Source organism: Candidatus Falkowbacteria bacterium, assembly GCA_026396835.1.
GTDB lineage: Bacteria > Patescibacteriota > Patescibacteriia > Patescibacteriales > Patescibacteriaceae > Patescibacterium.
The window spans coordinates 228,852-343,759 of the sequence record JAPLWA010000004.1; the positions used below are offsets into that span (position 1 = coordinate 228,852).

General features: G+C 35.2%; 133 protein-coding genes and 1 pseudogene (2 of these 134 cut by a window edge). 73 read left to right on the forward strand and 61 right to left on the reverse strand.

The window, feature by feature from the left end; genetic code table 11:
- From NTY12_02270 to NTY12_02335, 14 genes are all read left to right on the forward strand, one after another.
- Nucleotides 1-83, forward strand: partial view of a GtrA family protein gene (locus NTY12_02270; protein MCX6792825.1) — the 3' portion only. 307 nt of this gene lie to the left of the window's left edge; 83 of the gene's 390 nt are visible here — the last part of the coding sequence; its start codon lies beyond the left edge, outside the window; it ends in the stop codon at nt 81-83.
- A 54-nt stretch (nt 84-137) separates the two neighbouring features.
- The gene (locus NTY12_02275) at nt 138-1,148 is read left to right on the forward strand and encodes a hypothetical protein (protein ID MCX6792826.1); all 1,011 of its coding nucleotides are present in this window, start codon (nt 138-140) and stop codon (nt 1,146-1,148) included.
- A 1-nt stretch (nt 1,149) separates the two neighbouring features.
- Complete coding sequence (locus NTY12_02280) at nt 1,150-2,220, forward strand: hypothetical protein (GenBank protein MCX6792827.1); 1,071 nt, start codon at nt 1,150-1,152, stop codon at nt 2,218-2,220.
- A 9-nt stretch (nt 2,221-2,229) separates the two neighbouring features.
- A complete protein-coding gene (frr, locus tag NTY12_02285; GenBank protein MCX6792828.1) occupies nt 2,230-2,784 on the forward strand; it encodes a ribosome recycling factor in 555 nt (184 codons plus the stop codon).
- Nucleotides 2,785-2,906: 122 nt separating this feature from the next.
- The gene (rseP, locus tag NTY12_02290) at nt 2,907-4,040 is read left to right on the forward strand and encodes an RIP metalloprotease RseP (protein MCX6792829.1); all 1,134 of its coding nucleotides are present in this window, start codon (nt 2,907-2,909) and stop codon (nt 4,038-4,040) included.
- Nucleotide 4,041: 1 nt separating this feature from the next.
- A complete protein-coding gene (gene raiA, locus NTY12_02295) occupies nt 4,042-4,365 on the forward strand; it encodes a ribosome-associated translation inhibitor RaiA (protein MCX6792830.1) in 324 nt (107 codons plus the stop codon).
- Between the two features lie 14 nt (nt 4,366-4,379).
- Nucleotides 4,380-8,474 carry a hypothetical protein gene (locus tag NTY12_02300; GenBank protein ID MCX6792831.1) on the forward strand — a complete coding sequence of 1,365 codons (4,095 nt, stop codon included), beginning with the start codon at nt 4,380-4,382 and terminating at the stop codon, nt 8,472-8,474.
- A 104-nt stretch (nt 8,475-8,578) separates the two neighbouring features.
- Nucleotides 8,579-11,323, forward strand: coding sequence for a preprotein translocase subunit SecA (gene secA, locus NTY12_02305; protein ID MCX6792832.1), 2,745 nt, complete (start codon nt 8,579-8,581; stop codon nt 11,321-11,323).
- Between the two features lie 16 nt (nt 11,324-11,339).
- Nucleotides 11,340-11,753 (forward strand): NUDIX domain-containing protein, encoded by a 414-nt coding sequence (locus tag NTY12_02310; protein MCX6792833.1) that lies wholly within the window; start codon nt 11,340-11,342, stop codon nt 11,751-11,753.
- Between the two features lie 76 nt (nt 11,754-11,829).
- Complete coding sequence (locus NTY12_02315) at nt 11,830-12,486, forward strand: hypothetical protein (protein ID MCX6792834.1); 657 nt, start codon at nt 11,830-11,832, stop codon at nt 12,484-12,486.
- Complete coding sequence (locus tag NTY12_02320) at nt 12,483-12,647, forward strand: hypothetical protein (protein ID MCX6792835.1); 165 nt, start codon at nt 12,483-12,485, stop codon at nt 12,645-12,647. The genes NTY12_02315 and NTY12_02320 overlap by 4 nt, the downstream gene beginning before the upstream one ends.
- A gap of 7 nt (nt 12,648-12,654) precedes the next feature.
- Nucleotides 12,655-13,077, forward strand: a complete 423-nt coding sequence (locus NTY12_02325; GenBank protein MCX6792836.1) for an NUDIX domain-containing protein — start codon at nt 12,655-12,657, stop codon at nt 13,075-13,077.
- A 2-nt stretch (nt 13,078-13,079) separates the two neighbouring features.
- Nucleotides 13,080-13,700 carry an AAA family ATPase gene (locus NTY12_02330; GenBank protein ID MCX6792837.1) on the forward strand — a complete coding sequence of 207 codons (621 nt, stop codon included), beginning with the start codon at nt 13,080-13,082 and terminating at the stop codon, nt 13,698-13,700.
- Entirely contained in the window at nt 13,693-14,976 is a 1,284-nt protein-coding gene (locus tag NTY12_02335; GenBank protein ID MCX6792838.1) for a hypothetical protein, read from the forward strand. The genes NTY12_02330 and NTY12_02335 overlap by 8 nt, the downstream gene beginning before the upstream one ends.
- Nucleotides 14,977-15,019: 43 nt before the next feature.
- On the opposite strand, the gene NTY12_02340 is transcribed toward NTY12_02335, so the two are convergent.
- On the reverse strand, nt 15,020-15,802 hold the full coding sequence (locus NTY12_02340; GenBank protein MCX6792839.1) for a hypothetical protein: 783 nt from the start codon (nt 15,800-15,802) through the stop codon (nt 15,020-15,022).
- 71 nt (nt 15,803-15,873) lie between these two features.
- Here NTY12_02340 and NTY12_02345 point away from each other — a divergent pair, with 71 nt between their 5' ends.
- Nucleotides 15,874-16,338, forward strand: a complete 465-nt coding sequence (locus NTY12_02345; GenBank protein MCX6792840.1) for an 8-oxo-dGTP diphosphatase — start codon at nt 15,874-15,876, stop codon at nt 16,336-16,338.
- 534 nt (nt 16,339-16,872) lie between these two features.
- Here the strand turns inward: NTY12_02345 and NTY12_02350 are convergent.
- Nucleotides 16,873-17,394, reverse strand: a complete 522-nt coding sequence (locus NTY12_02350) for a hypothetical protein (GenBank protein ID MCX6792841.1) — start codon at nt 17,392-17,394, stop codon at nt 16,873-16,875.
- 213 nt (nt 17,395-17,607) lie between these two features.
- On the opposite strand from NTY12_02350, the gene secD reads away from it, so the two are divergent.
- The 10 genes from secD (at nt 17,608) to NTY12_02400 (ending at nt 28,059) form a co-directional block, all read left to right on the forward strand.
- Complete coding sequence (gene secD, locus NTY12_02355) at nt 17,608-19,629, forward strand: protein translocase subunit SecD (GenBank protein MCX6792842.1); 2,022 nt, start codon at nt 17,608-17,610, stop codon at nt 19,627-19,629.
- Between the two features lie 5 nt (nt 19,630-19,634).
- Complete coding sequence (gene secF, locus NTY12_02360; protein ID MCX6792843.1) at nt 19,635-20,552, forward strand: protein translocase subunit SecF; 918 nt, start codon at nt 19,635-19,637, stop codon at nt 20,550-20,552.
- Between the two features lie 17 nt (nt 20,553-20,569).
- Entirely contained in the window at nt 20,570-20,917 is a 348-nt protein-coding gene (locus NTY12_02365) for a hypothetical protein (protein ID MCX6792844.1), read from the forward strand.
- Nucleotides 20,918-20,953: 36 nt separating this feature from the next.
- Nucleotides 20,954-21,628, forward strand: coding sequence for a hypothetical protein (locus NTY12_02370; GenBank protein MCX6792845.1), 675 nt, complete (start codon nt 20,954-20,956; stop codon nt 21,626-21,628).
- A 114-nt stretch (nt 21,629-21,742) separates the two neighbouring features.
- A complete protein-coding gene (locus NTY12_02375; GenBank protein ID MCX6792846.1) occupies nt 21,743-22,984 on the forward strand; it encodes a His/Gly/Thr/Pro-type tRNA ligase C-terminal domain-containing protein in 1,242 nt (413 codons plus the stop codon).
- A gap of 4 nt (nt 22,985-22,988) precedes the next feature.
- Entirely contained in the window at nt 22,989-24,032 is a 1,044-nt protein-coding gene (locus NTY12_02380; protein MCX6792847.1) for a rod shape-determining protein, read from the forward strand.
- 15 nt (nt 24,033-24,047) lie between these two features.
- The gene (gene mreC, locus NTY12_02385) at nt 24,048-24,857 is read left to right on the forward strand and encodes a rod shape-determining protein MreC (protein MCX6792848.1); all 810 of its coding nucleotides are present in this window, start codon (nt 24,048-24,050) and stop codon (nt 24,855-24,857) included.
- Between the two features lie 4 nt (nt 24,858-24,861).
- Nucleotides 24,862-25,377, forward strand: coding sequence for a hypothetical protein (locus NTY12_02390; GenBank protein ID MCX6792849.1), 516 nt, complete (start codon nt 24,862-24,864; stop codon nt 25,375-25,377).
- A gap of 5 nt (nt 25,378-25,382) precedes the next feature.
- Nucleotides 25,383-27,353, forward strand: coding sequence for a penicillin-binding protein 2 (mrdA, locus tag NTY12_02395; protein ID MCX6792850.1), 1,971 nt, complete (start codon nt 25,383-25,385; stop codon nt 27,351-27,353).
- A gap of 4 nt (nt 27,354-27,357) precedes the next feature.
- The gene (locus NTY12_02400) at nt 27,358-28,059 is read left to right on the forward strand and encodes a hypothetical protein (protein MCX6792851.1); all 702 of its coding nucleotides are present in this window, start codon (nt 27,358-27,360) and stop codon (nt 28,057-28,059) included.
- 214 nt (nt 28,060-28,273) lie between these two features.
- Here NTY12_02400 and NTY12_02405 read toward each other — a convergent pair whose 3' ends face one another.
- A complete protein-coding gene (locus NTY12_02405) occupies nt 28,274-29,182 on the reverse strand; it encodes a hypothetical protein (protein MCX6792852.1) in 909 nt (302 codons plus the stop codon).
- A 51-nt stretch (nt 29,183-29,233) separates the two neighbouring features.
- The gene (locus NTY12_02410) at nt 29,234-29,632 is read right to left on the reverse strand and encodes a hypothetical protein (GenBank protein MCX6792853.1); all 399 of its coding nucleotides are present in this window, start codon (nt 29,630-29,632) and stop codon (nt 29,234-29,236) included.
- 746 nt (nt 29,633-30,378) lie between these two features.
- Here NTY12_02410 and NTY12_02415 point away from each other — a divergent pair.
- From NTY12_02415 to miaA, 11 genes are all read left to right on the forward strand, one after another.
- The gene (locus tag NTY12_02415; GenBank protein ID MCX6792854.1) at nt 30,379-31,068 is read left to right on the forward strand and encodes a hypothetical protein; all 690 of its coding nucleotides are present in this window, start codon (nt 30,379-30,381) and stop codon (nt 31,066-31,068) included.
- Between the two features lie 5 nt (nt 31,069-31,073).
- Nucleotides 31,074-31,598, forward strand: a complete 525-nt coding sequence (locus tag NTY12_02420) for a nucleotide exchange factor GrpE (GenBank protein MCX6792855.1) — start codon at nt 31,074-31,076, stop codon at nt 31,596-31,598.
- Between the two features lie 144 nt (nt 31,599-31,742).
- Complete coding sequence (locus NTY12_02425) at nt 31,743-32,123, forward strand: Hsp20/alpha crystallin family protein (GenBank protein MCX6792856.1); 381 nt, start codon at nt 31,743-31,745, stop codon at nt 32,121-32,123.
- A 16-nt stretch (nt 32,124-32,139) separates the two neighbouring features.
- Nucleotides 32,140-34,029: a molecular chaperone DnaK gene (dnaK, locus tag NTY12_02430; GenBank protein MCX6792857.1), complete on the forward strand. Its 1,890-nt coding sequence runs from the start codon at nt 32,140-32,142 to the stop codon at nt 34,027-34,029.
- A 6-nt stretch (nt 34,030-34,035) separates the two neighbouring features.
- The gene (locus NTY12_02435; GenBank protein ID MCX6792858.1) at nt 34,036-34,287 is read left to right on the forward strand and encodes a hypothetical protein; all 252 of its coding nucleotides are present in this window, start codon (nt 34,036-34,038) and stop codon (nt 34,285-34,287) included.
- 136 nt (nt 34,288-34,423) lie between these two features.
- Nucleotides 34,424-34,705: a DUF3467 domain-containing protein gene (locus tag NTY12_02440; GenBank protein MCX6792859.1), complete on the forward strand. Its 282-nt coding sequence runs from the start codon at nt 34,424-34,426 to the stop codon at nt 34,703-34,705.
- 128 nt (nt 34,706-34,833) lie between these two features.
- Nucleotides 34,834-35,913 carry a molecular chaperone DnaJ gene (gene dnaJ / locus NTY12_02445; protein ID MCX6792860.1) on the forward strand — a complete coding sequence of 360 codons (1,080 nt, stop codon included), beginning with the start codon at nt 34,834-34,836 and terminating at the stop codon, nt 35,911-35,913.
- A 143-nt stretch (nt 35,914-36,056) separates the two neighbouring features.
- Nucleotides 36,057-37,088 (forward strand): hypothetical protein, encoded by a 1,032-nt coding sequence (locus NTY12_02450; GenBank protein ID MCX6792861.1) that lies wholly within the window; start codon nt 36,057-36,059, stop codon nt 37,086-37,088.
- 142 nt (nt 37,089-37,230) lie between these two features.
- Nucleotides 37,231-37,572, forward strand: a complete 342-nt coding sequence (locus NTY12_02455) for a hypothetical protein (protein MCX6792862.1) — start codon at nt 37,231-37,233, stop codon at nt 37,570-37,572.
- Nucleotides 37,573-38,171: 599 nt separating this feature from the next.
- The gene (locus NTY12_02460) at nt 38,172-38,606 is read left to right on the forward strand and encodes a hypothetical protein (GenBank protein MCX6792863.1); all 435 of its coding nucleotides are present in this window, start codon (nt 38,172-38,174) and stop codon (nt 38,604-38,606) included.
- A 71-nt stretch (nt 38,607-38,677) separates the two neighbouring features.
- Nucleotides 38,678-39,631 carry a tRNA (adenosine(37)-N6)-dimethylallyltransferase MiaA gene (gene miaA / locus NTY12_02465; GenBank protein MCX6792864.1) on the forward strand — a complete coding sequence of 318 codons (954 nt, stop codon included), beginning with the start codon at nt 38,678-38,680 and terminating at the stop codon, nt 39,629-39,631.
- A gap of 4 nt (nt 39,632-39,635) precedes the next feature.
- On the opposite strand, the gene NTY12_02470 is transcribed toward miaA, so the two are convergent.
- From NTY12_02470 to gatB, 3 genes are all read right to left on the reverse strand, one after another.
- Entirely contained in the window at nt 39,636-40,685 is a 1,050-nt protein-coding gene (locus NTY12_02470) for a prepilin-type N-terminal cleavage/methylation domain-containing protein (GenBank protein MCX6792865.1), read from the reverse strand.
- 3 nt (nt 40,686-40,688) lie between these two features.
- Entirely contained in the window at nt 40,689-41,696 is a 1,008-nt protein-coding gene (locus NTY12_02475; GenBank protein MCX6792866.1) for an NAD(P)-binding domain-containing protein, read from the reverse strand.
- 138 nt (nt 41,697-41,834) lie between these two features.
- Entirely contained in the window at nt 41,835-43,337 is a 1,503-nt protein-coding gene (gatB, locus tag NTY12_02480; GenBank protein MCX6792867.1) for an Asp-tRNA(Asn)/Glu-tRNA(Gln) amidotransferase subunit GatB, read from the reverse strand.
- Between the two features lie 153 nt (nt 43,338-43,490).
- On the opposite strand from gatB, the gene NTY12_02485 reads away from it, so the two are divergent.
- A complete protein-coding gene (locus NTY12_02485; protein MCX6792868.1) occupies nt 43,491-43,673 on the forward strand; it encodes a hypothetical protein in 183 nt (60 codons plus the stop codon).
- A gap of 156 nt (nt 43,674-43,829) precedes the next feature.
- Nucleotides 43,830-44,051 carry a hypothetical protein gene (locus tag NTY12_02490; GenBank protein ID MCX6792869.1) on the forward strand — a complete coding sequence of 74 codons (222 nt, stop codon included), beginning with the start codon at nt 43,830-43,832 and terminating at the stop codon, nt 44,049-44,051.
- Between the two features lie 122 nt (nt 44,052-44,173).
- Here the strand turns inward: NTY12_02490 and NTY12_02495 are convergent, their stop codons facing one another.
- From NTY12_02495 to NTY12_02510, 4 genes are all read right to left on the reverse strand, one after another.
- Nucleotides 44,174-44,839, reverse strand: a complete 666-nt coding sequence (locus tag NTY12_02495) for a deoxynucleoside kinase (GenBank protein MCX6792870.1) — start codon at nt 44,837-44,839, stop codon at nt 44,174-44,176.
- Entirely contained in the window at nt 44,832-45,386 is a 555-nt protein-coding gene (locus NTY12_02500; protein MCX6792871.1) for an AAA family ATPase, read from the reverse strand. Before NTY12_02500 ends, NTY12_02495 begins: the two co-directional genes overlap by 8 nt.
- A 131-nt stretch (nt 45,387-45,517) precedes the next feature.
- Complete coding sequence (locus tag NTY12_02505) at nt 45,518-46,819, reverse strand: FAD-dependent thymidylate synthase (GenBank protein ID MCX6792872.1); 1,302 nt, start codon at nt 46,817-46,819, stop codon at nt 45,518-45,520.
- 1 nt (nt 46,820) lies between these two features.
- On the reverse strand, nt 46,821-47,291 hold the full coding sequence (locus NTY12_02510) for a dCMP deaminase family protein (protein MCX6792873.1): 471 nt from the start codon (nt 47,289-47,291) through the stop codon (nt 46,821-46,823).
- Between the two features lie 96 nt (nt 47,292-47,387).
- Here NTY12_02510 and NTY12_02515 point away from each other — a divergent pair, with 96 nt between their 5' ends.
- Nucleotides 47,388-47,861, forward strand: a complete 474-nt coding sequence (locus NTY12_02515; protein ID MCX6792874.1) for a hypothetical protein — start codon at nt 47,388-47,390, stop codon at nt 47,859-47,861.
- 43 nt (nt 47,862-47,904) lie between these two features.
- Here the strand turns inward: NTY12_02515 and NTY12_02520 are convergent, their stop codons facing one another.
- From NTY12_02520 to secE, 9 genes and pseudogenes are all read right to left on the reverse strand, one after another.
- Complete coding sequence (locus NTY12_02520; protein MCX6792875.1) at nt 47,905-48,978, reverse strand: prepilin-type N-terminal cleavage/methylation domain-containing protein; 1,074 nt, start codon at nt 48,976-48,978, stop codon at nt 47,905-47,907.
- A 7-nt stretch (nt 48,979-48,985) separates the two neighbouring features.
- A complete protein-coding gene (locus tag NTY12_02525) occupies nt 48,986-50,050 on the reverse strand; it encodes a prepilin-type N-terminal cleavage/methylation domain-containing protein (GenBank protein ID MCX6792876.1) in 1,065 nt (354 codons plus the stop codon).
- A gap of 2 nt (nt 50,051-50,052) precedes the next feature.
- Nucleotides 50,053-51,135, reverse strand: a complete 1,083-nt coding sequence (locus tag NTY12_02530) for a hypothetical protein (protein MCX6792877.1) — start codon at nt 51,133-51,135, stop codon at nt 50,053-50,055.
- Nucleotides 51,136-51,201, reverse strand: a pseudogene (locus NTY12_02535) (prepilin-type N-terminal cleavage/methylation domain-containing protein). It abuts the gene before it with no gap.
- Between the two features lie 22 nt (nt 51,202-51,223).
- Nucleotides 51,224-52,348, reverse strand: coding sequence for a prepilin-type N-terminal cleavage/methylation domain-containing protein (locus NTY12_02540; protein MCX6792878.1), 1,125 nt, complete (start codon nt 52,346-52,348; stop codon nt 51,224-51,226).
- A 156-nt stretch (nt 52,349-52,504) separates the two neighbouring features.
- The gene (gene rplA / locus NTY12_02545; GenBank protein ID MCX6792879.1) at nt 52,505-53,236 is read right to left on the reverse strand and encodes a 50S ribosomal protein L1; all 732 of its coding nucleotides are present in this window, start codon (nt 53,234-53,236) and stop codon (nt 52,505-52,507) included.
- A 62-nt stretch (nt 53,237-53,298) separates the two neighbouring features.
- Nucleotides 53,299-53,727, reverse strand: coding sequence for a 50S ribosomal protein L11 (gene rplK / locus NTY12_02550; protein MCX6792880.1), 429 nt, complete (start codon nt 53,725-53,727; stop codon nt 53,299-53,301).
- 83 nt (nt 53,728-53,810) lie between these two features.
- Nucleotides 53,811-54,356, reverse strand: a complete 546-nt coding sequence (gene nusG / locus NTY12_02555; protein ID MCX6792881.1) for a transcription termination/antitermination protein NusG — start codon at nt 54,354-54,356, stop codon at nt 53,811-53,813.
- Between the two features lie 5 nt (nt 54,357-54,361).
- The gene (secE, locus tag NTY12_02560) at nt 54,362-54,547 is read right to left on the reverse strand and encodes a preprotein translocase subunit SecE (protein MCX6792882.1); all 186 of its coding nucleotides are present in this window, start codon (nt 54,545-54,547) and stop codon (nt 54,362-54,364) included.
- A gap of 134 nt (nt 54,548-54,681) precedes the next feature.
- On the opposite strand from secE, the gene NTY12_02565 reads away from it, so the two are divergent.
- The 6 genes from NTY12_02565 to NTY12_02590 all read left to right on the forward strand — a co-directional run bounded on the left by NTY12_02565 (nt 54,682) and on the right by NTY12_02590 (nt 60,475).
- Complete coding sequence (locus NTY12_02565; protein ID MCX6792883.1) at nt 54,682-55,050, forward strand: hypothetical protein; 369 nt, start codon at nt 54,682-54,684, stop codon at nt 55,048-55,050.
- Between the two features lie 9 nt (nt 55,051-55,059).
- On the forward strand, nt 55,060-57,834 hold the full coding sequence (locus NTY12_02570) for an AAA family ATPase (protein MCX6792884.1): 2,775 nt from the start codon (nt 55,060-55,062) through the stop codon (nt 57,832-57,834).
- A gap of 2 nt (nt 57,835-57,836) precedes the next feature.
- A complete protein-coding gene (locus tag NTY12_02575; GenBank protein ID MCX6792885.1) occupies nt 57,837-58,457 on the forward strand; it encodes a GDSL-type esterase/lipase family protein in 621 nt (206 codons plus the stop codon).
- Between the two features lie 6 nt (nt 58,458-58,463).
- A complete protein-coding gene (locus NTY12_02580) occupies nt 58,464-59,492 on the forward strand; it encodes an MraY family glycosyltransferase (GenBank protein ID MCX6792886.1) in 1,029 nt (342 codons plus the stop codon).
- Nucleotides 59,493-59,552: 60 nt separating this feature from the next.
- Complete coding sequence (gene rplU, locus NTY12_02585; protein MCX6792887.1) at nt 59,553-59,861, forward strand: 50S ribosomal protein L21; 309 nt, start codon at nt 59,553-59,555, stop codon at nt 59,859-59,861.
- Between the two features lie 116 nt (nt 59,862-59,977).
- Nucleotides 59,978-60,475, forward strand: a complete 498-nt coding sequence (locus NTY12_02590; protein MCX6792888.1) for an NUDIX domain-containing protein — start codon at nt 59,978-59,980, stop codon at nt 60,473-60,475.
- An 81-nt stretch (nt 60,476-60,556) separates the two neighbouring features.
- Here NTY12_02590 and NTY12_02595 read toward each other — a convergent pair whose 3' ends face one another.
- The 5 genes from NTY12_02595 to dnaB all read right to left on the reverse strand — a co-directional run bounded on the left by NTY12_02595 (nt 60,557) and on the right by dnaB (nt 64,342).
- Entirely contained in the window at nt 60,557-61,210 is a 654-nt protein-coding gene (locus NTY12_02595; protein ID MCX6792889.1) for a hypothetical protein, read from the reverse strand.
- Nucleotides 61,207-61,803, reverse strand: a complete 597-nt coding sequence (gene recR, locus NTY12_02600) for a recombination mediator RecR (protein ID MCX6792890.1) — start codon at nt 61,801-61,803, stop codon at nt 61,207-61,209. Before recR ends, NTY12_02595 begins: the two co-directional genes overlap by 4 nt.
- A 6-nt stretch (nt 61,804-61,809) precedes the next feature.
- Nucleotides 61,810-62,532, reverse strand: a complete 723-nt coding sequence (locus NTY12_02605) for a hypothetical protein (GenBank protein MCX6792891.1) — start codon at nt 62,530-62,532, stop codon at nt 61,810-61,812.
- A 9-nt stretch (nt 62,533-62,541) separates the two neighbouring features.
- Nucleotides 62,542-62,820, reverse strand: a complete 279-nt coding sequence (locus tag NTY12_02610) for a YbaB/EbfC family nucleoid-associated protein (protein ID MCX6792892.1) — start codon at nt 62,818-62,820, stop codon at nt 62,542-62,544.
- Between the two features lie 121 nt (nt 62,821-62,941).
- Nucleotides 62,942-64,342: a replicative DNA helicase gene (dnaB, locus tag NTY12_02615; GenBank protein MCX6792893.1), complete on the reverse strand. Its 1,401-nt coding sequence runs from the start codon at nt 64,340-64,342 to the stop codon at nt 62,942-62,944.
- A 565-nt stretch (nt 64,343-64,907) separates the two neighbouring features.
- Here dnaB and NTY12_02620 point away from each other — a divergent pair.
- From NTY12_02620 to NTY12_02665, 10 genes are all read left to right on the forward strand, one after another.
- The gene (locus tag NTY12_02620; GenBank protein ID MCX6792894.1) at nt 64,908-65,501 is read left to right on the forward strand and encodes a L,D-transpeptidase family protein; all 594 of its coding nucleotides are present in this window, start codon (nt 64,908-64,910) and stop codon (nt 65,499-65,501) included.
- Between the two features lie 6 nt (nt 65,502-65,507).
- Nucleotides 65,508-66,719 (forward strand): cysteine desulfurase family protein, encoded by a 1,212-nt coding sequence (locus tag NTY12_02625; protein ID MCX6792895.1) that lies wholly within the window; start codon nt 65,508-65,510, stop codon nt 66,717-66,719.
- A 34-nt stretch (nt 66,720-66,753) separates the two neighbouring features.
- On the forward strand, nt 66,754-67,170 hold the full coding sequence (locus tag NTY12_02630; protein MCX6792896.1) for a hypothetical protein: 417 nt from the start codon (nt 66,754-66,756) through the stop codon (nt 67,168-67,170).
- Nucleotide 67,171: 1 nt separating this feature from the next.
- On the forward strand, nt 67,172-68,218 hold the full coding sequence (gene mraY / locus NTY12_02635) for a phospho-N-acetylmuramoyl-pentapeptide-transferase (protein MCX6792897.1): 1,047 nt from the start codon (nt 67,172-67,174) through the stop codon (nt 68,216-68,218).
- A 14-nt stretch (nt 68,219-68,232) separates the two neighbouring features.
- On the forward strand, nt 68,233-69,366 hold the full coding sequence (gene ftsW / locus NTY12_02640; protein MCX6792898.1) for a putative lipid II flippase FtsW: 1,134 nt from the start codon (nt 68,233-68,235) through the stop codon (nt 69,364-69,366).
- A 31-nt stretch (nt 69,367-69,397) separates the two neighbouring features.
- On the forward strand, nt 69,398-69,781 hold the full coding sequence (locus NTY12_02645; GenBank protein MCX6792899.1) for a hypothetical protein: 384 nt from the start codon (nt 69,398-69,400) through the stop codon (nt 69,779-69,781).
- A complete protein-coding gene (gltX, locus tag NTY12_02650) occupies nt 69,778-71,256 on the forward strand; it encodes a glutamate--tRNA ligase (protein MCX6792900.1) in 1,479 nt (492 codons plus the stop codon). Before NTY12_02645 ends, gltX begins: the two co-directional genes overlap by 4 nt.
- A gap of 45 nt (nt 71,257-71,301) precedes the next feature.
- Nucleotides 71,302-72,558 carry a peptidoglycan DD-metalloendopeptidase family protein gene (locus NTY12_02655; GenBank protein MCX6792901.1) on the forward strand — a complete coding sequence of 419 codons (1,257 nt, stop codon included), beginning with the start codon at nt 71,302-71,304 and terminating at the stop codon, nt 72,556-72,558.
- A gap of 109 nt (nt 72,559-72,667) precedes the next feature.
- A complete protein-coding gene (locus NTY12_02660; protein MCX6792902.1) occupies nt 72,668-74,407 on the forward strand; it encodes a cation:proton antiporter in 1,740 nt (579 codons plus the stop codon).
- 28 nt (nt 74,408-74,435) lie between these two features.
- Nucleotides 74,436-75,194, forward strand: coding sequence for a C39 family peptidase (locus NTY12_02665; GenBank protein ID MCX6792903.1), 759 nt, complete (start codon nt 74,436-74,438; stop codon nt 75,192-75,194).
- A 50-nt stretch (nt 75,195-75,244) separates the two neighbouring features.
- On the opposite strand, the gene NTY12_02670 is transcribed toward NTY12_02665, so the two are convergent.
- The 3 genes from NTY12_02670 to NTY12_02680 form a co-directional block, all read right to left on the reverse strand.
- The gene (locus NTY12_02670) at nt 75,245-75,607 is read right to left on the reverse strand and encodes a hypothetical protein (protein ID MCX6792904.1); all 363 of its coding nucleotides are present in this window, start codon (nt 75,605-75,607) and stop codon (nt 75,245-75,247) included.
- Nucleotides 75,585-75,860 (reverse strand): hypothetical protein, encoded by a 276-nt coding sequence (locus tag NTY12_02675; protein MCX6792905.1) that lies wholly within the window; start codon nt 75,858-75,860, stop codon nt 75,585-75,587. Before NTY12_02675 ends, NTY12_02670 begins: the two co-directional genes overlap by 23 nt.
- 110 nt (nt 75,861-75,970) lie before the next feature.
- Nucleotides 75,971-76,180, reverse strand: coding sequence for a hypothetical protein (locus tag NTY12_02680; GenBank protein MCX6792906.1), 210 nt, complete (start codon nt 76,178-76,180; stop codon nt 75,971-75,973).
- A gap of 47 nt (nt 76,181-76,227) precedes the next feature.
- Between NTY12_02680 and NTY12_02685 the strand changes: the two genes are divergently transcribed.
- Complete coding sequence (locus tag NTY12_02685; GenBank protein MCX6792907.1) at nt 76,228-76,662, forward strand: hypothetical protein; 435 nt, start codon at nt 76,228-76,230, stop codon at nt 76,660-76,662.
- A gap of 58 nt (nt 76,663-76,720) precedes the next feature.
- Nucleotides 76,721-77,263: a DUF305 domain-containing protein gene (locus NTY12_02690; protein MCX6792908.1), complete on the forward strand. Its 543-nt coding sequence runs from the start codon at nt 76,721-76,723 to the stop codon at nt 77,261-77,263.
- Between the two features lie 114 nt (nt 77,264-77,377).
- Here the strand turns inward: NTY12_02690 and NTY12_02695 are convergent, their stop codons facing one another.
- Nucleotides 77,378-77,869, reverse strand: coding sequence for a hypothetical protein (locus NTY12_02695; protein ID MCX6792909.1), 492 nt, complete (start codon nt 77,867-77,869; stop codon nt 77,378-77,380).
- A gap of 435 nt (nt 77,870-78,304) precedes the next feature.
- Here NTY12_02695 and NTY12_02700 point away from each other — a divergent pair, with 435 nt between their 5' ends.
- The 6 genes from NTY12_02700 (at nt 78,305) to NTY12_02725 (ending at nt 83,258) form a co-directional block, all read left to right on the forward strand.
- Complete coding sequence (locus tag NTY12_02700) at nt 78,305-79,480, forward strand: hypothetical protein (GenBank protein MCX6792910.1); 1,176 nt, start codon at nt 78,305-78,307, stop codon at nt 79,478-79,480.
- Nucleotide 79,481: 1 nt separating this feature from the next.
- The gene (locus NTY12_02705) at nt 79,482-79,649 is read left to right on the forward strand and encodes a helix-turn-helix domain-containing protein (GenBank protein MCX6792911.1); all 168 of its coding nucleotides are present in this window, start codon (nt 79,482-79,484) and stop codon (nt 79,647-79,649) included.
- 4 nt (nt 79,650-79,653) lie between these two features.
- Complete coding sequence (locus NTY12_02710) at nt 79,654-80,175, forward strand: hypothetical protein (GenBank protein MCX6792912.1); 522 nt, start codon at nt 79,654-79,656, stop codon at nt 80,173-80,175.
- A gap of 31 nt (nt 80,176-80,206) precedes the next feature.
- Entirely contained in the window at nt 80,207-80,935 is a 729-nt protein-coding gene (locus NTY12_02715) for a hypothetical protein (protein MCX6792913.1), read from the forward strand.
- Between the two features lie 17 nt (nt 80,936-80,952).
- A complete protein-coding gene (locus NTY12_02720) occupies nt 80,953-82,185 on the forward strand; it encodes a restriction endonuclease (protein ID MCX6792914.1) in 1,233 nt (410 codons plus the stop codon).
- A 92-nt stretch (nt 82,186-82,277) separates the two neighbouring features.
- Entirely contained in the window at nt 82,278-83,258 is a 981-nt protein-coding gene (locus tag NTY12_02725; protein ID MCX6792915.1) for a hypothetical protein, read from the forward strand.
- 36 nt (nt 83,259-83,294) lie between these two features.
- Here the strand turns inward: NTY12_02725 and NTY12_02730 are convergent, their stop codons facing one another.
- A complete protein-coding gene (locus tag NTY12_02730) occupies nt 83,295-83,453 on the reverse strand; it encodes a hypothetical protein (GenBank protein ID MCX6792916.1) in 159 nt (52 codons plus the stop codon).
- 35 nt (nt 83,454-83,488) lie between these two features.
- Complete coding sequence (locus NTY12_02735) at nt 83,489-83,974, reverse strand: hypothetical protein (protein MCX6792917.1); 486 nt, start codon at nt 83,972-83,974, stop codon at nt 83,489-83,491.
- 250 nt (nt 83,975-84,224) lie between these two features.
- Between NTY12_02735 and NTY12_02740 the strand changes: the two genes are divergently transcribed.
- The 7 genes from NTY12_02740 to NTY12_02770 all read left to right on the forward strand — a co-directional run bounded on the left by NTY12_02740 (nt 84,225) and on the right by NTY12_02770 (nt 88,945).
- Complete coding sequence (locus tag NTY12_02740; GenBank protein MCX6792918.1) at nt 84,225-84,929, forward strand: hypothetical protein; 705 nt, start codon at nt 84,225-84,227, stop codon at nt 84,927-84,929.
- 366 nt (nt 84,930-85,295) lie between these two features.
- The gene (locus NTY12_02745; protein MCX6792919.1) at nt 85,296-85,532 is read left to right on the forward strand and encodes a hypothetical protein; all 237 of its coding nucleotides are present in this window, start codon (nt 85,296-85,298) and stop codon (nt 85,530-85,532) included.
- Nucleotides 85,533-85,544: 12 nt separating this feature from the next.
- Nucleotides 85,545-86,741 carry an AAA family ATPase gene (locus NTY12_02750; protein MCX6792920.1) on the forward strand — a complete coding sequence of 399 codons (1,197 nt, stop codon included), beginning with the start codon at nt 85,545-85,547 and terminating at the stop codon, nt 86,739-86,741.
- A gap of 224 nt (nt 86,742-86,965) precedes the next feature.
- The gene (locus tag NTY12_02755) at nt 86,966-87,343 is read left to right on the forward strand and encodes a hypothetical protein (protein MCX6792921.1); all 378 of its coding nucleotides are present in this window, start codon (nt 86,966-86,968) and stop codon (nt 87,341-87,343) included.
- A gap of 4 nt (nt 87,344-87,347) precedes the next feature.
- On the forward strand, nt 87,348-87,581 hold the full coding sequence (locus NTY12_02760; GenBank protein MCX6792922.1) for a hypothetical protein: 234 nt from the start codon (nt 87,348-87,350) through the stop codon (nt 87,579-87,581).
- Nucleotides 87,582-87,631: 50 nt separating this feature from the next.
- Nucleotides 87,632-87,829, forward strand: a complete 198-nt coding sequence (locus NTY12_02765) for a helix-turn-helix domain-containing protein (protein ID MCX6792923.1) — start codon at nt 87,632-87,634, stop codon at nt 87,827-87,829.
- 9 nt (nt 87,830-87,838) lie between these two features.
- Nucleotides 87,839-88,945 (forward strand): site-specific integrase, encoded by a 1,107-nt coding sequence (locus NTY12_02770; GenBank protein MCX6792924.1) that lies wholly within the window; start codon nt 87,839-87,841, stop codon nt 88,943-88,945.
- Here the strand turns inward: NTY12_02770 and NTY12_02775 are convergent.
- Entirely contained in the window at nt 88,942-89,424 is a 483-nt protein-coding gene (locus NTY12_02775; GenBank protein ID MCX6792925.1) for a hypothetical protein, read from the reverse strand. The genes NTY12_02770 and NTY12_02775 overlap by 4 nt on opposite strands.
- Before the next feature lie 580 nt (nt 89,425-90,004).
- Nucleotides 90,005-90,877: a hypothetical protein gene (locus NTY12_02780; protein ID MCX6792926.1), complete on the reverse strand. Its 873-nt coding sequence runs from the start codon at nt 90,875-90,877 to the stop codon at nt 90,005-90,007.
- Between the two features lie 141 nt (nt 90,878-91,018).
- On the opposite strand from NTY12_02780, the gene NTY12_02785 reads away from it, so the two are divergent.
- Both NTY12_02785 and NTY12_02790 read left to right on the forward strand, forming a co-directional pair.
- Nucleotides 91,019-91,174: a hypothetical protein gene (locus NTY12_02785; GenBank protein MCX6792927.1), complete on the forward strand. Its 156-nt coding sequence runs from the start codon at nt 91,019-91,021 to the stop codon at nt 91,172-91,174.
- A 78-nt stretch (nt 91,175-91,252) separates the two neighbouring features.
- On the forward strand, nt 91,253-91,885 hold the full coding sequence (locus tag NTY12_02790) for a VTT domain-containing protein (GenBank protein MCX6792928.1): 633 nt from the start codon (nt 91,253-91,255) through the stop codon (nt 91,883-91,885).
- Here NTY12_02790 and NTY12_02795 read toward each other — a convergent pair whose 3' ends face one another.
- A complete protein-coding gene (locus tag NTY12_02795; protein MCX6792929.1) occupies nt 91,886-92,782 on the reverse strand; it encodes a CAP domain-containing protein in 897 nt (298 codons plus the stop codon). It abuts the gene before it with no gap.
- 44 nt (nt 92,783-92,826) lie between these two features.
- Here NTY12_02795 and NTY12_02800 point away from each other — a divergent pair, with 44 nt between their 5' ends.
- Nucleotides 92,827-93,393 (forward strand): hypothetical protein, encoded by a 567-nt coding sequence (locus NTY12_02800; GenBank protein ID MCX6792930.1) that lies wholly within the window; start codon nt 92,827-92,829, stop codon nt 93,391-93,393.
- Nucleotides 93,394-93,464: 71 nt separating this feature from the next.
- On the opposite strand, the gene NTY12_02805 is transcribed toward NTY12_02800, so the two are convergent.
- The 27 genes from NTY12_02805 to NTY12_02935 all read right to left on the reverse strand — a co-directional run.
- On the reverse strand, nt 93,465-93,770 hold the full coding sequence (locus NTY12_02805; GenBank protein ID MCX6792931.1) for a hypothetical protein: 306 nt from the start codon (nt 93,768-93,770) through the stop codon (nt 93,465-93,467).
- 9 nt (nt 93,771-93,779) lie between these two features.
- Entirely contained in the window at nt 93,780-94,322 is a 543-nt protein-coding gene (locus tag NTY12_02810; protein MCX6792932.1) for a hypothetical protein, read from the reverse strand.
- Between the two features lie 286 nt (nt 94,323-94,608).
- Entirely contained in the window at nt 94,609-95,481 is an 873-nt protein-coding gene (locus NTY12_02815) for a hypothetical protein (GenBank protein ID MCX6792933.1), read from the reverse strand.
- Complete coding sequence (locus NTY12_02820; GenBank protein MCX6792934.1) at nt 95,478-96,230, reverse strand: Mur ligase family protein; 753 nt, start codon at nt 96,228-96,230, stop codon at nt 95,478-95,480. Before NTY12_02820 ends, NTY12_02815 begins: the two co-directional genes overlap by 4 nt.
- 4 nt (nt 96,231-96,234) lie before the next feature.
- Nucleotides 96,235-97,383, reverse strand: coding sequence for a pyridoxal phosphate-dependent aminotransferase (locus NTY12_02825; protein ID MCX6792935.1), 1,149 nt, complete (start codon nt 97,381-97,383; stop codon nt 96,235-96,237).
- A 57-nt stretch (nt 97,384-97,440) separates the two neighbouring features.
- Entirely contained in the window at nt 97,441-98,235 is a 795-nt protein-coding gene (locus NTY12_02830; GenBank protein ID MCX6792936.1) for a hypothetical protein, read from the reverse strand.
- Nucleotides 98,236-98,267: 32 nt separating this feature from the next.
- Complete coding sequence (gene serS, locus NTY12_02835) at nt 98,268-99,533, reverse strand: serine--tRNA ligase (GenBank protein MCX6792937.1); 1,266 nt, start codon at nt 99,531-99,533, stop codon at nt 98,268-98,270.
- A gap of 16 nt (nt 99,534-99,549) precedes the next feature.
- Complete coding sequence (gene lysS / locus NTY12_02840; GenBank protein ID MCX6792938.1) at nt 99,550-101,046, reverse strand: lysine--tRNA ligase; 1,497 nt, start codon at nt 101,044-101,046, stop codon at nt 99,550-99,552.
- A gap of 131 nt (nt 101,047-101,177) precedes the next feature.
- On the reverse strand, nt 101,178-101,636 hold the full coding sequence (gene greA / locus NTY12_02845; protein ID MCX6792939.1) for a transcription elongation factor GreA: 459 nt from the start codon (nt 101,634-101,636) through the stop codon (nt 101,178-101,180).
- 126 nt (nt 101,637-101,762) lie between these two features.
- Nucleotides 101,763-103,244, reverse strand: coding sequence for an O-antigen ligase family protein (locus NTY12_02850; protein ID MCX6792940.1), 1,482 nt, complete (start codon nt 103,242-103,244; stop codon nt 101,763-101,765).
- Complete coding sequence (locus NTY12_02855) at nt 103,231-103,686, reverse strand: DUF192 domain-containing protein (protein MCX6792941.1); 456 nt, start codon at nt 103,684-103,686, stop codon at nt 103,231-103,233. The genes NTY12_02850 and NTY12_02855 overlap by 14 nt, the downstream gene beginning before the upstream one ends.
- Nucleotide 103,687: 1 nt before the next feature.
- Nucleotides 103,688-104,383, reverse strand: coding sequence for a glycosyltransferase family A protein (locus NTY12_02860; GenBank protein ID MCX6792942.1), 696 nt, complete (start codon nt 104,381-104,383; stop codon nt 103,688-103,690).
- A 1-nt stretch (nt 104,384) separates the two neighbouring features.
- A complete protein-coding gene (locus NTY12_02865; protein ID MCX6792943.1) occupies nt 104,385-105,470 on the reverse strand; it encodes a glycosyltransferase family 4 protein in 1,086 nt (361 codons plus the stop codon).
- A gap of 1 nt (nt 105,471) precedes the next feature.
- Nucleotides 105,472-106,920 (reverse strand): flippase, encoded by a 1,449-nt coding sequence (locus NTY12_02870; GenBank protein ID MCX6792944.1) that lies wholly within the window; start codon nt 106,918-106,920, stop codon nt 105,472-105,474.
- A 1-nt stretch (nt 106,921) separates the two neighbouring features.
- Entirely contained in the window at nt 106,922-107,935 is a 1,014-nt protein-coding gene (locus NTY12_02875) for an NAD(P)-binding domain-containing protein (GenBank protein ID MCX6792945.1), read from the reverse strand.
- Between the two features lie 92 nt (nt 107,936-108,027).
- Nucleotides 108,028-108,411 (reverse strand): hypothetical protein, encoded by a 384-nt coding sequence (locus NTY12_02880; protein MCX6792946.1) that lies wholly within the window; start codon nt 108,409-108,411, stop codon nt 108,028-108,030.
- Between the two features lie 195 nt (nt 108,412-108,606).
- Complete coding sequence (rpsI, locus tag NTY12_02885; protein MCX6792947.1) at nt 108,607-109,053, reverse strand: 30S ribosomal protein S9; 447 nt, start codon at nt 109,051-109,053, stop codon at nt 108,607-108,609.
- Between the two features lie 6 nt (nt 109,054-109,059).
- Nucleotides 109,060-109,422: a 50S ribosomal protein L13 gene (gene rplM, locus NTY12_02890; protein ID MCX6792948.1), complete on the reverse strand. Its 363-nt coding sequence runs from the start codon at nt 109,420-109,422 to the stop codon at nt 109,060-109,062.
- A gap of 4 nt (nt 109,423-109,426) precedes the next feature.
- A complete protein-coding gene (gene rplQ, locus NTY12_02895; protein MCX6792949.1) occupies nt 109,427-109,777 on the reverse strand; it encodes a 50S ribosomal protein L17 in 351 nt (116 codons plus the stop codon).
- 6 nt (nt 109,778-109,783) lie between these two features.
- A complete protein-coding gene (gene rpoA, locus NTY12_02900) occupies nt 109,784-110,617 on the reverse strand; it encodes a DNA-directed RNA polymerase subunit alpha (GenBank protein ID MCX6792950.1) in 834 nt (277 codons plus the stop codon).
- A gap of 41 nt (nt 110,618-110,658) precedes the next feature.
- A complete protein-coding gene (rpsD, locus tag NTY12_02905) occupies nt 110,659-111,183 on the reverse strand; it encodes a 30S ribosomal protein S4 (protein ID MCX6792951.1) in 525 nt (174 codons plus the stop codon).
- Nucleotides 111,184-111,195: 12 nt separating this feature from the next.
- Nucleotides 111,196-111,582 (reverse strand): 30S ribosomal protein S11, encoded by a 387-nt coding sequence (gene rpsK, locus NTY12_02910; GenBank protein MCX6792952.1) that lies wholly within the window; start codon nt 111,580-111,582, stop codon nt 111,196-111,198.
- A gap of 247 nt (nt 111,583-111,829) precedes the next feature.
- A complete protein-coding gene (rpsM, locus tag NTY12_02915) occupies nt 111,830-112,222 on the reverse strand; it encodes a 30S ribosomal protein S13 (GenBank protein ID MCX6792953.1) in 393 nt (130 codons plus the stop codon).
- A gap of 2 nt (nt 112,223-112,224) precedes the next feature.
- Complete coding sequence (rpmJ, locus tag NTY12_02920) at nt 112,225-112,338, reverse strand: 50S ribosomal protein L36 (protein MCX6792954.1); 114 nt, start codon at nt 112,336-112,338, stop codon at nt 112,225-112,227.
- 10 nt (nt 112,339-112,348) lie between these two features.
- Nucleotides 112,349-112,573 (reverse strand): translation initiation factor IF-1, encoded by a 225-nt coding sequence (gene infA, locus NTY12_02925; GenBank protein MCX6792955.1) that lies wholly within the window; start codon nt 112,571-112,573, stop codon nt 112,349-112,351.
- Between the two features lie 193 nt (nt 112,574-112,766).
- Entirely contained in the window at nt 112,767-113,666 is a 900-nt protein-coding gene (locus tag NTY12_02930) for a hypothetical protein (GenBank protein MCX6792956.1), read from the reverse strand.
- Nucleotides 113,667-113,690: 24 nt separating this feature from the next.
- On the reverse strand, nt 113,691-114,908 hold the 3' portion of the coding sequence (locus NTY12_02935) for an alanine--tRNA ligase-related protein (GenBank protein ID MCX6792957.1). It continues 639 nt past the right edge of the window; 1,218 of the gene's 1,857 nt are visible here — the last part of the coding sequence; its start codon lies beyond the right edge, outside the window; the stop codon is at nt 113,691-113,693.

A 114,908-nucleotide genomic window follows, 5' to 3' on the forward strand; every position in this document is an offset into this window, starting at 1 on the left:
TACTGGCCCAATTTTTCTCAGGCTTAGTAGTTGGTTTCCTTGGTTTTTTTATAAACGAAAAAGTTACATTTAAGCAAAAATAGTTTTGTTTTATTCCTTAAATTAAGGTTTTTTAGGCTGGCTTTTGACATTTTTCTATGATATACTGTTCTGATATGACAAGAGCAGATTGGCCTATTATTGGCAACAGCGAAGCCATTGATTTCTTAGAATCCTTATTGGCTTTTGAGCGTCTGACACCAGGATCAATCGGTGGAACTTATCTTTTTACTGGACCGAATAGAGTTGGCCGTACATCTTCAGTAGAATATTTTATCCGTCGCTTACTTGGTTCTGATGATAAAACACAAGCTGGCACAATTGATATGTGGCCAGATGTTTTTCGTTTGCGTCGTGCTGAAGATAAAAGAGAAATCGGGGTTGATCAAGCTCGAGAATTTAGTTCTCGTTTAGCCCTGAGTGCTTTTACAGATTCATATCGTGTTGGAATTATTCATGAAGCAGATTTACTTTCGATTGAAGCAGCTAACGCCTTGTTAAAATCTTTAGAAGAAGCACGCGATAAAGTAATCATTTTTTTAATAACTGAACAAGCCGATCGACTTCCTGCAACTGTTATATCTCGTTCACAAAAAATTACTTTTCATCCAGTGGCCAATGATGAGCTTTATGAATGGTTAATTAATGAACACGGTTTAGATAGACCTTTTGCGAAAAATATTGCTCGTTTATCAGATGGCCGTCCAGGTTTAGCTTTGGCTTTAGCACGTGATAAAGAACTTCTTGAATCATATTTAAGTCCAGCTAGAATTTTTATTGGTTCATTTAAGACCCGGCTTTATGAAAAATGGCAAGAGGTTGGAAAATTGTTAGCCGGTCAAAAGGGGACAGCGGCTGTTGAAGTGGCTGAAAAAGTTATTGCTACTTGGCGTGGCATAACGCGAGATATTATAATGACTTTATTGAATCAACCAGAATTAGTGCGCTATGCATTCTTAGAACAAGAGATTCGTCAATGCGCCAATTCACTTGGGCTAGCTGAGGCTAGGGCTTTAGAAGAAAAATTAAAAAAAGCTAAATCTTATTTAGGAGCTAATGTTAATCCTAATATTATTTTAGAAAATATTATTATCAACTTATATGCTTAATATGAAATATTCTAAATATATTTCTTTGTTCATTGTTACTTTGGGTCTGGCTACTTTATCGGGCTGTACCCTTGATCTTGGTTTTGGTAATAAAGCTAAAGGTCCTGATGGAGCTGTGTTCAAAACAACAACCAAAGGCGAAACCTGGCAGCAAAAAGCGCTTATTCCAACAACTTCCGGTACTCCAATTGTAATCAATAGTTTGGATACTAGCGTTTTAGCACTTGATCCAAGTGATCAAAACGCGATTTACTACGGCACAGTAGATAATGGTTTGCTTTATAGCTATAACGGCGCTGACAGTTGGTTCCCAGTCAGTACTTTGGGTAAATTCACAATTAAGGCCTTGGCCGTTGATCCGCAAAATAAATGCGCGATCTACGCCGCAATTGAAAATAAGGTCATGAAGAGCGTTGATTGTAGTCGTACTTGGCAGCAAATATATTATGACAATGATTTAACGGTTTCCGTTGCCAATATTGCCATTGATCACTATGACAGTAAGATTGTTTACATTGCGACTAGTCGCGGCGAGATTATTGCTTCGTCAGATAGTGGTAAAAGCTGGCGTACTTTAAATCGCTTTGAAGACAAAGTTAAAAAAGTAATTATATCACCGGCTGATAGTCGCGTAATTTTGGTTGCTGCCGAAAGAAAAGGTTTGTTTCGTTCTGATGACAAGGGTATAACTTGGAAGAGCTTGAGTGAGTCTTTAAAAGACTTTCCTGATAGTGGTCGTTTCAGAGATTTGTATGTTTCCAAAGCTCAGCCTGGTTTAGTAATTTTTGCAACCAATTATGGTTTATTAAAATCAATTAATTACGGCGACGATTGGACTGCGATAAAATTAATCACACCTGAAAAAGAAGCTGTTATTAATTCCGTCATTGTCAGCGAGCAAAATACTAAAGAAATTTTCTACGTTACTAATACAACATTTTATGGCACAGCTGATGGAGGCGAAAATTGGACAACAAAAAAATTGCCTTCCACCAGAGCTGGCTGGATGTTAATGGCTGATCCAAAAAATATCAATACAATGTATCTTGGTGTTCAGCAACTTAATAATTAATCTATTTATATGAGTATTTTTCTTGATAATTCTAAGGCAAAATTTAAGCAAGCGATTGAATTCTTTGATCGTGAAGCTGCGACTTTGCGTACTGGCCGAGCTAATCCAAACATGTTAGATAATATTCATGTTGAAGCTTATGGTTCTACTATGCCTTTAAACGGCGTCGGTAATATTTCTGTTAGTGATGGACGTAGTATTGTTATTACACCTTGGGATAAAACAGTTTTGAAAGATATTGAAAAGGCTTTAGTCGCCGCCGATTTGGGTGTTGGAGTTGTTAATGAAGGTGACAAAGTTCGCCTAAGTATTCCTGCTTTAACCGAAGAAAATCGTCGTGAGCTAGTAAAGAAATTAAATTCTAAAATGGAAGAAGCGCGAATTGTTATTCGACAATTGCGCGATGAAGTAAAACAAGAAATTGAAGCCGGCTTAGAGGCTAAAGAAGTTTCTGAAGATGATAAGTTTCGTTTTGTTAAAGAATTAGACGAAGCTGTTGTGGCTTATAATGAAGAATTAAAGACCGCTCGAGATCACAAAGAGAAAGAAATAATGACAGTTTAGAAATTTTATAATTTTATAATTTTTAGTTTTTAATTAATTTTTAATGTTCAAATTAAAAAATTCAAAATTTAAACATTAATTATAAAATTACAAAATTAAAAACTATAAAATTAATGTAAACTATGATATTAACAATAATTATTTTCCTAGTCTTATTAAGTATTCTAGTCTTAGCTCACGAATGGGGGCATTTTTTTACTGCCCGTCGTTTTGGCGTTGGTGCTGAAGAATTTGGACTAGGTTTTCCGCCACGCTTGTTTGGCTGGTATAGAAATATGGAAGGCAAAGGTGTTTTCTTTTGGGGTAATAAAGAAGTAACTGATGCGAAAAATACAGTTTATTCTTTTAACTTAATTCCGATTGGTGGTTTTGTAAAAATTAAAGGCGAAAACGGTGAAGATAAAACTGATTCAAGTAGCTTTGGTAATAAAGCAATCTGGAAGCGAGCTGTGATTTTATCAGCTGGTGTATTTATGAACATTGTTTTAGCAGCTGTTATTATTACTATCTGCCTCAGTTTTGGTTTGCCTCAAGCGCTTGATGAAGGAGCTTTACCTAAAGGAGCAATTATTCGTGATCGTCAAATTCAGATTATGCAAGTTGTGGCAAAATCACCGGCCGAGCAAGCTAGCTTAAGGGCGGGGGACGCAATTGTCTCAATTAATAGTCAGACATTTTCTAGCTACAGTGAAGTTCAGGCTTTTGTTGCTGATAAAGCTGGTAAGCCATTAGATTATGTTATTCAGCGTGGCAATGAAAAAATTAATAAAACAATAACCCCACAAATCTTGAGTGAGACTAAAAAGGCTGGTATTGGAATCTCGATTGCTGAAACTGGTGTGGTTCGTTATCCTTGGTATATCGCAATTATTGAAGGTGTAAAATTAACTGGTTTGTTACTTTGGGCAATTATTGTCGGACTTGCTTCTTTGATTGCGCAGTTATTTTCTGGAAAAAGTGTAGCGGCTCAGGTAACCGGTCCAATTGGAATTGCAACTTTAACTGGACAAATGGCACAGCTTGGTTTTGCTTACTTAGCTCAGTTTGCTGCTTTGTTGTCATTGAACCTAGCAGTGATAAACTTTGTTCCTTTTCCAGCATTAGATGGAGGTCGCGTACTATTTCTTATTATTGAAAAAATTAAAGGCTCACCAGTGAAGCAAAAAACTGAAGCAATTATTCATAACCTCGGTTTTTTCCTTTTGATTGCCTTGATTATTTTAGTAACTTACAAAGATATTATTAAATTATTCTAATATGAAAGTAAATATCCGCGCCAACAACCTTAAACTTACACCTGCGATTCATGATTACATTGACGAGAAAATGGCAGCTGTAGAAAAATTTCTTGGTAATATTCAAGTTATAAATTGTGACTTTGAAGTTGAACTAACGACTAAGCATCACCATAAGGGAGATATTTTTCGCGCCGAAGTTAACTTGGAAGTTGCTAAAGATTTATTACGCGTTGAGAAGTTAGAAGCTGATTTGTATAAAGCGATTGATAAAGTTAAAGACCATTTGATTGATGTTATTACTAAACATAAGGAAAAAATGATCTCTACGCGTCGAAGTGTTTAGTGATTTAATTTTTTATGAACCCTTTAGAAAAACAAAGTAATGATGCAAATAAGACCTTGGCTGAGCCGGGTCTTTCTGATCATGAAAAAAAGTCTCAATGGTCAGCCATCCAAGGTGATATTTGGAACTGTAAAAGGGATAAAGGATTGTCTGACAATGAGTCATTAAAAGATTTTATAGATAGGAGTTTGTATAAATATAATCATAATATTATTGTCAATGCATTGATTGACGAAGGTGGGTATGCGTCATTTTATGTGATTTACCATCTAGAAGAATTTAAAGGTTTAGATTACACAGCAATTGCAAATAAGCTTATTGACGAGGGAGGTGGGGAATTTTTTGCTGCACATATTGATAAGTTTAAAGATTTAGATTACGAAGATATTGCGGATAAGCTTATTAAGCTTAATTTAGTGGGTTGTGTTACTGGCTATCTTGGAGCATATCATGGTTTAGACCAGGCGGCTCTGGTTGAAAGACTTATTAAATCAAGATATGCAAAATATGTTGCCAATGATATAGAGAAATTTCAGGACCTAGATCGCGCAGCTATTGCTAACAAGCTTTTAGACAGCGGCTGGACCTGGTGTGTTGCTGATAATCTCGAAAAATTTGAAGGTTTAGATCATTTAGCTATTGCTATTAAACTTATTGATGAAGGCAATGAAGAAACCCTGGCTGAAAATCTTGAAAAATTTCAAGGCTTAGATTATTCAGTCATTGCCAATAAACTTATTGAAAAAGGGAAAGGAGAATATGTTGCTAAATATCTTGAAAAGTTTCAAGGTGTTAATCACTCAGACATCGCGAAGAAGATTATTGAAACTGGCTCAGTATATTATTTTTTAAGCAATTTTAAAAAATTTCATGGATTAAATCACCCAGACATCGCGAAGAAGTTTATTAACATGGGCCTAATACAGGATTTTTTTGATAATTTTGAAGAATTTTATGGTTTGGACCACAATGCGGTGGCCAATCAACTAATTGATGTCGGTCGACCAGACATATTTATAAAAAAAATTGAAAAGTTTCAAGGCTTAGATATTAATGTCGCAAATAAACTTATTGATAAGGGGTATGCTAATTCGGTTGCTGAAAATCTTGCAAAATTTAAGAGTTTAGATGCTGACGTCGCTGATAAACTTATTCAGGCAGGGCAAGGCTCTTTTGTCGCTTCCTCGCTAGGAAGGTTTGAAAATTTAAATCATACAGAAGCTGCCAATAAGATTATTGATGCGGGACAAGGCTACTCTGTTGCTACTAACCTGAAAATATTTAAGGGCTTGAATCATGTTGAAATAGTTAATAAGCTAATTGATGCACATCAAGCTATTGCCATTACGGCGAATTTAGAAAAGTTTGAAGGTTTAAATCACATAGAAATAGCTAACAGACTAATCGATATTGACGAAGCAAAAGCCGTGGCTATTCAGATCAGTAAATTTTATAATTTAAATACGCAGGTCGCTAATAAGCTTGTTGATGCACATGAATCTCATTCTGTTGCTTGTTTTCTTTCACGCTTTGATGGTTTAAATCATTTGGAAATTGCCACCAGAATGTTTGATAAAGGGCAGGGAGATGCGGTTGCAGCCAGTCTTAAGAACTTTCAAGGCCTAGATGAAGATATCGCCAGTAGACTTATTAACATCAATAGAACTCGAGAAGTCGTGGAAAATATTGCCAGTTTTAAGGGTCTAAATGAAGAAATAGCTACTAAATTAATTAAATCAGGCAATTATCAGGTGGTTGATTCTAATCCGGAATATTTTAGTTTATCAGAAAATATTCAAAATATTATTTCTTCTAAACATCTGACTGTTTCAGAGGCAGTTATTTTAAATGAACAGGAAGCTACTAAATTAAGCAACGAACAAGCTAATAAGCCAATTGTTAATGTATTAATAGAAAAAGAACACCCTGCTTGGCAGGATAAGGAAAATGTTTTAAATCCTTTTCAAGAAGGTGCTAGTATTTTTGGCGAAGATAAAATGTTTCAGTATTTAGACCGCATAGGCCTTTCGCGACATGATGGTTTACATCAATTTGCAAAAATTATTGATCTATTTAGAACATCCGGTTTATCCGCGAATGAGTTTTATAATAATATTTTAATGCAAGTAGCTAGCGATGATGGAGAATATTATTCAGGTACGGCACATCATCAATTCAACTCTTTGGCTACTTCAATTTCACTAGATTTTAATGAAACAAAAGAATTAGTTAATAAGTATCAGGATGTTTCTAAGTTACAAGTTCTTTTTAGGGAGTTAAATTCTTTAAAAGAAATCTTTGCTTCTTGGAAAAATTTGAAAAAATTCAAGGAAGTGCAGGAGTTACTAGAAAAAACAGAAATTTTAGATAGATTGGTTGAATTAAAAAAATACCCTGACAAACAAAAATTAAAAGATTATGTTGAAACCCTGGCTTTCCATCCCGCTATTTCCATGGAAAAGGTAATGCTTTTTTGGCAAAATCCAGAAAAGTTTTTAGGTCTAGCAGATTCTCATACACCAGAAGAAGTTCATGATCGAAAGAAGCCGTCGAACTATACTAACTTTCCTAACTTAGACTTATCAGCTAGCAATTTAAGAGATGCCTTGGTTAATGGTGCTTATGATCAAATTCAGTCATTTAAACCATTTTCTGTTGAATATACTTTAAGCGATGGGAAGAAAAGTGAAGAAGGCATAATCTCTTTAATGAACAGAGCTTTGGGTAAACGTAGTGAAAATATTAAAGGTCAAGCTAAAAATCCACCTAAAGTTTTTAAAGAATTAAGCAAGTTTATTTCTAAAGAAGAATTAACTTTGGTTCTATCTGGCAATTTGTCACTATCTGAAGATGATGAAAAAAATATCAAGCAAATAATCTTTAATGAAGATATTGGCTTAATGCAGCCTAAAACTAATCGAGAAGTCTATCGAGCGAAAGTCAACAAAAAATCAGACCCAGATGCAGTTGTAGCTGGTAACGACACTGCTTGTTGTATGCCTTTTGGTAGTGGTAAAAATAACGTTTATACTTTTAATCCTAATTGTGCTTTATTTACTTTACAGAAAAAAGTTGACAATAAAGTTTGGCGAACAATTGCTCAGAGCGTTCTAACAGAAGACGTTAAAGTCAATAAGAATGTTTCGGATATTGTCGATCAGATAGAAAATAATAATAAAAAATTAAATACAGTTATTTCTGAAGATATTCTCTTGCAAGAAAAAAGTTTTATAGCATGCGACAATATAGAAGTTGCGGAAAATTTTAAGAATAAGCAGGAAGAAATTAAGCTGATCTATCAGGACTTTTTTAAAGAGTATTTGAAACAATTTGCTAGCTTGGATAATTTAGAAGATTCTAAGGTGGTTATTGGTAAGGGCTATACTGATGCTCTAACCGATTTGCCTAGTGAAAACAATGAATTTGTGCCACGAGCCCCGGTCGGTTACTCTGATAAATTAGGTGAAGAGGTTTATGTTTTAGATTTAAATAAAGATTTTAGAAATACTAGTCAGATCGCTTCAAAGAAGATTATTGATCAAGAATTGTTAACAACAAAAGTTAAGCCAGATTATTTGCCGAAAGGCGTTGATTATTTGACCTTTAAAGATGCTTTACCGGTAGCCTATATTGAAGGTAAGGCATATGCTCAAAATGAATCACTGATCCAATATCTTCATAACATGGAGAATGCTCTGATTGCTAAAGATGTTAATGACGCAGCTAAGAATCGTCCTAATATGAGCTTGAAATATATTGGTGATGACAAGAAAATTCATGGTTATATTTTAGCGTATGAAGGTCAGAGTGATGAGACCGGTGAAGGAGTGGTTTATGTTTCTGATTTAGCCTCTGATGGCAATGCTCGTGCTGGAGGGTCTTTGATTCTAGGCTTCACTGAAAGCTACAAGCATAATTATTTAGATCAGAATAAATTACATCCAATTTATGCCCAAATGCGTGAAAAAACTTCTTATGCTATTATTCAGAAGCAGCTAGAAAAGCTCTCTAAAGGCACTAATATTAAATTTGAGATAGAAGAATTAGAGGTCTATAGGGTTGGTAATGATACAATGCATGAGGTCATGATTAGAGCCAAAAAAGAGTAGGTCCTAGACTTGCCTTTTGCGCTTATTTAGGTTAAAGTACGTTTTTATGATTAGGCATGTTATCTATACAGATTTCGTTGCTTTTATAGTATTTAATTTTAATAATTATGAGTGTTATTACGAAAATATTTGGCGATCCTAATGCTAAAGTAATCAAATCTTTGGACCCTTTGGTTAAATCAATTAACTCTCTTGAAGAGAAATTTTCGGCTTTATCAGACGAAGAATTGAAAAATTTAACGACTGATTTCCGTCGTCGTCTTGGTGTATCTATTAATGAAGAGGGCCGACCAGTCCAAAGCCTTGACCAAGAAGAAGAAGCTAAGATTTTAGAAGACATTTTACCAGAAGCTTTTGCGGCTGTTCGTGAAGCAGCTCAGCGCGTTAATAAACAGCGTCATTACGATGTCCAGTTGATTGGTGGAATTATTTTACATCTTGGTCGTATTGCTGAAATGAAAACTGGTGAAGGTAAAACTTTAGTGGCGACCTTACCGTTATATCTTAATGCTCTACCAGGTCGCGGCGTTCATCTCGTAACAGTTAACGACTATTTGTCTCAGGTTGGTGCCGGTTGGATGGCTCCGGTTTATCATGCTTTAGGTTTAAGCACGGCCGTTATTATTCATGAGAAAGCTTTGATGTATGATCCGGAATATAATGATGAAAAACAATTTGATGAACGTTTAAGACATTTCCGTGAAGTTGAGCGTCAAGCGGCTTATCGTTGTGATGTTTTATATGGTACTAATAATGAATTTGGTTTTGACTATTTGAAAGACAATATGGTTGATAATTTAGATAGCATGGTTCAGCGCGAACTATACTATTCTATCGTTGACGAAGTTGACTCAATTTTAATCGATGAAGCCAGAACTCCTTTGATTATTTCTGCTCCAGCCGAGGAGTCAACAGATCGTTATTACAAGTTTGCTCAGTTTGTTAATACTTTACAGAAAGATGAGGACTATAACATTGATGAAAAGATGAAGGCCTCAACTTTTACTGAATCAGCCGTTACTAAATTAGAAAGTTGGTTAGGTGTTGATAATATTTATGCTACTGGTGGTATTAGAGATATTCATCATGCTGAACAAGCACTTAAAGCCAAGGCTTTATTTGAGCGTGACAAGGACTACGTTGTGCGCGATGGCGAGATTGTAATCGTCGATGAATTCACTGGCCGACTTATGTTCGGTCGTCGCTATAGCGAAGGTTTGCACCAAGCCATTGAAGCTAAAGAAGGCGTTAAAGTTCAGCGCGAAAGCCGAACTTTGGCTACGGTTACCTTCCAAAATTATTTCCGTATGTATCGCAAATTGTCCGGTATGACAGGAACTGCTATTACTGAAGCCGAAGAATTTTTTAAGATATATAAATTAGACACGGTTTCTATCCCTACTAATAAACCAACTGTTAGACGCGATTTGAATGATTTAATATACTCTGACGAAGATGCTAAATTTAAAGCAGTCGTTAAAGAAATTAAAGCTCGTCATGACAGCGGTCAGCCGGTCTTGGTTGGTACAATTTCAATTGAGAGAAACGAATATTTAGGCGCTTTATTAGAGCGCGAAGGAGTTCAAGCTCAAGTGCTTAATGCTAAGCATCATGAAAAAGAAGCGCCAATTATTGCTCAGGCTGGTACGCCAGGCGCAGTTACAATTGCGACTAACATGGCTGGTCGTGGAGTCGACATTATCTTAGGTGGTACTCCATTCGATAAAGACAAATATGACGCTGTAGTGGCAGCTGGTGGCTTACACGTCATTGGTACAGAAAGACATGAAGCGCGCCGTATTGATAATCAGCTACGTGGTCGTGCTGGACGTCAGGGTGATCCTGGATCTAGTCAATTTTATGTTTCCATGGAAGACGATTTGATGCGTATTTTTGGTGGCGACAGAATGAAAAATATAATGAAGAGTCTGAAATTACCAGAAGACACACCAATTGAAAATAAAGTAATTTCTAAGTCAATTGAGTCAGCTCAGAGACGCGTTGAAGGCAACAACTTTGATATTAGAAAACACTTAGTTGAGTATGATGACGTTATCAACCATCATCGTAAAGCTATCTATGGGCGTCGCCGCGAAATTTTATTAATTAGCGAAGGCAAGAAACAAATTGAGAAAACTTTGCGAGATATTATTCTTGAGATGGTTGAAGTAGAAATTGAACAGATTATTAGTTTCCACACTGCTGCCGAAATGGTTAAGGATTGGGACCTGCGGGAAATTAAAAATAGTGTAGCAACAATTTTCCCAATTGAGGGTGAAATTTCAGCCAAGCTTGATACAATTGCGGCTAACGTTTCTAAGCTAGATAAAATAAAAATCAGAACAGATATTATTGAATATCTAAGTAGCTTGGCTGGAGAAACTTATGACAAGATGCTTAAGCTAGCCAATGAAGCTGGTTTTAAGTGGTCTGATGTTGAGAAGGCTGTTCTCTTGCGCTCAATTGATGAATTATGGATGGAACACTTAGAAATTATGGATTACATGCGTCGCGGCATCGGTCTACGTGGTTATGGACAACGCGATCCATTGGTTGAATATAAAAAAGAAGCTTTCCGCTTGTTTAATGAATTAACTGGTTTAATTCAAAAGCAAGTTGTCTACTCAATTTACAAAATTGGTGGTTTGCAAGAGTTTGCTTTCCCAACTAACAATCTAAATAATATTACTGTTTCTGCACCTGCTAAGACTATGGGTGAAGGAACTTCCAGTACCACCCAAATCTTTACTGAGAATAAGATGAAGGACGCCGAAGGTAACAAAGTTGGTCGTAATGATCTTTGTCCTTGCGGTAGCGGGAAAAAATATAAGAAGTGTCACGGGAATTAGAAAATTTAATTTAGCTATGAAGAATTTAATTACAACTAACATTGTTGCAGGTGTAGTCATTAAGCGAGACGGTAAGTATCTGTTAGTGCAAGAAAGTCGACCTGGTACCGATGTGCATGGACTATGGAATCTTCCAGCAGGAAAGGTAGACGAAGGAGAAACCATAGAACAAGCAGCGATTCGAGAAGCTAAAGAAGAGATTGGATACGATGTTGAGCTAATTCGCAAACTCGGCATATTCCAAGCTCATGTCCAAACTCCTCCTAAACATGCCTTTGAAGCAAAAATTATTGCAGGAGATCTCGCTTGGCCAAAAGATGAAATTCAAGATGCCAGATGGTTCACCTATCAGGAGGTTAATGATATGGAAAATCAGTTACGCGAAGAGTGGGTGTTGGGAGCGATAAACTTAGTAGAAACAAGCAAGTAATCTTTTAATTAACCTCAAAAAAATTAAGAATAATTCAGGCATCTAATCCAAAAAAAGTGTATGTAAATAAATATATATGAATGAGCTTAAGCATTTTGAGCCAATAGAAAAAAATACCTACGAAATAAAAAAGGAAAATATTATACCACTTTATTCATTGCCAGAAGATTTTTCAGAAGATTTGAAGTCATTAGATTGGCCATTGGAAGTTCAAGGAACTGGCAGATTATTAGAAGATAATAAAAACTTTGAAATTCGTTATCCTAAGGGTGATATGTTTTACTCTTGGGCTGTTGTTTTTCATGAATTAGGTCATTTACTACAAGATAAATTAAGTTTAAAAATTAAAATTGAAGAAAACGATCAAACGAAAGCTATCTTAAAAGAAGAAGATGCTTTTGTTCGAGGATTAGGTAGGGTTCAAAAATATTGTCCTGATATTCTTGAGGTGCTTGATGAAAGATTTAATTATTATAAAAAGCAGGGTAAGTTGCCTAGTTTTAACTCATTTACCGAATTATATAAAGATTTTTTTAAGATTATTAAAATTAACGAAACATTAAATGTCTTGAAAGAAGGAGAGAGTGAGCTAGAGGCATTAGAAAAGGTAAATATTCAAAGTTTTTTTAATGACATAGAAGATAATAAAGTTGGGGTTACGATTGACGAAGAAGAGGTGGAGCTGGTGGTTCTTAAAGTTGTTGATAAATTAATAGAAGAGCAAGCTGTATGATAAGCTCGGGCAATAGTCAGAGAACAATAGAAAAATTAAATCATTTTTCTTGTTCGTTTTGCTCAAAGTGGTGGACAGTTGGTGATGCGCCTGAAAATAAAGTAGAATGGTATTGTCCATGGTGTGGTGAAAAAAATGATTTTAAACAGATTGCTAATTAAACTCATTATGGCTTTTTATAATAAAATTGGGCTATTAGTGCTAAGCGATGATAAGTCGAAATTTTTGGTTTGTGAGCCAGGTAACAAATATATAGAGAAAAGTGTAACGCAATTTTTAATGCCTGGTGGTCAAATTGAAGAATCCTCAGATATAGCATGCTTACAAAGAGAAATAAAAGAGGAGTTGGATTCTGAAATAAATGTAGATAGCCTCAAGTTGATTGGTGAATATGTTGATGTTGCCGCTACGCCAGGTCGAGATGTCATGATAAGGCTGTATCTAGGTGAGCTAGTTAGTGAACCAACACCATCATCAGAAATTGGAGCTTTGCATTGGATAGGCAAGGAGGATGTTGAGAACCCTAGAGTATCACCTATAATTAAGAATAAAATAATTCCTGATTTAGTTGAGAGAAAAATTATTAATTAATTATGGAAATATCAACTATAACTAAACCAGGCTTTATTATCGCAATTTGCGGTGGGCCAGGTACTGGTAAATCTACTTTAGTAAATAAGTTAACCGAACATTACGGCGCTACGCCGATTTTTGAAGGTGAAGAATTTCCTGAAAGAGTAAAGGAAAATTTGCGAGATAATAAAAACCAGCTTGAATCAAGAATTTTTTTTAGAAATCTTTTAACTAAAATGCATATTGAGGCAGAACGACTCAAGCAAGCTGGCAAGCTGGTTATCATGGATACTTTTTGGCTGACTAATAATGTTTATACTGAGACTTGGTTGGAACATGATTTTCATAAAGAATTAATGAATGACATGTATGAATTAGACGCTCACTTTCTATCCATGCCTGACTTGATGATAATTTTAGAATCAGACAAAGAACGCATTAAAGAGTTTATGATGAAGCGGGGGAGACTGTTTGAACTAAGTGATAGTGTTTTAGATAGATTTGTTAATGCTGGAAGTGCGCATCGTGATTTTTTTAAACGTCGTCTTAATGCGTATTTTATAGACCGCAGTAAGCTGGACTTTCATAAGCCAAATCATTTTAAGATGGTGACTGACTTAATCGATAAAAAATATGTTTAAAGAAAAAGCCTTTAATAAGCCAAGTGACAGTAATGGAAACACAGACTATATTGTTGATGGCGAAAACGTGGCAGAACGCCGCGAGAAATTAAAGCGAATTATCTCTTCAATCCAATTAGCATACGCTGATTCGATTTATCGTCAGCAGACAGACGAAGAGAAAAAAAGTTTTTCCGATATTTTGGAAGATGTTAACGCCTATGTTGTTATTGAGAAATTAAGAAGCGTGGACAGAATTGAAACAAACGCCAATGGTCTAGTTGAGGAAAGAAAAGAACTAAATCCGTTATTCACTAGAAAGATTGACAATTTATACGAAAGCCAATGTTTAGCTAAAACGATTCATAATATCGATGAACAAATTGATGCTTTACAACCTATTAAAGACTACGTTGAAGATTTAGAAAAACAATCTCGAGCTAAATATCAAAAAGAATGGGCAGAGGATGATCTTAGAAAACAAAAAAATGAAAACGAGGTTGAAAAAGCCGGACTCTTTACATTGCGCAATATCGATGAACATTCAACAAACAAAAATGTAAAGAAATTGAAGGAAGAGCATTTTTCTGATAAAGATGAGTTCATTGAAATAGTTATTCCCGATGTTTTTGCCAGCGGTGAGAAATTTTCAAAAGAATCAATTTTAAATTCATTGCGTGAAACAGCAAATAGTATTATTGATAAGCATCCTAATGTTGCAGCTGTAATTGGAAATTCTTGGCTATTGTCATCTCCGTCAGCTAAAAAGATTATCCCCTTTAAGATTCTTGAAACAGATAATTTTACTAATTGGTCTCAGTTAGTTGATAAGGATGGCAATATACACAAAGAAAGATTTAATGATTTTATCTCTTCAGGTAAGCTGCCTTATAATAGTTTGTTTGGTTATATGCCAAGCGAAGAGTTTGTTAGAAGATTTTCAGATAGAAAAGGCAAGATTAATCTTAAAGAAATAAATCCTGTTTGGGTTGAAGAAAACAAGGATAGAGAGTTCGAACAAAAAGAAGAAGAATCAAAGATCAAAAAAATGTTTAACAAAGACACTATCATATTAGCGGAAAATGTTGATTCAATGTTTGATGATTTCCCTGTTTTCAAAACAAGTTTAGAGGCCGCAGGAATTTATAATCAATTCCTTTCTATATTAAAATCTGGATCCGGGCTTACCATGAACCAAATCAATAAAAAATTCTCAAACGAAATGACGGTTTTAGGGGCTGAGCTCAAAAATCACTTAACTAGTGAGAAATATATAAATAAAGAAATTATTCTCTAAATTTTAAAACCGACTTAAGCTATAAGCTCAAGTCGGTTTTGTGTTAAAGGTACCTGTGACACTGGTTAATTTTGTTTCTGCAAAATTCAAGATTTGCCTGCTTGTTGTTGAATATTTCCTTCGCCTCATCAGTTAAATATTCATGGTCTTCAAGAAAATCTGCTTCCTCGTTGAACAATATCCAGCTTTTTGGTTTTGGTTTATTTTTGTATGATTCATCGATGTATCTTTTGAATGATGCTTCAAAGCTTCTAGTACAAAAACCAAGGTGAGCCAGATCAGCGTCGGCGATTACTTTTTCCAAGTAAGTTCCATTTTTAGCTGTCTGGCAGAACTTTCCATCTTCAAAATATGGACGCGTTGCTAGGATTAGATTCTCAACAAGACATATTTCATGCTCGCTGAAGGCTTTTTTTGCCATCATCATTTCTCTGGTTAATAGAGCGCTAATCAATTCGTTACTGACCAAACTCTCTTCAATGTCATGTCTTTTTAAGATTTCTTTACTAGCCCATGTTGCTCGACCATTTTCATTTTTAGCATTCTGTTCAATGTCATGGCCGTTGCAGGCTAGCCGTAAATATATAAGATCATATTTATGAAGCTTGCCTCTCTTTAAGGCTTCCATATAAATTAGATCGGCTGCAGCCGATACCGTCACGGAGTGATCAAAATTATGAAATTCAAGCGGATACTCGCCAGAACCATAATTATTCATTCCATATTTCTGTAGAATTAACATATTCATCGAATACATTATTTCTCTTGAAGCAATTACCTTATTATCAAGGCTATCACTCTCGTTGCCAATAATTTTTTTCGACATTTCCGCTATGTTTTAATTTAATGTACAATAAAATATAATTAACATAAGGATGATAAATTGTCAATCATAATATGGAAAAAGTAGTCGTTACCATGGCATATATAAGAACAGATAAACAGTTGTTACTCGCACTAAAAAAGCGTGGTTTTGGCCCTGGAAAATTTAATGGTTATGGCGGCAAAATAAATGACGGAGAAACCATTGAACAAGCCGCTATCCGTGAAACTAGAGAAGAGATTATGGTTGAAGTTGATAAGTTAGAAAAAAGAGCTTTGATAAATTTTTCATGGAAGACAAACAAAAACAAAGCAATTGAATGCCATGTCTTTGAAATTATCTCTTATCATGGAGAAATAGGGGAGACTGAAGAAATGAAGCCAGAATGGTTTGATATAAATAAACTACCTTATGAAAAAATGTGGGACGATGATCCTTGCTGGATGCCACATTTTTTAGCTGGTAAAAAATTTAATGCCAGTTTTGTCTTTAACGATGATGATAAAGTTATAGAACATAAGATTATTTTTTTGGAGTAGGATAGTTTGATTTCACCGTGCCCTACCCCCAGCCCCTCCCCGCGCAGAGCGCAGGGAGGGGTGACTTATATTAATGTACACACGTTGTAATTAATTTTTCTGATAAAATACATTTAAAATAATGACACGAGTGTTTAGACTGTCAGTAGTTTACGCCGCGATATTTAGTAAAAATATTTTATTTAGTCACCCCTCCCTATTCGCTTGCGAATGGGGAGGGGTTGGGGGTAGGGTATTTTAAAGTATAAAAAAATCCCTCTTATCTTTTTTATTCAAAAAAGATAAGAGGGAAATTGGATTTTTCGTGTTGGACTGGGACTGCCTCCCGACCTGTAGGATTTCGGTTTAGTAAACTACAACATTTTTTGGGACCTCCTGCCCTCTATAATTTTTTTCTGTGTTTGTCGTTTTTTTGCCTCGGTCAATTCACGAGGCTGCTTGCACATAAAACTTGTCTGCTGTGTTGTGGTTATTTGTTTTTCATGCCCCAGACCTCCTAGTCTGCTGAGTGCAATTTAAATTTAATGAATTGTTTTAGAAATCTAGCATTATGCCTAGTTCAGGACTTAATATTTTTTTGTCCTTTACTCTAGCACCTGTTATGGCTCCGTAAACCTTAAACCCTTCTAAAACCATTTTTGAAACTTTAATATTGATAAGCTGTGATACATTGCTTATAAATAATGAGTTAGTAATTTCAAGACTGTTTCTCTTGAGTTTTACTAAAGCTTCAAGACCTTCGTGTTTGTCTGCTTTGCCGCCAATATTGTCAACGACAAAGAGTTTCGCACTGGCCCACAACTCAGCCTTCCAGTAATTAGTAGAAATTACATCAAGTACCCTGACTCCGAGTTTGATGCTACCACTATTTATTCCTCTGATTCCGCCATAGCTGACATTGAATAAGAAGTTGTTATTGCTACCAATTGATAAGCCGGCCGCACCTCTTATATCTCTTGCGTCAGAGGTTCCAGCTATGCCCATGGACATGTCTATCGGCATTTCTAAATCTTTGGAATTCTGGGACTTTACCTGAGAAACTGTAAATATTGTCAAAAAAACGATAAATACTAACCTAAATTTTCTCAATTCTTCTCTCCTTAGATTTAATGTTAATTTTTATAATATGCTGATTATATCACTTTATTGAATATTTGTCAAGAGTGGCACAAAAACGAGCTTAAAAATTGAGTTTCCCACACTTTTACCCTTGCTTTTTAATGGTCCTTAATCTACAATAGCTAAACAAATATATAATTATAAGAACTTATGTCTGATTCGATATTCTCTAAGATTTTTCTACCTAAGGGTAGAAACAAGGTGTGGTGGGCTTTTTTGTTTGTGCTTATTATAACTATTGCCGCAGGTTTAGTTACCTTTGGTAATTATTATAATCAAGCTCTAAGTAAGTGGAAGATTCCTTTGCCACAAACAAAGGAAGTGCCATTTCGCTTAGGTTTAGATTTACAAGGTGGTTCTCAGTTGGTTTATGATGCTGATGTTTCAGCCGTAGCCGCAAAGGACCAGGCTCAAGCTGTTGAAGGCGCTCGTGACGTTATTGAACGCCGCGTTAACGTTTTCGGCGTTAGTGAACCATTGGTTCAGGTTAATCGAACTGCAGATGGAAAATATCGTATTCTAGTTGAATTAGCTGGTATTACTGATATTCGCGAAGCTGTAAAGAAAATTGGAGAGACTCCGCTTTTAGAATTTAAAGAACAGCGCAAGGACGCTCCAGTCTTAACTGAACAACAGAAGAAAGAAATCGCTGATTTTAATAAGAAAGCAGAAACTAAAGCTCAGGATGTATTAGGTAAACTTTTGTCTGGTGGTGATTTTTCTGCCCTAGCTAAAGCTTTTAGCGAAGACACAACAACTAAAGATAATGGCGGAAGTCTTGATTGGGTTGCCAAAAAAGATAATGCTGACCTAGCTAAAGCAGCGGAAGCTGTTGGTGTTGGAAAAACCAGTAAAGATTTAATAAAAACCTCCGAAGGTTTTGAGCTGCTTAAGGTTGATGACAAGAGAATTAAAGAAGTTAGAGCTTCTCATATTTTGATTTGCTACAAAGGATCTGAACAATGTACTAATGATTTAAGCAAAGAGCAGGCTTACGCCAAGATCAAAGAATTGAAGGCCAAAGCTACACCTAAGAATTTTGCTGATTTAGCTAAAGCTAATTCAACTGAAGCAGCTGCTAAAACAACTGGTGGCGACTTAGATTGGTTTGCTAAGGGTGCAATGGTTGAACCATTTGAAAAAGCTGTTTGGGATCAAAAAGTTGGTACCATTTCTTACGTTGTAGAAACAAAGTTTGGTTATCACATAATTTATAAGACAGATGAGAATCCAGAATATAAAATAAACCATATTCTCATTAAGACAAAATCAGAAGCTGAAGTTCTTGGCACTGATGCTCAATGGAAGAATACTGAATTGACTGGCCGTAATTTAAAGCGAGCTTCAGTTCAATTCAATCAGCAAGACAACACACCTGAAGTAAGTTTAGAATTTGATGACCAGGGTGCAAAGCTATTTGAACAAATTACAGCTCGTAACGTTGGTAAACCAGTCGCTATTTTCCTAGATGGTTATCCAATTAGCGTGCCAAATGTAAATGAAAAAATTACTGGTGGCAAAGCTGTTATTACTGGTAATTTCACAACCACTGAATCAAAAGATTTAGTAAAGCGTCTAAATGCTGGTGCTTTGCCTGTTCCAATTAATTTAGTTAACCAACAAACAATTGGTGCTTCATTAGGTCAAGCTTCAGTTGATAATAGCTTAAAGGCAGGATTTGTTGGTCTTATATTGGTTGCCTTGTTCATGATTATTTATTATCGCTTCCTAGGTTTCTTATCAGTAATTGCCTTGGGCGTTTATGGAATCTTGTCACTAGCTATTTTCAAGCTCTGGCCAGTAACCTTAACTTTGTCTGGTATTGCTGGTTTCATTCTTTCTATAGGTATGGCGGTTGACGCGAATATTCTTATCTTTGAACGCTTGAAAGAAGAATTACGCGCTGGCAGATCATTAAGCTCAGCGATTCAAGAAGGGTTCTCTCGTGCATGGCCATCTATTCGCGATAGTAACTTCACAACTCTTATAACCTGTGTCGTATTGATTGAATCATCAACCAGTGTTATCAAGGGATTTGCTGTTACATTAATGCTTGGTGTTTTATTGTCACTGTTTAGCGCAATTACAGTTACTCGTACTTTCTTACGTTTATTCAGCGAAAAATGGTTTGAAAAACATCGCTGGCTTATTGGCTATAGAAAATCAAATTAACATATATGGTAAATTTCATCTCAAAAAGATCCATTTGGCTTTCACTTTCCACGCTTTTTGTCGTAGCATCTCTTGTTGCTTTGTTTGGCTGGGGCTTTAAGCTTGGTATTGATTTCACAGGCGGCAGTTTACTTGAAGTAAAGTTTAATGGTACACAACCATCAGTTACTGAGGTTGAAAAATCTTTAGAACCATTAAAACTTCAAAGCTTAACCGCTCAACCAGCTGAAAAAGAAGGTATGATTTTAAGATTCCAACAGACTTCAGAAGAAACTCACCAAGCTGCTTTAGAAAATCTTAGAAAATTAGCAAAAGATAAGGGCGCTAAGGAACCAGTTTTGGAAGAACAGCGTTTTGAAGCAGTTGGTCCATCAGTTGGACAAGAATTACAACGCAAAGCAATCTACTCAATCATTTTAGTTTTGCTGGCTATCAGTTTGTATATTGCCTGGGCCTTTAGAAAAGTTTCTCGTCCAGTCGCTTCTTGGAAATATGGCGCAGCTACCTTGGTTGCTTTATTGCATGACGTAATCATTGTTCTTGGTTTTTATGCCTTATTAGGTCATGTCTTAGGCGTTGAAGTAAATACTACTTTTGTTGCCGCGGCGTTAACCGTCTTAGGTTTCAGTGTCCACGATACTATCGTTGTGTTTGACCGTATTCGTGAAAACTTACCACGCTCTAGCGAAGACTTTGCTGGAACAGTTAATACCAGTCTTAACCAAACCGTTGTCAGATCTATTAATACTTCTTTGACCGTACTTTTGGTTTTAGCTTCAATTTATTTCCTAGGCGGTTTGTCTATTAAATATTTTGCTTTGTCATTGTTAGTTGGTATTTTCTTCGGAACATACAGCTCAATTTTCTTGGCTTCTCCTTTGTTGGTAGTTTGGGATAATATAAGCAGAAAAAGAGCTAAATAATTTTTTTTCTTAACTATATGTTTAACTTTAATCCTTTAGGGGCTTTTCAAAGTTTTAAAGTTGTAGATGATTTGAATAAAGAAGGGGAGTCTAAAGAAAATAAGTCTGTCGCGATAAACAAAGAAAAAGAAGCTTCTTCTACTGTGTTGCGTTTAGATAGAGAATCTAATACTTTAGTTAATACCTTTGGAGAGGAGATTCTGTCTTACGAAAGGGCGAACGATTTAAAAAATCATTTTCAGAAAAAAAATAATAGAGACATTACGGACAATGAGCTAAATAATTTACAGATTAAAGAGTCTGGCGGGAGAAAGAAAATTACCCTTAATGGGTCAGACGATTTATTTGATATAGATATTGATTAAACTTCAATTCTATATAGTATTATATTAAATGATCTTATGAATAATAGAGAAAAACTTGGTGTTTCGGAAAACATTTCTGATTATTCTCTAAATAATACTGATATAACAAGCATTTCTCAACTTAAAAGAATGCCTGAAGTAATTGAAGAATTAAATTGGCCAATTGAATTGCAAGGAAAAGGTTTGACTGACAGAATAAATAAAAAGATGTTTGTTGAATTTCCTGAAGGTGATGTATTATTGTCTTACGTTACCACTATTCATGAGCTAGGGCATCTTCGACAGAATGAAATTAATCCTGAGCTAGAGGCTGAATCAAATAAATATTTAAAATTATTAGCAGAAGAAAAAGATGCTTGGGCCAGAGGATGGGAACGATTTTCTAAATCAAATCAAGATATTGTTGATATATTAGAAAATAAATTTAGCGAAAATTTTAGCGATGGAGAAATCAAGTCTTTTAAAGAGTTGTATCTCTGGGTTGAAAGAAATGCGCTTAAAATGGTTGAAGCTCAAGCACCATTGTTTGAATGCGGTAAAGAAACCACAGAAGAAGAAAGATTTAAAATGTTAGCAGAAAGTTTAAAAAAAGTAGAAATTTCTAAATTCCTAGAGGAGTACAAAGGTTATCGTATTGATGAAGCTATTAATATTAAAGAAGCTCAGGCAGCAATTAAAAATACTGTTGAACAAATTATTAGTGAACAATAATTGTGTACTGAAACACCGACTCAGGTCGGTGTTTTATTTTTGACACAAAGTGTTTTTTGGGCTAAACTAAAGCCATAATAGCCCTTCGCATTAAGCTTCGGAGCTATAAATTATATGAAACAATCAATCCTTTTTACTAAAACAACCAAAGAAATACCGCATGATGAGACTAGTACAAATGCACAGCTTTTGCTAAGAGCTGGTTTTATTAATAAACTATCGGCTGGCATTTTTACTTTTTTGCCAATGGGCTTAAAAGTTCATGAAAAAATTTGTAATATAGTTCGCGAAGAAATTAATTTAATTGGCGGACAGGAAATTTTAATGCCGGCTTTGACTCCGAAAGATATTTGGGAAAAAACTGGTCGCTGGGATAGCTTCGACGCTTTGTTTAAATTAGAAGGTGGCGATGAAAAAGAATATGCCTTAGGTGCGAGCCATGAAGAAATTGTTACGCCTTTAATAAAACAATTTGTAAATTCATATAAAGATTTACCAATTGCGGTTTATCAAATTCAAACTAAATTTAGAAATGAATTACGTCCCAAAGCCGGACTTTTACGTGGGCGAGAATTTTCAATGAAAGATTTATATTCTTTTCATAAAGATGAGGCTGATCTTGATGCCTTTTATGAAAAAGCTGTTGTGGCTTATAAAAATATTTATAAACGTCTGGGCATCGGTGACTCGACTTTCTTGACTTACGCTTCGGGTGGCGCTTTTAGTAAAGCATCCGATGAATTTCAAACCTTAACCGAGGCCGGCGAAGATGTTATTCACATTTGCGAGGCTTGCCGCATTGCTATAAACAGTGAAATTAAAGACGAAAAAGCAGTTTGTCCAAAGTGTGGTAATGTTAAATTAACCGAGAAGAAAGCCGTTGAAGTAGGAAATATCTTTAAGCTTGGAACTCGTTTTTCCGAGGCCTTTGATTTCGAGTATATTGATGAGTCTGGCGCTAAACAACCGATTATCATGGGCTGCTATGGTTTCGGTCCTAGTCGTGTCATGGGCACATTAGTTGAAGTTTTGCATGATGACAGAGGAATAATTTGGCCCGAGGAAGTTGCGCCATTTAAAGTCCACTTGCTTGAGTTAAATTCTGCTGATAGCGAAGTGAAAACAAAAACCACTGAACTCTATGAGGCTTTACTAAAAGCGAATGTTGAAGTTCTATATGATGACAGAGAAAAAACAGCCGGTGAGAAATTTGCAGAAGCTGATTTAATTGGTTGCCCTTGGCGAATTGTTGTTAGTGAAAAAACTCTTAAAGAAAATAAAGTTGAATTAAAAGCACGCAGTAGCGAGAAATTTGAATTAATTGATTTTAAGGAAGTCGTTTCTAAATTAAAATAATACTGTGCTTAATAAATTTTTCGGAAAATTTAGCAAAGATTTAGGTATTGACCTGGGAACGGCCAATACTTTAGTTTACACGCCAGACAAGGGGATTGTTATTAATGAGCCTTCGGTTGTCGCCGTAAATATGCGTACTGAAGAAATTTTAGCTGTGGGTGAAGAAGCTAAGAAAATGCTTGGCAAAACTCCGGCTCATATTCAGGTTATTAAACCTTTGATTGACGGTGTTATTTCTGACTTTGAAGTAACCGAAAAAATGTTGAAATATTTTATTGATAAAGCTCACTCTGAACAATTTACTTTAGTGCCTCGCCCAAAAGTTGCGATTGGTATTCCGCTAGATATTACTGAAGTAGAAAAGAAGGCGGTTGAAGATGCTGCTAAATCAGCTGGTGCACGTGAAGTTCATTTAGTTGAAGAGCCAATGTTAGCTGCGATTGGTGCTCGCTTACCAGTTACTGAAGCTACGGCAACCATGATTGTTGATATTGGCGGAGGTACAACTGAAATTGCTGTTATTTCTTTGGCCGGCGCTGTTAACTGGAAAAATCTTCGCATGGCTGGTAATTTTCTTAATCATGATATTATTCAATACTTACGTGAAGAATTTAATATTTTGATTGGCGAACAATTAGCTGAAGATATAAAGATTAGAATTGGTTCAGCTGCACCACTTAGAGAAACATTGGAAATGGTTGTTCGTGGTCGTGATTTAATGAATGGTTTACCAAAAGAATTGCGCGTTACTGACGGACAAATTAGAGAAGCTATTTCTCGTAGTATTCATCAAATAATTGATAATATAAAATTGATTCTTGAAACAACTCCACCTGAATTAGTGGCTGATATTTATGAATACGGCATTGTTCTTACTGGTGGTGGCGCCTTGCTTAGAGGCTTAGATCAAGAAATTGCTCAAGCTACAAAGATTCCTGTGCGCGTGGCTGATGATCCTTTAACTTGCGTTGTTCGCGGCACCGGTATTCTTTTGTCTGATCCAAAATTATTAGAACGCGTACTAATTCCTAGTACTAAAGAGTTATAATCTAATACCTTTATTATGAATAAACGTCCCGTTGTTACACTGGCCGTTTTAGGCGGTATTGTGGCCTTCTTGATTATATTAGGCGCAACAAATAGTTTGCCATTTATTGGTGGAATCTTTCGAGCTATTCTAAATCCTTTTTCTACTATCACTCATCAAATTGCTGAAAAAATAAGACCAAGCAGTCTTGGTGATCTTTCAATTGGAGATATAAAAACTAAACTTGAAACTGTTGAAAAAGAAAATCAAACTTTAGCAGCAGAGAATGCAAGACTTCTAACTTTAGAAGATGAAAATAAACGTTTGCGTGATTATTTAGTTTTTGCTCAAGCTAACAAAGTTTCATTACAGATGGCTGAGGTTATTTCTCGCGGTGTAGCCGAAGACTCCTGGCATAATCGTAAAACCATTACTCTTAACCAAGGTTCAGATCAAGGTGTTAGCGTCGGTCTACCAATTGTTAGTTCAGAAGGTGTTTTAATTGGTAAAATAACTGCAGTCAAAAATAACATTGCTGAAGCTTGTCTTTTATATAGTGCTGATTGTCGTTTAGCAGTTAGTATCGCTGGGCTTGGTAAAACAGTTGGAATTGCACGCGGCGACCTTGGACTTAATGTTATTGTCGAGCTTATTCCTCAAAATCAAGAAATACTGGAAAAACAGGTTATTGTAACATCTGGCCTTGAATCTGGCATGCCGCCAGGCCTTCTAATTGGCTCTGTCAGCCAAGTTATTAAGCAAAGCAATGAATTGTGGCAAAGTGCTATTATCGAGCCTGCCGCTGACTTTGACAATATACGATTCGTTGCCATTCTTAAACAATAAATCAATGTATCGCCATTTTCTTACCAGTTTAATCGCGATCGTCGCCGTAGCTTTTTTAGATGCGGTTTTTGTTGGTTCTTTGCCCTTTGGTTTGCATCGTCTTCACTTATTACCTTTGGCTTTAATCTTTGTTTTACTTTTATCAAACATAAGATTGGCTTCATGGTGGGCTTTAGTCGGTGGCTTAGTTTTAGAACTATTTTCTTTTCGTTTTTTCGGGAGCTATCTAATAATTCTTTTCATAGTTTTAGCTATCATTCAATTCATGTTTGAAAAAGTTATTACTAATCGCTCTATTTACTCAATTGTTATTATTAGCGCAGTTGTTACTGTTGTTTGGGACCTTTTCTTCTTAGTGGTAGATTATCAAACAGAAATAATTGCTTATGGTGGGCTGGAAATAATTAAAATAATGATTTTATCTCTAATTGCAAATATTCTAGCGGCCAGTCTAACTTTTTATACTATCAATGCTTTCTCTCGACGTTTTAGACCAGTCTTCTTATCTTTTAGAAAATAGTTTTTATGATGATTTCACGTCGTCGACAATCTAATCGTAAAGATCCTTTTGTAATTCAAGAAGGTAAGCTTAGTTACGGAAATTTCAATGGTAAATTTCATCTTAATTGGGTTGAAGAAGCTTTTACACCAACCGAACGCGGCGAAGAAACGGTTGGTAATCATTTACCACCAAAATATATTTATTTTTTGCGCGTGATTGTGGCGATCTTTTTAACTATTTTGGGTAGTCGTTTATTATGGCTACAGATTGCCAAAGGGGATTACTATCGTGACTTGGCGAATGGAAATCGATTGCGTTTAGAGCATCCTGAAGCTAATCGAGGAATCATTTATGATGCCAATGGAAAAGATTTGGTTCATAACGTTGCTAATTTTTTGCTATATTGCGTGCCTGCAGATTTACCAAAAGATTCAAGCGAGCGAGATAAGTTAATTGATCATTTAGCAGATATTACCAAAGGTTTTGATGCAACAGAAATTAAAACTAAATTAAATGATTTAAAACCATCAAAGATTGAATATTATCAACCATTATTTTTGGCTGACAATATTGAGTATGATCAAGCTCTAAAAATTTATTTAGAATCATTTTCAGTGCCCGGTATTACCTTGTCTAGCGCTAGTCGCCGTAATTATGATTTACCTACTTTGTCTCTATCCCATGTCTTAGGTTATACCGGAAAAATTAGCCCAGAAGAATATTCGGCTAATTCAGATGTATATTCATCGATTGATTATATTGGAAAAGTTGGTTTAGAAAAATCATGGGAAGAAGAATTACGCGGCATTCCCGGTCTGAAACAAGTTGAAGTTGATGCTTTAGGCAAAGAAAAAAAAGTTGTTAGTGAAACGCCTTCTGTTCCAGGAAATAATCTACTCTTATCTTTAGACGTCACAGCGCAACAAAAGCTAGAAGCTATTATGGCAACCTACTTAGCCAAAGTTGGTTTAAAAAAAGGCTCTGCTGTGGTGCTCAATCCACAAACAGGCGAAATAATATCCTTAATTAGTTTGCCAGCCTATGATAACAATATTTTTGCACGTGGCGTTACTAAAGATGAGTATAAAGCCTTAGCTGATAATCCTGACAATCCTTTATTTAGTCGAGCGGTTTCTGGCGAATATCCATCTGGCTCCACGATTAAGCCGATTTACGCCGCGGCCGCTTTGCAAGAAAAGATTATTACTGAATCAACTTCGTTTCTTAGTACCGGAGGTTTAAGAGTAGGGCAGTGGATTTTTCCAGACTGGAAAGCTGGTGGACATGGACAAACTAATGTTAAAAAAGCGATTGCTGAATCAGTTAACACTTTCTTTTATTACATCGGAGGTGGCTATGATAATTTTGTTGGCTTGGGCATTGATAAAATGGTTTTCTATTTAAGAAAGTTTTTATTAGGCGCTCCTTTAGGTATTGATTTACCTCATGAAGGTTCTGGTTTTGTCCCAACTAAAGAATGGAAAGAAACTACCAAAAAAGAAAAGTGGTATATTGGTGACACTTACCACGTAGCGATTGGTCAGGGAGATTTAATTGTTACGCCATTGCAGGTTGCAGCTTATACTATGTACTTTGCTAACAGCGGAACAATTTATCGTCCACATGTCGTTAAAGAAATTGTTAAGCCAAGTGGTGAATCAGTTAAGAAGATTGAACCTCAGATTTTAGCTAAGGGCATGATTGATCAATCAAATATTCAGGTTGTGCGTGAAGGCATGCGTCAAACCGTGACCTCTGGTTCGGCGCGCAGTATGAGCAGCTTGCCAGTCGAGGCGGCCGGTAAAACTGGAACGGCGCAGTGGTCAACTAAAAAAGATCCACACTCTTGGTTTACGGGTTTTGCGCCTTTCAATAATCCATCGATCGTAATTACGGTTTTAGTTGAAGAAGGTAAAGGAGGGGACTTAATTGCTTCGCCTGTTGCGCGCGAGTTTATGCAGTGGTATTTTGGGGAATATAAGAAAGTAAAATAATATTATGGAAGAGAAAGCTTATTTTGATACTAATCAAAAAATAATTGATCAGAAAAAGCACAATATAATAATTCCAGTTTGTCTCGGTAATAAGTTCTTTGTTGCAGACAAAAAGGTTACTGATAATTTTCGTTATTACATTGACTACGCACTTAAAAGAACAAAGGAGAAAGTTTTAGTATTAATTGCTGATAAAGTTCAAGATACAAACTATATAGTTCGAAATAAGAACAAGAATGAGGCATCAAATAAACGAAGGGTCATGCGAGAGGGGCTGGAAGTCTATATTAGTGCTATAGAGTTGATTGAGAAAAAGTTTAAATCAAATAAGGATAGGTTGTTAGTAGTTAGATGGGAAGATTATGAAAAGAAAGATTTGTATTTTGAGGAAACAAGAATAATTGTTTATGATGAGTTTAGAAGCAACAAGGTTTTTGCTGCTCACGTTTTAGAAACAATTAAAACAACCGTATTGGATAAAAGTTTTAGTGAATCCGAATATCTGAGATTGTGTAATTACATTCTCGATGAATTTTCTTTGTGCTATTCGGGTGTAAACTATTACGATATTCAATACGATTTAATGATTTATCCAAATATCGACACCACTTTATATTTTTTTCAAGACTTGAAAGATGGTAAAATATACAAACGATTAACAGCAAAGTTGCCTAAAAAGAAGTTGGCTTATCTAATAATAAATTAAATCGATGCTTGAGTATAATCTTTATGTCAAGCATAATGATACTTTATATTCCGCTGCGGCAGAGTCTCCCAAAAGGGGGATTCTGCTGTTTGTTGTGGTAGGGTGAAATACCGGCAGATTTTCTAGCAGCTGAATCTGCTGTGGTCAAAAAAACAAATAAAAAAGTGTCGGAAACCAATGGTAACCGACACTAACGCTTGAACTGATATTTAAATTAACATTTTCCGAAGAGATCGGGATAGCTTTTCCATTCTCCGGTATTTTTATAGTGGACATATGGATTTGAGGGCCAGCCTTCTTCTGCTTTACGTTTTAATCTGTATTCATCATATGATGTAATACAATTCCTCTTCAAGAAATACTTTAAAACTTCATATGGTAGAAAGTCTTTCTTCTTTATTGTTTCCGGTCTATCTATGTTGAGCAAGTTATTCCAACCAACCCAATCTTTGTAGATTTTTTGATTTGGATTTGCCGGCCACTTAGTTAGGATATTTTCCCGTCTGAAATTCGTATAGTGCTGTCTTGAGGAAATTTTGTGTTTAGTGACCTCATCGCGTAGTTCTTCCAGTGAAATAATATGTCTCTCGAAGAAATCGTCAAAAGTCGTAAACTCAGGATAATCTCTTGGATTAGTTGGCCAATCCAGCTCTTGCGCAGCCATCTTAAGATAATCCGTTAAACTCTTTATGTTTAACTTATTAACCTTGATTTTAAGAAGACTGAATGGTATCCGTGATTTTTGTGTTGCTTTCGGTTTTCTTTTTACTAGTTTAGTATTAAGAAAATCTTCCCAGCCTTGCCAGCCTAACTTATGAAATTCTCTTTCCGGTCTCGCTGGCCAGTTGTATTTATTTCTTTGGGATTCGTATTCCGAATAATTTTTGACCCCCGACGCTTGTACTTCTTTCTTGATACGAGCAAATTTCGCTAGCTTAGTTTCGCAGTTTAGGAAGTCAATCCATCCATTCCAGCCAAAGTTCTTAAACTCTCTTTCTGGTCTGCTTGGCCATTTTTCTTTTGTTCTTTTAGCCTCATAATCAACGAAGTTTTTAATTCCCTTGGCTTGAACCTCAGCCCTAACTTTGATAAATTTATCCTTTTTGTTTTCCATTCTTTGCAATTGTTTTTGAAAAAATTGTTTTAATAATACTTTGACTGTGCAAAATAGTTTTTAATTTAAGAATCGTGAAAAATCCTCATTCATAAACTGTTCATGGCTTGGAATGTTGCCAGAACCAAATGCATCATTCAGGAACAAAAGAAAGCCTGCCGCAATTTCATTATCCTTGAAGCTAATTTCGCCTTCAATTGATATGTTTAGAATTACTTTACCGTCAGTAATAAAACTGACTCCACTTTTGTCGTCTGCTGTATATTTTAGATCTACCATCATTGGCAGGCGACTATGCAAATACAGTTGCATATCGCAGATAGATGGAAATAGATAGGTTAGAAAACCGATTGTACCCTGATATCTCAGTGAGCCAAGATACTGTCCGTATCTTCCTTTCCATTTCCACATGTTCTCTAAGTGTAGACAATAGTCTCGCACTTCGAATGGGATTGGCAAGCTTTTTAGTTTCAGAATTGATAACCTTGTTTTATTCGTCTCTTCTTCAAGTCTATCAAGTTTTGCTTGTTTGTTGCCATCGTCAGCCCTTTCTGCGATTCTTTTGAAATAACTAATGTACTTTATTTGTTCATAAATTAAATGAATGCAAATAATTGTCCATAGGTCTTTCTTTGTTAATTTTTTCATTTACGCTATTTTTTGAGTTTTAAAAATATTAGTTAAATTTTCTTAGCCGCTTAAATTTTAAGAAGCTTGGAAAATTTAGCTAATATAGAAAATACTCACTTTTTTAAGGTGCAGTTAACAACGAGATTATACTACAATACTATAATTGTGTCAACGTATGCTAAATACGCAATTTTGTTGCGGTGTAATCATCTCCCGTCAAATATTTTAAGAAATAAAAAAGCGTTAATGACCACGAATGGAAATCAACGCCTTTACTCTTTGTTTTTATTTTTTCATATCCAAATAACCAAGAAAGAAAAACATAGCCAATGTTACCGTTACGAAAATATCAAAGTTATTACTCAATATACCGGCCGTAATACCGGTGAAGAAACTTGCTACTAAGGCAAAAACGACTACCGTTTTACTCAAAGCGACTCCTGTTTAATATTTGAAAAAAGAACTTCATAGTAATTTTATATCATAATATTTACTATATGTCAAGTCTTATTAGCACTCTTGACGCGTGACTGCTAATAATGATAAAATGACAATGTTTAGAGATAATATATTTTATGGAAGAAAGAAAAAGGCTAATATTAGAAATAATAATTAAGGAACATATTGCTTCTGGCTGTCCAGTTGCTTCTAGTTCTATTGTGGAAAAGTACCATGTACCTGTTTCTTCGGCTACGGTTCGTAATGATATGGCTGAATTAGAGGAAGATGGCTGGATTGTTCAGCCATATACTTCAGCTGGTCGCGTACCAACTGAAAAGGCCTATGCTCAATATGCTAGCGAACTAGTTGATAAGCCATTAAGCAAGAAAGAAACTGATTTATTGATCGGCGCAACTAGCGATGATGAATTAGAAGTTAAACAAGCTGTTAAACAATTAGCTGCTTTATCTGGCGTTGCTGTGATTTGGGCATTCCATAAATATAATGTTTATTACACCGGCATTTCTAATCTTCTGCAGCAACCAGAATTTAATCAACCACAATTAGTTTATGATGTTTCATCTATTATTGATCGCATTGATGATATTGTTGGCGAAATTTTTGAACAAGTTAGCTTTACTCCAGAAATCAAAATTGGTCATGAAAGTCCTTTTGGAATTTTTTCTGGTGCAATTTTAAGCCGTTATCAAGCCCGCGATAGAGTTGGCTTAATTGGTCTAGTTGGTCCGGTTAGAATGGATTATGCTGCCAATAAAGCGCGCATTAACTACTTGGTTAATCAATTATCATTAAAAAATAATTAATTTCTATGGACGAACAAGAGGAACAAATAGTTGATCAGGCAGATGATAATCATGACGATTGTCAAAAACGCTGCGATGAATTAGATCATAAATACAAATTAGCCTTAGCTGACTATCAAAATTTATTAAAGCAGACCGCTAAGGAAAGAATTGATTTAGCAATGTATGCTAACGAAGCTTTAATCTTAGAATTACTTCCGGTGTATGATAATTTAAAACTTACCCTAGTTCATTATCCCTCTGACGGAGATAAGAATTGGTTAATTGGTTTACAGCATGTTATTCAGCAATTTAAAAAGACATTAGAAGATAATGGAATAAAAGAGATTGAAACTAAAGATAAAAAGTTTGATCACAATTTAATGGAAGCAGTCGAGACCACAGATAGCACAGATAAAAAATTGGATGAAACAGTAGCTAATGAGTTGAAGGGTGGTTATCTCTTGCATGACAAAGTAATTATCCCAGCAAGAGTTTCGGTTTATAAAATTTCCGCCAAAGGCGGATCCGCCCCTGGCGGAAAAAATTAAATCATTTATTAATCAATGTGTCATCCTGAACTTGTTTCAGGATCCATGTTAACGTAATTATTACGAAATAAAAACTAATAGGTTTATATCGAGGTAATACGAAATAATGGATCCTGGCCTTCGCCAGGATGACAAGACAACCATATGAGCTCACTAATTAAATGGATGCCAATGCTTGAGCCATTTGAAGAAATGGGAAGCATTCCGGCCATCGACATGTATGAAGATAAAGATAATGTCATTGTAGAGACACAACTTGCTGGAATTGATCCAGCTAAGGTCGATATCTCAATTGAGAATGATATTTTATCAATTAAAGGCGAAGCTGAGAAACAAAGTGAAATTGACGAAAAGAATTATTACCGGAAAGAGATTCGTCGTGGTAGCTTCTACCGCAGCGTTCAACTACCGACTCATGTTTTAGGCAATGAAGCGAAGGCAATTTCAGAATCTGGTATTTTAAAGATCATGATTCCGAAAGCGCCAGAAGCGAAGCCGAATAAGATAAAGATCGAGACTAAATAATATATTATAAAAATTTATGGCAAAAATACTTGGAATTGACTTGGGAACCACTAACTGCGCCATGGCTATCATGGAAGGTGGTCAACCAAAAATTATTGAAAACATTGAAGGCAATAGAACAACTCCTTCGATTGTTGCGGTTTCTAAAACCGGCGAACGTTTAGTTGGTTTAACTGCTAAGCGTCAGGCTGTAACTAACCCAGAGAATACAATCTTTGCGGTTAAGCGTTTAATTGGTCGTCGTTTTGATGATCCAGAGGTTCAACGCGACTTAAAGAACATGCCTTATAAGATTACTCAATCTGGCGATGGCGTTAAAGTAAAAATTCAAGATAAAGAATACACACCGCAAGAAGTTTCAGCTATGATTTTGTCAAAATTAAAAGCTGATGCTGAAGCTAAGATTGGTGAAAAAATTACTGAAGCTATTATTACAGTGCCGGCATATTTTGATGACAGTCAAAGACAGGCAACCAAAGACGCTGGTAAAATCGCTGGCTTAGATGTTAAGCGTATTATTAACGAACCAACCGCCGCCGCGCTAGCTTATGGCTTTGATAAAAAGAAAGGTCAGAAAGTTGCGGTTTATGATTTAGGTGGCGGAACTTTTGACGTTTCTATTTTGGAAATTTCTGAAGATACAGTTGAAGTTAAATCAACTAATGGTAACACTCACTTAGGTGGTGAAGACTTTGACCAGATTTTAGTTAACTGGATTATTGATGAATTTAAGAAAGATCAAGGAATTGATTTATCAAAAGACACACTATCTCTACAACGTATTAAAGAAGCGGCCGAAAAAGCTAAGATTGAATTATCAACAGTAACTGAGACTGAAATCAATCAACCATTTATTACATCAGATGCCTCAGGTCCAAAGCACTTAGTTATGAAAATGACTCGTGCAAAACTAGAATCATTAGTTGGTGATTTAGTAGAGCAAACAATTGAACCATGTAAAAAAGCTTTAGCTGATGCTGGTATGACAGTTAATGATTTACAAGAAATCATTATGGTTGGTGGTATGACTCGTATGCCTTTAGTCTTAGAAAAAGTAAAAGCTTTCTTTGGTAAAGAGCCAAACTTAACTGTTAACCCAGACGAAGTTGTTGCTTTGGGCGCTGCGGTTCAAGCTGGTGTTATGCAAGGTGATATTCGCGACGTTTTATTACTAGATGTTACACCGTTAACCCTAGGTATTGAGACGTTGGGCGGCGTCGCCACGCCTTTGATTGAAAGAAATACAACTATTCCAACATCAAAATCTCAGATTTTCTCAACAGCAGCCGATTCTCAAACCAGCGTTGAAATTCATGTAGTTCAAGGTGAACGACCGATGGCTAGCGACAATAAGAGTCTAGGCAGATTTATTTTAGATGGTATTCCACCAGCCCCAAGAGGAATTCCTCAGGTTGAAGTTGGTTTTGATCTTGATGCTAACGGAATTCTAAATGTTAAAGCCACTGATAAAGCCTCAGGTAAGGCTCAGCACATTACGATTACTGCTTCTTCAGGTTTGTCTAAAGAAGAAGTTGAGAAGATGCGTAAAGAAGCTGAACTACACGCTGATGAAGACAAAAAGAAGAAAGATTCAGCTGATGTCAAAAATCAAGCTGAAGCAGTTGTCTTCCAAACTGATAAATTATTGAGTGAATCAGGCGATAAGATGAAAGCTGAAGATAAGACTGATTTGGAAGCTAAGTTAAAAGCTTTGAAAGATGTTAAAGATACTGATAAGTATGATGACATTAAAAAAGCCATGGATGAGTTGAATACAGTAGCGCAGAAGATCGGCGCCGCGATGTATCAGCAGGCCGCTGACGCTCAACCAAAAGCCGAGGAAACTAAAGCCGAAGAGCCAAAGACAGAAGCTCCAGTTGAAGGTGAGTTTGAAGAGAAGAAATAAACATATATGTTTAAAGAAGGGATAAGCAGTGAATTAAAAGAGCCAATAGATAAATTTGTCTCAAAAGATGGCTATTATTTAGCTTATCTAGATGGTCAAATAAATTTAGCAAATATTAATAAAGATAATGTAGAAAAATTATCTTATGATGATATTGGTTTGAATAGAGCAAACAATTATTCTTGGGATGAAATTGAGAAGGCATTTGCTGAATCATATGGCGAATCTGAAGAATATGAAAAATGGAAAAATAATTAAATAACTGTCATTCCCGCGCAAGCGGGAACCCAGGAGTAAAACGTACAAACTTTAAAAATTATTATTCTATAATTAAGGTTAATACGGTAAAATCCTGGGTCCTAGCTTTCGCTAGGATGACAAATAAAAAAATAATATGGCCGAACAAAATAATCAGCAGGTTCAAATTAATGATTCAATTCCTGGTGGTGAATATGCTAACATTGCTTGGATTGATCATAACGAGGAAGAATTTCGTGTAATTTTTGGAAACATTGTTGGTGCTTCAGGAAAAGTTACAGCTAAAGTTGTAACAACACCAGGTCACTTCAAAAGAATTATCGCTGCTATGACAGAGAACCTAAAAAAATACGAAGATCAGTTCGGTGCAGTTAAACAAGCTGAACAGAATGAAAAAGAAATTGGCTTCAAAGGTTAATTTTATAATTTTTAATTTTGTAATTTTATACTTAATTTTTATTGTCTTAATTTTTAGTTTTGAAATTAAAAATTTAGAGCATTAACTAAAAATTAAAAACTATAAAACTATAAAATTTACAGTATTTCATGTCTAAAGATTACTACGATATATTAGATGTATCTAAAACCGCCTCAGAAGAAGAAATAAAAAAAGCTTTTCGTAAAAAAGCCCATCAACATCATCCTGATAAAGATGGTGGTGATGAAGCTAAGTTTAAGGAAATAAATGAGGCTTATCAGGTTTTAGGCAATAAAGACAAGCGCTCACAATATGATCGCTTTGGTTCAGCTTACTCAAACCAAGCCGGTGGCCAAGGCGCCAGCGGTTTTGGTGGTTTTGACGGATTTTCCGGACAAGGCATTAACATGGATGATCTAAGTGAAATGTTTGGCGGCTTTGGAGATATTTTTGGATTTGGCGGCGGACAGAATCGTCGTTCACATTCGACACGCGGTAGTGATGTACAGGTTAATGTTAGTATTCCATTTATGGAATCTGTTTTCGGCGTTGAAAAAGAAATAAAATTTTATAAAACAAGTACTTGTAAAGATTGTACTGGGACCGGAGCAGAAAAAGGTTCTGATGTAGAAACCTGTAAAAATTGTCATGGCTCTGGAATGGTTATGAAAATTCAACGTACTATTTTAGGCGCTATGCAGATGCAAACACCTTGTTCAGATTGTCAGGGTGAAGGTCGTATTATTACAAAACCTTGTAAACATTGTCATGGCACAGGTTTGTTTAAAGATGATGTAACAATGACAGTAAAGATTCCAGCTGGTATTTCTGATGGCGAAATGATTCGTTTAACCGGTCAAGGTGAAGCTGGCACTAAAGGCGGTGGAACAGGCGATTTATATATTAAAGTTTCAGTTAACAACGATAATCGTTTTACAAGAAAAGGCGATGACATTGTATCACAAGCTACAATTGGTTTTCCTGATGCTGCGCTTGGTACTAAAATTGATATTAATACAGTTGATGGTTTGGTTAGTTTGAAAATTCCTGAGGGCACTCAATCGGGCAAGATTTTTATACTAAAAAGTAGGGGAGTGCCGCATCTTAGATCTAATGGTCGTGGTAATCACTTAGTTGAAGTAATTGTTAAAACGCCGACGGATTTAAGTAAAAAACAGAAACAATTATTAGAAGAGTTTAAAAATTAAGTAAAACTACATAAATTAGGCCTTAATAGGCCTTTTTTGTTTACTATTGACAATACTTAAAATAAGTGTTATTATCTAGTATTGCTATTTTACATTATAATATTAAAAAACAAATTATATAAACTTAAAGGAAAGGTTCGCAGATGAAAAAGCTATTTTTAGTTTTATTCGTTATTTCTTCATTATTCATTGTAAATGTCATAAAGGCAGATCCAGTTATTGTTATTAAAAAAAGCACAAATCTCGAGAATTTTATTTTTGCTGCACCAACCAACTTTCCATATTCAGTCGATTTTACAGTTGAAGGTGTTATAAAAAATTCAGATGATGTGGGTGTGAAAACTAGCAGCGGATACGTTATAGACCAGACAGGTTGGAAAAAAGTACACTGCTTATTTGAAGATAAATTTTTAGTTACTTTTCTGAGTTTGTCTTCTACGTTGAGCGACGAATTGAATAAATTTCTAAACAATGAGTCAAAATCTGGTACATTTAAGTGGGTTATGAAAGACGAAGAAGAGATTTATGTAGGCAATTCTAAAACCTGGCTTGAAGGTTATTACACGTTCATGAGCATGAATAATACTTCTCACGAATGTAGTAGTCAGGGTGGTAAAATTACATTTACAATCAACAGAAAATACGGAACGGTAAAAATTCACATTAAGAATGTTAGGCCGTACTTTGATAAGCCTGAATTTCTGACAATGGACCCCAAAAAAGTTAAGGCAAATTTTCCCACAATGTATAGTAATTATGATTTTAATTCCCAAAGAACATGTAAGGTCTACATCCCTTCCTTTGACGGTTGCGGTGATGCAGGACTTAGAATAATTGCCAAAATAGACAATACTCCAGATAAGGACTACTCAACTATTAACGGCACGTTCATTCATGGTAAATATAAGAATTGTGGTTTCGAACTTAAGATACTTAAAGAGAGGCCAAGCCATGCATATATTGAACTTTTTCGAAAAGAAATTCCGGTCAGAGAAATTAATTCGGCTATCCTCACTATAGTAATGGGCAGAAATCAAAAGATAACTCAAAAAATAACCGGAGTTTTCTATTTAGCTCAAGACCTTCATAAAGTTGATCAGAATAATTACCGTAGAGATCAACTATTAATAGAAGGAACTTTTTCTGAATTAAATTCAGAATCAGTAAGTTTCTAAGATGCAATAAAGCATCAAAATTATTTATAGCTCACACGTAAAAAGGTGAGCTATATTTTTTTAGTTAATCTTGACTAATTATCGTCTTTAGGGTAAGGTTTTGACAAACAAAAAATTAAAACAATCGGAAAGGAATTTTAGAATGAGGAGAAAATTGCTCTTTTTATTGTTAATGTCAATTTTAGCTGTGTCTACTTTTGCTCAGCTCATTCAACCAGTTTTTATAGTTGAAAGTGTTGATTCAAAATTTAAAGACGTGAATGATTTTGTCTTTACAGGTAAGCCCGTGAGTAGCGATGAATGTGGAATCTTCTTCTATAATTGCGAAGATTTAGACTATTGTCCTCTCAATATTTTGTATAAAGGCAGGATGATATCAGTTTATCCGGAACATGATCTTGGTTTGAAAAAGTTTCTGGCTGAAAGTAAAAGTGCTTGCCATTCACGTCCACGTTGGTTTGACGAGGCCGCATCTGCTACTTAGCTGGCTTATAGATTTGATGAGATTAATGAAGCTTATATCCAAACTACTGATATAAAAAGTAAGTGCAGATTGATTGGTAATATTGAGTCCGGTCTAATTACGATTGAGTACCAATATAGATCCATGAAGATCGTTGTCTACTTTTCAAATCTCGAAGTTCCCTGGAAAGAGGCTGAGGAAGATAACGAAGAGGAAGAATAAGTTTTGTGTTAGTTTTTGCCCTGTTGTTTTTATTAACAGCAGGGCTTTATATTTTTTCGGATAACCTTGACAAAACGTTAATTGTATGATTATATGTAATATCCAGAAATGGATAAATTATTTGAATAATAATTGCTCATTTAAAAAAGCCTGCAGAAGGAGCAGGATAATAAATGGTAAAAATATTTATAACTTTAATACTTTCACTTTTAGTAATTAGCTGCGGGGATGAGACACTTTCCTCGAATCAGCCAACTCAGGGGTCTTTGACTAGCGCAGACTCAATCGTCTCGCTATACAAAAACATTTCCACTGGTTTGGTAAAATACTCTGAGTTACCCAATTCAGCAATAAGATTTGATTCTCTTGAGGAGCGCTCTCCTGACCCGCCATATTTTATGACAAAAGGAGTGCTTTACTTATATATTAAAGACGTACTTTTTGATTCAATAAAATATTATTCTTATCACGGCGGAATGTTTAGACCACCTGTATATGCTTGCATCACGAATGGAACATATATACTTAGCATAAAGAGCAGAGTAGATAATATGTATAATCAAGGAGAAGCGAATTGGTATTTAATGAAGAATGATGGAAGCGATGCATTTAAAATCCCGAAAGTCCTTTCCTTAAATGGAGCGGGTTTATACGAGGCTAATTACGTAAATATTTGTAACGTAAAGCCTGGGCCAACAATGCTCATTTTTTACGGGTTCTATTATTGTGACAGAGAAACCTATGTTACGTACAATATTCCCGACGGTTTTAAAAATTATCATCGTCGCCGCGAAACAGGCTGTGAAAGTCCATGGAAATGGATTACACAATAGTTTTAAGTCTTGCATTTATTTCGGTATCTGCAAGGCTTTTTTAATTTCTAAAAAACAAGTACAATAGCCTTATGAAACAAGCTAAGATTGTAGTTATTCTAGGTCCAACTGCTTCCGGCAAAACTAAACTAGGAGTAGAGCTGGCTCGCCAATTTAATGGCGAGATTATTAGTGCTGATTCAAGACAGGTTTATAAGGGTATGGACGTAGGAACAGGCAAGGATTTGGCTGAGTATGACAAGGGGAGAAATGGGGTGAATTATCACCTTATAGACGTCGCCTTGCCAAAGCAGCAGTATGACCTTAAAAAGTACCAAAAAGCCGCCTACGAGGCGATTTTAGGCCTTATAAAGCACGATAAACTGCCAATAATTGTCGGTGGTTCAGGTCTGTATTTGCAAGCCGTTGTTGATGGCTATGTTTTAACTGACAAAAAACCTGAGATATCTAAGCGAAGTGATTTAGAGAAAAAAAGTTTGAAGCAGATTCAGATGATGATTGCTAAGGCTGATAAGAATTTTTTTGAACGATTTAATAACAGTGAAAAGAATAACAAACGAAGACTGATTAGATATCTAGAAATAATTACTGCCAGTAAAAGTATAATTGCTGAAAAACCAAAAATTAAAAAACCACCCTATGACTTTTTAGTAATTGGTTTAGAGTTGGGTATGGAAACTTTGCGTAAAAGAATTAAGCAACGCATTTTAGATAGACTGGGTCCCAGCTTACGCTGGGATGACAATATGATAGAAGAGGTTAAGAAACTTCATGAAGCTGGTTTAAGTTATAAGCGATTAGAAAGCTTCGGATTAGAATATAAATTCATTGCTTTATATTTACAAAAAAAACTTTCCAAAGCTGAGATGATTGAAAAGTTGTCGATTGCGACTGGTCAGTTTGCGAAGAGGCAGATGACTTGGTTTAGAAGATGGGAAAAGCAGGGGAGAGAGATTGAATGGTTCAACGCAAAAGAAAATAAAAAAATAGTTAAAACAGTAAAACAATTCCTAAGTTCTAAGTAGTATTTTATTTTGTTGAGTTATATAAAGCTAAAATTTCAGCTGCTGATAAAGCACGATTATAAATTCGAACGTCATCTATAGAGCCATTGGTAAAATAACTACCAGCAAAAGAGCCGATTACTATGTTAGCTGAAGAAATCCCAACAGAAGCATTAGACGTTGAAGCTCTAGGTACGCCATTAACATATAAGGTCATGCTATTTAAGGAAGCATTAGCTACTCCAGCATAATGATTCCAGGTATTTATCACAGGATCGCTGCTATATACAGCATCATAACGCACAGAATCAAAAATAGTCCATCTGACTCCATTGCCAGGGCCATCAGAATATATATAATATGTTCCTGTATTTGGGTAATCATTTTTTAGTATAAGCATCCAGTTGCTTGTGTTTGTAATTTTAATCCATCCCATAACTGTAATAGACCTATTGTTTAGGTTCGAAGAATTTGAAATATTTATATTATTTATGCCATTAAATTGACCCGCATAAATTCCGGTTTTGCCGGAACTATAGTGAATACCAGCTCCACTCCAAGTTCCGGTGTTACTGTTTCCAGAAGAATCAATTGCTGTTGTTCCGCTGCCTTCATCAAATTTCCACCAACCAACTAGGCCAGGAGCGGTTCCAAAACCGGAGCTAGAACTAGAATTAACGCCAGCAGAGGTAGAGTTAACATTATTACCAAGACAAAAGTTAAGACTGTAGTTGCTGTTATCAGGAGTAGAAGAGTAAGTATAGTTATTATCACCACAACCTGAGTCATTTCTAGGGCTTGGATTATTAGGTATGTTATTAATATAAATTTTAGTACCATCAGCCGATGCTAGGGCATTACCTGGAGTAATGATTGTCGGATAATATCCATAGTCTGAGTAATATAATTCTAAGGCTGTGCTAATTTGTTTTATATCTGCTACTCTTCTAGCGTCTCTTGCTTTAGCCCTAGCGTTGCCTAACGCAATAATAGCCATAGTGGATAAGACTCCAATAATGGCTATTACTACAAGTAATTCAATTAAAGTGAAACCTTTTTCACTTTTTAGATTCATATTTTATAATGCTTTTACCTCATTTACAGTCTTGCCTTTTATAAAGCTTTTGATATTTTCAATTGTTGTCTTAGTAATTCTATCAACCGCTTCTTGACTATAGAAAGCGATATGCGGCGTGTAAATTACATTGTCTTTAGCAAGGAGTTTATGGTCTTTTATAAGCATGGCCATTTCTTTGTTATTAGATTTTTCGCGATGCAACATGTGGTGTTCTTCTAACAATAAATTCTCACCTTCTAGAACATCAAGTCCAATTCCTCTTAAGATTTTTTTATCGAGTGCCTCGATTAAAGCGCTAGTGTCAACCAAACCACCGCGAGCGGTATTAATTAATATCGCGCCTTTCTTAATTAGTTTAATATTCTTTTTGTTGATAATGTGATGAGTTGCTTTGCAGTATGGAAGATGCATTGAAATGACATCTGACTTTTTTAGCAATTCATTTAAGCCAACATATTTAAAGTTAAGAGTTTCTGATAAAAATTTGTCTCGATTTATATCATAAACTAAAACATCCATACCAAAGCCGCGAGCAATTCTAATAAGATGTAAGCCAATATGGCCACAACCAACAACACCAATAGTTTTGTCTTGTAAGTCAAAGCCTTTTAAGCCCTCGATAGAGTAATCTTTTTTTAAACTTCGCAAATATGATTTAAAAACATTTCTTGATAAATTTAAAATTAAGGCAAAGGCATGTTCAGCCACTGTGTTTTCACCATAAGTTGGCACGTTAACTACTTTAACTTTTTGGGCTGTTGATTGCTTTAAGTCAATGTGATCAAAACCAGTTGAGCGCGTAGCAATTAATTTGAGGTTTGGTAGCTCTTTAATAATTTTCGCGTCAATTTTAGAAGTAATAAAACTTGTAATGACATTAGTATTTTTAAACTTTTTAAGAGGTACTTTTTGAATTGGTTCCTTAAAAAATGTAATCTTTTGCCCTTTTAATTCTTTCTTAAACATGTCCTGTTCCCAAGGTTTTGTTTCAAAAATAGCGATGTTCATAGGTTTATTTTTAGAATGCCATCCTAGCGAACGCTAGGATCCAGGATTTGACCGAAACAGCTTTAATTGTAGAGTAATAATTTTTAAAGCTTGTACGTTTTACTCCTGGTTTCCCGCTTGCGCGGGAATGACAAATTATTATTTTTTTAATTCTTCTTCTAATAATTCTTTGACCACGGCTGGGTTAGCCGCTCCTTTGCTGGCTGCCATAACTTGACCGATAAAGAATTGAATAACTGTTACTTTACCTTTCTTGTATAATTCAACCTGATCTGGTTTGGCTGAGATAATTTTTTTAATAATTTCCTTAAGTGCAGTCTTATCATCAATTTGCGCTAAACCTAAACTATTCATGATAGAAGTTGGTTCACCGCCTTTATTCATCATAACACTCAAGATTTTTTGCGCCGCACTAGAATTAATTTTGCCTTGATGAACCATTAAAATAAATTCAGCTAAGTTCTCAGCGGTTAATTTTAGATCCTTAGCGCTTTGATTTTTTTCGTTAAGGTTTTTGCTTAATTCATTAATAATCCAGTTAACAGCTAATTTAGATAAAATAACTCTTTGTCTTTCCCAGTTATCACCTTTAGTTTTAACCCAGGCTTGTAACTCAGAAATAACGTCTTCAGTAAAAGACAAAAGATTTTTATCAAGTGCTACAACCATGGCATCATATTCAGATAGGCCATATTCTGCTCTTAAACGACTTTCTGTTTTCCACGGTAATTCAACCATGCGAGCTTTAATATCTTTAAGCCATGAATTTGTAATAACAACTGGTGGCAAGTCAGGTTCAGGGAAGTAGCGGTAGTCAGCTGAAGTTTCTTTAACGCGCTGTCTGACAGTTTCGCTCTTTTGGTCATTCCAGCCACGTGTTTCAGGTAAAATTGTTTCACCTTTGTCTAAGGCAATGCTTTGACGTTTAATTTCAAATTCTAAAGCACGCTCAAGAGAACGGAAAGAGTTAATATTTTTTAATTCAACCTTGGCGTTCAATTTTGCTTTGCCAACAGGAATAATCTGGCCATTTTTATATTTCCATGAACCCTTGGTCTGTAAGCTGATATTTCCTTCACAACGCATTTCTCCTTTTTCCATGTCAGCCGTAGAAATATTAAAGTAGCGCAAAACTTGCTGATAGCGTTGGCCAAAAGCTTTGGCTGTGGCAGGATCAGGAATAATTGGTTCAGTTACTAATTCTAAAAGTGGAGTTCCGGCGCGGTTGAAGTCAACTAGTGAGTCATCAGATAATGCTGGATGCGACAAACGTCCAGTGTCTTCTTCTAAGTGAATTCTGGTTATAGCAATTTTTTTGTCATTAACTTCTAATGAGCCGCCTTCACAAAAGGGGATATCATACTGTGAAATTTGATAGCCTTTTGGTAAATCAGGATAAAAATAATTTTTGCGATCAAATTTAGAATGCTGATTAATAGTGCAGTCTAAGGCTAAACCAAGCAGAATAGTTTTCTCAACAGCTTCTTTATTGACAGTCGGTAGTGTTCCAGGATGGCCAAGACAAATTGGGCAAACATTTGTGTTTGCTTCAGCAGAGGTTTCGTTCGCACAAGAACAAAACATCTTTGATTTAGTTTTAAGGCCAGCATGTATTTCTAGCCCGATAATTATGTCGTACATGGCTTTATTTTAGCATATTTTTTGTTTCTTTAGCATATTTTCAGGGCTATATTTGACATATATTGATATATATGATATAATATAGATACAATAAAATAGTTTATTGTCCCATGTTGCGGGGTTCGCAAAAAGGTTCTTTAAAAAGGAGATCAAATGAAACATCCTTTTTTAGTTTTCTTCTGTGTATCAGTACCATTATTGGTATGCGGATTCGGTTTAATGGTTTTGGGCGCAGTCTCTTGGCCATTAGACGTGGAAACATCTGTCATAGCTTTGACAGATGGTGGAGTCGCTTTAAGCGGATTCTTTGTTTCTTTGCATGCTTTGTCTTCGTAGACAAAGCACAGACCCTCGCTAGACGTGAACTGGACTAGTAATAGTTGGCTAGTGAGGAGTAAACGGGTTCACGGTTAATGAAAAATATTCAGTTTTGCGAAAGGCAGAAACCTATACTGCGGGGTGCGCAGAAAATCCTTAAAAAAGGAAAAAATAATGGACAATCCAAAAATGACTGATAAAAGATGGGCGGAAATTGCTCAGATTGCTATTGGTTATTTGTTGGGAAAGCTCGGAATTGAGCTTTCTCACGACTCTTCAAGGGAATTAAAAAATCTAGCAAAGAAGCTAGAAATTCCTTTCGAAGAATTGCAGTACTTTGCAAGACCATTTATCCAGGAGATGCTGGATAAAACTTACGGCAAAGAAAAAAACTAAGCCAGAGTTGAGCTTATTTAATAAGTTCGGAAAAGGGTAAATGAGATCCTCATAATGACGATACTCAGAACAAGAACCCAGCTCCGCTTAGTAAGCCGGTTATATTCGTATAACCGGCTTTTTTATTTAATTAAAGTAGAAACTTTAGCTTTGATAATTTCGTGAATTTCTTCGCGGCTCATAATTTGATCATCTTTGACGCATTCAATCATGGTCATGTCTTCAGAAAAAAGTTTAGCGATTTCCAGATAAGTAAGCTCAGCTTTTTTTAAGTGCTCAGGATCTTTTTCATGAATATCTTGAACGTTGCCGCGATTAGTAATAAGTTTAGTGTTTATTTCTGAGCTAACATGTAAAAGTATATTTAAATCAGGTTTAGGAATTTGGCAAATTTCATATTCAAAATCATATAACCAAGTAAAATATTCCCGAAGCGCTGCTTGATCTGTGAACTTACTGCCTTGATGACCCATATTAGCAGTAACATAGCGATCAGTTACAACAATTTTACCTTCGGCCAACATTTCTTTGATGGCTTGGCTTTTATCAAAGCGATCAAGAGCATAAAAAATAGAACTTAAGCGAGGGTTAACTTCATTAGCTTTTTGACCATAATCACCATTCAAATATCTTTCAACAAAATAGGCTGATGGCGTACCATAGCTTGGAAAACTAATTTTTTCAACTGGATGATTATTTTCTTTTAACCAATTATAAAGTAATTCGGTTTGAGTTTTTTTGCCCGAACCATCCGTACCGTCGATGACTATTAAAAAGCCTTTACTCATATTGTTTTATTTTTTCAATTATAGAATTAATTTGTTTATCTAAATCTTCTTCGCTGCCATTATTATCAATCTGAAATTCAGCCTTAGTCATCAATATAGGAACTGAAGCATCAGCCTCTCTTTTATGATCCTCGACAAACTCTTCAAATGTTTTATTGTCATCGTCTGTGTTTTGTGATCTTTTGACTAATCGTTCATAACGCAATTTAATGTCAGCATCAATCGCAACTAAATGAAAATTAGGTATTTCCTTTAAGTAGGCAATATCAGCTTCGCGTCTAATTCCTTCGACAACAATATATTCATGATTATCCTCTCTGATGTCTTTAGCCATGGCTTTAGCTAAAAGATCTTCACCAAATCTTTGTCTTAAAAAAGTTGATAAATCTTGAAAATTTACTCGGTTTTTTTCAATTTGCAGTCGGTCCATAGCGTCTCTAAGCGAATCAGAAAAACCATGGCGGCTTGCCCCGTATTTATTTACAATGTATTCAGACACTCTGCCTTTACCAGCAGAAAGCGGTCCGACTAAGCCAATTACAATCATATTTTTGTTGTCATCCTAGCGTAAGCTAGGACCCAGGAGTTGACCGTAGGAGCTTTAATTGTAGGGTAATAATTTTTAAAGCTTATACGTTTTTCTCCTGGGTTCCCGCTTGCGCGGGAATGACAGTTAAATTATTTTTTAATTATATCTTGTTCACCACGCCTAATATCCCAGTCGCTAGCAGACAGATTAGAGTGCAATTTCAAATCAGGGAAATTCTTAGCTAAAGCATGGTGCATCTGATGAGCGATTAAACGATAAGTTGGGTGAACCGTAGTATCAGCTCTTAACTCAGTTACATAAATCATTTGTGGCAAACTGTAGTAGGTGCGGCATGAAACTAGGAAGCCTAGTGAAACATAATACTGCTTTTCTTCTTCGCTAACATTAAGTTTGGCAATTCTTTCAGTTTGAGTTTTGATTAATTCTCTTGCTTGAGTTCGCAAATCTTCTGGCAGCTGTTCTAAATACCAAGCATGAAAACCAAAATGTGTAGTAGCTAAAGGCATACGGAATACGCCGTTACGATGGCGCTGAGCATCACGTGACGAGCCAAAATCTAATAAATAATCGCACCAACAACCACCTAATTCATCTAAGAATGAAGGCAGATTAGTTTTGATTGGTCGTTCACTTATTACTTCCTTAAATGGAGCTAATGATTCAGCTTTTATGTTTGTTGAAAAATCAAAAGTAGGGGACTCAGGATTAAAGTAGTAAGTATAGTCTTTGGAAATACTTTCTCGATAAGCTTCTTGACCTTCATAAAGCTTGTGACTAAAACTTGAGGGATATTTCTCTTTTAGTTGTCGCAAAATTTCTTTTGAGATTTCTTTTATTTCTTGCAGTGGGTGATGATTTAATAAGGCTAGGCGATCAGCAGCCTGGCGTAAGTTTGTGTGCCAACTTAATTGAGTTGCGATGCCAGATGGTAAAAATGATCTTAGAATATCGAAAACGCGGGCATTGACAGCTCGTTCATAAACTTTTTCATCTTCTTCTTCGCGTCGTGGATGAGTTAAACGAAGATGTTCTTTAACTTTCTCCTGACTGCCAATATAAAATTCCATCCAACTATTAATAATCTCTTTACTCTCAGCTGAATTAATAGGATCAATGATTGGTTGCTTAGCCATATCAATATAACGCGTGGAAGTTTCTTGCCCAGAATATAAACGCCAATCTTGAATGGCTTTAGCAGCTAATATGCTGACACTTTCCACAAAGATTGTTGTTGAGCCGCAGTCACCAATACTGCCATGGCCATAACCAACATAAAATTGCTCCATGAATTTTCCAGAGCCAGCCTTCTTAACTTTTTCTAAGTGTTCAGTGACACTTGCTGAGCTACGAGAATATAAGGCTTGTAACATAGCATTATCCTCTGGAGCACAAGAGTCTTCAATTAAAATTAAACGTTTTTTATCTTCCATATTATTTTTCTTCGTGACAAGTAAATTGTCGATATTTAACACCAGCTAAATCAAGCATTTTCCTTGAAGCTAAACATATATCACTATCGTGGTATTTATCACTTTCATAAATTACTTCAACAATCCCGTTTTGAATTATTGTTTTAGCGCATTCATTGCAAGGAAATAGCGTGCAATAAAGTCGGCAATTTTTTGTTGAATGGTTTGCGTTATAGATTGCGTTTTCTTCACCATGAACAACGTAAGCATATTTGGTATCTGACAATTTGCCTTCGCGATCCCAAGGCAGCTTATCGTTATCAATGCCGCGTGGCCAACCATTATAACCTAAACCGACCACCACATTGTCTGGCGTAACCACTGCTGCGCCAGCTTGAGTTGATGGATCTTTTGATCTTTGGGCAATTATTTTAGCAATTTGCATAAAACATTCATCCCAAGATATAACACCAGTAGTTCGATGTTTTTCCATATTTATAGAGTAAATTATCTTAATATAAGATTAGCGTTTAACGCTGGATTAGTCAAAGTTTTATTGGTTGACAAAAGCATTTAAAAAACATATAGTATGAGAAATATTTCGGAATCAAAAACATACTTGAAAATGGAAAAATCAAACAATGGTGCAAGCCGTTGGTTTGCATTTTCTTTCGGGGTTACATTTGTTCTTTTATATTCAATTTTATTGATAGCTCTCTGTTTTGAGATACCACTTGAATCAGTACCTAAAATTATGGATGATTCGAGGTACATGGTAGTTCTAGACATAATTTTGTTATTTGGCATACCCTACGGAATGATTCCTTATCTCAATAGTGTTGATAAGGAAAAAAATTCCGAGCTAAATAAAAAATATAATTATGTTTCAATACCTTTGAATGAGTGGACAGTGCTACCAATACTTATTGTACATGTCTTAATATTTGTTGTAGTTTTTAGTGCAACTTTTTGGAGTTTCATATTAGCTATTTGTTTAATGTTCTTGGTTAGTATTTATCGGGCTATTGCCAGATACACAAAACTAATACCTCGACATGGTTAAAGAGGTTTCTTTTAAAGAAGCCTCTTATTTTTTTTAAAAAATATTATTTAGTTGCTTCGTAGATAGCGTTTACTTCGGAGGAGGAGAGTACGCGATTATAAATTCGCACGTCATCGACGCCGCCATTCAAGAGATAAGTTGTTCCGCCGGCAATAAAGTTTCCAATAAATAATTTTGTTGTGCCCAATGGCAAGGTCATTGTTTTATCTCCAGAAGAGCTGATAGTGTTATTTGTTGTTGCGTTCTTAATATATATATTTCCTCCGGCTGAATCCCAGGTTCCAACTACATAATACCAACTATTAAGTGTTAGCGGAGCTGTATTAATATTTAGAACCGCACTACTGCTTTTTACGCCGTATAAATATAAGTTGGTAGTACCTATAAAAAAACCAATTCTTTCACTAGCTGCAGCGTTGCCAATGTCTACTAAACGACTATTGTTTCCAGGTGCTGAGAAATAAAACCACATTGAAATTGAGCCGCTATTAATAATTAGATTATTATTTGCAGGAACACTAACATAACTGTCCGTGCCGTTGAATTTTCCAGCATAAGTTCCAATCTTTGCTGTTGTATAGTATGGAGCGGTTCCAATCCAGGATCCAGTGATATTATTACCTGACGAATCGATGGCCGTCGTACCAGAGCCCTCATCAAATTTCCACCAACCAACAAGACCAGGCGCAGTGCCTACGCCGGTACTAGAACTAGAGTTGATACCAGCCGGGGTTGAAGAGACGTTGTTACCAAGACAGAAGTTAAGACTATAGTTTGTGTTGTCTGGAGTAGAAGCGTATGTATAGTTATTGTTACCACAACCATTATCATTTCTGGGTGTAGGGTTATTAGGAATACTAGCCATATATACTTTAGTACCATCAGGAGATGTTAGACTGTTACCTGGAGTAATGATAGTAGGATAGCTATTGTTATCTGCGTAATACAATTCTAAGGCGGTACTTATTTGCTTTATGTCAGCTACTCTTCTAGAGTCTCTAGCCTTAGCTCTAGCATTACCTAAAGCTATTATGGCCATAGTAGAGAGCACACCAATAATAGCTATTACTACGAGTAGCTCGATGAGAGTGAAGCCAGTTTTGTAATTTTTAGACAAAGACATTTTAGTTCTTTAGACATCTTACTGAAAGCCCATAAGTTTTATCGAAACTCGCTCTATCTATTCCGTCGTTATTGAAATATGCCCAGCGTACATATGAGTTTGAACTATCATATTGGCTTGAAGAAGTAAGTGACCAATGAGTTCCTCTGTACTGAAAATTGCTTGCACTATTCTTTATTCCAGTAGCTACCATATTAAGACCTGAAGAGCCGCCAACTTTTAATTTTTGACATGAGTTATAGCAATCACCAAGACCAGCACTTAAACTCCTATTGGCATCGCAGGTTTGCCCTACATCAGTTAAATACTGTTCAAGAGTGTGTAATTCCGTATCACTTGGTATATGCCAACCACTTGGACAGATTCCTTGAGCACCGGCTGTTGTAGAACCATTCATTACTGCAGCCCAGGTATATAAAGCTCCATCACTTGTACAGATATTCTCGTCATTATTATAGCAAGATCGACCTAAACCATTATCAGCTACTGATGCATTAGGACAACCAGGATTAATACAATTTCCATTTGGATATTTTTTAGTTCTAAGATTTTCTTTCATCCAGCACTGAGTGCCAACTTTTACGGTGTTGTAAGTATTGCCGTCTACGTCTATGACAGTAGCTTGGCCACAAGGTGCGATACCGCTATTATTACTTATAAAGATCGAGCCAGATGTTAAACTACTCGCATCATTACCAATGCAAGTAGCTACAGAAAAAGAAGAATTATTAATATTCGTTGAATAACTGTAGTCAGTGTTAGAACAATTGCCATCATTCATTGGCGTTGGATTATTAGGTATCTTACCCATGTAGGTTTTAGTACCATCTGGTGATACCAAACTATTACCCGGAGTGATAATAGTTGGATAACTATTATTATCCGCGTAATATAATTCTAGCGCTGTACTTATTTGTTTTATATCAGCAACACGCTTAGCATCTCTAGCTTTTGTTCTTGCGTTACTCAAGGCAATAATTGCCATAGTAGAGAGTACACCAATAATTGCTATTACAACCAAGAGTTCGATTAAGGTAAAAGCTTTTTTATTTTTATGAAACAACATAATTAGTTTTTGAGACAGCGAACATTGTAGCCACTTGATTTTTCATTTAGGCCGTAGCGAAGTATTGTAGTATACGAAGTATAGAAGTTTCTCAGCCAAGAACTATTAGCTGCGTACTGCGAAGACTGCCAGAAAGTTGCATAGCTCAGTGAGCCTATAAATGATCCGCCAATAGCGCGATAGCCGCCAAGCATAGCGGAAAATCCAAGTAAGTCATCTCCGGCCCCAGCGCCTGAGCCCTGACCAACTTTTTTTAGAGCTTTGCCGGCTCCTTTAGCTCCTCCTGAATCAGCTCCGTTATCATCTGCGCAGCGACGATAACTGGCAACTGAATTATTACAAGCAAATTGTGTACTAGAACTGCCAATGGTCTGAATTGCATATTGTTCAAGAATGTTAAACTCGGCATCGGTTGGAATGTGCCAGCCGCTAGGACAAATTCCTTGATGCGGTGTTTGAATTTGTGATGAACAGTCAGTATTCACACAGCTAGCAGGTAAAGCCATAGCTTCTTGCCATTCGTAAAGTCCTCCGTAAGTTACGCAGCTTGCAGAAAGATTAGAATAACAATATTTTTCTACAAGGCTGTCATTGGTTTGATTTGAGTGATTTGAACCAGTGTTAACACTCGTAACCATTGTGCCAGCATTTAAATTTTGTTTCATCCAGCATTGACCGCCGATTTCTACCGTATCGTATTGGTTGCCATCAGCGTCAGCAATTCTTTGGCCACAATTAAATGAACCAGAAGGGGAGTAGGATACGACCCCTGGGTTGAAGTTCGAAGCCGGTGAGCCAAGGCAGGTTGAGATGTTATATGAATTTATTGATGCAAGATATGTGTAGCCGTAATCAATATTTGAGCATGTTCCATCTGTCCTTGGTGTTGGGTTAGATGGAATTTTTGCCATATAGATAGTTGAACCATCAGGCGAAGCCAAGCTATTTCCAGGGGTGATAATTACTGGATAGCTGTTGTTATCTGAATAGTATAACTCTAAAGCCGTAGCAATTTGTTTTACATCAGCCACTCTTTTAGTATCTCTGGCTTTAGCTCTAATGTTGTTAAAAGTAATTATTGCCATGGTTGAAATTACACCAATAATTGCTATTACTACTAGTAGCTCAATGAGAGTGAATCCTTTTTTAATTAAATAATTAATATTTGTGTTTTTAATTTTTTATACAGCGAAGCGATAAACCGTGAACTGCCGCAGCCATAACTTTTAAGATTAGAGTGTATTCTGAATGTACAGCTCTATAAAAAGGAGCTCCATAAGTCACTCCGCTTAATGAAGATGTGTACATATAGCTTCCTCCATATTGACCTCCCCACCAACCTAAATACCCTCTACCAGAAAAGGTAGAACCGTCAGGTCCTCTTGTTCCTGCAAGTTGTGCGTCAAAGCCAGATGATCCGCAAGGAGTTCTTTGTCTGCATTGAGTGGCTGTTTGTAGCTTATCGCCGCCCTTATCACATGCCCAAACTCCGTTACGACTTACATCGCAAGATTGCCCCGGGTCTGCTACGTATTGCTCTAAAACGCCAAATTCAGCGTCGGTCGGCACGTGCCAGCCATCAGGGCATATACCTTGAGTCCCGGGAATTATAGTGCCATTCATCACCGCTGCCCATGTATAGAGAGCGCCATAAGCCGCGCAATCATCTTCTGTGCCAGGAATTGTTGATCCAGATACGGCAGGACAAGATCTCTCTGAGTTAATTAAGATATTATCGCTAATAGAATTTGTCATAGCAACCCCGTTAGGTTTTGTTTTTGTCCGAAGATTTTGTTTCATCCAACATTGAGGTCCAATTTGTACAGTTGTATAAACATAACCATCTCGGTCAGTAATATTTTGTCCACAAGAAAATGTTCCCTGAGGGGAAGCAGACACTACACCAGCATTAATATTACTTGAGCCAGAACCAAGACAGGTTGAAATGTTATAAGTATTAGAAGTTGTAATATAGCTATAGTTGTAATCAATATTTGAACAATTACCATCATTTCTTGGAGTCGGATTAGATGGAATAGTATTCATGTAAATAGTGCCTCCATTTGGCGCTTGCAAACTATTTCCTGGGGTAATAAGAGTAGGATATGTATTATTATCAGAATAATATAATTCTAAGGCCGTGCTAATTTGTTTTATATCAGCTAATCTTCTAGAGTCTCTAGCTTTTGTTCTAGCATTACCTAGAGCTATTATAGCCATAGTAGAGAGTACACCAATAATTGCTATTACTACGAGTAGCTCAATGAGAGTGAAGCCGGATTTCTTAAACTTGGGCATAATAAAAAACACAATATCTTGCGATTTTATTATAACACAAATGTGAGGCAAAATTAGTTATTCTTTTTTGGCTATTAGATAAAAAGCGACTACCTGTTAATAGCAAATCCATGCAAACAAAAAACAGACCTTGCGGCCTGTTTTTAATTGCACTAATTAGAATTGAATTTTTATACCTGGTCCCATGCTTGAACAAATAGCGGCGTTCTTGATGTAAGTACCTTTTGAACCAGATGGTTTAGCTTTTTTAATGGCTGTAATAACAGTTTCAATATTTTCAGCTAACTTAGCTGTTTCAAAAGATGTTTTACCAACAGCCACGTGAACGTTAGCTGTGTCATCATTCTTAAAGCTAATCTTACCTTTCTTTAATTCAGCAATAGTTTTAGCTGGGTCAGTTGTAACTGTTTCGTTTTTTGGTGATGGCATCAAACCACGAGTACCTAAAACTTTTGCAATTTGACCTAGATTTTTCATTAAAGCAGGTTCTGCTACTGCGACTTGGAAGTCGGTTTTTTCAGACTTTTTAATTTCAGCAATTAAATCTTCACCACCAACAATGTCAGCACCAGCATCTTTGGCTGCCTTTTCGTGCTCTGGTGTAACAAAAGCTGCAATTCTTACAGTTTTACCAGTTCCGTGTGGCAAACTAATAGCTGAACGGATTTGTTGATCACCCTTTTTAGTATCAATACCTAATCTAAAGTGAACTTCAACTGAAGAATCAAATTTAGTTTTAGAAAATTTCTTAACTAGTTCAACAGCTTCGGCTACTGAATATGATTTATTCTTTTCATATTCATAGGCCACTTTTTTCTTAGTAGTTTTCTGAACAATCTTTTTCTTAGGTTTTGCACCTTCTGAACTCGACTTAGTTTTTGTAGTCATATTTTTTCGTGGTAATAACGTCCTCCGTAGCTTTAGCGAAGGGGGACTCCCACAATTAATAATTAATCTTTTTTGATTTCAACGCCCATTTGTCTAGCAGTACCAGCAATAATTTTGCTAGCTGCTTCAATGTCACGAGCGTTTAAATCAGAAATTTTTATTTTAGCAATTTCCTTAAGCTGACTCTCAGTAATAGAACCAACTTTTTCGGTCAAAGGTTTACCTGAACCCTTTTCGATTTTAGCGTACTTCTTAATCAATTCTGAAGCTGGAGCTGTTTTCATGATAAAAGTATAAGTTCTATCAGCGTAAACAGTGATTTCTACTGGAACAACGTCGCCCATACGATCTTTGGAAGCGGCGTTAAATTTAGTACAAAATTCAGCAATGTTCAAACCATGTTGACCCAAAGCTGGACCAATTGGAGGAGCTGGGTTAGCTTGACCACCGCGAACTTGTAATTTTATAACTGTTAATATTTTTTTAGCCATATAAAAGGTTGTTAGTAGATAGCCGTTAGTTGCTAGGGCGAAGTAAATTTATCGCCCAACAACCAACAACTAACAACTAGTTTTTAGATTTTTTTAATTTGTAAGAAGTCAAGCTCCACTGGCGTTTCACGGCCGAACATGGATAGAAGCACCTTGACTTTACCTTTGCTCTGGTCAACTTCAATAACTTTACCTTCAAGGTTCTTAAAGGGACCATCAACCACGCGAACAGGGGAACCTTCAGTAACATCAATTTGGAATTTAGGTTCTTCAACACCCATTCTCTTTTGTAAATCTTTAATTTCTACTTCCGAGACAGGAGTTGGAATATTACCTGTACCAATAAAACCTGTAACGTTTGGAGTATTGCGGACAGCGTACCAAGAATCATCAGTTACAACCATTTCAACTAAAATGTAGCCAGGGAAGATTTTTTCTTCAATGACTTTTCTTTTTCCATTATGGATTTTAATCTTCTTTTCTTTAGGGATTAGAATATTAAAAATTTTATCCTCCATATCCATGGATTCAACACGTTGCTGAAGATTTTCAGCTACGTTTTCTTCATAGCCGGAATAAGTATGAATAACATACCAGCGTCGGCCTTGGTTTAGCGTTTGTTTCGCCATATTGTTTAGCGATTAAGAGTTTTTTCAATGATAAAAACAAAAAGATAGTCTAGACCGCCTAGAAAGACAGCCATAGCAAGACTAACGCCAATAACCAAAAGAGTATAGTTATATGTCTCTTTCTTTGTTGGCCAGGTCACTTTCTTCATTTCAGCAAGTGCCTCTTTAAGATAGTTTATAAGTTTGTCCATAAAAATGGTTTAAAAAACAGCCCCGGACGGGCCATTAAGATGCTTTTATAATACCAAAAATAGTCAAACAGTGTCAATAGCCACAAATAATTTGGAGATAAGTAATAGAATACTGTATAATTAAGATAATTCATATGAATCTAACATCAGCCATAATTGACAGCGGAAAAGTTTTAATCCAGTTCATCTGGGATCTTTTGTATTTTCCATTTTGGTGGTATTCGCGAGGTTTTTGGGAGGTCTTAAAATGGGCTGGAAGATTCTTATTACGTCAAATCAGTATAACTGGTTTGATAGTTTGGGTACAAAATCTATTTACTCCGATGTTCGGTCAGCACGATTTCTCTGGCGTGGTAATTAGTTTTTTTGTGCGCTCCATCCAGATTATTGTTCGCAGTATCGTGATGCTTTTTTGGTTATTCTATGTTGTGGCTGCTATTTTGCTTTGGTTAATCGCTCCGGTTTATATACTTTATCAATTAATACTTCAGTTAAGTTTTTAAAACATTGTCATGTCCGAAACAGCTTCTCAAAATCAAACATTGCCTTTAGTTGTCTGTCCAACTTGTAATGGTACTGGTCGCTTGCGAACGTCCGCTTGTTCTAATTGCGGTGGTTTAGGTTTAGGCGCTTTTCATAATGAAAAATTTTTGTATTTTTCTTTAGCCTTATCGCCAGCCTTGATTCGCCTACAAGCTGTAAAGAAGATTATTGATTTAGTAATCAATATTGTTTGTTTTGTTTTAGGTGGTCTTGGTATAGTAGCGCTCGGTTTTTGGCTTTATCTTCATGGCGGAATTATAAGTGCTTTTACTTTAATGACTCCAGCAGCCTTAAAGCACCTAGCATTTTGGCGAATGCAACATTGGCTTCTATTCTTATTTTGGTTAAGTACTATTCCTGACATGTATGTTGTTTATCGTCTAGCTAGAGCTAGACAAAATGATCATAAAATCAAACCGCCAATGTATAGCAGTAATCAGGTTATAACAGCAGCCTCTCAGGATTGGGCGGTACTTAAAAAACAACACGCCAAACACATTAACACTTCTGAAAGTTTGGATAAACAGGCCGAGAAAGTCGTTGAAGAGGCATTTATGACCGCAACTCGTTTTAAACACAGTACTATTGAACCAATACATATTTTTACAGCTTGCTTGTTTACGAGCGGAGAAATTGGTGCGGTTTTTTCTCGCTTAACGGTTAATGAAAAGAAATTTGTTCAAGGTCTTGAACATCAACTAGAAGCAAGAGCTGCACAAGGTGGTGCACCAGTTTTTAGTTCGGCAGTAAACGAAATAATAGTTGAAGCCTACGCTACTGCTTGGGATTATGGGCAAGAAAAAATTCGAGCTCTTGATTTACTTGTGCCAGCTTATGATCGTGATGAAAATCTTAGAGAGTTATTATATGAGTTAGAAATTGAGCGCACTGAATTAGTTAATGCTGTGGCTTGGTTTAGAACAAATAATCAAATCATTACTCAACATGAACTTTTCCGTCGTTTAGCTCGTCTTAAGCCATCAACCAACATGGATCGAGCTTATACGGCTTTATCAACTCCGTTATTAAATAATTATTCTCATGATTGGACACTTGCTGCTAAATGGGGGAGAGTTGATCTTTGTTTGGCGCGCGATAAAGAAATAAGACAAATTTTTGATGGTGTTGAAAGTGGCCGTTATGGCATGATGTTAGTTGGTCCGATTGGCGTTGGTAAAGAAACTTTGATTGGCGGCATCGCTCGTTTAATGGTTTTAGAAACTGTACCAAAACAGTTTCAAGATAAACGCTTAATCGAAGTTGATATTCCTCGCTTAATCGGGGGCTCAACTCCAGCTCAGGCTGAAGAGCGATTATTAACTGTTATTGCCGAAGTTTCACGCGCCAGAAATATTATTTTATATTTGAAAGATTTGGAAAAGATTTTAGGTATTAGCTCTGGTGGGGAAGAAAGTCTAGATTTAGCATCAGTCTTAGCTGACGCTATAAGTCGCGGCGCTATATATTGCTTGGCATCAACGACGGATGAAAACTATGCTAAATACTTAGAGAAATCAGCGCTCGGTTCAGTCATGGCTAAAATCGATGTACCTGAGCCTGATGTTAACCGCGCTATCTTAATGATTGAAAGTAAGCTTGGTTATATGGAAGGCAAATATGGTGTTTATTTTTCTTATCATGCTTTAGCCGAAGTTGTTTCTCTAACTGACCGCTACATGCATGATAAATATTTACCATCAATTGCTTTAGAAGTACTTGAATCAGTTGCCGTAAAAGTTTCACGCCGCGAAAATAAAACTGTTGATCGTGATGCGATTGCTCAAGTTATTACGGAAATTACTAAAATCCCAGTTACAAAACTAACTCAAGACGAAAGCGCTAATTTATTAAATCTTGAAGAAAAAATTCACGCTCGAATGATTGGCCAAGATGAAGCGGTTGATATGGTTTCTTCAGCCTTGCGTCGTGCTCGTGTTGAGCTACGTGAAGGCAAGCGACCAATTGCGAACTTCTTATTCCTTGGACCAACCGGTGTTGGTAAAACTGAATTGGCTAAAACTGTTGCTGAGGTTTATTTTGGTCGCGAAGATTATATGATTCGTTTGGACATGAGTGAATATCAGAATAAAGACAGTGTTAGCAAAATGATTGGTGATCAAACTGGTGTTAGTGGTTATTTAACTGAAGCCGTTCGTAAGATGCCATTCTCACTTATCTTGTTGGATGAAATTGAAAAAGCTCACCCTGATATTTTAAACTTGTTCCTACAGGTAATGGATGACGGACGATTAACTGACGGACAAGGCAAAACAATTGATTTCACAAACTCAGTTATTATTGCCACTTCAAACGTGGGCTCAGCATTAATTCAAGAAAATGTTCGCGCCGGTAAATCTATGGAAATTATTAAGGAAGAATTGATTGAAAAGGAATTAGTTAAAGCCATGCGACCAGAACTTATTAACCGTTTTGATGGTGTTATTATCTTTAAGCCTTTAGAAAAAGAAAATGTTATCGCCATTGCTCGCAATATGCTTAAAAAGATTGCTAAGATGTTGGAGACTAAAGGTTATGGCTTTGAAGTATCAGATAAAGCAGTTGAGCAATTAGCTGAGTTAGGTTTTGAACCTGAATTCGGAGCACGTCCTCTACGAAGACTTTTGCAGGAAAGAGTTGAAGATCAGATTGCCACGAAAATTCTTGAGGGCGGTATGGGACGCCGCGATACAATTGTAATTGCTGATGATTTAAGTTTGTCGGTTAAAAAGGCGGAAACCTTATAATTATGTCCAATATAGAACGAATTTGTGTTTTTGGCGACTCAACAGCTTGGGGAGCCTGGGATTGCGAAAGAGGCGGCTGGGTTAATCGACTCTGGCTTTTTGTTGGAGAAAGATATCTTTCTCATCAAGGAGATTTCAAAGAATTTTATAATTTAAGTATTTCAGGGGCTACTTCACAAACTATTTTAGATCGCTTTGAAAATGAAGTTAAAATTAGAGAAGCCGAGGCAATAATTTTCCAAACTGGTAATAATGACTCAGCTTTTCTTAAGGAGCTTGGTAACTATTGGATTAAACCGGATCAATTTAGAGCCAATATTGAAGAAATTATTAAACGCGCCAAAAACATAACTTCAAATATTATATTTATTGGTGCTGAAAAAATGGATGAAACAAAAACTAAGCCAGTTTCTTGGGCTGATGTTTATTATGTTAATGAATCAATAAAAAAATATAATGACATAATGCAAGAAGCTTGCCTTAGAGAAGGCGTTCTATTTTTAGACACTTTTAATCTGTTAGATAATAATGATTTAAAAGACGGCGTTCATCCAAACAGTTCAGGCCATACTAAAATATTTGAAAAAGTTAAAGAGTGTTTGATTAATCAAGCCTGGATTTAAATAATTATGATATTTTATTTTGTTTTTTTTATTGTCACCTTTTTTCTTTCTTGGCTCTTAACTATCGTGGTCAAAGAACTAGCATTTCAATACAAAGTTTTAGATTATCCTCGTGGCAGACATCAACATGAAAAGCCAACTCCTTTGTTGGGTGGCTTGGCTATATTCTTAGCTTTAGCTATTAGTTTATATGCTGGCAGGTTTTTAATTTTAGCTGGCAAACTTGAACCACGTCATTGGTTAGGTGTTTTAGCTGGCGCTACAATTTTACTAATTGGTGGCATAATTGATGATGTAAAAAAACTTTCTCCTTACAAACAATTTCTTTTTCCATTGTTAGCTGCCGTCGCTGTTGTCGTCGGGGGAGTGGGTATTGAAAAAATCACTAATCCATTTGGCGGATTTTTTTACTTTAATGATTGGTTAATTCCTGCTTTTTCTATTCTATGGCTTTTAGGTATGATGTTTACGACAAAATTATTAGATGGAGTTGATGGCTTAGTTAGTTCGATTGGTGCGGTTGGTGCATTTATTATTTTTCTCTTTACAATTACGACACGTTGGTATCAACCAGACATTGCTTTCGCTGCTTTAATGTTAGCCGCTGCTTGTCTTGGTTTTTTGGTTTTAAATTGGTCTCCAGCTAAAATATTTTTAGGTGAATCAGGCGCATTGTTAATTGGTTTTGTGCTTGGTGTATTATCAATCATTTCTGGCGGTAAAATTGCCATTGCCTTACTTATTATGGGTGTTCCAATACTAGATGTAGCTTGGACCATAATAAGGCGTTTACTAGCTAAAAAGAATCCATTTAAATCAGCCGACAGAGAACATCTTCACTTTAGACTGCTAGATTCAGGCCTAGGAGCTAGGAAAACAGTTCTGGCCTTTGCTTTGACTTCCTTTATTTTTGGACTAAGTGCGTTGTTTTTGCAGAGTAGAGGCAAGCTGTTAAGCTTGGTCATTCTTGGCGCTTTAATGATTTTGGCAATTGCTATGTTTTCTTGGCTTGACAGGAAAGCTAAAATTAGATAATATTTGGTTATTATTCCTTAGCTCTGCTAGGGTGTTTTACTAAGAAAATAATTATTCACTATGAAATTTGCAGTAATCAAGACTGGCGGAAAGCAATATACAGTCAAAGAAAAAGATATAGTTTCTATTGAAAAACTTGTAGCCGATGACGGCGGTAAAGTTATTTTTGATACTTTAATGACCTTTGATGACAAGGGCGAGATTGATCTAGGAACCCCAACGTTAGGCGAAAAAGTTGAAGCTAAGGTTATTTCAACTGCTAAGACTGATAAGGTTAGCGTTATTAAATATAAGAATAAGACTCGTTATCGACGTAATGTTGGGCATAGACAGATTATGACTAAGGTTGAAATCACAAAAATCTCTTAAATTTTTTAAGTTTTATAAAAGCCCTGAGCTGAATTAGCCCAGGGCTTTTTTTGACAATTTTTAGTATTTGTTGTTATATAAGAACAAACGTTTTTTCGAATTAAAAGGAGGGGACAATGCTCCTAAAAAATGGGCCAGTGGTTTTCACTGTTCCACCAATAGATTTTAAGCGAAAGTTTGAAGCCGTGAGTTGCTATCTTTTATACCGCGAATATATACTTTTCTTAAAGCGTTCTGATGAAGACGATTCAGAACCAGGCAAGCTCGGTGTCCCCACTGGTAAGAGAAGATCGTACGAAGTGGACATAGATACTGGAGTAAGAGAGGTAAAAGAAGAAACTGGGATTGACTTAAGTAAGCATAAAAATAGATTTATATTTTCAAATCAATTTTATATGCGCTATGAGAAGTTTGATTTTTCTTGTAGGACATATGTCATGCATTTACTTGAAAAACCAACAATAGTTCTTTCTTCTGAACATCAGGCCTATGATTGGTATAAATTAGGTCATGTTCTGTGTCCTACTAGAACCGATGTTCTAGTTAAGGGTTTAAAAGAAGTACTTATCTGTGAAGAAAGATTAGTTCACGAAATAATTTCAAAGGCAGCTTAAATCTTAGAATTAAAAAAGGAGTCACGTTTATCGCTGACTCCTTTTAAAATTTATAAATAGTTTTCCGCTTTTGAAATATTTTTATTTAAGATAATCTTGATAGTGTTTTTGCGCTTCTTCGATTTTTCTCTTGGCAAAACTTAAGTTAGTATTAATCTTTTCTTGATGTTCGGTTACTTCTCTTAAGAGGGCCTCTAACTGCTCTATTTTGTAAGCTTTTTTGTTTATAGCAAGCCTGTCTGATTCTGGAATTTGTTCTAGAGCGGCTTCTTCTGACATATTAAATTGCTCTTTGAGTTTTTCAATTGGTTTTTCTAGATCCGCTAACTCCGAATAATCTTTTTCAATTATAGTTTTAATATTTTCGAGTAGGGGGTTGAAAACATTTTCAATGTAATCATCTTTCTCCATCTTAAGCTCTCTTGCCTCAGCTTCTTCAAGTTCCTTAGTTAATTTAGAGGTTTTTATACAAGTATCTTTATGTTGTTTGATAAGAGCATGGTTAACTACCCCCTCTAAACTAGCTAATATTTTAGTAATTTCTTCCATCCTTTTTTTGCCAGCCTCTGTTTTTGTATCAGTTTTTTCTTGATAAAATTTATTATCCATGTACTTTTTATCATCAGCTGTCAGTGCAGATTCAATTATGTCTTGCTCTCTGTAAGCTTGCTTGAGTCTTCCTCCTATTATTTCCGAAGTGACTAGGCTAGGTGTTGTTTCTAGAGCTTCTTTCATATTTCATTTCTAAATTTTAAAGCATGACCTAGAGTTAATCCATCAGCGTATTCAATATTCGCACCAGACGGCAAGCCTTTGGCTAAGCGAGTAATTTTAATACCAGCTGGTTTTAGAAGTTTTGCAATATATAGAGAAGTTGTTTCACCGTCTAAGGTAGGATTCAGTCCTAAGATAACTTCTTTTGGTTTTAAAACTTTAACGCGATCAACCAAACCTTTGATATTAATTTTTTCAGGTCCAATATCATCTAAAGTGTTAATTGTACCGCCTAAAACAAAATAAAGGCCTTTATATATGTTAGTATCTTCTAAAACAAATAAATCACGTTCATCAGCAATAACACAGAGCGCGGTTTGATCTCTATTTTTGTCTTTGCAGATTGAACAAGGATTAGTTTCTGTTAAGCCGTTGCATAAATCACAAGTCATGACTTTTTTTGGTAAGTCATGTAAAGCCTCAGATAATTCTTCAATTAGTTGAGGTTTTTGTTTTAGTAAATAAAAAACATAACGCTCGGCAGTTTTTGGACCAACGGAGGGAAGGCGTGAAAATAAGCTTATTAGTCTTTCGAGTGGAGAGGGGAGACGCATGATGAATTATTTGTTTTTTAATTCTTCTTGGATTATTTTTCGCATTATATCTTCTAACTCTTTATCTGAGATAGCGGTAAATTTATTGTCTTGGTTAATAGTATCTAGTCTCTTTTGCCAGACATCCCTTTCTTCGGTGTATCTTTTTTTATCAGTTTTTGAACCTAAGCGCCTAATCATTTCATTACATCTAATAATATGCTTTTGGTAGAGTCTTATCAGGACTCGTTCAGTCGTGTTTTCAGGTATTAATTCTTCAAACTCGAGAGTTTTACCTTCAAACTCTTTGTCCGGCATGGCGTTGATTAAAAACTTTATGACAGGGTTTTCTAATAAGGTTTTAACGAGCGCCTTATCTCTTTCATCAGAAATACTTATGTTATCTCCGTCACCATCTAACATCTCAAGATTCTCTTCATACCAAACTCCTATATTAGCTTCTTTAATCATTGTCTTGTAGAAAATAGCTTCGGCCGTACCTCTTTCTACATAGGTTTCCATCATGTTCGTATAGTCATCATTAAACAAGGTTTCATTTTTCTTTTTTTTAGACTTAGCTAAATCAGAAAGAATATTTTTTGCTTCAATATTAGGATAGCTAGAATTTTTTAATAACTCTTCTGTTTTTTCTTGATTAGCTACTCTTTGTAAAACATCAGTTTCTTTTGAGTTATTCAAAAGTTCCTTTTGTTCGTCGGCCGAATAATGTTTAAGTAGCTCGTTATTCATGATAATTACTTATAGTCCAAAATTCTTTAAACCGCCCATGTCTTGCATCTTTTGGGCCATTATTTTTTGAACCTTCTTAATTGCTTCGTTAATAGCATCTTTAGCTGAATTCGCGATTTGAGATTGGCTCATATTTTCAGCTACAGTAAAAGCAGTAACTTCTAAGTTACCGTTAATAGTAATTGTTAAGCCATTTTTTTCTACAGTAACTGATTCGCCAGACAAAGCATTTTGCATGGTTTTGGCTTGAGTACGTAAATCTTTGATTTGCTTTAATTTTTCAAACATATAATTAATATCCTCTTTGAGCTCCCCGTCCTGAATCAAGTTCAGGATAAACTCCAGCGGGGATATCTAAGTTGTTAATAATAAATAAAATTAGATTTCCTGAATCGTACGGGACATTAAATTATTCATCTCCTATGTCAGGGGGAATATCGTAATCACCTTTAGCTAGGTTTTTAAAGCTAACTGTTTCTTCATCAAAGAATAGGTTAACTTTTCCAGTCGGTCCGTTACGATGTTTAGCAATATACACTTGTGCAGTAGTTTTTTCAGATTGAGATAATTCTTCAATGTTATAGCCTCTATCCGCTGCTTTACGATAAATAAACATAACCACGTCAGCGTCTTGCTCAATAGAACCGGATTCTCTCAAGTGAGACAACTTAGGAATAGCTGGACGAGTTTGTTCAACGTTACGAGAGAGCTGTGACAAAGCTAAAACAGGAATATTTAATTCTCTGGCGATACCTTTAAGTGAACGGCTGATTTCAGCAATTTCTTGTACGCGGTTGTCGCCATGACGACTGCGACCCTCCATTAACTGCAAGTAGTCAATAACTAAAAGTTCTAGTTTATTTTCCATCTGAAGTCGACGAGCTTTCGTTCTGATTTCCATGATGTTAGCGCTAGCCGAGTCATCAATAAAGATAGGAGTTTCAGATAAGACACCCATAGCTTGTCCAATACGAGAGAAGTCGTCTGACTCTTGTTTGTCTGACAATTTACCAGTTCTCATTTTCCATAAGCTAACGCCAGCTTCAGCACAAAGCATACGATCAACTAATTGTTCTTTGCTCATTTCCAAAGAAAAGACACCAACAGCCGCTTTGTTAATGGTTGCAACTTGTCGAGCAATATCAAGCGCTAAAGAAGTTTTACCAACTGAAGGTCGAGCGGCCAAAATGATCAAGTCTGATTTCTGCAAACCAGCTAATAAGTTATCTAGATCAGTAAAACCAGTGGCTAGACCACGCAACTTACCTGATTGCTTGTGTAAATCATCAATACGATCAAAAGCTTCGTTAAGCAAGGTGTCGATTGGCTGAAAGGCTTGTTTTAAGAATTTCTGGGAAACATTGAATAATCGTTTTTCTGATTCATCTAATAACTTATCAATTTCTTCATCTTCGTTATAACCCATTTCACCAATCTCTGAAGCAGCTGCTATTAAACGACGTAAAGTGGCTTTACGTTGAACTAATTCAGCATAGTAAGTAACGTTAGAAGTTGTACCAACCGCATTAGCTAAACCAGCAATATATGTTCTACCACCTATTTTATCTAAAAGATTCTTTTCCTCTAATTTTGAAGTTAAACTTAAAATGTCAATTGGTTCGCGACGAGCATAAAGCTCTTGCATGGCGCTATATATCTTTCCATGACTATCTTTATAAAAATCCTCAGGATTCAAAATATCTGCCACTTTAATAATGACGTTTTGATCAATTAAAAGAGAACCGAGAATAAAGGTTTCGGCTTCAAGGTTCTGAGGTGGTAGTTTTTTTAGTTCGTCTTGGGAGGGCATAATATCTATATAGTACAGGGCGAAGAGAGTTTAGGCAAATGCTTAATTTGTTGATTAATTGTTGATGAAGTGTCTATAAATATTTAGCTGGAATTATCTAAAATTAGCACATTTTAGGCTATTTCCTTGACATATATTACTATAAATGTTATCATATTAAAGTTGATCTTTCAAAAATGTTTGTAAAAAAAGCTAGAATCCTAAATATTTAGGTCTTTAACTTTTTTTACAAACTAATTAAATTTATAAATGAATAAAACAACGATTCATTCATCTCCGTTGCTTCCATTAATATCTGCAATCGCAGCAATTACATTATGCATAGGAGAGGTTACAGGCACTATTCGCCTTAATACAAATGCGGGTCAGCTTGTTTCAATATTTCAAGCTTTTGTGTACGGAACCTTTACTATACTCTTTATAGCATTTAGTTATGTTTTTATGCTTATAAGGAGAGGTAGTAAGCACCAGAATAGTTAATACCCCAAACCAATTTAAAGGCGGTTTCTCTAAACAAGGAACCGCTATTATTTTTGTCAAAAACCTGTTATATTTATAGTATCATATGAAAAAAATCCTTTTTGCTTTTGCCATTTTTTTGGCAATGCTTTTCCCAATTCTTAGTCAAGCAGCTGAACCACTAATAGATACTGATAAAGATGGTCTAGTTGATAACTTGGAATTAAAATTTAAAACCGATATTAATAATCCCGACACTGACGGTGACGGTTTTGTTGACGGCCTAGAGATTGCCAAGGGTTTTGATCCTTTATCAAAAGAAGACAAAAAGTTAACAAAAAATATTTTAGTTAATCTAAAGAAGCAAGAATTATATCAACAACTAAATGGCATAACAATTAGAACTCACACTGTCTCAACTGGCAAAGCCACTATGCCAACACCAAAGGGAACCTTTACGATTGCAAATAAATCAGTGCGAGCTTGGTCAAAGACTTATGGTCTATGGATGCCTTATTGGATGGGAATAAGAGGTACGCGCGCCGGAATCCATGAATTACCAGAATGGCCTAATGGTTACAAAGAAGGCGCTAACCATCTTGGCAGGCCTGTTTCACATGGCTGTATCAGACTTGATGTTACGGCCGCAAAGATTGTTTATGATTGGACTGATGTCGGTACGAAGGTTGTTATTAATTAGTAAGCTATGATTTATTTTGATTACAGCGCGACTACGCCGCTAGACCCAAAAGTTCTTAAGTCAATGACTCCTTATTTTTCTAAGGATTTTTTTAATCCAGCTTCTATTCATAGCGCCGGACAAAAAGCACTTAAAGCAGTTGAGGATGCACGTTATAAAATTGCTAGACTAATTGGCAGCAGAGGCTCAGAAATTGTTTTTACTTCAGGTGCAACCGAAGCTAATAATTTGGCTTTAAGAGGCTTACTTGAAGGTGCTTTATCAAAAGGTGACAAACGTAAACATATTATTAGCACGTCGATTGAGCACAGCTCTATTCTAGAACCACTAAATGATTTAAAAAAGAAGGGTTATAAAGTTGATTTATTACCAGTTGATAAAAATGGCCTAGTTAGTTTAAGTGTTTTAGAAAAAGCTATTACTGAGGATACGATTTTAATTTCTATTGGCTATGTTAATAGCGAAGTCGGTAGTATTCAGCCTTTAAATCGTTTTGGTCGCTTAATAAAAAAATTAAATTCACATCGCTATGAGACTTGGCTTAAATTATCAACTCGCAAAAGAGGGGATAAGCCTAGACCAATGTATTTTCATAGTGATGCGACACAAGCTTTTAATGTTATTGATTGTGATATAAATAAGTTACATCTGGATTTAATGAGTTTATCAGGTCATAAACTTTATGGACCAAAAGGAGTTGGTTTATTATTTGTTCGTCGTGGCACAATTCTTAAGCCACAACAACTTGGCGGTCATCAAGAACGAAACTTAAGGAGTGGAACTTTAAATGTTCCAGCCATCGTTGGTTTAGCTCAAGCAATGATAATTGCACAAAAAAATCGTGTTACTTTTAATAATAAAATTTCTAAGTTACGTGATACTTTTATTAAAAGTTTATTAAAACTAGAGCCTAGTTTAATGATAACTGTTAAATCTTTCGCACTTTCAGCAATGCACGCCAATATTATTTTCCCTAAAGTGCAGGGTGATGCTTTGTTGTCGGCTTTGGATGAAAAGGGAATTGCAGTTTCAGCTGGTTCAGCTTGTGCTTCCGGTGATCTAGAAGCCTCTCATGTTTTAGTGGCCCTCGGTTATGAAAAGTCTTTAGCTCAATCGGCGCTGCGTTTTACCTTTGGAAGAATTACTAATATTAAAGAAGTTAATCAAGCCGTAAAAATCGTGTCTTTAGCTTATAGGGCCTGTTTACGCCGCGGTTGAGGTAAAGATGATTAATGTGATAAAGTAGAAATATATGAAAATGATTGTTTCTAAAGCGCTTAATTACATGTATATTGGGTTAGATTGGACAAAACTAGCCCTTAAAACACTTTTAGCTGATAAATTGTCAGCTATTTTACTTATTATCACCCTGTTGATTAATGTTCTGACATGGGTGGCTTCATATTTTCTCAATAACATAATCGCCACTGATTTGGCGGTTCTGCATTATAATGTCGTCTTTGGAATTGACTTAGTTGGTGACGCTAGCCAGCTTTACTTTACACCGTTTATTGCTCTAGTAATTTTGATTGTTAACATTTTATTAGCCGCATTTTTGAAAAACAAGCGAGATAAATTAATTTCCGCCATGCTTTTATCAATTGCTTTGGTAGTTAATATTTTTTGTTTAGCGGCACTTTATTTCTCATACATTATAAATTTTAGTTAATATGGAATCAGAAATTATCATTATCTTAGTTTTATCAGGCCTAGCTTTTTTGTTAGCTCTTTTTTTAACTCCTTTGTGGACGAAGATTCTCTATAAATACAAACTTGGTAAAACAATTCGCAATTCTGGTTCGACGCCAATTTTTTCTAAATTGCATGCTGCAAAAAGTGGCACACCAACAATGGGCGGTGTCTTGATTTGGTTAACAACCGTTGTTTTTGCGTTCGGCTTTTTTTATATATCACAAATTTTTTCTTGGCCGATTTTTTCTCAACTTAATTTTTTAACTCGTACAGAAACTTGGTTACCTCTTGGTTGTTTAGTAGCCTCTGCTTTAGTTGGTTTGTTTGATGATTGGCTCGACGTTAAAGGTAGGGGAACTGCTGGTGGAGGAGGCTTACGAATGATGCATCGCATATTAATTTATACGGCGATCGCGGCGATTGGCGCCTTATGGTTTTATTTCAAATTAGAGCGTGATACTTTCAATATCCCATTCTTGGGCGACTTTCATCTAGGTTGGATGTATATCGTTGTTTTTATTTTTGTAATTGTTGGAACGGCTTTTTCTGTTAATCAAACCGACGGTTTAGACGGTTTAGCCGGGGGAGTATTACTAACCAGTTTCTGTGCTTATGCGGTGATTGCTTTTATGAATGGTAAATTTAATCTTGCGGCCTTTTGCGGCGTTATTGTTGGTGCTTTATTAGCGTTCTTGTGGTTTAACGTAACTCCAGCTCGTTTTTATATGGGTGATACTGGCTCAATGAGTCTTGGTATTACCTTGGGCGTAATTGCTATGTTAACCGATAGCGCCCTAATTCTAGTTTTAATTGGTTCGATTTTTGTAATTGAAGCAGTCTCAACAATTATGCAGATCGTTTCAAAAAAAGTACGTGGAAAAAAAATATTCTTGTCTGCTCCAATCCATCATCATTTAGAAGCAATTGGTTGGTCGGAAGCAAAGATTGTTATGCGAGCCTGGATTATTGCTGGCGTTTCAGCAACCAGTGGCTTAGTTATATTTTTATTAAACAGACTCCATTAAAATAAACTTACTTCATGTTTGCTCGCCTCAAAGCATTATTTAATAAACATGTTGAATTTTCCCCTGACAGACTTGAGTCTGACCAGGTTTTTAAAGTTGTTGTAGCTTTATTGCTTATCTTTGGCTTAATAATGTTGGCCAGCGCCTCTTCTATAACAGCTTATAATTCATATCAAGATACTTATTACTTCTTTAAGAAACAATTTGTAAGCATTCTTGTTGGCGTAGCTTGTTTTTGGTTTTTTTCAAAAATTAATTATAAAAGATTACGTTTTTTTGCATTACCAGCTTTAATAATTTCAATTGTTTTGTTGCTATTGGTCTTTATTCCTGGCTTGGGTAAAGAAATTAATGGTTCTAAAAGTTGGTTGAATATCTTCGGCTATTCATTGCAGCCAGCCGAGTTCGTTAAATTAACTTTCATTGTTTATTTGGCGGCTTTATTTGAAAAAGGTTCTGAAACAGCGAATCGTTTTCGATCATTTTTAGTGCTTTATGGAGCTTTGGCTGTTTTAATGCTATTGCAACCAGACTTGGGAACTTTATCTATTTTAACAGTAGCTTCATTTTGTGTTTATTATGTTGGTGGAGGAAAATTGAAACATATCTTAGGCTTTATCGCTGCTGGTGTTATTGGTTTAGTAATTCTAGTAAACTTGCCAGGGCAAGGTTATAAATTAGATCGTTTCAAATGTTTTATTGATTCTAATCGCGATACTGGTAAATCTTGCTATCAAATTAATCAGTCTTTAATTGCTATTGGTTCCGGCGGCGTTCTTGGTCGAGGCCTAGGTGAAAGTCGTCAAAAATTTTTATATCTGCCAGAAGTGCAAAACGATTTTATCTTTGCAATTATCGCTGAAGAAACTGGCTTAGTTGGTTCAGCGATTGTTATTCTTTTGTTTGTTTTAATTTTTTATCGTGGTTGGATAGTGGCACATCGTTTAACTGATCCTTATGGAAGAAATTTGGTTGTTGGTATTATGGTTTGGATTGTTGGTCAAGCGGTTTTGAATATTGGTGGTATTACAAATTTTTTACCGATGACAGGAGTGCCTTTGCCTTTAATTAGCTATGGTGGAACCGCAATTATCGCGGCGCTCGCCGGCCTTGGAATTATTTCCAGCGCCAGTCGCTATGTCAGGTAAGCCTACGCTAAAGCTTCGGTTTATAAATAATATGAAATTGACATTATTAAAAATATCTCGTTATATAAGTTTAATAGTCTTTGTTTTTTCTTTATCTGCCTGTGGCTCAAATCAAAATGTTGAACAAGTAAAAACCGAACTTACTATTCCGCCGGGGAAAATACTTTTCATATCTAAAACTTGTTCTCATTGTGCTTTAGTTAAACAATATATCTCAGACAATAAAGTGTTAGCTAAAACATATTTTGTCGAGCGAGACATTACTAGTGATCAAGAAGCCTATCAAATAATGCCATTAGTTGGGCAACGCTGTGGTTTTACCGAAAGCAATTTAGGTGTACCATTATTCTGGGATGGCACTAAGTGCTATTTAGGAGATGAAAATATAATTAATTATTTTAAAACCTTACCATGAACGCTCTAGCTAAAAAACCACGTTTGCGCTTAGCGCCTTCGCCAACTGGATTCCTACATCTAGGTAATTTACGTACCGCTTTATTTGGTTATTTATTAGCTAAGCACTGGGGTGGCTCATTTATTTTGCGCATCGAAGACACAGACGAGAAGAGATTTGTTCCTGGCGCAATTGAAAGTTTAGTTAAAATTTTTCAGAACTTAGGCATCGCTTTTGACGAGGGGCCTGAAAAAGGTGGGGCCTATGGCCCATACGTACAAAGCGAACGCTTAGCGATTTATAAAGAAAAAGCTCAAGAGTTAATTGATAAAGGTGATGCCTATTATTGTTTTGCCGCCGCCGAAGAATTAGAGGCTATGCGACAAGAACAAGTCGCTCGTCACGAACCGCCGCGTTATGATCGTCGTTATCGCGATTTACCACCCGAAGAAGCTAAGCAAAGAATTGCTAAAGGTGAAACTTACGTAATTAGGCATAAAATGCCTTTAAGCGGAACCATTACGGTTCATGATGAATTGCGTGGCGATATTTCTTTTGCGGCCGAACAATTAGAAGATTATGTCTTGTTAAAATCAGATGGCTATCCAACTTATCAATTAGCTTCAGTAGTTGATGATCATTTAATGGAAATTTCTCATGTAACCAGGGGAGAGGAGTGGATTCCGTCTTTACCCAAAAATATCTTGTTATATAAAGCTTTAGGTTGGGAGGCGCCGCTATTTATACATCTACCATTAATTTTAAATAAAACCGGCGGCAAATTAAGCAAAAGACAGGGCGATGTATTTGTTGAAGATTATCTAAATAAAGGTTATCTTAAAGATGCGCTTATTAATTTTTGCGCCTTATTAGGCTGGCATCCTAAGGATGAACAAGAGTTCTTTACTTTAAATGAATTAGAAAAATCATTTGACATTAATGGTATTGGAATTAGCCCGGCTGTTTTTGATCAAGAAAAATTAGATTTTATTAATGGTCATTATATTAGAAACCTTTCACTTGATGAGTTACTAGATTTATCTAAACCATTTTTAGCTGAGCTACTATCAGGGGCTGATAAAAATAAAAATAATTCTGAATTTATTAAAGCTGTCATCGCTCTGGAACAACCAAGATTAAAAACCTTAAACGAGTTAAGTGAATCTACTGCTTTCTTTTTTGCAAAGACGCTTAGCTATGAAAAAGATTTGCTAATTTGGAAATCTTTAAGCGAGTCAGAGATAAAATCTAATTTAAATGAATTACAAGAAAAGCTTGCCAAAATTAATGAATCAGAATGGCAAACAAAAGATATTGAAAACGTAATTGTTTCTTGGTTAAAAGCTGACAATAAAAAGTTAGGTGATTATTTATGGCCTATGCGTGTGGCTTTAAGTGGTTTAAAGGCTAGCCCGGGACCATTTGAAATAGCTGCCGTTCTTGGCAAAGAAGAAACCATAGAAAAAATTACTTTCGCCTCTAGTCTTCTTTCTTAAAATGTGTTATAATATAAGTAGTTAGATAAAAAATTAAGCTTTACCATGCAATTTAAACTTAAAAAAAGCACAATTTATATTTCATTAGCAGCCATAATTGCCATTGTTGGCGTTAGTGGTTATTTAGTTAATGGCGTTATCGCCGCAATTCAAGCTCCGACCACAAATTCTGTCAGTTCTAAAGAGATTAATGATTTAAATAGTTCTATTGAACAAAAAAAGAAGCAACTTGACGAGATTAAAGACAAACAAGAGCAATATAAAAAAGTTATTGCCGAAAAACAAGCTGAACAGGCTACTTTAAAAAACCAACTCGCCATAGTTGATAACCGATTAGCTGAATCTCAATTAAATCTAGATCAGGTTAAAGTAGATATTGAAACAACAAATTTAGAAATTCAAAAAAACGATTTAGAAATTAATGAAACCGATAAATCAATTAAAGCCAATAAGAGTCACCTCAGTTCAGCTATTAGACTCTTAAGCCAAGAAGGTGATAGGTCGCAACTAGAGGTCCTATTACTTAATAACTATTTAACCGACTATATTAGTCAGGTAAAATATTTAGAAGATATCAATGGTAAAATTACCAACGGTTTGTCAGATTTAAAGACCTCAAAAGACGAGCTTGCGGAAAGTAAAATTAAACTTGAGGCAGGTAAAGAAAAACTTAGACAGTTAAGATCACAATTAGAAGAGCAGAGCGTGCAACTTGCATCTGAAAAAGATTCTAAGGCCTATATACTTGATGAAACAAAATCATCTGAAGCTGAATATCAGCGTTTATTGGCGCAAGCAAAAAGGGAACAGCAATCCGCATCATCGGACATCGTAAGTCTTGAAAAGAAAATTCGCAGCAAGTTAAATGCACAAGGAAGTACTAGTGTTCCTTTAAAGTACAATGGTTTTATTTGGCCAGTGCCAAAAAATACGATTACTGCAACATTTCATGATCCATCTTATCCTTTTAGATATGTTTTTGAGCATCCAGCCATAGACATTAGAGCAGGGCAAGGTACGCCACTAAGAGCTGCTGCTTCGGGTTATGTTGGACGAGCTAAAGATGGTGGTATGGGTTATAGTTACATCATGCTAGTTCATGGCGATGGCTTAGCAACTGTTTATGGTCACGTTTCGCGCATTTACGTAAAGGAAGATGAATATGTTACTCAAGGACAAGTTATCGGACTTTCTGGCGCAATGCCTGGAACACCGGGAGCAGGCTCACTTACAACCGGACCTCACCTTCACTTCGAAGTACGTCTTAACGGAATTCCAGTTAACCCTCTTGAATACCTCTAAATATTTAATTACAAATACATGTAAATAAAACAACTTCAATGTTGTTTTATTTTTTGTATGCAAGATAAATCTATGGCCGATGTTATTTTATATGATATAATATTAGTATATGGAAAACATCCTATTTTCAATCACTCCTGACTTTACACTTTTTTTTGAACTAAGCATCGTCATTGCGATTGGCGTCATTATTGCTATTGCTATGAGGTTAATGCGCCAGCCGCTAATTATTAGCTATATTATAACTGGTTTGATTGTCGGGCCGTTTGTGTTTAATTTTATAAAATCTTTTGAAACGTTTAATCTTTTCAGCGAGATTGGAATTGCGATTTTACTATTTACCGTTGGTCTAAATTTAACACCGAATGTAATTAAGCAATTCGGGAAGGTATCTGCCGTCGCTGGAATTGGTCAAGTAATTTTTGCTTTCAGTATTATATTCTCGGTTTGTTTGATGCTAGGCTGGACTCCAATCGTCGCCGCGTACGTAGCTATCGCCTTATCTTTTTCTAGCACCATCATCATTCTAAAGCTAATATCCGACAAAAAAGAACTTGAATCATTATATGCTAAAATCTCAGTTGGTTTTTTACTTATTCAAGATATTATTGCCCTGATATTACTGTTCTCAATTCCTTTGCTATCAACACCTGATCGCAGCTGGTTATCTATTTTAATAATGTTTTGCAAGGGAGCGACTCTCACTTTTCTAGTTTGGCTAATAGCACATAAAGTTCTTAAACCGCTTAACTCCTTCTTATCTCATTCACAAGAACTTCTCTTTATCTTTTCTGTTAGCTGGGGATTTATAATTGCTGCTTTATTTAAGGCCGCGGGATTTTCACTCGAAACAGGTGCTTTAGTAGCCGGTGTTGCTCTCGCTGTCATGCCATCGCGACATGAAATAAGTGCGCGCTTAGTCACCCTAAGAGATTTCTTTATTGTTGTCTTTTTCATAATGCTGGGTGCTCAAATGGTACTAACAGGAATAACTGCAATATTACCAGCGGCGATTATATTGTCTTTGTTCGTCTTAATCGCTAATCCGTTAATTCTTATGACTATTATGGGAATCTTCGGTTACCGAAAACGAACAAGTTTAAAAACTGCCCTGACTGTCGGTCAGATTAGCGAATTTTCCTTGATCTTAGTTGCCTTAGGAGTAAAGTTAGGTCATGTTGATTCTAAAATTTTATCATTAGTAACTCTTGTAGCTCTAATAACCATATTCTTTTCAACTTACATGATCCAATATTCTGAGAATATTTACAAAGTCCTTGAATCATTTTTATCAATTTTTGAAAGAAAGATTAATCGAGAACAAAAAGTTATTAAGTATAATTATTCAGTAGTATTGTTTGGTTGCAGTAGAATCGGGTCAGACTTTATAGAAGTTTTTAATAAAAAGAAAAAAAAGTTTTTAGTCGTTGATTATGATCCGGAAACCGTTGAAAATTTAGCTGCATCTGATATGCAAGTTGAATACGGCGACGCTACTGACATTAACTTTTTAGAATCATTAAACTTTAAAGATTTAGAAATTGTTATTTCTACAATTCCGACAGCAGAGTCAAATGTGTTGATTTTAGAAACCGTTCGTCGTTCAAATAAAAAGGCGACGATTATGATGGTTTCGCATAGCATCAAAGACGCTTTGAAGCTTTACAGCTTAGGTGCTGATTATATTATTTTGCCTCACTTCCTTGGTGGTAGATATGCGGCAGATATGTTAGTAAAACTCGATGGTCAATTTGGTCGGCGCAAATTCAGTGGTCTTAAAAACAGACATCTTGATTATTTACAAAAGAAATTGAACTTAGGACACGAACATCCAACTAACTCAAACTAGTATGTATTACTTTGCATCCATAATACTGATGTTGGTAATTTTTTTTGTATGGCAAGTACCAAAAAATCAAATTGAAAACATAGAAATTAATCAAGCAAATACAACAATAGAAGTTTTAGTAGAGGAACGTAAAGACCTGAAGCCACCAGCAGTAGTAAAGACAGAGACAAATAATGAGCAAATTAAAGTTGAGACTACGATAAGCAAATTAGTAGACCAAGTCGTACCATTCACTTCACAGGCTCCATTTGGGGGCTGGAGCGACGAAAGACAGCAAGATGGCTGTGAGGAAGCCTCGGCATTAATGGCTGTCTATTGGGCTAGGGGAGACAAATTAAGTAAGTTGGTTGCTTGGGAGAAAATTTCTGATATATCAGACTTTGAATTAAGAAATTATGGAGAATATCGCGACATAACATTGGACGATGTTGTTGATCATGTATTTAAAGATTATTTCAGTTACGAAAAAGTAGAGTTACAAGCTAACGTATCAATTGATGATATTATTAGCGAACTAAATAAGGGCAATCTTGTCCTCGCACCAATGGATGGACAAAAATTACATAATCCTTACTTTACTGCACCCGGGCCAGAAAGACATATGATAGTCATTCGAGGCTATGATCCAACAACTAAAGAATTCATTACAAATGATCCGGGTACGAAAAGAGGGGAGGCTTACCGTTATAACGAAGATATTTTATACGAAGCTATAAGAGTTTATCCGACTGGTTACCATGAAGAAATTAAAAAAGACGAAAGATCAATGATCATAGTTAGAAAATAAAAAAAAGGGCGTAAATGCATACAGCAAATACTCCCTTTAAAATTTCGAGACTAGCCTACTAATTTGTAGATAGTCTCTTCAAGGTCTTTCTCAAAAACAGGTTTTGACAACAAGGTTACGTTGCTTTTTTTGAAAAGACTGTGGTAGCCATTGTTTCTTTCAAAATCTTTATCAGACAAGGCTGATATGATAATAACTAAATTATCATCTTGTTTTGATATTTCTTTAAGTCTAACTAGCGAATCTTCTAAATTCGCCGTTACAACTTCAAAAACTACTAACCTATGTAAAACTAATGGGCCTTTCTGCTTACATGCCCTAAGTCGTATGTTTGTTAAATAGATGTCAATTAACTTTTTGTTAATTGGATTTTCCATAACAACAGATACTTCAAGTTTCAGATTTTTCTCCATCGCGATATTTTGATTTTGATTTTTTGTTTAAGTAAGCTTCAGGTAGCCAGCCTAAAAGATGAGGGACTTGATCCTCAGCACTATGGGGCGACTCGAAAGTTGTTTTTCTGCCACTACTCATTTCAACCATAACTCTTTGCTTTTCTTTACCAAATATTGGATCAAAAGCTAGTGAGCCGGTAGTTACCCAGCCGTCCGCTACTAACTCAGAGATAACCTTGAGAAATTTCTCTGATTTTTCTAATCTTTTCATTTTAAAGTACGATTGATTTTAAATAAATTGTTAACTGTAAAATATCACGAAAGTGTAATTTTGTCAAATATAAAACAGACCGATACTAAGGCCTGTTTTTATGATATGTATTATTTTTGCTTCTTTATTTCTTTAGCTGCCATGGTTCCCAAATCCATTACTTCTTCCTTTAATTCGATTAAAAGTTTCATAATACTCATAAACTTGCGTTTGATTTTTGGGTCAGCGGTTTTAAGTAGGGGAGCTAGCTTGGAGATAGCGGCGCCTAAGATAGTTAATAGGCCAATCACCTTAACTGCGTTTGCTAATTTCTTTGCCATATTTGTAAAATAATTGTAAGATTATATAATAATTATACTCTAATCTTATGAAAAAGCTAATTTCTAGATTGTTAATCATCGCTGTTCTATTGCTCATCTGTTTTATTGGCTACGTGTACAACATGAAGCCAAGCTGGTTGTCTTTCATTCCCTGGCCAAAGACTCCGGCTCTAAGCACGGAAGAAATAAGCTCAAAGCAAAAAGCCTGTGATGATCGTTTTACTGAGGCACAGAAGATAACCAATACCATAAGAGAAAGAGGTCAAAGAGTTACTGAGCCAAAAATATTTTACAGCCCCACAACAAATTCGTGCATTATAAGTTACTTTGTTCAAGATATGAAGCTGGAGGAAAACACAACCTATAACACTTTTATAATATACGATTTAGATCGCAGCAAAAGACTTTATGAAAATGGAGCCGATGCAATTACCAACTATCCATCATATTTAGAAAAAATTAAATCCTTAGGCGGAAAATAATTTTGTTATTGAAACATATTCTGTTATAATTAAAACAATATTTATTAAACAAAAAAATATGATTAAAACAAAAGCGCGTGTAAAAAGTAAAGCTAAAACAAAATCAATCGCCCTAGCAATCGACAAGCCGGTTTCTAAAACAGCTAGCATGTCATGTGGTACGTCATGCTGGATTTGCCCATTGTTTAAAGTAATGATTGTACTATTTGTAATTATGATTATTCTTTGGCTTGGCTTCTTTTTTGGAAACTTAAGTGCTCAAAGCTATATTGGTTCAGGCTACCGTGGGATGTCAGTAACAAAAACTGGCTGTATGAAGAATTTAAATGCCGAAAAGAAAATGTGTAATGGAGCACCAGTTGATCAGCTAGCCTCAAAAATAAACTCAGTTTTAAAAGATAAAGAGGGGAATGAGTTTGATAAAGAGTTTCTTCTTGAAATGACTATCAACCATCAGGCCACGCTAGAAATGGCTCAATTAGCACTAACTAAGTCTAGCCGAGCTGATATCAAGACTTTAGCTCAAAGCATTATTGATTCACGCACCAAAGAGCTTGAGCAAATGAAGGCATGGCAAACGGATTGGTTTACTACTAAGTAAGATATTCAAAAACTAGCTCACAAGGCTAGTTTTTTTGTAACAAAAAAACCGACCAATTATTTGCTCTTCGTTGAAAGAGACAAATAACTAGTCGGACCGTCCGCGATACTTCGTTTAGAAGTATATATGGACATATAGGTTGGTTGTTTTGAACTCCTTAAACTCGTGGCCTATACCAATAAGAGTTTTGCAGCTCAAGTTGTTTGTTACCTTTGTGGTAAATGTTTTTGTTAATCCGATTTCGAGATTAACAATGTTTTTCTTTACATCATCAACCGTACTTGAAGGATTTTTCGTTGTTGTGAATGTAAAGTATGGACAGAATATAGGGAAAGTGTAGTCGACGTAGACTGACGCTTCGTCGTTACTATTTAAGTAGACTAGCCAGGATGTCTTATCCAAATCCATTGTCAGAGCAAGCCCTGATTTTTTTGGTGAATAATAGCCACCGACGCCTACCTTTACATCTTTAAAACTGTTTGTTGCGAACATGCCATATTCCATTTGCTTATCTTTTGCAAGATAGCAAGCACCAGTTATAATATCAAGTGAACCGAATCTTCCGCTCAAGTTTAAACCAGTATGAGAACCTGGCGTCCTAACCATTAGACGAAGGGGCCAGAATGGTTTATATCTTTATTTTAAAGGTGTTATTGCCTTTAAATAGAGAGTTCTGTGTTTATTATCTATTACTATCTTTATCTATATTCTACTACACTTCATCACTTTTTAGTCATCATTTAGTCATCCTTTTAAATGGCGATACAGGGAAGAGTGATGAAGTTAGCCGGAATGACATAGGGGGGGGTGGGCCCCCAATATGTTTGGTCTATTCTTAATAGGGGTATTCAAATACAACCTCTATTTTTGAAAATGATTTTTATTATAACAATAACTGATAAATATATCAATTTCAGCTTTTAAATTATAGCATAGTCTTAGTTGGGTCTAGTGCTTCAGATAGGTAAATTTATACTTAACAAAAGTTGACAATAGTTTACGTGGGTGTAAGATATGAATATATAATATTATTAAAAAAATATGAAAACAGTAGAAATTTTTGACGAAGATAATTCAATTATTATAGATGATGATTATAGTACAACGGACTTCACATTCTATCCTGAAGAGAAAAAAATTAAAGTAAGCAGTAGTGTCAAAAATGATTGTTTTTATAATAATGACACGATTGAATATAAAATATCCGCAGATCCTATCGAGATATGGATGCGTACGTTAGAAAGTTCACATGAGCCTCCTTTGGAATATTCTATAAAAGATGGTGTAATTTTAGAATCCGAGATTAAAAAGAAAAACAGTATTTTTCCTGATAGAATTGAAAATCTAAAAAAGGAGGTTGAGTGGAGTAAAGTGCCTTTGTTTGGTAATTATGAAGTTAATCTTTATATATTGTCCAAACACCCAGAGATTATTTCAAAGGAAGATTACAAGAGATTTCTAAGACAATCAGCAGAAAAAATAAAAATTGGTGTTTCAAAAATAGAAGAGGCGGTTAAAACAGATAGTCATGGTTTAGAAATTTATAAAAGTGAATATGGTAAAAACATATGGTATATAAATAGTGAATCAGAAAAAAAAGAGATGGATGAATATTATGATCTGCCAGAGAAAAAAAGGAAAGACACCAACTACGCAAAAAAACTTGAATATATAGAAAAATTCAATAATTCCTTGTTCGATGAAAAGTCACCTAAGTATGTGGGGATACCAAATTATGAATTTAAAATGAGCGTTGAAATTTTAGAATATATAGAAAAATTATTAGACAAAAAAGAAATAGTTGCTAGTGAAGATAGTGATGCAATAAAGAAAAACCCGTGGCGATGGCTTGGCTATACTTGGACCATTATTATTAATTTAATAACAATCGGTGTCGTTTTAGCAATTTATGATAAAGTTTACGCGAATTTTGAAATAATTGTAGTGTCAATTCTTATTTTAATTTATTTAAGTTTACAAAGCTTTTCAATGATTTATGGCCGAACGATTTGGCAGACTGCCTTAGGGCTAGACGTAGAATTTAAACGTATTAGAAAATTATTGAAAAATGAACCAAATAAAGATGAAAAGGATGAAATGCAAGAAGCTAAAAAGACAGTTAACGAAGCAATGATAAAAATGTATATCAATGCTGCGTTTTTGTTTATTATTTACTTAATTACACTTCTTCATCTTTTTGGCGCATTACAAAATTAATATGAAAGAAAAATGTGAATATCAGTTCTATACAGTAGAAGAAATAGCAAAGATTTTAAAAGTTAGTAAGATGACTATTTTTAGGTATATCAAAAGCGGTAAGTTAAAAGCTATTAAGGTTGGTCAATGGAGAATTAAAAAAGAAGATTTTGATAAATTTATTAAGTAATCATATGACAATAAAAGAGTTAAATAACAAATGGTGGTATAGGCTAGTGAAGGTTTCCTATATCGCTATATTTGTTCTGTTCTCTGTAATTGCAATAACGTTGTCTATTGAAGAAGTTGGGAACTATCAAGAAGATTACACTGTTAAATGCAATTACGGGAATAAAGGAACATTTTTAGCGGCTAAAGATAAGAATATCTATATATCGTCAACGTATGATTACTCTAATAGCTTGACTGATTTACCAGATTATATAAAAACTGACTTACAATCAGCATGCGGAATTTCAAAAAATGAAATATCTGAAATACTTGGTTATACCGACGGATTTATACCTGACGATAGACTAAATTCGTTCGAAGGTAAAAAGTTATTTGAATTAACAAAGACAAAAATAAACATCACTACCCACTTGGACGCAATCCTTCAGGCGCTGTTTTCATTATTTGGTATTTGTGTAGGGTTCGAGGTAATAAGAAGAGTTTTTTATTATGTTGTTATCGGAAAAATTAAACCGAAAGAATAGTGAATATTTGATAAATTTATAAACAAATAATATGAGTAATAAATTAGTTTCATCAATAATAGGGAAAATTAACAGCATACGTCGAAAAGAATTTGAAAAAAAATTGCCGGAAGGGCAAACTCTTGAATTCGAAAAAGCTAGAATTATTGAAGAATTAAAAAAATATTTATTTTTTTTAGAAGAGTACATCAAAAATATTCTAAGTAAAAAAGATGAAATTGAAGCAAAAATTAAACAAATAAAAGCTGAAACTAATCAAAGTTTGAATGAGGAACAACTCATAAAAGAGTTATGGATTCTGCGGTACACTTGTTTGCACCTATGGTTCTTTGGTATCAAGCCACCAAAAAATCAAAACGATATAGATGAAAATGTTTCTCTCATTAATCACGCCTTTCAGAGCATAGAAGAAGTGTCTAATTTTTTACCATGGCTTAAAAAAGGATTTACAGAATATACTAGTATTGATGAATTAAGGTTTTCTGATTTAGAAGAACTTGAATCAAAAATTTCAGAAAAAATTTCAGGAAAGATTCCTTTAATTGCTTTTGAGTGTACGGGGGGTAGGCTCGGTGGTGAATTGCATGATTTTGTAATCGAGTTATTAATGACAACTATTACACAAGATAAAGGAATCTTTGAAACAGGACATGGTGATATAACAGGAGAAGAGACAGAAAACATAAAAAAGGTTATCGGTGATATGAGCACTAATAGAACTAAATTAGCTGAAGATTTTTTTGATGAACTTATTAATTAACAGAGAGCTCTACTAACATGGACAAAGATATAAAAAAATATTCAACAGAGTTCTCTAAGCTGTTTTTTGGCACAGCTGTTGTTGCTATTATTTTTTTAGCAATTTTCGAAGCTTCTACGCCAATAATAATTATAGTATTTTTTATAATTGTTATCTCTATCTCATTTTCGACACATAAGACTATAGCCAACGAAGAACGTAAACAACACAATAATGAAATAGAAAAATTTCAAGAACAGTTAAAAATCTCAGTAAATAACCTTGAGCAGGCTCGGATAGATGAAAATCTATGGAAGAAAACATTACTAGAAAGAGCTTCTGGATTTCCAAGTTTAATTAATAGAATTTTAGAATATGAAAAATTAAGAGATGATGGGACCTCTTATTCTCTAAGGGTTAAAAGTCACCCCGCTTATAAGGCTTCTGATGTAGTAAAAGAAGAGGCAAAAAGAAGACGAGAGGCAGAGTTTATTAGAAAAAAAACAGAAGCTATTATTGAATACTATGAATATTTAGCACCGTTTTTATTAGATGTAAAAGAAGATGTTGATATAGACCAGGCTGAAATTTTTGGAGAATATACAGAAGAGGAACAGCAAGATCCAGCGATTAACTATCTTACAAAAGAAGAATATAGGAAACTGCCAGCCGTCGAGAGAAATCAATTAGCATTAGATCGATTTTGGAAGCGCCCCAATAAGTCTAAATGGCTTATTGGTAAATTATATGAAAGGTATGTTGGATATTTGTATGAAAAAGATGGTTACAATGTTGAGTACCATGGGATACAATATAAACTAGAAGATCTAGGAATAGATTTAATTTGTAAGAAAAATAATGAAATAGTATTAATACAATGTAAAAATTGGGCGAGTTTTAGAACTATTTATGAGAAACATATCTTTCAGTTTTTCGGAACATTTTTTCAGTATAGAGATTCTAATCCTGGGAAAAAAATAAGAGCAGTTTTCTGCACAACTACAAAGCTATCTGAATTAGCCACAAAATTCGCAAATGCCTTGGGTATTGAATTGAAAGAAAATTTTAAATTTGATCAGTCTTACCCATGTATTAAATGTAACATAAATAATTCTACTAATGAAAAGATTTACCACCTACCATTTGATCAGCAATATGATAAAACTAAAATTCTTGGTAAAAATGAAATTTATTGCAGGACAACAAAGGAAGCTGAGGTCGCCGGATTTAGAAGGGCTTTCCGTTGGCATGGAAGCAAGAGTGATGGCTAGCAATATGGAATTTTTGAATGATCTAGAGATAATTAAAACAATATAATAAGATTGCTTTTTAATGCTACTTAAATAAATAATTATATTTTAGTATGGCATCTTTATTTAGAGAAGATTTACCCGTATGTACTCCTAAAAACCTCAGACAAGTTGCCGAAAAACTTGAATTAGATTCTGGCTATCTAGCTTTGGCATCATATCCAGAGCTTGTTGAAGTAAGAAATATTTTTAATCGTTGGTACTTGGAAATAAAAGATTTTTTAGATAAGCAATATATTAAATTTATACAAAAAGATTTTCACAGTAGATCATGGGAACTTTTTTGTGGGAAATTATTAAATACTAACTTTGGCTTAAAAACAAAAAAATCACAAATCGGGACGCCAGATTTCCTCATAGGTATTAATAGTACACCGGCCTGGATTGAATCAATGGCCCCAGAAAATGCAACCAATGCAAATAAAATTCTACTTTTGCGTGATCAATTTAATACTGCTAATTCAGGAACAATGATATCAGGTGGCGGTCCTATAAATGAACTTGCTGATCCGGTTGTCTTTAGAATCAAAAGTAAGATTCTTGATAAATATAAGTCATTCTTCACAACCTATTTAAATTTTGGAGTTAAAAAGAGTGATTTTTATATAATAGCTTTAAACATTCATTCTTTTGATGACGGATTTTTAGATGAAAGGATATTCAGACAAATATTTTTTGGGCAAGGTAATAACATTGTTTTCCCCGGAGATAAAAAGAATATTACTAATAATACTAAATATGTTGAAAATAGGGCAACCGCAACTAATTTAGAGGGTAAAAATATTTCGGTAGGTATCTTCTTAGATGATAGATTTAAGTACTTAAGCGGTGTTTTAATCACTTCTAATGATGTGTTTAACCTTGCGATTAAAAAAGATATTGGCTCTAGCTTATTTTTTATTCATAACTGCAATGCCCAAAATAAAATTCCTTTAAATATTTTTTCTTTTTGTTCTCAAATAAATTATCATATAGAAAGCGGGGAAACAAAAACAACTCAACCATTCTCGATATCTAAGGTTGAGCGTGATTAATAACGATTGAGAAACGTAAAATCTTTTGAGGCTGGTTTAATTATTTCTTTTACTTTTCGCAAATTTCTGAAAGTTTATAACTTGATCTGGATTCTCTCTTAACTTAGCAACTATCTTCTCTAGATCTTTTTTATCGGTAATTTCACTAATACCGAACATTTCTTCTAATAACTCATCTAATGATACTTTAGGCATAATATTATATTTGTACTGTTAATAAAATTATGATATTACGGCCTCCATTTTAACTCAAGCCATTCACGGCGAGATAAAGAAAAATCTTGTCCAGTAATAAATATACCGGCGCCTTCTCTATATGAATTCCAATACTTACCTTTACTAAAACCAAATTTTTCACCATCTAATTTACATGACCAATTTTTTCTATCCTTAATAATACAATCAGTTGCTTTATTAATTGAATCCGATTCTCCGGGTTGCCAATATATTACTTCTTGACGTTTTTTTGATACTTCATAAGTCGTGGGGAACGACATGATAGTAATTTTACCCGGACAGTTTCCTTCCTCAATTTTTTTATCACAATAAGCTGGATAATCTGTTATTCGCGATCTTAGAAATCCCCAGTCTGTACCGTAAACTATAAATCCTACAACAAAGATAAAAATAGCAATTAATATCCTTTTTCTAAGAATATAACCTTTATAGTCTTTTTTATCTTGTGCCTCCTTATCTTTATTTATTATATCTTTCATAAAATGATATTAAAGGAGAACACAAAAGGTCTCCCGACACAGTTAACATACTCTTTCGAATATGCGCCTAGACAGCTGAAAACTGGTCAGAAGACCATCTCTGCTGTCTAGGACTTAATACCATGCCCCAAAGGGGTTTAGGCGGATTTGATTGTCACTATTAAAGTACCACCATATTTGCTAAAAATCAACCTTTATTGTGTTTTATCCAGCATGTTGATAACATATAAAATATTAACATTAGAGTTATATGAATAGTACAAATAATACAAACATCTGGCTAGAAGATTTAGTTCTCAGGGGAATAGATTTATCCAAGTTTATTGAACCCGCCATCGATGGGTATGGTCGATTCAAACTTGGTTCAGGAATGTATTCAGACTATAGTTCTGATGGTGAATATGTAAGTGAGGTTATGGGTAAATATCTTATTTGGTTAGATGATATTAAGAACGCGATAGAAAAATATAAAATTGACAAAATCGCTAACGCATATTTTTGGCAAGCCGATGGCGTACCGAGAATGATTATTTCTGGTCCCGATTATTGGAATATTAATGATGATAAACCCCAGAAACTATTGAAGAAAATTTATGAAGAAACTCTTATCAAGAATAATAAGCTAAGTGACTTAGGAAAAATTATTAATGTAGTTAAAAATAAAACAACAAAGAAAATAACAATTTATATATCAAAAGATGAAGGAATTTATATTAATAAAGATAGAAAATATCCAATAAAAAAAGGTCGGTTTGATCTAATTCAAAAACTTCGTGGAGAAAAGATAGTTATGCCACGTGAGCGAATTAACTACAGCAACCCACTCAAAGAAATTAAAAAAATAAATGAAAACTTCAAAGAAGGGCTAAATTTAAAGGAGGATATAATAATTCATGTTAGCACTGGTGGTTATAGGCTTAATCGTAATAATTATGAAATAAACTTTATTGATTAAAAATACCCTCATATGACCCCTGGGGGTTGTTAATAACTTCTAATTAAACGGCTTTTAATAGGCTGTTTTTTAGTTTACTCAGACATCAAGGTCTCTCGAAGGTATTGATTGGTTGCATTATTATATAAGTATAAATATAGAATAGTTTTTAATTTCTAGGAATCTGCCGGAATTTATAAAGAAGTTTTGTCCTTTTAAAGTTTTGACAATCTCTGGAAATCGCGATTCCGCTTGACGAGATCAAACAACGAAAATGATTAAAGTGTAATCATTTTTCTCTGAGGACAAATACATTATAGGGGAGAGGGGATTAGTACCTCTCCCTCGCCTCGGAGTAATTATTTTATTTATTATTAAGAAAAAAATATGAGAAATAAGATTCTATCACTGAGTGAGTGGTCATTGATCGGGAGTAAGTTTAAGGAAATATTGGAACTTATTGAGTGGGTGCTTATTAATGTTCCAGATGAATATCAAAAAAAAGAATTTACAGTATTGAGTAAAGCGTTTCAAAAGTATAGAAGTGTTCTGGAGGATCGTATGCTTAGTCAATATAAGGATGCACAGGATCATGAAGTACTACATATTTTTTATGGACAATAAAAATACATTTAGATGGATATCAAAAAAAGGGTAATTGAATATTTTCAAAAAGGTGATTGGCCTTTTGAAAACGAAGGCTTGAATATTCGAGCTAAGTGTATGAGTTGTAAAAACACCACTCTTGTTTTTGATTTTGAAACCGGAAAATATACTTGTGAAAATACCTTTTGTGATAATGCTGGTGAAATAGATTCATTTCTTCCGAAAGAAATATTATCAGACCCGATTGATTCTAATGATTTAAAAATATCTACCTGCCAAGAATTATTAAATTACGAAGTTGAGCCGGAATATTTCATCGTAAAACCATTAATACCAGAAAACGCGATCACAAATATTTGCAGTGATTCCGGCAAAGGTAAAAGTTTATTGGCCTTAATCATTGCCTACCACATTGCCTCCGGAAAGCCCTTGTTTGATGAATTCCCCGTGAAACAAGGTGGCGTTCTGTTGATTGATCAAGAGCAAAATTTGAACACCGTGGTATCTAGATTTAAAAAAGTAGTAACCGAAAATCTCCCAATAGATTATATTATAGACCAAAAGTTCCTTATAACTGATGAAGAAAACTTTGAATGTCTAATAAAAAAAATAAAAGAGCAGAAATATAAAGTTATTATTTTTGATACTTTTACTGAAATCCACGACAAGGAAGAAAATGAAAGCGGACCAATGAAAATTGTTAACAGAAAATTATTAGAGTTAATTCGAAGAACAAATGTAAGTCTCGTCTATCTACACCATTTGAGAAAACCCTTCAAAAATGAGAAATTGTCGCAATCGAGTAGCAGGGGGAGTGGAGAGATCATAGCAAAATGCTCGTCGAATCTTCTTTTAGAGAGCAAAAATTCTGCGGATGAGTTTGGTAATACCGTCCTTGAGATGACAATTTCTCAAGAAAAATCTAGAAGCTCAGAACGACTAAACGGCAGAATTGCAATAAAGATTTTTAATGACCCGGAGAACGGTTTTATAAAATGGCAATTCATGGGTGAAATAGAGGAGAAGGGTAAAAGAGTTGAGGAAGCAAAAATACTTATTATGGAAACTTTACAGACAGTGCCCGGAGTAACAGTTAAAGATCTAGAAGGAAAAACAGAGATAGGCAGCAACAATCTTAGATCAGGTCTAAGAGAGTTAATGAATGAGGGGAAAATTGATTGTAGCCACCAAGGAAGGGCAAAATATTACTTTCCGCTAGAGAAATAAGCTTGTTACTTGTTAATGTATATATACATATTAATAAACTAATAAGCTAATTATTGGTTCTTAAATGAACCAATAATATAAACTTCTCTTATAGGGAATTTTAATAAGATAAAAATCAATTAATAATTAATATCTAATATTAAACAAAATTACTTATTAAAAATTTTTTAACAAGTAATTAACAATTAACAAGTTCTTAATCACCCCATAACATAACAAGTTCTATGAATTGTCAATTTATTAAATCGAACGGAGAGTATTGCGGAGCAAATCCCATGAGTGATTCTGAATTTTGTTATTTTCACGATCCAAAGGTAGATCCAGAGAAAAAACTCGCGGCTAGAACTTCTGGTGGTCTTGCTAACAAAATTATTCTAAAAGAAGCTTTACCTGTTTTAGTAATTAACGAGCCCAAAGACGTGATTAACCTTCTTGCTGATACGATAGACAGAGTTCGCTCGGGAGAATTAGAAATTCGCACGGCAAATTGTTTAGGAGTTTTGGCAAATGTACTAATAAAAGCTTTTGAGATGTGTCAAATTTCTGATCGAGTGGAGATCGTCGAGCAGAAAATTTTAGAAAAAAAGACTACTTATAATTAATATTATGATTACAAAACAAAAGATTAAACAATTAGAAGAGTCATTGAGTAATCTAAGAGGCGATAAGATCTTCTGTTGTATGAAAAAATATAATGAAGAAGTGTATTCTTATAATGGGAAAATTTACTATAATCTGCAAAACGTGGAGAAAGACATAAATTTCTGTACAGGTGACTTCTTAGTTGTACTTACTGACTTCGGAAACTCTTCTTTTAATAATAAAACTCAATTAAATTAGTAAAATAATGGTATAATACAGTTACCCTGTATTGCCCATTGAAAATTTAAATGAACGATGTTTCTAACACAAATGATTTGATAACACCTGAAGAACTGGCATTGATTATAAAAATGTCTAAGTCTTCAATTTATCGATTAGTTAAAGAACGAAAGATCCCATTTTATAAAATAAGTGGCAGCTTAAGATTTAGAATATCTGATATAGAAAAATGCATAGATAGCTCCCGTGTTGAAGCAATCGTTTAATAAAATAATATGAGTATATATAAAAGTAAAAATAAATATTGGGTCAGTATTTATCTTCACAACAAGAGGTATCGAAGAGTGAGTCCGGATAACACTAGCAACGGAGCCCGAGCCTATGAGGCTGTTTTAAGGCAAAAATTAGCCCGGGGCGAGCCTATAGTTGCTAAGCTTGATAAGATTGAGGTTATTCCAAATTTTAAAGATTTTTCTGAGAAATGGTTTAATGTTTATGTTAAAACTAATAATAAATATTCAGAGGTTTTAAATAAACAGAGCGTGCTGAGAGCTCACTTAAATCCATTTTTTGGAGACAAGAGATTAGATAAAATAAGTAACCTAGATATTGAAAGTTATAAGGCTAAAAAATTACAATCCAGTCAAGCTAATAAAAGCGTGAATAATCATCTAATTATTCTAAATAAGTGTTTCAGGACAGCTCAAGAGTGGGGAGTGATTGATAATATACCAAAGATTAAACTGCTCAAGGTTCAGCCACAAAAGTTTGATTTTCTTAGCGCAGAAGAATGCCAGTTGTTATTAGATAATTGTGACGGGGTATTAAGAGAGATGGTGTTAGTTGGTCTTAAGACTGGTCTTCGTTTCGGCGAACTAATCGCCTTAGAGTGGAGCGATATAGATTTTAAGAGTAATCTTATGACAGTTCAAAAATCAATCGCTAGGGGACGCTTAGGGAGCCCCAAGAGCAATAAGATTAGATATGTTCCTTTGTTAGATGATGTTAGTAAAGTACTTAATGCAAGATCAAAAAAACGTGGTTTAGTTTTTAGCAAGGACGGTAAAAAACATTTAGGTCCGGTGCTTTGTCTAAGATGGTTACACCTAGCTTGCAAAACAGCAGGACTAAGAAAAATAGGTTGGCACACATTGCGTCACACCTTTGCATCTCACTTAGCTCAGAATGGAGTGTCTATAGTTTTGATAAAAGAGTTGCTAGGTCATGCTGATATAAAAACCACGATGAGATATTCTCATTTAACATCATTAGCTATCAGAGGAGCAGTTGAGACTCTAAATCAGAAATTTAGTCATCATTTAGTCATCCCACTAGTATCTGAGAGTAAAAAGATTTCTATCCCTAGTATTGCATCAGCTTAATAAATTGTAAAAAGCTTAACAAAAAACAGGCTTTCGCCTATTTTTTTTCTCGTAGTCCCAAGGGGAATCGAACCCCTATTACCAGGATGAGAACCTGGTATTATACTTTTTGCGGGCGCTTCAAAGTGACCGTATACCGGGTTAGGTCTTGTTCCTAAAGTTATTGGCCTGCCTTGATAACCTAAGCTGACTTTAAAGTTGCCGATATTTTTTTCAGCCCACAATTGTCCGAATGATCCGGAAGCCTGTGTGGTGAAGATACCTCTTGCAACAAAATTCAGCCCAAGATAGTGTGTTTGTACTTCCGCAGCCGCTCTAAACGTAGTGTTGTGACTCATGACACCTGTAGTATCATAGATCAAGCAACTGAGAACACCAAAATACGTTTTTGTTGCGATACTGGAGTCGTTCTGTGAGAATGACACTGTTGTCGATAGTAAAACTATCGCAAATACTACTACTGATATTAATCTTTTCAAGTTTCTATCCTTTCGGGTTAATTTATTTTCAATTTTTTAATAACTATATTATAGCACCTATCTTAAATCTTGTCAATAGATAGGCCAAATATATAGCAAAAGCGGGGGATAAATAACAAAACCGGCTATAAGAGTCTTGTATACACCAGGTTGGGACGAAGTGTTTTTAAAGTGGTTCTTAGTAGCCGGCTTTTTAAAAGGTACAACAAATTATTCGTGCTCATATACTATACAAACATATTGTAAGAGTCAAGTTGGTAGGTAAGCCTAAATAGACCTAGATTGAGAAAAAGCATCATGTCGCACAATATAACTTATACGACATGGTATATAATTAAATCAGGCTTTTAACACTACTATATCTAAATTTCTTTTTCTCAGGCTCTTTGATTGCTATGTTATGTTCTACTCTTAGGTAGCTGCTACTAGTCCTCTCCTATGATAGTAAAAATAAAAAATAAGAACTAAAATTTTTTAGCTTAAAGGTATGAACATACCACCGAGCCTAATAAATTTTAGTTCAATTTGAGACAGTAGGAGCCAAAAAACAGTTTTGTGAGATTAGGGGACTCACTCTCCCCTATTTTCTGTCATTAAAGAAAGCCGAAACTTTTTTTAGTCTATCTTTTACTTTCTGTGGAACTGATTCAAGCTGTAAAAGCATTTCTGCCTGTTGAATAATAGTTGAGGCAAATTTAACAAAAAGTTCATGTTCAAAATCAGTCGCATTATTGATATCTTTAGCATTAATTTTTTGCAAATCTTTCTTTAGTTGATCCGGGTCAGATGAAATATAAAAAACAGGCAAATTATTATAACTAGCTTTTTCAACATTACCGTTGATAAATTTAACGCCATCTTTAATACTTTGACCGCCTTTAACAGCAATATCTATGATCTTTATATTTTTATTACCCAATCTTTTTCCTACCAATGTTGGCTCTTGAACTTCGTCAAAAGCACAAATTACTTCATTAGTTTTAGTGTTGATTATAATGTTATCTACTCCGTTTTGATAATCATCACGCTTTGATGAACGCATGACTAAGTAATCCTCACCCAAAGCTTTCCTAAAAATCACAGTAACCATCATCTCAAATATTGCACCATTACCTGTCTGAGTGTTTTTGTGCCAATAATCAACCATGGTTTTTTTGAGCTCCTCTTCATCTAACTGCTCTGGATCGCCTAAATTATGGAATTTAGCAAAGGTCGCTCGAGCATCAGGGCTGTCCGCACCAGCCCAATAATTAATCCTATTATTTATAAAACGGACATCTTCTTCGCTAAGCGAACCAAAAACCTCAGAATTGGCTGAGCCATCCGAATTTAAAAGCCTAACACCATACCTTGCCTCAGCCTCATCGGCTAAAGCTTCCATGGCAAAATTAAGCTCGCCTATTGATTCTTGTTTACTCTTTGGTTTTTCTTGAGAAATGATTTCTTTTGTCATAAATATATTTATAGAATATATCTTAGTATTTTTAAACCCATCTAGCAATAGCCTTGACGCATCGTAATAAATCTAGTAATATATCTTCAAGGCGTTAGCCTGCTGCTTTATTTAAGCAGCCTATAAAGTAAGTGTATATCTATGACAGACGAACTAAACGTCAACCCAGTTTCCATGAATGATGGAGACGAGGAAAACGACGAAACATTAGGAGAGGAAGAAGAAAATACTGACGCTGACCTCGTGGCTGACGAAGAAGACGAAGCCGACGAAGAAGATGCTGAAGAAGCTATATAGTTTTTCTCTGAAAAAATTAATAACGACCCCTTAAACCGGGTCGTTATTTTTTTAATCCTTTGCTATACTTAGAGTATTATGATTGATATTATATCTTTAGTAAAAGCCGCTGGCTATTTGGGTCTAAGCGGCATTATATTTGCTGAATCAGGCTTGTTAATAGGTTTCTTCTTGCCAGGAGATAGTGTTTTATTCACAGCAGGATTTTTGGCTTCCCAGGGTCTGCTTGATATTAAGATACTTATTCCTTTGCTTTTTGTTTGTGCTGTTTTTGGCGACAGCGTAGGTTACACTTTTGGTTATCGCTTGGGACCAAAAATTTTCAAAAAAGAAGACTCATTTTTCTTTGCTAAAGAAAATATTGAACGCGCACAATTATTTTTTGAGAAGCATGGCGGCAAAACTATAATTCTTGCTCGCTTTATTCCTGTGGTTCGCACCTTTGCTCCAATTATTGCCGGGGTCGGAAAGATGAAATATGGTACCTTTGTTTTTTACAATATTATAGGCGGTTTACTCTGGGCAGTTGGTTTATTAGTCTTAGGCTATTCTTTGGGCAATTTTATTCCTAATGTTGATCGTTACTTAATACCAATAATCTTAGCAATTATAATTATTTCTGTTTTGCCAAACATTATCCATTTAATAAAAAACAAAACAATGCGTGATGCATTGTTAAAAAAAGCTATTAACTTATTCAAAAGTCGATAATTATTTAGAATATCTGACTAAACAATCATTATAAACCTCAGCCTGAGAATTATACTCCCCTACTTTCAATTTAGTTTCAGCGACTAAAGCATTATATCTTTGTATTAAACTATTATATTCTTGAACCAACTGTGCGTAAGCAGCGTTGGTTTTTGGATTATAGGCATCAAGTTCTAGCTTCTTTTGATTCATTACTAATTCTTGTTTGGTCAGTTCTAGCTTATTGTCGTCAAGCAGCTTAGCTAGCATTGTATCTGGTTTAGGACAACTAACTGAAGGCGCGCCAAATTCTTGAACTGCTAACCATGTCATATGGCCTTCAAACATGCCTTCACGAACCGCGACACCAATCTCCTCGTACCCATTTCTTAAAATATTTTCTCTGTGGCCTGGACTGGCCATCCAGCCCGCCACTAAATCTTTGTCATCATCAAAATTACCTAAAGCTAAATTTTCACCAATTATAACGAAATCATAATTAACTTTTTTGGCTAAATCAGACGGTCCTTGGCCACTTGGCGAAATATGTTCAAAGTACTGATTAGTAAACATATCATCGATTTTTAATTCAGCTGACTTATTCAATAGTAGTGATGGCTTTAGCGCTGGTAAATTCACCGACTCTCTTTCAATATTTGTTTGCTTAACTACGCCAGCAACCGTTAAAACACTTTTATCTACCACTGATTCTTCTTTTTTTCTCAAAGGTTCATCAGCGGTAAAAATACGATCTTTAGCTACAGTAACATCTCTTTTGATTGAGCCAATAGCAGGGTCATTAGCTATAAATTCATTGCTACTATTGAAAAAGGGGTCTAAATCTTTTCGAAATATAAAAAAAGCACCAGCGCCAACGGCGATTAGTAGCAATAGAATCAGTAGTAACTTTTTAGCCATATTCTTTGTTTAATTCTAGCATTTTTGTGCTATACTGACCATGCATGAAAAATAAAAACTTCATTTTCGCCTACATTGTTATATTATTGCTAATTGCAGCAGTCGTTATTTATCGCGACCAATTGCTTAAGGATTTTCCAATAAAGAATCGCCCAATTGAAAAGCTGCCAAATAGCTTCAATGAATGCATAGCCACTGGTCTGCCAGTTCAAGAGACTTATCCAAGAATATGTGTTTTACCAAATGGACAGAGTTTTTCCGAAGATATTGGTAACGAACTTGAAAAAATTGATTTAATTAGAGTCGATAGCCCTCGACCAAACAGTAACATAAAGAATCCTATTGTCATTACTGGTAAAGCTAGGGGTCTGTGGTTTTTTGAGGCCTCCTTTCCCGTAAGCTTAGTAGATGAAAATAATCTGGAGGTTACTTCAAGTACAGCGCAAGCTCAGGGTAATTGGATGACTGAAGAATTTGTAGATTTTACAGCTAATTTAATTATTCCAAATTCCTTTTCTGGTAAAGCTACATTAATTTTAAAAAAAGACAATCCATCGGGTGACAGCTCGAAGGATGATGAACTAATAATTCCTGTAAATATTTTTAACTAAAAAATAAAAAACCGGCTTCTCTTTTTGGAGCAACCGGCTTTTATACTTTAAAAAAGTATATTTGCAAAAAATTAATTTGCAAGCTCTGCTATATCTTTTAACTCAACCGTTACCTCGTCGTCTGTGTTATCACAGAACATGCAAAGACTTGTCTGAAAGTATTTTCCAGTCAAATCATCTGGTAAATCAGTTTTTGCTGCAACCGCTAGTGACATTGCGGCTTTTTGAGTCCCTTCAATCACTGAATGACAGTTTTTGCACATAATATTAACCGCGGAATCATCATTATCTAATGACAACAGCTGATTAACATCAAAGACTTTATTAGCCTTGGCGTGAGTACTGTCGACGGAACCTACATAATCTGACTTGTTCATTTTTTTGTTTTAATTTATTTGGTTATTAAATTTTTTAAAAATATCATTGGCAACCTCTTTTACTTTACTGAGATATTCTTTACCGTTTTCCTTTCGGCTTAATAAGTATCCAGACGGAACATGAACTAAAACATCTGCATTAGTAGTATACTTGTTATCATTCGAGGTTAAGTCAAAGCTAACAATCATATCTTCTTTACCATCTAGTTTAAGTTTGAAAAAAGCATCAATTCCCTTTTCATCTAACAAACTATCAACGGCGGTATAAAATTCAAGATTACTGTATTCCTCTACTTTTAGCCCCAGTCTTTCGGCTATTGTAGCATGTAAATCATTAGCAAAGTCTGGATCTGGATCACTTGGATCTGGCCAGCGTTGTATGGTTTCTACCATTTGAAATAGCTTTTTGAAATCGTCTTTTTCAAGAACTTTCTTATATCTAATTTCATCAAGAGAGCTGAATAATTTTTTATATTTGACTTCATTAACATTAGATAGATATTCCTTCTCTATCATCTTTCCCTCTTTTAAAATGGAGCTTTCTTGAAACATATATTTAGATTAGATATATTTAACACAAAAAATAAAGACTGTCAAGTGCTATATTTAAAACCTTTTCTGTTTATGAGATAATAAAGCCCATAAAATGAACCTGCGGTTGAAACATGAGTATTATCTTAACAATTACTAGAAAAACGCCAACCGATAGCAGCCCAAATAGGAAAACTCCGAAAGCGAATAGAAATTTAAATGCTGTCTCCATATAGTTAATTTTCAATTATATTATCTTGCAATTTAACAAAGCTATATATTTATAGTCTGAAGTCTTTGCGAAGGACTACTGATAGTATACCTTATCTCCGAAACGCAAATCAATATTGCGAACTTTTTCAAATCGATCTTTTAACTCAGAGCGTAAAAGTAGATCAAGCCGGTCAAGCTGTTTATTCAAATCATCACTAGTAGAAAAGTAAATCATCGCTCCCCTTTCAGGTACTAATTTAATAGTGTCTTGTTCGTTATCAACAGCAAGTTGTTTTATCTTTATACCTGAAAAACGATTAACAAATTCGGGTGTCAGATTTTTAGCAAATACTATAATCTTGTCTGCGCCGTCAATTTTTTTATCATTAATTTTTGGAAAACCGTTATTAAAAATAATTGGTAAATTCTCAACCGGACCAGCGACTGGAACCAAAATCCAACCTGAAGCATCTATCTGTTGATAAGTATCAGCTTCAAACCAAACAGCAGCCGGAGCTTTTTCGGAAATAATAACCTGCAAGGTAGAAGGAATTTTTTTAACAACCTTTATGTTATCTAGAGCATAGCGATCATTAATTTCTTGCTTTAAAGAGTTAGAGTCAAAAACAGCTAAGCGAGATTCGGATAAAAATAGAAGTCTGCTTCTATCTAAATGATCGCTTGCCAGAGTTTCAACATCGGAGCTAGAAATTAAATTAGTTCCTTTGACTTCGATGTTTTTAACAACTAACACATTAGAGAATAACAGCAACCACGCTAAAAAAATAAATACTATTATAAAAAGAAAAAACCAAAGCCAAACGCGTGGTGAAATATGAGCCAAAGTATTTTTCATAACTGAGGCGCCAAAATTATCCTTTTTTTTGTTAGCAAAATACGGATTACCCCGGCGTCGTGCCCCGGCAGCAGTGTTATACAAACGATGGCGCGGTGATGGAGCTATCATAAAATAAGATCATCAATTACAGCGCTAGCCGCGGCGTAAGCCAAAGCGTTGTGTTTACCAAAACGATTAAGTGCAAAATCTTTTTTGATATCATTGTTAACTAAATTTCCGACTATCCCCTGCTCGGTTATTTTGAAATTAGAAATTAACCAACTATTTTCATCAGCTGAAATATTTTCTTCACTAATTCCAAAGAAAACAGTTTTAGCACGACTGACAATTTGCAAATGTTTAACTTCCGGAATATCGTTATTCAAAACTATTAAACCATTTTTACCCACACTCTTAACTAAAATTTGATATTCGTGAGCAGCTTTATCAATCCCGCCAAACTGTTCTAAATAACGTTGCGTTATAGATGCTATTACCACGACTTTTGGTGGTGCTAAACTAATAAGATAAGACAAATCACCAGGTCGATCAGCTCCAAACTCAAAAACCACTATTTTTGGCAGCTTTACATAAAATGCCTTAAATGGGGCTAAAAACATGATCGCCAACCAGCGTTGATATGAATTATAGCCACTTGGAAGCCCTAAAATGGCCAGAGGAAGGCCTATTTCAGTATTAAAGCTTGGTACAGCTAAAGTCTCTCCCCTAGCCCTTAAAAACGATTCTATCGCTTGCTTAGTAAAAGTCTTATTCGTCGTTCCAGCTACTGCAATAATAAAGGGTTGCCTTAATAGCAAAGCTAATTTAGCAAAGATAAATAAATAATATTGAAGAATTATTTTAGCAAATCGTTTCATGATTTTATTGAAAATATTTTTCTAAACGCTTCATGCCTTCGATGATGTCTTCTTCTTTGCGACCAAAACTTAAACGTAAATGATTTTCGCCTGATGGACCAAAAGCAGAACCTGGTACGGTCGCTAATTTTACTTTATCTAAAATATTAACCGCCATATCAAAGCTTGGCTTATTACCATTATATCTTGGCATAACAAAGTAAGCGCTGTTTGGTCGAGCATAAGTTAATTTTTCACTGCCAATTCTGTCGAGTGCTTCACACATTAAGTCGCGGCGCTTTTCATATTCTTTTTTAAAGAAATCAATCCATTCTTGACCCATCTCTAAGGCGCCCATAGCAGCATATTGTGAAACAACTGGCGCACAAGTTACTAAGCAATCATGCACCTTCATTATCTCGCGAATTATTGAAGCGTCAGAATGAACATAACCAACACGCCAACCAGTCATGGCATAAGCCTTAGAAAAACTAAAAACTCTAATAAACCTTTTCCTATAACGCTGATCTTGACCTAGAGTAAAATATTCTCCACCATCATAAATAAAATCTTTGTAAGCCTCATCAGAAATAATAAATAAATCATGCTGTTCAGCTAACTGTGCTAAAGCTAATAACTGTTCTTTAGTATAAACAGTTCCGGTTGGGTTATTAGGATTACAAAAAAAGATGGCTTTAGTTTTAGGCGTAATAGTTTTTTCAACCATCTTGATATCAAAAGCCCAACCACCTGCTTCATCCAATGGTGCATAAACTGGCTCACAACCAGCTAAGCGAATTGCTTCTCTATAACTTGTATAAGTTGGGTCAGGGATAATAACTTCATCACCTGGCATTGTGATGGTTAAAAGCGTAGCTGTTAAAGCTTCAATTGAACCAGCGGTAACAATAATTTCGCTTTGCCAATCATAATACATATTTTCACTTGCCAAAGACAATTCAATTAATTCTCGTAACTCAGGCAATCCTGGAGATAATGAATATTTAGCAACCACGCCGTCATCTAAAGCACGTGAGGCTCGTCTTTTAATGGCTGAGGGCGTATCAAAACTAGGTATGCCCTGAGCTAGAGATACCACATTAGCGTAACGAGAAGCTAAAAGCTCCATTTGTTTAATCACGCTTAATTGAATTGATTTTGTTCGTTCAAACATAATTAAGACAGTTTCAGTTCACGGCTGCAACTTGCTTTTTAGTTACAATAATCCGAATTAATTTTTAAGCTCTTTATACCACGTATACAATTGATCTGCTAAAATATGCGCGTCTTCTCGTGCCTTTTTGACATAAGATGGATTAAAATCCTTTTCTCTTTCAGATAACAGGTTGCCGGCTATTTTAGTCACACCCGATAAATGAGGAGATTTATAAATTCCCGGAACAGCCTTAGAAAAGTTGGTAAATATTTCTCCTTTTTTCGTATAATTTTTATCGTGATATGCTAATTTTACTTCAAGAGCTTTAAATTGCATTTTATCTATCTCGGGATCATCGCGCTTTGGATGTATCAGGGTAGAAATTGACGCAATATCATATTTCATGCCCTCCTCTTCAAGTGTCCGTGTTATTGGATATATACCATCTCCTGAATTTAGTGTGTCTGTTACAATTAATATCCTTTCAGGATCCTTCAAGTTCTTAGAAATGTGTTCTTTCATTTGCTTAAAGATCGAAATTTTTTTAACCATTCTACCGTCAACCCATTCTTCATTTTCTCTCCAAGTAGACTTTTGACCAGCTATAAAAAGTAGCTTAGGTTTTTCAATGTGGTTATCATTATTAATCTTGCCTATAACCTCGTTGAAAATAAGTGCTGGTATCCTGCCGGAAGCATCATCACAAATAATGGTTCCATATTTAGCTTCTTTTAAGTCCATTTGCTCTATAATCTTTTGTATTGGTTCTCTCATGTTCTCAATATCCTGAAGCGTAATCTCTTCTGTTGCAGAGATGTCTTCTTGGGCATTATCTTGATTGGTATATTCGAGTCTTTCTGCGTGGCCCATATTCTCTACGACAATAAGAATAATAAATTGAACTATCTACTGATCTTTTTGAATGGCAAATAGGGTCGCAAAACTTTTGGAATTTCAATTGAACCATCTTTAGTCTGATAATTTTCCATGATAGCAATCAAAGCTCGAGGCAAAGCAATGGCCGTTCCGTTTAATGTGTAAACCAGCTTCTTTTCTCCATCACTATCAACAAATTTAATATTCAAAGCTCTTGATTGATAATCTGTGCAATTCGAGGTTGAAGTAATTTCTGCCCAATCGCCTTTGCCGTTCTCAGTATTTGGTTTACCCGGTAGCCAAGCTTCTAAATCAAAAGTTCTAAAAGATGGTGTGCCTAAATCAGCCGTACAATGATCGATTACTCTAAAAGGTATGTCTAACCCTGAAAAAATTTCTTTTTCAATTTTTAACATTTCATCATGAATCTTTTCGGCCTCATTAGGTTTGCAATAAATAAATAATTCTAATTTTTCAAATTGGTGAACTCTAAAAATGCCTTTTGAAAATTTAGAATAGCTACCAGCTTCAGTTCTAAAGCAATGAGACAAACCAACATATTTGATTGGAGCCTCTTTTAAGTCAAGAATCTCATCAGCGTGATAACCGCCTAAAGTGATTTCAGCCGTACCAATTAAACTTAAGTCATTATTTTCAATCTGATAAACTTGGCTTGATTCTCCACGCGGATTATAACCCAATCCTTCAACCATTGAAGTCTTGGCTAAATCCGGAGTTAGCATGGGTTTAAATCCATGCTTCATAGCAATGCTTAATGAATATTGAATTAGTGCTTGATTAAGTAAGACCAATTCATTCTTTAAATAATAAAACTTAGCACCAGCGACTTTTGTAGCTCTGTCGAAATCTATTAAATCAAGTGACTCAGCTAACTCAACATGATCCTTGGCTTCAAAATTAAATTTATTAATTTTACCCGAAGTAGCCAAAACTGGATTATCATCTTCATCAGCACTTACTTTAACATCTTTATGAGTTAGATTAGGTATGGCGATCATTAACTCTTTAAGAGAATTTTCAATGTCTAATTGCTTTTCTTCTAAAACAGATATTTTTTCACCAACCTGTTTCATATTCGCTATCTCTTCTGGGCTTGGTTTAGTTTTTGAGGTTTTATTTCTTTGTGAACGTAATTCCTGTACTTCAGCTTGAAGTTTACGCCATGATTCATCTAAAGAAATAAGCTTATCAACATCAACCAAAGCCTTGCGATCAGCTGAGTTCTTTTTTACCAAATCAATATTTTCTCTAATGAATTTAATATCTAACATAATAATGAAATTATTTTTATTTACCGTCCGCAGCTTCAGCGGAGGGCTGGTCCTTTGGTCTTAATAAAGGAAAAATCTGACATTCTCTTATTGGTTTGCCACACAAGAATGAGAACAAACGTTCAGAAATACCAAAACCACAAGTTGGTGGCATACCGTATTCAAGTGCTTCAACAAAATCTTTATCAAACATTTGTGCTTCATCATCCCCTGCTTCACGCAATTCTTGTTGATCAGCAAAGCGTCCAGCTTGATCAATCGGATCATTAAGCTCGCTATAACCTTTACCTAATTCAGAGCCAGCAATAATTACTTGGAAGCGTTGAACAAAGTTTGGATTCTCAACCTGTCTTTTAGCTAAAGGTTCCATTACAACCGGTACATTAACCAAGAAACCTGGACCACCTAAAGACTTACGACAATACTTCCAAAGATTATCAATGCCTCTGGTGATATTAAATCCTTTCTTGTCGTAATCAATTTTTAATTTTTTTAAAGTCTCCTCAATTTCTTTCAAATCAGTTTTTGTTATATCAACTTTAGTTTTTTCTTTAATAATTGAAGTAAAATCATAAATTTCCCATTCACGCGCTAAATCAACTTCAAAACCATTAATATCAAACTTTAGTTTACCAAAAGTTTCTTTAGCAACATGACGGTATAATTCTGTAACAAGCTCCATGCCCTTAGTATAGTCAGCATAACCCCAATAAAATTCCATTTGCGTATAATCTTGCAAATGCTCAGCACTCATACCTTCGTTTCTAAATTGTCTGCCAATTTCAAATGTTTTATCAAAGCCAGCAACCATTAAACGCTTCTGCCATAATTCTCCAGCTGAGATACGAAGAAAAACATCAATATCAAGTGCATTGTGATGAGTAACAAAAGGACGAGCATCAGCTCCGCCAGTGGTGGTTTCTAAAACCGGAGTTTCAACTTCTAAGAAGTCACGCGCCATTAAAAATTCGCGCATTGATGACCAAAAACGAGAACGCTTTCTGATTGTGTCTTTAAGTTCATCGTTAGTTAGAATATCTAAATAACGTTTGCGCAATTTTTCCTCTTTATCTTCTAGGCCATGCCACTTATCTGGCAATGGTCTTAAAGCTTTAGTTAAAATTTTCCATTCAGTCACAGCCAAACTCTGTTGACCAGCCTTGGTCGTAAAAGCCGTACCTTGAACCTCTATAAAATCACCAACATCAATATATTTTTCAAAAAGTTTATACTGTTCAGCACCAACCTCTTGTTTAGAAAAAACAAGCTGTAAGCGGCCGCTGTCATCTTCTAGGTCGGCAAAACTTAAATTGCCATGACCTCTTGAGCTGCGAAGACGACCAGCTAAAGTAACAACTTTTTTTGAAGCTTCAAAATCATTAAAATCAACTAAAATAGCGCCGATCATATGATCGCGGTTAGTCTTAGCTGGGTATGGATCAAGGCCTAGCTTTCGTAAAGCTTCTAACTTGGCTAGTCTATCTGATCGTTCACTAACTTTAATTTCACTCATAGTATTTGAATATGTACTCAATTTTATATTAAAAACAGGCTTAAGTCAAAGTTTTTAGGCTAAAATACTACAAAACAAAAGACTCTATTTTGCAAGTCGCAAAATAGAGTCTTAAGACCAATAATAGTTAATTAACTAATATGGGTTATTTTATATTTAATATCTCCTTTAGGTGTATGAACTGTGACCATATCACCGGTTTTCTTATTTAAGAAAGCTAGGCCCATTGGTGATTCATTAGAAACTTTACCAGACAAAGGGTCAGCTTCATTAAAGCTTACAATTGTAAATTCCTTTTCTTTGCCATGAGCTTCAACTGTAATTTTTGAACCCATACCAATTTCATTCTTACCATGAGTTTTAACTACTGTGATGTTCTTTAAAAGACTGGTTATTTCAGAGACGCGACCTTCGTTAAATGCCTGCGCTTCCTTAGCATCTGAATATTCAGCGTTCTCACTTAAGTCGCCAAGCTCTTTTGCCTTTTCAATTCGATCGGCAATTTCTCGACGTTTAGTAGTACAAAGTTGATGAAGTTCTTCTTGTAGTTTTTGAAAACCTTCTTCGGAAATTATTTGCTGTTCTCCCATAAAATTATTTATAAACCCAACTTATATTTTTGGGTCTCTCCTACTAATATAGGAGTAAACTCCAGCTATTTGTGGAGTAAGTATAAAAACAAATATACAACAAAATTGAAAACTAGGCAATACCCCCTACTCCTCCATGGACAAATTAACCATAATAATAGCTAAATAAGCAAAACCTAAAGGATGATTAAGGTATGGCGTAAAAATATTTAAAGCTATTAAAGCAAACATTGCGCCAATACTAGCTACTGATTTATAAGGATTAGTTTTAATTTTAAGAATGGCTTGCTTCATGATACTTAACAAAAACCAAAGATAGGCCAGCATTCCCAGGCTGCCAAGTTTAAGCCAGATGTCTAACCAACCCCATTCAAATGCATTGGTCGTGTAAGTTCCATTAGTTGAGGATTTAACAACACGTGGATCACTTGATTTATAAGTTAAAGTTTTACCTAAACCATAACCCATAATTGGGTGCTTAAAAATTGCCTGATTCATGACTGGCAAAAGTGCCCAACGTGAATCCGCCGCGGCGTCGTTCGCGTTAGCTCTATCAGACAATAAAGAAGCATTAAAACCAAACAGTGGTTTAGGAAATGGAAATTCTAAAGTAATAAACAAAATCACAATTGTTGTTAAAGCAACCGCGGCTAAAGCCAACATAGCTTTTAGACATTGTTTAATGTTAGGTCTAAATACTGCAAAAATAGTAAATAGAATAACTAAAGCACCCACCGCTAAACCAAACCAAAAACTACGAGACAAACTAATAATGATAACTGATAAAAATAAAGCTGAAGCTATAGCGTAGCCAACAACTGATTTAGTAATTTTCCAATTTTTGTTGATTAAAGTTTTTAAAAAAATCACTGCAGAAAAGATAAAAGCCGGTACGGCAAAAACTTGAGATTGCAAGAAAACACGGGAAAAGCCATTAGCTAAAGTCGTAATCTCGCCTAATAAATCAGCTCTTGTCCAAGCGTAAATAACTTCTGAAACAACTAAACCATGAGAAAAAATATAAAGTAGTAAAAGTGTTTTTAAGGCTAGCCAAGTACAAGCCGCAGCAATAACGATTGAAAAATCTTGACGCATTCCCTTTTCTCTCAATGTCAAAAGTAAAGGAATTATAGTTAAAATATATAGCCAACGTTTGGCTTCAATAAAAATTAAATTACTATCATTATGAAATAAAAAGCCATTAACCGTAGCGACGATTAATGCTATGAGCAGAAGCAAAAATGGAAAATAAACCGATAAACTAATCCAATTTTTAACTAAGTCTTTTTCTTTTACATAGCGCTCAATCTCTTTAACAAACCAAATCACCATGACAATAATCCATAAAGCAATGCGCAAAGAAATATGATTACCAGTTTCACCTATCCATAATAAATAACCCTGAGAACCAACTAAAAGCTCAGCCAATAAAATCAAGAATCCATAAGCTGGTTTTTTCAAGGTTATAAAAAGCGTGGCTAAAATAACTAAAGCCGTAAAAATATTAACTACCTGCGGAATAAAAAATCCAGTGAAAGAAATTACTTCACATATTGCAATAGCGCCTAGAACTAAAAAGAATAAATTTTTGTTATTAATTTTTTTCATAGATTAATTGATCGTCTATTTTAATATTGTGTTTTTTAACAAAACCAGCATTAATCTCTAAAACATAATTAACCTCAGCTGGAGATTTATAAAGTGTATAAGGTTCAGTTGTCTCAGGTCGCAAATTTTCATTATAACCAATTATTTTTTTATCATTTAACCAAACCATATCAAGCGGGAAATTCATTTCTCTCATTACAAAAGTTTGCAGCTTTGATTCTGGAAAAACAAATAGCATGCCGCAATTATCACAAAGACTTGAACGACGGCTTAGACCATCAAACCATTGTTGTTCGTTAGTAGCTAGCTCTAGCCTCAATGGCACTTGGTTAATTGTAGCTGCTACAGAATTTCTCGAATCAAATGAATTATTTGTTTTAACAAAAAACAGACTAAGAACAGAAAATATTACAGTCACAATAATAAAAACTCGTAAAAACATTTTATAATAAATTATGTTTTTCTTTTATTTTACTAACTGCTAACTTATATTTTTTCACAGCTGGTAAGAATGGCAAAATTTTATAAGTAATTGATGGTAGCCAACTACTAAAGTGTCCGCCTCCAATTTGTGCTGTGAATAAAGGCTTGTCAATGAAGACACCCTTTTTATTATTTTCCATCATCGTTAACCATAAGTCCCAATCTTGCAAACGTTTAATAGCTGGATCAAAGTTAGGAAAATCTTGGCGCCTAATTAATGAGCTGGTGTGAATAAAAGGCATTTTTTTCAAACGATCCTCACTGTAAGGAAAAAGCTTAAATAATTTTGTACCATAGTTAAATGAACTATAAGCAAAACTTGCCTCAGGGTTTGCTTTTAAAGTGTCTATCATTTTTTCTAACATATAAGGCTCCATGATAATATCAGCGTCACAGAATATAACATACTCGCCACTAGATTTAGTAAAACCATAGTTACGTGTAATTTGTGAGCCTTCATTCTCTTTCGAAAAAAATTGGAAGTTTTTACCAAAAAAATTATTAGACCATTTATCGAGCACTTTTTCTATATTGTCGGTTGAACCATCATTAACCACAATCAATTCCCACTCTTTGTAAGTTTGAGTAAGGATACTTTTCAGACAAGCGCCGATCTTATCAGCTTGATTATGAACTGGAATAATAATTGAAATCATATTAAATATTTTCTTTTAATAATTCATAAATTGTTTTAACCTTGTCTGACCAAGCAAAGTCTTTGAGTGCTCGTGTCTTACCTTGCTGTCCAAGCTTAGAACATAACTCTCGATTATTAGTTAGCTCTATAATGGCTTGTTTTAGGGCCATAGCATCCCCTGCTTCAATCAAACGTCCATTTAGCCCATCAACAACCGCATCCGCCACACCGCCGCTTCTGGTGGCAATAACAGGCTTGGAAAATAGATTGGCTTCAAGATAAACAATACCAAAGCCTTCGTAGTCGCCATTGATTTCACTTGTCGGCAAAACAAAGATATCGCTTAACTCTAACCAAGCCCATTTCTCTTCTTCAGAAACATTACTTAACAGAAACACTCTACTCTTTAGCGCTGGATCAGCTAATAATTTTTTAATATTATTTTCTTCTGGTCCATTGCCAATAATAATATAGCGAATATTTTCTTGCTCTAATAAAATTTCTGGTAAAACAGCTAAGACATCGCTAACGCCTTTTCTTTTAACTAAACGTCCGATGCTAATTAAAACCTTATTGCCAGCTAAACCATAATTATTTCTTAAACCTGACACTAATTCTGGTCTAATAAGTGGTAGCTGTGGATTTATACCTGGATTAACAATCTTTACTTTAGAGTTAGCGCCAATAAAAGCATTAACTAGTTCGGCGGTTTTACTGTTAGCACAAAGAATTAATTTAGCACGTTTTAATATTTTTTTAGTGATAAACTTTTTCCAGGCAGATTTTGTTGCCATAGAGAAATCCAAACCATGAAGAAAAACAGCATACTTAAAAGAAGCAAAAAAAGAAGCCAAATAAGTAGCCGTGCCAATTGGTAAAATTTCGCCAACAATAACCCAATCAGGCTGAGCCTTTTTTGCGGTTGAGAGTATTGTAAAAAAGCCTTTTAACCATTTTAGTGTTAAAGCATTTTTACTAAGCAATTTATTTTCACTATTATCAAGTACAATAAATTCATCTGGCCAAAAATTAGCCAGATTTTGATAGTAATTTTCTACTCCACCAAAAGCCGGCGGAAATTCAAGTGCTGCTAAAATAGTCTTCATATTAATCAATTAGTTCTTCACCGTCCTTGCCTTTGATTGATAAAATAAAACCCTTAATATCATCTCGCGTCACAGCACGGAAAACATAAACCGCTACAACATAGACTAAACCAGCAATTGCAATCGTAATAAATGGATTTAGATGACTCTTAATTAATTCAACAACTAAAAGCATAGTTAAACCAGCAGCCAAGATCTTAAACAATGACCATAAAATTGCGCGCCAATGTAGTTTTGTAATTTGTGGAATAACAACCCAACCTAAAACCAACATTAAAATACTGGTCACTAAAGTTGTTATACAAGCACCAAGCACGCCGTAACGAGGAATTAAAACAAGATTTAAAACAGCGCTTACAATGGCGGTAATTGTCATGTTAATAGTATTTCTTTTCTGACGGTCGCAGGCATTTAACATTGAACCAACCGGAAAACCTAAAAACATGAACGGCGCCGCCATCATAGAAATTCTTAGCAGCAGACCGGTTTCAGAATATTGTTCTTTAAATAGCAAAACTATTTTATCAGCCATAGCAAATGAACCAAGACTAACTGGAATAGCTAAAAGTAAACAATAAGTAATAGCTTTTTCGAAAGCTAAGGCTAATTTTTCTCGGTTACTATGCCAATAAGTACTCAACACTGGATATAGCGAAGCTACAAAAGCCATCGGTAGAAATTGCAAAGCCACGATTATTTTGAACGGGACTTGATACAAACCAACAGCTTTATCCCCTGCTAGCTTAAATAATAAAACTGAATCAAAGTAAGTATAGAAACGTTGAACAATAACAAAGAGACCAAATGGCAGAGCCATGGAAAATAACTTCTTTATAAGCGGCTTATCCCAAATTGGAGTAACTGATAATTTCCAAAACAGTTTTATAACCGAAAAAGAATAAACAAAATTGAAAATACTGGCGATTAGTAAAGCTGCCATCAAATAATTAATTGATCCACCTCTATCTAAAATTACTAAACTCAAAACTAAAATAATCAGCTGGAATATAATTGAAGAAATACTCTCAAATTTTAAATTATGAAAACCTCGGGACACTGAATAAAAAATACCAGTAAAACTATCAAACACCATGGCAAGAGATGAAATGTAAATCAATTGCTTAATAATTGGACTGTAGCCCCAAGCAAAAGACCAAGCCACAACAGCTAAAACAGTTAATATAGCTAATGGTAATTTTACAGCTATAGTGCTCGCTAAAATTGATCTAGCTTTTTCAGGATATTTAGCAACTTCGCGTGTAACAACATTACTTAAACCAAGATCAATAAAAATTGAAAAGATTGAAGTAATAGACAAAGCAAAATAGTACTGACCCAAATCAGCTGGTCCTAAAGCTCGCGCGTAAATCGTAAAATAAGTTAATGATATTATTTTTTGTAATACCAAAGCGAGTGTAAAATATGAAGTATTTTTTGCAATGTTGGCCATATTAAATAGTGCGTGATTCAATTAAGCTTTCTATAATCTTCTTTGGCTTTTTATTCTTAAGAACAATCTCTTGCATAGCTAGTAAAAACGGATAAGACGAAAAATCTTTGCACAACTTTTTTAAAATCGAAATAGAGGTTAGACCTTCAACGGTTCTATTTCGCTTAGCCATATCGGCTTTAGCTTGATTAACTGTCATGCCTTTGCCAACCAAGTAGCCGAATTCCCTATTTCTAGTTTTGCCAGTACAACTCATCCATAAATCATTACCCCAACATTGGCTATCCATGCTAAAAGTATCTAGGTGCCCACGCAATTCTTTGACTACAAAACGTTCAACCTCGCGACTAAAACGTGAAATAAAAAATGTCTCTGAGCCATACGGCCAACCTAAGCCTGAAACCAATCCGGCAAAGATAGACACAATATTTTTAAAAGCCCCGCAGTATTCAGCGCCGCTTACATCGGATGTTTTATATAAACGTAAATTCGGTGAAGCTAATAAATCCTCGGTTACTTTTAAGGCTGGCTTATTGTAGGAAGCAATCGTAGCGCCTAAAGGATGAGAATTATACAAATCATCAGCAATTGTACCGCCGGCAAAATAAACGTATGAATGAGTATGTTTAAGATGCTTTTTAATAATCAACTCTAATCTACTACCGGTTTTGGCGTCCAGTGCCTTAGCCGCGTTTATTACAATAAGTTTTTTTCTAGAGCGTTTTGTCTTACTAAGAATTCTTACAATCTCAGGAATCGCATTAGCTGTTACTGCTAAAATCAAAATATCAGCCTTGTCAAAAATGTCAGACGGAGATTCAGGCAAAAGGACTTGTTTAGAAATAGATTGATCAAGTTGATGACGAGGATGACTTCTTTTTTTACGTAAAGAATCCATGACCTTTTTATCACGATCATAGCCGGCTATAACATAAGAAGACCGTTTGTGACGATCTAAATGCTTAAGGATGGCATACCCAAAAGCGCCTAATCCATAGACAAATACTACTGGCATAATAGCTTAATAGTATCATTTTTAAGGCTTATTTAGCAATAAAAAACGGCAGAATCACTGTTCTGCCGTAATAACACATTATCAAAATTCGATTATCTATTACATTTTTCTATATGCTCTCTGAGGGCTTTATTTTTTTGTCCCTCTTTGTGCCTTTCATTAATTTTTCTTTCATTTTTATCATTAGCAGCCTTCCTTAGCTCCTCTATTGTTAAATGTAGACTGTTATAATATAAGTTATTAGTCACGCCCCACAAATATTTTTCAATATCCGAAGCTAACTTAACGAACAACCACCTGTCTTTTACAAAGATAAAATGATAAAGTTTCCTAAGAATCGCGAATATAGCCAGTACTAATACAGTTAACACGAGATATACCATGAGCGGTGAAGGTTTATCAATGACACCGATAAATGATACGGCTAATATTACAACCAAAATGTTGTAAATTAAATTATAAATTAATCTTTTCATTATTAATGATTTTAAATTAACAAATATATAAGTTATTTTAAGCTCCTAAAATTTAAGAGATTAGAAAAACCTATATACCATTATTCAAAATCCGTCTTTCAAAGAACTTGTTGATACAAGACAATACCATTCTATTATATTTTTGTCAATACAAAAAGACCCTCTAAAATAGAGGGTCTTTTGAAATAATTTAAATTAACGCTTGCTCCACTGTGGGGCTTTGCGAGCTTTTTTCAAACCTGGTTTCTTTCTTTCTTTCTTACGAGCATCACGAGTTAACCAGCGTTGAGCTTTTAATACTGGACGCAATTCAACATCAAGTACTAATAAAGCGCGAGCAATACCATGACGAAGAGCTTCAGCTTGACCTTGCTTTCCACCACCACAAACCATAGCTGTAATATCAAATTGACCTTCTAAAGAAGTTCCCTTTAAAGGATCTTGAATAATCATCTGCATTAGTGGAGTCTTGAAATATTCAGCCATTGGAGCACCATTAACAGTAATAACTCCTTTGCCACCCTTAAATAAGCGAACACGCGCAGAAGCTGTTTTACGCTTACCAATTGTTTGGATGTAAGTTCCAGCTGGTGCGTCAGCCTTCACTTTCTTAACTACAGTTTTAGTCTTAACTTCAGTCATAGTCGTTTATTTGATAATCAAACGCTTAATCATAGCGGGACGCAACCTGTTGTCAGGCAACATTTCATGAACCGCGCGGCGCAAAATTTCATCTGGTTTATTTTTAAAAATGTCAGCTATCTTTCTTGTCTTCAAACCACCTGGGTAACCAGAATAATGATGATAAACTTTTTGTTCCATTTTCTTTCCTGAGAACTTTACCTTTGAGACATTTGAAACTTCAACAATATCACCGCCATCAATATGTGGTTCAAAAGTAACCTTATGTTTACCACGCAATAATGTGGCAATTTTACTTGCCAAACGACCCATGGTCTGATCAGTGGCGTCAATCTTTATTCTGTCGCGATTAATAGCTGGTCTAGGCATATATTTATACTAATTCAATTTGAACGACGCTAGCGCCGTCTCCAACACGTGAACCTAACTTAACAATTCTGGTGTAACCACCTTTACGTGTCTTATAACGCTCACCTAAAACATCCATAGCTTTCTTAACAGCTAAAGGCTGAGGCAAAGTACTGATCAATTGACGACGAGCAGCCAAATCACCGGCTTTAGAAACTGTAATCAAATGCTCAACCAAGGAACGAACTGTCTTGGCCTTGGCTTCAGTTGTTTTAACTTTTTCGTACATTAAAACGCTAGCCGCGAGGTTACGAAGCATCATCTCTCGAGGAGCTTTCTTACGATCTAAAATTTTTCCTTTATTACGGTGACGCATAATGTGTTATATTTTTTTACTCTTTTTAACTTTAGCAACTGGAGCTTCTTCAGTTTCATCAGCAACCACTTCTTCAGCAGCAACTTCCTCAGTCATAGCTTCGGCAGGTTCAGCAACTTCTTCTGTAAGGTCAGCTACTGGATTATTGCTAATTTCTTTCAAACCTGTAAATTGATCAATCAAAGTGTCGTTAGCATAACGGAAAGCATCTTCAAAAGAAACAGTTCCGTCAGTTTCCATATCAAGTACTAATTTTTCCCAGTTGACCATTTTACCAACACGAACGTTTTGAATAGCTAATGAGACATGTAGAACTGGTGAAAAAATTGAATCAATTTCAATGTAACCAAGTTCTTTCTTACCTTCTTCACGGCTTTCAATTGTTTCATAGCCAAATCCGCGGCGTACAAAAATCTCCATATTTAACTTTCCGCTCATATCGGTGATATGGGCAATAACTAAATCTGGATTGACAACTTGAACACCAGCTTGCTTTTCAACATCTTTAGCAGTGACTTCCTTTTCACCAAAAGCTGATAGTGTTAAACGAACTTCATCGACACCTTCATCAAGTTTAAAACGGATCTTTTTTAAATTAAGCATGATTTCCAAAACGTCTTCTTTAACATTTGGAATAGCCATAAATTCATGACTAGCACCTTCAATCTTGGCTCCAATCACGGCAATACCAGGCAAAGAAGCTAAGAGAACACGACGCAAAGCATTACCAACAGTTGTTCCATAGCCAGGGGCTAATGGCTCAACGATAACTTGGCCTTGATTTAATACGTCACCAGGGACGAATGATATCTTCTTAGGTAAAGCGATTATGTGTTGCATATGGCTTAAAATAGCAGGCCCAAAGGGCTTTAATATCAAAATTAACGGGAATAGAATTCAACGATCAACTGACTGTTGATAGATTGATCTAAATCTTCTTTCTTTGGTTCACCAAGAATCTTACCTGACATTTCCTTTGGATCGAAATTTAACCAACCAGGAATATTGGCTTTCTTTAATCTTTCTTCAAGATTTACAAAAGTTTTCTTTTCTTTCTTATTCTTACGAACAGCAATAACATCATTAGGCTTTACTTGGTAAGAAGGAATGTTTACTTTTTGGTCATTAACTAAAAACTGAGCATGGCTTACCATTTGACGAGCTTGAGCGCGGGTAATAGCTAAACCAAAACGGTAAATAACATTATCTAAACGCATTTCTAAAAGACGCAATAAACTTTCACCAGCATCACTGCTTTTCTTTTGTCCTTTTAGGTAGGTTAGTTTAAATTGTTTTTCGCGCAAACCATACATTTCCTTAGTCTTCTGCTTTTCGCGTAATTGAAGACCGTAAGTACTTTGCTTCTTTGGTCGAGCTGAGCTCTGTTGTTTTGCTAATGGAGACATAAAATCTTTAACTTAAACGCGACGCGGTTTGCGTGAGCGGCAACCATTGTGTGGTAAAGGAGTAATATCTTTAATGTAAGTAATGTTTAAACCATTGGCATTCAAAGCTCTGACAGCTGATTCGCGGCCAGTACCAACACCTTTAACAAAAACTTTAACTTCTGATAGACCATATTCTTCCTTAGCTTTATCAACTGCAATACGAGTAATAATCTGAGCGGCGTATGGAGTAGCTTTCTTTGGTCCTTTGAAACCAGCCAAACCTGCATTAGCCCAAGATAAAACGTTTCCATCATTATCAGTCAGGGTAATAACAGTGTTGTTGTAAGTTGATCGAACAAAAGCCTTACCAGAGCTAACACGCTTCTTTTCAGTCTTTTTCTTACGCTTACCTTTCATTGGAGTACGGGCAGCTTTCTGTTTTTCTAATTTCTTCTTAATTTCTTCTGGTAATTCTTCAGCACCTGAAGCATCAGAATCATTCTTTGTTTCTGGTACAACTTCAATAGCAGTACCATCGTCAATGATCTCTTCTTTAACTTCCTTAACTTCTTTAGTTGTCTTCTTTTCTTCTGTCATAGTAATAAAATGGCTAAATGGTTAATCGTTAAAGCTTTTAACAATTAGCCACTTAACCATTTAGTAATTAAGTCTTTTGGGCTGACATCTTCTTACCTGAAGTAGCTGTACGACGAACGTTGCCGCGAACTGTGCGGTTATTAGTCTTAGTACGCTGACCACGAACTGGTAAGTGTTTAGTGTGACGAGAGCCACGGTATGAACCAATATCTTTCAAGCGCTTAATGTTAGCTGAAACTTCACGTCTTAGGTCGCCTTCGACTTTCATGTCTTTTTCAATCAAAACGCGCAAACGGTTAACATCTTCTTCTTTAAGATCTTTAACTCTAGTATTTTTATCAATCTTAGCAGCTGCTAAAACTTTGTTAGAAGTTACTCTGCCGATACCATAAACATAAGTCAACGCGATTTCAACGCGTTTCTCATTTGGGATCATTACTCCTGCAATACGTACTGCCATAGTTATCCTTGACGTTGCTTATGTTTAGGAGTTTTACAAATAACCATAACTCGTCCTTTACGACGAATTGTTTTACAGTCTTTGCAAATTTTCTTAACAGAAGCTCGTACTTTCATGATAAATAAATTAGAGTCGGTAAGTGATACGGCCCTTAGTTAGATCATAAGGACTCATCTCAACCTTAACGCGGTCACCTGGAGCAATGCGGATTTTAAACATCCTCATTTTCCCAGATAGATGAGCCAATATTTCATGGCCGTTATCCAGTTTTAATTTGAAGGTAGCGGCTGGCATAAGTTCCAACACTTCCCCTTCCATTTCAATAAAATCTTTTGAATTGTTCTCTGACATCAAAACGACAAAAATTTTGGCAAATGTTAAATCTTTTACCAAAATTTCTTATTTAAGAAAATGTAAAATTGAGAAATTTTCAATATTTTTACGTGTAGAACTATTATAGAGGCAAATTAAAATAGTGTCAAGAGACTTAAGGCTCTTAATTTATCTAATTAATAATTAACTAATATTAGCCAAATATTTAAGACTAAGCATTATACACTTCTTTCACTCTTTTACCCTCTTCAATAATTTCTTGCAAAATATTCAGCGGAACTGCCTTTTCAAATGAATAAATAACTTCTCCGTTCGTTTTAGATCTCTTTTCAAAAGATATAAAAACAATCTTTTCTTCATTGTATTTTCCGATATCTACAGAGAAGCCTTCGGTTTCACTAAAGCACTGCGAATCTAAGACTTTCACAAATTCGTCTCGCTCTGCCTTGCCCAAGGTCTTTTCGATAACTTTGGCAACGAATGATTCACATAAACCCCTATGAGTTCCCAGAAAACGCTCTAAAGTCGAAGAATCATACTCCTCTGGCTTTGACTCAAGTATAGATTCCCAGTTATCAACGGCCTTGAGATATTTTTCAATAACCTGAGCAATTTGACTAGCCATACGAGAGTAAGTAGCTCCGCCTTCATCGTTTAACATTTCAGCAATATAATCACTTTCCTCAACCAAAAATTTTAATGGTTCTTTTCTATCAAAAGACTCTCGCAATTTAAGATGATAGCCAGTTTCATGACTATTCTTAAACGCTAATCGATCATCTTGTCCTAGACGGCTGCCATATTTAAGATCTTGATTAACCTGCTCACTTGTTTCAATTAAACTATCAGTCTCCATATCACCACCAAAAGCCATCAACAGGGCTGTTTCTTTGGTACGATCATCTTTATCAGCAAAAGCTAAGGCATAGCTGTCTTTGGCGTGAAATTTAGATTTAGCCAATTCCCTGCCTTCCTGAGTTAGCTGAACATCTTTATTTTCCTTATTACCCCGCGGCTCTTTTATTGAATGCCTGAAAAAATTCAAAATAATTCTTGGGACTACTAATTTTTCTTTATTCAATTGCTCGAAGTGATCAAAATTTTTAGCCATAAAATTATATTATGATTTAATTTTTTAATCGAGGATTGCCTTTATTCTTCTAATGCCAGAGGATGAACTTTCTTCCTTAGTAATTTTAAAGTGATGCAATTCACTGGTATTCTCAACATGGGGGCCGCCGCATATTTCCTTGCTAAACTCTTCACCTGGATTACCTATAAAATAAACTTTTACCTTATCTCCATATTTAGAATCAAATACACCAGTCGCGCCAATCTCTCGTGCTTTGTCTAAAGTCATTTCTTCAAAGTGAACTGGTAAGGCTTGTTCTATAGCGCCATTAACCAAATCTTCGACTTGGATAATCTGTTCAGGCGTTAATTTATCTGGATTTGGGAAATCAAAACGTAAACGTTCGGCTGTAATATTACTACCTCTCTGAGAAACCTGATCATTCAAGACACGTCGTAAAGCAGCTAATAAAAGATGTGAGGCTGTATGCAAGCGAGTTGTTTCAACGCTACTATCAGCTAAACCACCCTTAAATTTGCCAGCTGATGCCGTGCGTGATAAGTCTTGGTGTTTTTTTAACTCTTCATAAAAACCAGGCTCATCAACCGTGAAGTTTTTTTCTTTAGCTAATTCAATAGTCATTTCAATCGGAAAACCATAGCTTTGATATAAATCAAAAGCTTGCTCGCCGGAAATATTGCTAGATAGTTTTTCAAACTCTTTCTCTCCTTTTTCTAAGGTTGCACTAAACTTTTTTTCTTCCTTACTCAATTGTTCAATAATAAAAGTCTTATTTAAATTAAGCTCTGGATAAATCTCTTTATAAAAGTTGATATAGATACTAGCCACTTCTTTCGTCCAATCTTCAGCTGTTATACCTAAAAGTCTAGCAAAACGCAGAGCACGCCTAATTAAGCGTCTAACGATATAACCCTGATCGGTGTTTGATGGTGCGACACCTTTTTCATCACCCATGATGAAGGTCGCCGCTTTCAAGTGGTCAGCAATAATTCTAAATGCCTTATTATCATCCTCATATTTTTTTAGAGAAAGCTCTTCTATTTTTTTAATTGCATCACTAAATAAATCAGTCTGAAAAGCATCACTTTTAGCTTGAATTGCTGTGCACAATCTTTCCAATCCCCCACCAAAGTCAACATTTTTATTGGTTAATTCTTTCCAGCCATCAGCCGCTTTTTGATATTGCATGAAAACTGAATTTCCGATTTCAATAAAACGTCCGCAATCACAATTAGGATGACAATACTTACCAAATTTTTC

Coding starts and splice junctions, on each gene's coding strand:
- rpsM (MCX6792953.1), bottom strand. CDS start 112,222: ATGGCAGTACGTATTGCAGGAGTAATGATCCCAAATGAGAAACGCGTT.
- NTY12_02805 (MCX6792931.1), bottom strand. CDS start 93,770: ATGAACAAGTCAGATTATGTAGGTTCCGTCGACAGTACTCACGCCAAG.
- NTY12_02815 (MCX6792933.1), bottom strand. CDS start 95,481: ATGATAGCTCCATCACCGCGCCATCGTTTGTATAACACTGCTGCCGGG.
- gltX (MCX6792900.1), top strand. CDS start 69,778: ATGAACGCTCTAGCTAAAAAACCACGTTTGCGCTTAGCGCCTTCGCCA.
- NTY12_02530 (MCX6792877.1), bottom strand. CDS start 51,135: ATGGCAATAATTACTTTTAACAACATTAGAGCTAAAGCCAGAGATACT.
- NTY12_02435 (MCX6792858.1), top strand. CDS start 34,036: ATGTTTAAAGAAGGGATAAGCAGTGAATTAAAAGAGCCAATAGATAAA.
- NTY12_02620 (MCX6792894.1), top strand. CDS start 64,908: ATGAAAAAAATCCTTTTTGCTTTTGCCATTTTTTTGGCAATGCTTTTC.
- NTY12_02525 (MCX6792876.1), bottom strand. CDS start 50,050: ATGTTGTTTCATAAAAATAAAAAAGCTTTTACCTTAATCGAACTCTTG.
- NTY12_02505 (MCX6792872.1), bottom strand. CDS start 46,819: ATGGAAGATAAAAAACGTTTAATTTTAATTGAAGACTCTTGTGCTCCA.
- rplQ (MCX6792949.1), bottom strand. CDS start 109,777: ATGCGTCACCGTAATAAAGGAAAAATTTTAGATCGTAAGAAAGCTCCT.
- NTY12_02340 (MCX6792839.1), bottom strand. CDS start 15,802: ATGTCGAAAAAAATTATTGGCAACGAGAGTGATAGCCTTGATAATAAG.
- NTY12_02745 (MCX6792919.1), top strand. CDS start 85,296: ATGAGAAATAAGATTCTATCACTGAGTGAGTGGTCATTGATCGGGAGT.
- NTY12_02425 (MCX6792856.1), top strand. CDS start 31,743: ATGAGCTCACTAATTAAATGGATGCCAATGCTTGAGCCATTTGAAGAA.
- NTY12_02510 (MCX6792873.1), bottom strand. CDS start 47,291: ATGGAAAAACATCGAACTACTGGTGTTATATCTTGGGATGAATGTTTT.
- NTY12_02335 (MCX6792838.1), top strand. CDS start 13,693: ATGTTTAAAGAAAAAGCCTTTAATAAGCCAAGTGACAGTAATGGAAAC.
- NTY12_02695 (MCX6792909.1), bottom strand. CDS start 77,869: ATGGTTAGGACGCCAGGTTCTCATACTGGTTTAAACTTGAGCGGAAGA.
- NTY12_02370 (MCX6792845.1), top strand. CDS start 20,954: ATGAATAATAGAGAAAAACTTGGTGTTTCGGAAAACATTTCTGATTAT.
- dnaK (MCX6792857.1), top strand. CDS start 32,140: ATGGCAAAAATACTTGGAATTGACTTGGGAACCACTAACTGCGCCATG.
- NTY12_02280 (MCX6792827.1), top strand. CDS start 1,150: ATGAAATATTCTAAATATATTTCTTTGTTCATTGTTACTTTGGGTCTG.
- NTY12_02575 (MCX6792885.1), top strand. CDS start 57,837: ATGTCCAATATAGAACGAATTTGTGTTTTTGGCGACTCAACAGCTTGG.
- dnaJ (MCX6792860.1), top strand. CDS start 34,834: ATGTCTAAAGATTACTACGATATATTAGATGTATCTAAAACCGCCTCA.
- NTY12_02275 (MCX6792826.1), top strand. CDS start 138: ATGATATACTGTTCTGATATGACAAGAGCAGATTGGCCTATTATTGGC.
- NTY12_02785 (MCX6792927.1), top strand. CDS start 91,019: ATGACAGACGAACTAAACGTCAACCCAGTTTCCATGAATGATGGAGAC.
- NTY12_02315 (MCX6792834.1), top strand. CDS start 11,830: ATGAATGAGCTTAAGCATTTTGAGCCAATAGAAAAAAATACCTACGAA.
- mreC (MCX6792848.1), top strand. CDS start 24,048: ATGAATAAACGTCCCGTTGTTACACTGGCCGTTTTAGGCGGTATTGTG.
- NTY12_02660 (MCX6792902.1), top strand. CDS start 72,668: ATGGAAAACATCCTATTTTCAATCACTCCTGACTTTACACTTTTTTTT.
- secD (MCX6792842.1), top strand. CDS start 17,608: ATGTCTGATTCGATATTCTCTAAGATTTTTCTACCTAAGGGTAGAAAC.
- NTY12_02325 (MCX6792836.1), top strand. CDS start 12,655: ATGGCTTTTTATAATAAAATTGGGCTATTAGTGCTAAGCGATGATAAG.
- NTY12_02700 (MCX6792910.1), top strand. CDS start 78,305: ATGAAAACAGTAGAAATTTTTGACGAAGATAATTCAATTATTATAGAT.
- NTY12_02675 (MCX6792905.1), bottom strand. CDS start 75,860: ATGAAAAGATTAGAAAAATCAGAGAAATTTCTCAAGGTTATCTCTGAG.
- NTY12_02485 (MCX6792868.1), top strand. CDS start 43,491: ATGAAACATCCTTTTTTAGTTTTCTTCTGTGTATCAGTACCATTATTG.
- serS (MCX6792937.1), bottom strand. CDS start 99,533: ATGTTAGATATTAAATTCATTAGAGAAAATATTGATTTGGTAAAAAAG.
- NTY12_02760 (MCX6792922.1), top strand. CDS start 87,348: ATGATTACAAAACAAAAGATTAAACAATTAGAAGAGTCATTGAGTAAT.
- NTY12_02875 (MCX6792945.1), bottom strand. CDS start 107,935: ATGCCAGTAGTATTTGTCTATGGATTAGGCGCTTTTGGGTATGCCATC.
- NTY12_02680 (MCX6792906.1), bottom strand. CDS start 76,180: ATGGCAAAGAAATTAGCAAACGCAGTTAAGGTGATTGGCCTATTAACT.
- NTY12_02770 (MCX6792924.1), top strand. CDS start 87,839: ATGAGTATATATAAAAGTAAAAATAAATATTGGGTCAGTATTTATCTT.
- miaA (MCX6792864.1), top strand. CDS start 38,678: ATGAAACAAGCTAAGATTGTAGTTATTCTAGGTCCAACTGCTTCCGGC.
- NTY12_02460 (MCX6792863.1), top strand. CDS start 38,172: ATGACAAAAGGAGTGCTTTACTTATATATTAAAGACGTACTTTTTGAT.
- NTY12_02685 (MCX6792907.1), top strand. CDS start 76,228: ATGAAAAAGCTAATTTCTAGATTGTTAATCATCGCTGTTCTATTGCTC.
- NTY12_02715 (MCX6792913.1), top strand. CDS start 80,207: ATGAGTAATAAATTAGTTTCATCAATAATAGGGAAAATTAACAGCATA.
- lysS (MCX6792938.1), bottom strand. CDS start 101,046: ATGAGTGAAATTAAAGTTAGTGAACGATCAGATAGACTAGCCAAGTTA.
- secF (MCX6792843.1), top strand. CDS start 19,635: ATGGTAAATTTCATCTCAAAAAGATCCATTTGGCTTTCACTTTCCACG.
- NTY12_02495 (MCX6792870.1), bottom strand. CDS start 44,839: ATGAGTAAAGGCTTTTTAATAGTCATCGACGGTACGGATGGTTCGGGC.
- NTY12_02310 (MCX6792833.1), top strand. CDS start 11,340: ATGAAGAATTTAATTACAACTAACATTGTTGCAGGTGTAGTCATTAAG.
- NTY12_02610 (MCX6792892.1), bottom strand. CDS start 62,820: ATGTTTGAAAAATTAAAGCAAATCAAAGATTTACGTACTCAAGCCAAA.
- NTY12_02440 (MCX6792859.1), top strand. CDS start 34,424: ATGGCCGAACAAAATAATCAGCAGGTTCAAATTAATGATTCAATTCCT.
- mrdA (MCX6792850.1), top strand. CDS start 25,383: ATGATGATTTCACGTCGTCGACAATCTAATCGTAAAGATCCTTTTGTA.
- NTY12_02375 (MCX6792846.1), top strand. CDS start 21,743: ATGAAACAATCAATCCTTTTTACTAAAACAACCAAAGAAATACCGCAT.
- NTY12_02790 (MCX6792928.1), top strand. CDS start 91,253: ATGATTGATATTATATCTTTAGTAAAAGCCGCTGGCTATTTGGGTCTA.
- rplM (MCX6792948.1), bottom strand. CDS start 109,422: ATGCCTAGACCAGCTATTAATCGCGACAGAATAAAGATTGACGCCACT.
- NTY12_02655 (MCX6792901.1), top strand. CDS start 71,302: ATGCAATTTAAACTTAAAAAAAGCACAATTTATATTTCATTAGCAGCC.
- NTY12_02725 (MCX6792915.1), top strand. CDS start 82,278: ATGGCATCTTTATTTAGAGAAGATTTACCCGTATGTACTCCTAAAAAC.
- NTY12_02880 (MCX6792946.1), bottom strand. CDS start 108,411: ATGAAAAGATTAATTTATAATTTAATTTACAACATTTTGGTTGTAATA.
- NTY12_02300 (MCX6792831.1), top strand. CDS start 4,380: ATGAACCCTTTAGAAAAACAAAGTAATGATGCAAATAAGACCTTGGCT.
- rpsI (MCX6792947.1), bottom strand. CDS start 109,053: ATGACTGAAGTTAAGACTAAAACTGTAGTTAAGAAAGTGAAGGCTGAC.
- NTY12_02765 (MCX6792923.1), top strand. CDS start 87,632: ATGAACGATGTTTCTAACACAAATGATTTGATAACACCTGAAGAACTG.
- frr (MCX6792828.1), top strand. CDS start 2,230: ATGAGTATTTTTCTTGATAATTCTAAGGCAAAATTTAAGCAAGCGATT.
- NTY12_02825 (MCX6792935.1), bottom strand. CDS start 97,383: ATGTTTGAACGAACAAAATCAATTCAATTAAGCGTGATTAAACAAATG.
- NTY12_02500 (MCX6792871.1), bottom strand. CDS start 45,386: ATGATTGTAATTGGCTTAGTCGGACCGCTTTCTGCTGGTAAAGGCAGA.
- NTY12_02720 (MCX6792914.1), top strand. CDS start 80,953: ATGGACAAAGATATAAAAAAATATTCAACAGAGTTCTCTAAGCTGTTT.
- rpsD (MCX6792951.1), bottom strand. CDS start 111,183: ATGTCTCCATTAGCAAAACAACAGAGCTCAGCTCGACCAAAGAAGCAA.
- NTY12_02830 (MCX6792936.1), bottom strand. CDS start 98,235: ATGGGCCACGCAGAAAGACTCGAATATACCAATCAAGATAATGCCCAA.
- NTY12_02320 (MCX6792835.1), top strand. CDS start 12,483: ATGATAAGCTCGGGCAATAGTCAGAGAACAATAGAAAAATTAAATCAT.
- NTY12_02415 (MCX6792854.1), top strand. CDS start 30,379: ATGGAAGAAAGAAAAAGGCTAATATTAGAAATAATAATTAAGGAACAT.
- NTY12_02345 (MCX6792840.1), top strand. CDS start 15,874: ATGGAAAAAGTAGTCGTTACCATGGCATATATAAGAACAGATAAACAG.
- NTY12_02330 (MCX6792837.1), top strand. CDS start 13,080: ATGGAAATATCAACTATAACTAAACCAGGCTTTATTATCGCAATTTGC.
- NTY12_02645 (MCX6792899.1), top strand. CDS start 69,398: ATGAAATTGACATTATTAAAAATATCTCGTTATATAAGTTTAATAGTC.
- NTY12_02565 (MCX6792883.1), top strand. CDS start 54,682: ATGAATCTAACATCAGCCATAATTGACAGCGGAAAAGTTTTAATCCAG.
- infA (MCX6792955.1), bottom strand. CDS start 112,573: ATGTCAGAGAACAATTCAAAAGATTTTATTGAAATGGAAGGGGAAGTG.
- NTY12_02860 (MCX6792942.1), bottom strand. CDS start 104,383: ATGATTTCAATTATTATTCCAGTTCATAATCAAGCTGATAAGATCGGC.
- rpmJ (MCX6792954.1), bottom strand. CDS start 112,338: ATGAAAGTACGAGCTTCTGTTAAGAAAATTTGCAAAGACTGTAAAACA.
- NTY12_02400 (MCX6792851.1), top strand. CDS start 27,358: ATGGAAGAGAAAGCTTATTTTGATACTAATCAAAAAATAATTGATCAG.
- NTY12_02490 (MCX6792869.1), top strand. CDS start 43,830: ATGGACAATCCAAAAATGACTGATAAAAGATGGGCGGAAATTGCTCAG.
- NTY12_02865 (MCX6792943.1), bottom strand. CDS start 105,470: ATGAAGACTATTTTAGCAGCACTTGAATTTCCGCCGGCTTTTGGTGGA.
- NTY12_02755 (MCX6792921.1), top strand. CDS start 86,966: ATGAATTGTCAATTTATTAAATCGAACGGAGAGTATTGCGGAGCAAAT.
- NTY12_02735 (MCX6792917.1), bottom strand. CDS start 83,974: ATGAAAGATATAATAAATAAAGATAAGGAGGCACAAGATAAAAAAGAC.
- NTY12_02625 (MCX6792895.1), top strand. CDS start 65,508: ATGATTTATTTTGATTACAGCGCGACTACGCCGCTAGACCCAAAAGTT.
- NTY12_02795 (MCX6792929.1), bottom strand. CDS start 92,782: ATGGCTAAAAAGTTACTACTGATTCTATTGCTACTAATCGCCGTTGGC.
- NTY12_02930 (MCX6792956.1), bottom strand. CDS start 113,666: ATGGCTAAAAATTTTGATCACTTCGAGCAATTGAATAAAGAAAAATTA.
- NTY12_02470 (MCX6792865.1), bottom strand. CDS start 40,685: ATGAATCTAAAAAGTGAAAAAGGTTTCACTTTAATTGAATTACTTGTA.
- rplK (MCX6792880.1), bottom strand. CDS start 53,727: ATGGCTAAAAAAATATTAACAGTTATAAAATTACAAGTTCGCGGTGGT.
- NTY12_02595 (MCX6792889.1), bottom strand. CDS start 61,210: ATGAAAGAAGCTCTAGAAACAACACCTAGCCTAGTCACTTCGGAAATA.
- NTY12_02710 (MCX6792912.1), top strand. CDS start 79,654: ATGACAATAAAAGAGTTAAATAACAAATGGTGGTATAGGCTAGTGAAG.
- NTY12_02855 (MCX6792941.1), bottom strand. CDS start 103,686: ATGTTTTTACGAGTTTTTATTATTGTGACTGTAATATTTTCTGTTCTT.
- NTY12_02820 (MCX6792934.1), bottom strand. CDS start 96,230: ATGAAACGATTTGCTAAAATAATTCTTCAATATTATTTATTTATCTTT.
- NTY12_02740 (MCX6792918.1), top strand. CDS start 84,225: ATGAATAGTACAAATAATACAAACATCTGGCTAGAAGATTTAGTTCTC.
- NTY12_02750 (MCX6792920.1), top strand. CDS start 85,545: ATGGATATCAAAAAAAGGGTAATTGAATATTTTCAAAAAGGTGATTGG.
- NTY12_02450 (MCX6792861.1), top strand. CDS start 36,057: ATGAAAAAGCTATTTTTAGTTTTATTCGTTATTTCTTCATTATTCATT.
- raiA (MCX6792830.1), top strand. CDS start 4,042: ATGAAAGTAAATATCCGCGCCAACAACCTTAAACTTACACCTGCGATT.
- dnaB (MCX6792893.1), bottom strand. CDS start 64,342: ATGCCCTCCCAAGACGAACTAAAAAAACTACCACCTCAGAACCTTGAA.
- NTY12_02810 (MCX6792932.1), bottom strand. CDS start 94,322: ATGTTTCAAGAAAGCTCCATTTTAAAAGAGGGAAAGATGATAGAGAAG.
- NTY12_02590 (MCX6792888.1), top strand. CDS start 59,978: ATGCTCCTAAAAAATGGGCCAGTGGTTTTCACTGTTCCACCAATAGAT.
- NTY12_02390 (MCX6792849.1), top strand. CDS start 24,862: ATGTATCGCCATTTTCTTACCAGTTTAATCGCGATCGTCGCCGTAGCT.
- NTY12_02630 (MCX6792896.1), top strand. CDS start 66,754: ATGAAAATGATTGTTTCTAAAGCGCTTAATTACATGTATATTGGGTTA.
- NTY12_02780 (MCX6792926.1), bottom strand. CDS start 90,877: ATGACAAAAGAAATCATTTCTCAAGAAAAACCAAAGAGTAAACAAGAA.
- NTY12_02420 (MCX6792855.1), top strand. CDS start 31,074: ATGGACGAACAAGAGGAACAAATAGTTGATCAGGCAGATGATAATCAT.
- nusG (MCX6792881.1), bottom strand. CDS start 54,356: ATGGCGAAACAAACGCTAAACCAAGGCCGACGCTGGTATGTTATTCAT.
- rplU (MCX6792887.1), top strand. CDS start 59,553: ATGAAATTTGCAGTAATCAAGACTGGCGGAAAGCAATATACAGTCAAA.
- NTY12_02850 (MCX6792940.1), bottom strand. CDS start 103,244: ATGAAAAAAATTAATAACAAAAATTTATTCTTTTTAGTTCTAGGCGCT.
- rplA (MCX6792879.1), bottom strand. CDS start 53,236: ATGACTACAAAAACTAAGTCGAGTTCAGAAGGTGCAAAACCTAAGAAA.
- gatB (MCX6792867.1), bottom strand. CDS start 43,337: ATGTACGACATAATTATCGGGCTAGAAATACATGCTGGCCTTAAAACT.
- NTY12_02540 (MCX6792878.1), bottom strand. CDS start 52,348: ATGCCCAAGTTTAAGAAATCCGGCTTCACTCTCATTGAGCTACTCGTA.
- NTY12_02605 (MCX6792891.1), bottom strand. CDS start 62,532: ATGAATAACGAGCTACTTAAACATTATTCGGCCGACGAACAAAAGGAA.
- NTY12_02570 (MCX6792884.1), top strand. CDS start 55,060: ATGTCCGAAACAGCTTCTCAAAATCAAACATTGCCTTTAGTTGTCTGT.
- rpsK (MCX6792952.1), bottom strand. CDS start 111,582: ATGAAAGGTAAGCGTAAGAAAAAGACTGAAAAGAAGCGTGTTAGCTCT.
- NTY12_02515 (MCX6792874.1), top strand. CDS start 47,388: ATGAGAAATATTTCGGAATCAAAAACATACTTGAAAATGGAAAAATCA.
- NTY12_02580 (MCX6792886.1), top strand. CDS start 58,464: ATGATATTTTATTTTGTTTTTTTTATTGTCACCTTTTTTCTTTCTTGG.
- recR (MCX6792890.1), bottom strand. CDS start 61,803: ATGCGTCTCCCCTCTCCACTCGAAAGACTAATAAGCTTATTTTCACGC.
- mraY (MCX6792897.1), top strand. CDS start 67,172: ATGGAATCAGAAATTATCATTATCTTAGTTTTATCAGGCCTAGCTTTT.
- NTY12_02455 (MCX6792862.1), top strand. CDS start 37,231: ATGAGGAGAAAATTGCTCTTTTTATTGTTAATGTCAATTTTAGCTGTG.
- greA (MCX6792939.1), bottom strand. CDS start 101,636: ATGGGAGAACAGCAAATAATTTCCGAAGAAGGTTTTCAAAAACTACAA.
- secE (MCX6792882.1), bottom strand. CDS start 54,547: ATGGACAAACTTATAAACTATCTTAAAGAGGCACTTGCTGAAATGAAG.
- NTY12_02690 (MCX6792908.1), top strand. CDS start 76,721: ATGATTAAAACAAAAGCGCGTGTAAAAAGTAAAGCTAAAACAAAATCA.
- ftsW (MCX6792898.1), top strand. CDS start 68,233: ATGTTTGCTCGCCTCAAAGCATTATTTAATAAACATGTTGAATTTTCC.
- NTY12_02705 (MCX6792911.1), top strand. CDS start 79,482: ATGAAAGAAAAATGTGAATATCAGTTCTATACAGTAGAAGAAATAGCA.
- NTY12_02670 (MCX6792904.1), bottom strand. CDS start 75,607: ATGGAGAAAAATCTGAAACTTGAAGTATCTGTTGTTATGGAAAATCCA.
- NTY12_02730 (MCX6792916.1), bottom strand. CDS start 83,453: ATGCCTAAAGTATCATTAGATGAGTTATTAGAAGAAATGTTCGGTATT.
- NTY12_02475 (MCX6792866.1), bottom strand. CDS start 41,696: ATGAACATCGCTATTTTTGAAACAAAACCTTGGGAACAGGACATGTTT.
- rseP (MCX6792829.1), top strand. CDS start 2,907: ATGATATTAACAATAATTATTTTCCTAGTCTTATTAAGTATTCTAGTC.
- rpoA (MCX6792950.1), bottom strand. CDS start 110,617: ATGCAACACATAATCGCTTTACCTAAGAAGATATCATTCGTCCCTGGT.
- NTY12_02665 (MCX6792903.1), top strand. CDS start 74,436: ATGTTGGTAATTTTTTTTGTATGGCAAGTACCAAAAAATCAAATTGAA.
- NTY12_02365 (MCX6792844.1), top strand. CDS start 20,570: ATGTTTAACTTTAATCCTTTAGGGGCTTTTCAAAGTTTTAAAGTTGTA.
- NTY12_02800 (MCX6792930.1), top strand. CDS start 92,827: ATGAAAAATAAAAACTTCATTTTCGCCTACATTGTTATATTATTGCTA.
- NTY12_02870 (MCX6792944.1), bottom strand. CDS start 106,920: ATGGCCAACATTGCAAAAAATACTTCATATTTTACACTCGCTTTGGTA.